General features: G+C 59.2%; 103 protein-coding genes, 2 tRNA genes and 2 pseudogenes (2 of these 107 only partly in view). 66 read left to right on the top strand and 41 right to left on the bottom strand.

The features are described from left to right. Positions 1-92, top strand: partial view of an alpha/beta hydrolase gene (locus AC2FD8_RS01070; protein ID WP_496853722.1) — the 3' portion only. Its footprint begins 844 nt before the window's first position; the window shows 92 of its 936 coding nt (coding positions 845-936); its start codon lies off the left edge, out of view; the stop codon is at positions 90-92. Here AC2FD8_RS01070 and yidD read toward each other — a convergent pair. From yidD to rpmH, 3 genes are read right to left on the bottom strand one after another with little or no spacing between them, the layout of a single operon-like run. Next, complete coding sequence (yidD, locus tag AC2FD8_RS01065; protein ID WP_496853723.1) at positions 89-325, bottom strand: membrane protein insertion efficiency factor YidD; 237 nt, start codon at positions 323-325, stop codon at positions 89-91. The two genes, AC2FD8_RS01070 and yidD, sit on opposite strands and share 4 nt — an antisense overlap. Then, complete coding sequence (gene rnpA, locus AC2FD8_RS01060) at positions 322-747, bottom strand: ribonuclease P protein component (protein WP_496853724.1); 426 nt, start codon at positions 745-747, stop codon at positions 322-324. Before rnpA ends, yidD begins: the two co-directional genes overlap by 4 nt. Before the next feature lie 26 nt (positions 748-773). After that, the gene (rpmH, locus tag AC2FD8_RS01055) at positions 774-908 is read right to left on the bottom strand and encodes a 50S ribosomal protein L34 (RefSeq protein ID WP_005980833.1); all 135 of its coding nucleotides are present in this window, start codon (positions 906-908) and stop codon (positions 774-776) included. A 296-nt stretch (positions 909-1,204) separates the two neighbouring features. On the opposite strand from rpmH, the gene AC2FD8_RS01050 reads away from it, so the two are divergent. The 5 genes and pseudogenes from AC2FD8_RS01050 to AC2FD8_RS01030 form a co-directional block, all read left to right on the top strand. After that, on the top strand, positions 1,205-1,936 hold the full coding sequence (locus AC2FD8_RS01050; RefSeq protein WP_496854003.1) for a TVP38/TMEM64 family protein: 732 nt from the start codon (positions 1,205-1,207) through the stop codon (positions 1,934-1,936). Positions 1,937-1,941: 5 nt separating this feature from the next. After that, a complete protein-coding gene (locus AC2FD8_RS01045; RefSeq protein ID WP_496853725.1) occupies positions 1,942-3,360 on the top strand; it encodes a dihydrolipoyl dehydrogenase family protein in 1,419 nt (472 codons plus the stop codon). Between the two features lie 18 nt (positions 3,361-3,378). Beyond that, positions 3,379-4,761 carry a sensor histidine kinase gene (locus tag AC2FD8_RS01040; protein ID WP_496853726.1) on the top strand — a complete coding sequence of 461 codons (1,383 nt, stop codon included), beginning with the start codon at positions 3,379-3,381 and terminating at the stop codon, positions 4,759-4,761. 64 nt (positions 4,762-4,825) lie between these two features. After that, positions 4,826-4,902: transfer RNA gene (locus tag AC2FD8_RS01035), tRNA-Arg, on the top strand. A gap of 194 nt (positions 4,903-5,096) precedes the next feature. Beyond that, positions 5,097-5,255: pseudogene (locus AC2FD8_RS01030) on the top strand (IS3 family transposase); the annotation flags it as partial. Between the two features lie 114 nt (positions 5,256-5,369). On the opposite strand, the gene AC2FD8_RS01025 reads toward AC2FD8_RS01030, so the two are convergent. Next, a complete protein-coding gene (locus tag AC2FD8_RS01025; protein WP_496853727.1) occupies positions 5,370-6,014 on the bottom strand; it encodes an NADPH-dependent F420 reductase in 645 nt (214 codons plus the stop codon). A 182-nt stretch (positions 6,015-6,196) separates the two neighbouring features. Between AC2FD8_RS01025 and AC2FD8_RS01020 the strand changes: the two genes are divergently transcribed. From AC2FD8_RS01020 to AC2FD8_RS01005, 4 genes are all read left to right on the top strand, one after another. After that, positions 6,197-9,487: an adenylate/guanylate cyclase domain-containing protein gene (locus AC2FD8_RS01020; protein ID WP_496853728.1), complete on the top strand. Its 3,291-nt coding sequence runs from the start codon at positions 6,197-6,199 to the stop codon at positions 9,485-9,487. Between the two features lie 102 nt (positions 9,488-9,589). Further along, on the top strand, positions 9,590-9,886 hold the full coding sequence (locus tag AC2FD8_RS01015; RefSeq protein WP_496853729.1) for a hypothetical protein: 297 nt from the start codon (positions 9,590-9,592) through the stop codon (positions 9,884-9,886). A 20-nt stretch (positions 9,887-9,906) separates the two neighbouring features. After that, positions 9,907-11,109 (top strand): YcaO-like family protein, encoded by a 1,203-nt coding sequence (locus AC2FD8_RS01010; protein ID WP_496853730.1) that lies wholly within the window; start codon positions 9,907-9,909, stop codon positions 11,107-11,109. After that, positions 11,106-12,218, top strand: a complete 1,113-nt coding sequence (locus AC2FD8_RS01005; RefSeq protein WP_496853731.1) for a TfuA-like protein — start codon at positions 11,106-11,108, stop codon at positions 12,216-12,218. Before AC2FD8_RS01010 ends, AC2FD8_RS01005 begins: the two co-directional genes overlap by 4 nt. On the opposite strand, the gene rnr is transcribed toward AC2FD8_RS01005, so the two are convergent. Together rnr and dapE are read right to left on the bottom strand one after the other, a co-directional pair. Beyond that, entirely contained in the window at positions 12,215-14,473 is a 2,259-nt protein-coding gene (gene rnr, locus AC2FD8_RS01000; protein WP_496853732.1) for a ribonuclease R, read from the bottom strand. The two genes, AC2FD8_RS01005 and rnr, sit on opposite strands and share 4 nt — an antisense overlap. Positions 14,474-14,535: 62 nt before the next feature. Further along, positions 14,536-15,675, bottom strand: a complete 1,140-nt coding sequence (dapE, locus tag AC2FD8_RS00995; RefSeq protein WP_496853734.1) for a succinyl-diaminopimelate desuccinylase — start codon at positions 15,673-15,675, stop codon at positions 14,536-14,538. Positions 15,676-15,883: 208 nt separating this feature from the next. Here dapE and AC2FD8_RS00990 point away from each other — a divergent pair, with 208 nt between their 5' ends. Next, complete coding sequence (locus AC2FD8_RS00990) at positions 15,884-16,942, top strand: transporter substrate-binding domain-containing protein (protein WP_496853735.1); 1,059 nt, start codon at positions 15,884-15,886, stop codon at positions 16,940-16,942. A gap of 79 nt (positions 16,943-17,021) precedes the next feature. Here the strand turns inward: AC2FD8_RS00990 and AC2FD8_RS00985 are convergent. Beyond that, positions 17,022-17,106, bottom strand: a tRNA-Leu gene (locus tag AC2FD8_RS00985). A gap of 417 nt (positions 17,107-17,523) precedes the next feature. Between AC2FD8_RS00985 and AC2FD8_RS00980 the strand changes: the two genes are divergently transcribed. From AC2FD8_RS00980 to AC2FD8_RS00915, 14 genes are all read left to right on the top strand, one after another. After that, positions 17,524-17,946, top strand: coding sequence for a hypothetical protein (locus AC2FD8_RS00980; protein WP_496853737.1), 423 nt, complete (start codon positions 17,524-17,526; stop codon positions 17,944-17,946). Between the two features lie 2 nt (positions 17,947-17,948). Next, on the top strand, positions 17,949-19,961 hold the full coding sequence (locus tag AC2FD8_RS00975; RefSeq protein WP_496853738.1) for a dynamin family protein: 2,013 nt from the start codon (positions 17,949-17,951) through the stop codon (positions 19,959-19,961). An 8-nt stretch (positions 19,962-19,969) separates the two neighbouring features. Then, positions 19,970-21,709 carry a dynamin family protein gene (locus tag AC2FD8_RS00970; RefSeq protein WP_496853739.1) on the top strand — a complete coding sequence of 580 codons (1,740 nt, stop codon included), beginning with the start codon at positions 19,970-19,972 and terminating at the stop codon, positions 21,707-21,709. A 37-nt stretch (positions 21,710-21,746) separates the two neighbouring features. Next, on the top strand, positions 21,747-22,148 hold the full coding sequence (locus AC2FD8_RS00965) for a hypothetical protein (protein ID WP_496853741.1): 402 nt from the start codon (positions 21,747-21,749) through the stop codon (positions 22,146-22,148). A 23-nt stretch (positions 22,149-22,171) separates the two neighbouring features. Continuing rightward, entirely contained in the window at positions 22,172-23,002 is an 831-nt protein-coding gene (locus AC2FD8_RS00960; protein WP_496853742.1) for a hypothetical protein, read from the top strand. 68 nt (positions 23,003-23,070) lie between these two features. Continuing rightward, entirely contained in the window at positions 23,071-25,113 is a 2,043-nt protein-coding gene (locus AC2FD8_RS00955; protein ID WP_496853743.1) for a dynamin family protein, read from the top strand. Beyond that, positions 25,110-26,393: a dynamin family protein gene (locus tag AC2FD8_RS00950; protein WP_496853744.1), complete on the top strand. Its 1,284-nt coding sequence runs from the start codon at positions 25,110-25,112 to the stop codon at positions 26,391-26,393. Before AC2FD8_RS00955 ends, AC2FD8_RS00950 begins: the two co-directional genes overlap by 4 nt. Positions 26,394-26,733: 340 nt before the next feature. Next, entirely contained in the window at positions 26,734-28,992 is a 2,259-nt protein-coding gene (locus AC2FD8_RS00945) for a serine/threonine-protein kinase (RefSeq protein WP_496853746.1), read from the top strand. A gap of 202 nt (positions 28,993-29,194) precedes the next feature. After that, a complete protein-coding gene (locus tag AC2FD8_RS00940; RefSeq protein ID WP_496853747.1) occupies positions 29,195-30,283 on the top strand; it encodes an FHA domain-containing protein in 1,089 nt (362 codons plus the stop codon). A gap of 3 nt (positions 30,284-30,286) precedes the next feature. Further along, positions 30,287-31,072, top strand: coding sequence for a PP2C family protein-serine/threonine phosphatase (locus AC2FD8_RS00935; protein ID WP_496853748.1), 786 nt, complete (start codon positions 30,287-30,289; stop codon positions 31,070-31,072). 22 nt (positions 31,073-31,094) lie between these two features. Beyond that, positions 31,095-32,357, top strand: a complete 1,263-nt coding sequence (locus AC2FD8_RS00930) for a substrate-binding periplasmic protein (protein WP_496853749.1) — start codon at positions 31,095-31,097, stop codon at positions 32,355-32,357. 45 nt (positions 32,358-32,402) lie between these two features. Next, on the top strand, positions 32,403-33,512 hold the full coding sequence (locus AC2FD8_RS00925) for a LysM peptidoglycan-binding domain-containing protein (protein ID WP_170375715.1): 1,110 nt from the start codon (positions 32,403-32,405) through the stop codon (positions 33,510-33,512). Between the two features lie 40 nt (positions 33,513-33,552). Further along, positions 33,553-34,659: a LysM peptidoglycan-binding domain-containing protein gene (locus tag AC2FD8_RS00920; protein ID WP_496853750.1), complete on the top strand. Its 1,107-nt coding sequence runs from the start codon at positions 33,553-33,555 to the stop codon at positions 34,657-34,659. Positions 34,660-34,805: 146 nt separating this feature from the next. Beyond that, on the top strand, positions 34,806-36,065 hold the full coding sequence (locus AC2FD8_RS00915) for an aminotransferase class V-fold PLP-dependent enzyme (RefSeq protein ID WP_496853751.1): 1,260 nt from the start codon (positions 34,806-34,808) through the stop codon (positions 36,063-36,065). 2 nt (positions 36,066-36,067) lie between these two features. On the opposite strand, the gene AC2FD8_RS00910 is transcribed toward AC2FD8_RS00915, so the two are convergent. Both AC2FD8_RS00910 and AC2FD8_RS00905 read right to left on the bottom strand, forming a co-directional pair. Beyond that, positions 36,068-36,328, bottom strand: coding sequence for a TOBE domain-containing protein (locus AC2FD8_RS00910; protein ID WP_496874279.1), 261 nt, complete (start codon positions 36,326-36,328; stop codon positions 36,068-36,070). Further along, positions 36,309-36,919: pseudogene (locus AC2FD8_RS00905) on the bottom strand (hypothetical protein); the annotation flags it as partial. The gene AC2FD8_RS00910 and the pseudogene AC2FD8_RS00905, both read right to left, overlap by 20 nt. Before the next feature lie 497 nt (positions 36,920-37,416). Between AC2FD8_RS00905 and AC2FD8_RS00900 the strand changes: the two are divergent. After that, positions 37,417-38,733: a lytic murein transglycosylase gene (locus AC2FD8_RS00900; protein WP_496853753.1), complete on the top strand. Its 1,317-nt coding sequence runs from the start codon at positions 37,417-37,419 to the stop codon at positions 38,731-38,733. A 71-nt stretch (positions 38,734-38,804) separates the two neighbouring features. Here the strand turns inward: AC2FD8_RS00900 and AC2FD8_RS00895 are convergent, their stop codons facing one another. After that, entirely contained in the window at positions 38,805-40,202 is a 1,398-nt protein-coding gene (locus tag AC2FD8_RS00895; RefSeq protein WP_496853754.1) for an aspartate aminotransferase family protein, read from the bottom strand. Between the two features lie 75 nt (positions 40,203-40,277). After that, positions 40,278-40,961 carry a GntR family transcriptional regulator gene (locus AC2FD8_RS00890; protein WP_496853755.1) on the bottom strand — a complete coding sequence of 228 codons (684 nt, stop codon included), beginning with the start codon at positions 40,959-40,961 and terminating at the stop codon, positions 40,278-40,280. 142 nt (positions 40,962-41,103) lie between these two features. Between AC2FD8_RS00890 and AC2FD8_RS00885 the strand changes: the two genes are divergently transcribed. From AC2FD8_RS00885 to AC2FD8_RS00855, 7 genes are all read left to right on the top strand, one after another. Beyond that, entirely contained in the window at positions 41,104-42,189 is a 1,086-nt protein-coding gene (locus AC2FD8_RS00885) for a polyamine ABC transporter substrate-binding protein (protein WP_496853756.1), read from the top strand. 67 nt (positions 42,190-42,256) lie between these two features. Beyond that, positions 42,257-43,384, top strand: a complete 1,128-nt coding sequence (locus tag AC2FD8_RS00880; RefSeq protein ID WP_496853758.1) for an ABC transporter ATP-binding protein — start codon at positions 42,257-42,259, stop codon at positions 43,382-43,384. Further along, positions 43,384-44,274 carry an ABC transporter permease subunit gene (locus AC2FD8_RS00875; protein WP_496853760.1) on the top strand — a complete coding sequence of 297 codons (891 nt, stop codon included), beginning with the start codon at positions 43,384-43,386 and terminating at the stop codon, positions 44,272-44,274. Before AC2FD8_RS00880 ends, AC2FD8_RS00875 begins: the two co-directional genes overlap by 1 nt. Then, the gene (locus AC2FD8_RS00870) at positions 44,271-45,089 is read left to right on the top strand and encodes an ABC transporter permease (RefSeq protein ID WP_496853762.1); all 819 of its coding nucleotides are present in this window, start codon (positions 44,271-44,273) and stop codon (positions 45,087-45,089) included. Before AC2FD8_RS00875 ends, AC2FD8_RS00870 begins: the two co-directional genes overlap by 4 nt. After that, entirely contained in the window at positions 45,086-46,387 is a 1,302-nt protein-coding gene (locus AC2FD8_RS00865) for an NAD(P)/FAD-dependent oxidoreductase (RefSeq protein WP_496853764.1), read from the top strand. The genes AC2FD8_RS00870 and AC2FD8_RS00865 overlap by 4 nt, the downstream gene beginning before the upstream one ends. Before the next feature lie 105 nt (positions 46,388-46,492). After that, the gene (gene mtnA, locus AC2FD8_RS00860) at positions 46,493-47,593 is read left to right on the top strand and encodes an S-methyl-5-thioribose-1-phosphate isomerase (protein WP_496853766.1); all 1,101 of its coding nucleotides are present in this window, start codon (positions 46,493-46,495) and stop codon (positions 47,591-47,593) included. 27 nt (positions 47,594-47,620) lie between these two features. Further along, positions 47,621-49,654, top strand: coding sequence for a bifunctional aldolase/short-chain dehydrogenase (locus AC2FD8_RS00855; protein WP_496853768.1), 2,034 nt, complete (start codon positions 47,621-47,623; stop codon positions 49,652-49,654). A 72-nt stretch (positions 49,655-49,726) separates the two neighbouring features. Here the strand turns inward: AC2FD8_RS00855 and AC2FD8_RS00850 are convergent, their stop codons facing one another. The 3 genes from AC2FD8_RS00850 to AC2FD8_RS00840 all read right to left on the bottom strand — a co-directional run bounded on the left by AC2FD8_RS00850 (position 49,727) and on the right by AC2FD8_RS00840 (position 55,717). After that, positions 49,727-52,516 carry a bifunctional aconitate hydratase 2/2-methylisocitrate dehydratase gene (locus AC2FD8_RS00850; RefSeq protein WP_496853770.1) on the bottom strand — a complete coding sequence of 930 codons (2,790 nt, stop codon included), beginning with the start codon at positions 52,514-52,516 and terminating at the stop codon, positions 49,727-49,729. A 154-nt stretch (positions 52,517-52,670) separates the two neighbouring features. Next, complete coding sequence (locus tag AC2FD8_RS00845) at positions 52,671-53,978, bottom strand: HlyD family type I secretion periplasmic adaptor subunit (RefSeq protein WP_496853771.1); 1,308 nt, start codon at positions 53,976-53,978, stop codon at positions 52,671-52,673. After that, a complete protein-coding gene (locus AC2FD8_RS00840; protein WP_496853772.1) occupies positions 53,975-55,717 on the bottom strand; it encodes a type I secretion system permease/ATPase in 1,743 nt (580 codons plus the stop codon). The genes AC2FD8_RS00845 and AC2FD8_RS00840 overlap by 4 nt, the downstream gene beginning before the upstream one ends. A gap of 264 nt (positions 55,718-55,981) precedes the next feature. Between AC2FD8_RS00840 and AC2FD8_RS00835 the strand changes: the two genes are divergently transcribed. The 5 genes from AC2FD8_RS00835 to AC2FD8_RS00815 all read left to right on the top strand — a co-directional run bounded on the left by AC2FD8_RS00835 (position 55,982) and on the right by AC2FD8_RS00815 (position 62,957). Further along, the gene (locus AC2FD8_RS00835) at positions 55,982-57,562 is read left to right on the top strand and encodes an ABC transporter substrate-binding protein (protein ID WP_170493431.1); all 1,581 of its coding nucleotides are present in this window, start codon (positions 55,982-55,984) and stop codon (positions 57,560-57,562) included. A 90-nt stretch (positions 57,563-57,652) separates the two neighbouring features. After that, positions 57,653-59,218, top strand: a complete 1,566-nt coding sequence (locus AC2FD8_RS00830) for an ABC transporter substrate-binding protein (RefSeq protein ID WP_496853773.1) — start codon at positions 57,653-57,655, stop codon at positions 59,216-59,218. A 106-nt stretch (positions 59,219-59,324) separates the two neighbouring features. Beyond that, positions 59,325-60,302 (top strand): ABC transporter permease, encoded by a 978-nt coding sequence (locus tag AC2FD8_RS00825; protein ID WP_170375660.1) that lies wholly within the window; start codon positions 59,325-59,327, stop codon positions 60,300-60,302. Beyond that, complete coding sequence (locus AC2FD8_RS00820; protein ID WP_496853775.1) at positions 60,299-61,249, top strand: ABC transporter permease; 951 nt, start codon at positions 60,299-60,301, stop codon at positions 61,247-61,249. Before AC2FD8_RS00825 ends, AC2FD8_RS00820 begins: the two co-directional genes overlap by 4 nt. Positions 61,250-61,253: 4 nt before the next feature. Continuing rightward, positions 61,254-62,957 (top strand): ABC transporter ATP-binding protein, encoded by a 1,704-nt coding sequence (locus AC2FD8_RS00815; RefSeq protein WP_496853777.1) that lies wholly within the window; start codon positions 61,254-61,256, stop codon positions 62,955-62,957. A 30-nt stretch (positions 62,958-62,987) separates the two neighbouring features. On the opposite strand, the gene AC2FD8_RS00810 is transcribed toward AC2FD8_RS00815, so the two are convergent. From AC2FD8_RS00810 to AC2FD8_RS00800, 3 genes are all read right to left on the bottom strand, one after another. Next, complete coding sequence (locus AC2FD8_RS00810; protein WP_496853779.1) at positions 62,988-64,499, bottom strand: tripartite tricarboxylate transporter permease; 1,512 nt, start codon at positions 64,497-64,499, stop codon at positions 62,988-62,990. A gap of 1 nt (position 64,500) precedes the next feature. Next, positions 64,501-64,983, bottom strand: a complete 483-nt coding sequence (locus tag AC2FD8_RS00805) for a tripartite tricarboxylate transporter TctB family protein (protein ID WP_496853781.1) — start codon at positions 64,981-64,983, stop codon at positions 64,501-64,503. A gap of 69 nt (positions 64,984-65,052) precedes the next feature. Further along, entirely contained in the window at positions 65,053-66,036 is a 984-nt protein-coding gene (locus AC2FD8_RS00800) for a tripartite tricarboxylate transporter substrate binding protein (protein ID WP_496853783.1), read from the bottom strand. A gap of 107 nt (positions 66,037-66,143) precedes the next feature. On the opposite strand from AC2FD8_RS00800, the gene AC2FD8_RS00795 reads away from it, so the two are divergent. Genes AC2FD8_RS00795 through AC2FD8_RS00785 form a run of 3 tightly spaced genes read left to right on the top strand, consistent with a single transcriptional unit; the run spans position 66,144 to position 69,140 of the window. Next, positions 66,144-66,812, top strand: coding sequence for a response regulator transcription factor (locus AC2FD8_RS00795; RefSeq protein WP_496853785.1), 669 nt, complete (start codon positions 66,144-66,146; stop codon positions 66,810-66,812). After that, positions 66,802-68,169, top strand: a complete 1,368-nt coding sequence (locus AC2FD8_RS00790) for a sensor histidine kinase (RefSeq protein ID WP_496853787.1) — start codon at positions 66,802-66,804, stop codon at positions 68,167-68,169. The genes AC2FD8_RS00795 and AC2FD8_RS00790 overlap by 11 nt, the downstream gene beginning before the upstream one ends. Beyond that, entirely contained in the window at positions 68,148-69,140 is a 993-nt protein-coding gene (locus AC2FD8_RS00785) for an ABC transporter substrate-binding protein (protein WP_496853789.1), read from the top strand. The genes AC2FD8_RS00790 and AC2FD8_RS00785 overlap by 22 nt, the downstream gene beginning before the upstream one ends. Here AC2FD8_RS00785 and AC2FD8_RS00780 read toward each other — a convergent pair. The 3 genes from AC2FD8_RS00780 to AC2FD8_RS00770 form a co-directional block, all read right to left on the bottom strand. Next, the gene (locus tag AC2FD8_RS00780; RefSeq protein ID WP_496874282.1) at positions 69,127-69,918 is read right to left on the bottom strand and encodes a phosphotransferase; all 792 of its coding nucleotides are present in this window, start codon (positions 69,916-69,918) and stop codon (positions 69,127-69,129) included. The two genes, AC2FD8_RS00785 and AC2FD8_RS00780, sit on opposite strands and share 14 nt — an antisense overlap. A 150-nt stretch (positions 69,919-70,068) precedes the next feature. Next, a complete protein-coding gene (locus AC2FD8_RS00775) occupies positions 70,069-70,731 on the bottom strand; it encodes a flagellar hook capping FlgD N-terminal domain-containing protein (protein ID WP_496853791.1) in 663 nt (220 codons plus the stop codon). Positions 70,732-70,734: 3 nt separating this feature from the next. Further along, positions 70,735-71,934: a flagellar hook-length control protein FliK gene (locus AC2FD8_RS00770; RefSeq protein ID WP_496853793.1), complete on the bottom strand. Its 1,200-nt coding sequence runs from the start codon at positions 71,932-71,934 to the stop codon at positions 70,735-70,737. A 112-nt stretch (positions 71,935-72,046) separates the two neighbouring features. On the opposite strand from AC2FD8_RS00770, the gene AC2FD8_RS00765 reads away from it, so the two are divergent. The 6 genes from AC2FD8_RS00765 (at position 72,047) to AC2FD8_RS00740 (ending at position 75,731) form a co-directional block, all read left to right on the top strand. After that, the gene (locus tag AC2FD8_RS00765; RefSeq protein ID WP_496853795.1) at positions 72,047-72,322 is read left to right on the top strand and encodes a rod-binding protein; all 276 of its coding nucleotides are present in this window, start codon (positions 72,047-72,049) and stop codon (positions 72,320-72,322) included. After that, complete coding sequence (locus AC2FD8_RS00760; protein WP_496853797.1) at positions 72,312-72,668, top strand: flagellar biosynthesis protein FlgN; 357 nt, start codon at positions 72,312-72,314, stop codon at positions 72,666-72,668. The genes AC2FD8_RS00765 and AC2FD8_RS00760 overlap by 11 nt, the downstream gene beginning before the upstream one ends. Before the next feature lie 207 nt (positions 72,669-72,875). Then, positions 72,876-74,087 (top strand): flagellin N-terminal helical domain-containing protein, encoded by a 1,212-nt coding sequence (locus tag AC2FD8_RS00755; RefSeq protein WP_496853799.1) that lies wholly within the window; start codon positions 72,876-72,878, stop codon positions 74,085-74,087. Positions 74,088-74,164: 77 nt separating this feature from the next. Further along, the gene (gene flaF / locus AC2FD8_RS00750; protein ID WP_496853801.1) at positions 74,165-74,542 is read left to right on the top strand and encodes a flagellar biosynthesis regulator FlaF; all 378 of its coding nucleotides are present in this window, start codon (positions 74,165-74,167) and stop codon (positions 74,540-74,542) included. After that, complete coding sequence (flbT, locus tag AC2FD8_RS00745; RefSeq protein WP_170375637.1) at positions 74,539-74,940, top strand: flagellar biosynthesis repressor FlbT; 402 nt, start codon at positions 74,539-74,541, stop codon at positions 74,938-74,940. Before flaF ends, flbT begins: the two co-directional genes overlap by 4 nt. Beyond that, positions 74,937-75,731 carry a DUF1217 domain-containing protein gene (locus tag AC2FD8_RS00740; protein ID WP_496853803.1) on the top strand — a complete coding sequence of 265 codons (795 nt, stop codon included), beginning with the start codon at positions 74,937-74,939 and terminating at the stop codon, positions 75,729-75,731. The genes flbT and AC2FD8_RS00740 overlap by 4 nt, the downstream gene beginning before the upstream one ends. A gap of 110 nt (positions 75,732-75,841) precedes the next feature. Here the strand turns inward: AC2FD8_RS00740 and AC2FD8_RS00735 are convergent, their stop codons facing one another. The 3 genes from AC2FD8_RS00735 to AC2FD8_RS00725 all read right to left on the bottom strand — a co-directional run bounded on the left by AC2FD8_RS00735 (position 75,842) and on the right by AC2FD8_RS00725 (position 78,565). Continuing rightward, on the bottom strand, positions 75,842-77,419 hold the full coding sequence (locus AC2FD8_RS00735) for a DUF427 domain-containing protein (RefSeq protein ID WP_496853805.1): 1,578 nt from the start codon (positions 77,417-77,419) through the stop codon (positions 75,842-75,844). A gap of 185 nt (positions 77,420-77,604) precedes the next feature. Further along, entirely contained in the window at positions 77,605-78,306 is a 702-nt protein-coding gene (locus AC2FD8_RS00730) for a winged helix-turn-helix domain-containing protein (RefSeq protein ID WP_496853807.1), read from the bottom strand. Then, a complete protein-coding gene (locus tag AC2FD8_RS00725) occupies positions 78,278-78,565 on the bottom strand; it encodes a hypothetical protein (RefSeq protein ID WP_496853809.1) in 288 nt (95 codons plus the stop codon). Before AC2FD8_RS00725 ends, AC2FD8_RS00730 begins: the two co-directional genes overlap by 29 nt. 177 nt (positions 78,566-78,742) lie before the next feature. Here AC2FD8_RS00725 and AC2FD8_RS00720 point away from each other — a divergent pair, with 177 nt between their 5' ends. The 4 genes from AC2FD8_RS00720 (at position 78,743) to AC2FD8_RS00705 (ending at position 82,669) form a co-directional block, all read left to right on the top strand. Continuing rightward, entirely contained in the window at positions 78,743-79,210 is a 468-nt protein-coding gene (locus tag AC2FD8_RS00720) for a hypothetical protein (protein ID WP_496853811.1), read from the top strand. Between the two features lie 109 nt (positions 79,211-79,319). Next, complete coding sequence (gene rnhB / locus AC2FD8_RS00715; RefSeq protein WP_496853813.1) at positions 79,320-79,937, top strand: ribonuclease HII; 618 nt, start codon at positions 79,320-79,322, stop codon at positions 79,935-79,937. 107 nt (positions 79,938-80,044) lie between these two features. Then, on the top strand, positions 80,045-81,148 hold the full coding sequence (locus AC2FD8_RS00710) for a site-specific DNA-methyltransferase (RefSeq protein ID WP_496853815.1): 1,104 nt from the start codon (positions 80,045-80,047) through the stop codon (positions 81,146-81,148). Between the two features lie 138 nt (positions 81,149-81,286). Beyond that, positions 81,287-82,669 (top strand): adenylate/guanylate cyclase domain-containing protein, encoded by a 1,383-nt coding sequence (locus tag AC2FD8_RS00705; protein ID WP_496853817.1) that lies wholly within the window; start codon positions 81,287-81,289, stop codon positions 82,667-82,669. 78 nt (positions 82,670-82,747) lie between these two features. Here AC2FD8_RS00705 and AC2FD8_RS00700 read toward each other — a convergent pair whose 3' ends face one another. Then, complete coding sequence (locus tag AC2FD8_RS00700) at positions 82,748-83,884, bottom strand: alkane 1-monooxygenase (RefSeq protein ID WP_496853819.1); 1,137 nt, start codon at positions 83,882-83,884, stop codon at positions 82,748-82,750. 61 nt (positions 83,885-83,945) lie between these two features. Further along, positions 83,946-85,001, bottom strand: a complete 1,056-nt coding sequence (gene mutY / locus AC2FD8_RS00695) for an A/G-specific adenine glycosylase (RefSeq protein ID WP_496853821.1) — start codon at positions 84,999-85,001, stop codon at positions 83,946-83,948. 81 nt (positions 85,002-85,082) lie between these two features. Here mutY and AC2FD8_RS00690 point away from each other — a divergent pair, with 81 nt between their 5' ends. Together AC2FD8_RS00690 and AC2FD8_RS00685 are read left to right on the top strand one after the other, a co-directional pair. Further along, positions 85,083-85,589, top strand: a complete 507-nt coding sequence (locus tag AC2FD8_RS00690) for a DUF721 domain-containing protein (protein WP_496853823.1) — start codon at positions 85,083-85,085, stop codon at positions 85,587-85,589. A 13-nt stretch (positions 85,590-85,602) separates the two neighbouring features. Then, positions 85,603-86,265 carry a DsbA family protein gene (locus AC2FD8_RS00685; RefSeq protein ID WP_496853825.1) on the top strand — a complete coding sequence of 221 codons (663 nt, stop codon included), beginning with the start codon at positions 85,603-85,605 and terminating at the stop codon, positions 86,263-86,265. A 40-nt stretch (positions 86,266-86,305) separates the two neighbouring features. On the opposite strand, the gene lpxK is transcribed toward AC2FD8_RS00685, so the two are convergent. The 5 genes from lpxK to AC2FD8_RS00660 form a co-directional block, all read right to left on the bottom strand. Continuing rightward, complete coding sequence (gene lpxK, locus AC2FD8_RS00680; protein WP_496854006.1) at positions 86,306-87,307, bottom strand: tetraacyldisaccharide 4'-kinase; 1,002 nt, start codon at positions 87,305-87,307, stop codon at positions 86,306-86,308. Continuing rightward, positions 87,294-88,529, bottom strand: coding sequence for a 3-deoxy-D-manno-octulosonic acid transferase (locus tag AC2FD8_RS00675; RefSeq protein ID WP_496853827.1), 1,236 nt, complete (start codon positions 88,527-88,529; stop codon positions 87,294-87,296). Before AC2FD8_RS00675 ends, lpxK begins: the two co-directional genes overlap by 14 nt. Next, positions 88,526-89,326, bottom strand: coding sequence for an inositol monophosphatase family protein (locus tag AC2FD8_RS00670; RefSeq protein ID WP_496853829.1), 801 nt, complete (start codon positions 89,324-89,326; stop codon positions 88,526-88,528). The genes AC2FD8_RS00675 and AC2FD8_RS00670 overlap by 4 nt, the downstream gene beginning before the upstream one ends. Further along, entirely contained in the window at positions 89,313-90,659 is a 1,347-nt protein-coding gene (locus tag AC2FD8_RS00665) for a TldD/PmbA family protein (RefSeq protein WP_496853831.1), read from the bottom strand. Before AC2FD8_RS00665 ends, AC2FD8_RS00670 begins: the two co-directional genes overlap by 14 nt. A 108-nt stretch (positions 90,660-90,767) precedes the next feature. After that, entirely contained in the window at positions 90,768-92,288 is a 1,521-nt protein-coding gene (locus AC2FD8_RS00660; protein WP_496853833.1) for a DUF2125 domain-containing protein, read from the bottom strand. A gap of 138 nt (positions 92,289-92,426) precedes the next feature. Between AC2FD8_RS00660 and AC2FD8_RS00655 the strand changes: the two genes are divergently transcribed. From AC2FD8_RS00655 to AC2FD8_RS00645, 3 genes are read left to right on the top strand one after another with little or no spacing between them, the layout of a single operon-like run. Further along, positions 92,427-93,170 (top strand): SDR family oxidoreductase, encoded by a 744-nt coding sequence (locus AC2FD8_RS00655; protein ID WP_496853835.1) that lies wholly within the window; start codon positions 92,427-92,429, stop codon positions 93,168-93,170. After that, complete coding sequence (locus AC2FD8_RS00650) at positions 93,167-93,775, top strand: enoyl-CoA hydratase/isomerase family protein (protein ID WP_496853837.1); 609 nt, start codon at positions 93,167-93,169, stop codon at positions 93,773-93,775. The genes AC2FD8_RS00655 and AC2FD8_RS00650 overlap by 4 nt, the downstream gene beginning before the upstream one ends. Continuing rightward, on the top strand, positions 93,772-94,509 hold the full coding sequence (locus AC2FD8_RS00645; protein ID WP_496853839.1) for a VOC family protein: 738 nt from the start codon (positions 93,772-93,774) through the stop codon (positions 94,507-94,509). The genes AC2FD8_RS00650 and AC2FD8_RS00645 overlap by 4 nt, the downstream gene beginning before the upstream one ends. Here the strand turns inward: AC2FD8_RS00645 and AC2FD8_RS00640 are convergent, their stop codons facing one another. Further along, positions 94,510-94,806: an HNH endonuclease gene (locus AC2FD8_RS00640; protein ID WP_496853841.1), complete on the bottom strand. Its 297-nt coding sequence runs from the start codon at positions 94,804-94,806 to the stop codon at positions 94,510-94,512. It lies immediately after the preceding gene. 46 nt (positions 94,807-94,852) lie between these two features. Between AC2FD8_RS00640 and AC2FD8_RS00635 the strand changes: the two genes are divergently transcribed. Further along, positions 94,853-96,031, top strand: coding sequence for a TIGR03862 family flavoprotein (locus tag AC2FD8_RS00635; RefSeq protein ID WP_496853843.1), 1,179 nt, complete (start codon positions 94,853-94,855; stop codon positions 96,029-96,031). On the opposite strand, the gene holA is transcribed toward AC2FD8_RS00635, so the two are convergent. The 4 genes from holA to AC2FD8_RS00615 all read right to left on the bottom strand — a co-directional run bounded on the left by holA (position 96,028) and on the right by AC2FD8_RS00615 (position 100,657). Then, a complete protein-coding gene (holA, locus tag AC2FD8_RS00630; protein WP_496853845.1) occupies positions 96,028-97,056 on the bottom strand; it encodes a DNA polymerase III subunit delta in 1,029 nt (342 codons plus the stop codon). The genes AC2FD8_RS00635 and holA overlap by 4 nt on opposite strands. Next, a complete protein-coding gene (gene lptE, locus AC2FD8_RS00625) occupies positions 97,053-97,556 on the bottom strand; it encodes an LPS assembly lipoprotein LptE (RefSeq protein ID WP_496853847.1) in 504 nt (167 codons plus the stop codon). The genes holA and lptE overlap by 4 nt, the downstream gene beginning before the upstream one ends. Beyond that, positions 97,543-100,095 (bottom strand): leucine--tRNA ligase, encoded by a 2,553-nt coding sequence (gene leuS, locus AC2FD8_RS00620; protein WP_496853849.1) that lies wholly within the window; start codon positions 100,093-100,095, stop codon positions 97,543-97,545. Before leuS ends, lptE begins: the two co-directional genes overlap by 14 nt. Before the next feature lie 73 nt (positions 100,096-100,168). Beyond that, positions 100,169-100,657: a DUF3576 domain-containing protein gene (locus AC2FD8_RS00615; RefSeq protein ID WP_496853851.1), complete on the bottom strand. Its 489-nt coding sequence runs from the start codon at positions 100,655-100,657 to the stop codon at positions 100,169-100,171. A gap of 282 nt (positions 100,658-100,939) precedes the next feature. Here AC2FD8_RS00615 and AC2FD8_RS00610 point away from each other — a divergent pair, with 282 nt between their 5' ends. Then, a complete protein-coding gene (locus AC2FD8_RS00610) occupies positions 100,940-102,013 on the top strand; it encodes a porin (protein ID WP_496853853.1) in 1,074 nt (357 codons plus the stop codon). A gap of 116 nt (positions 102,014-102,129) precedes the next feature. After that, on the top strand, positions 102,130-102,789 hold the full coding sequence (locus AC2FD8_RS00605) for a YggS family pyridoxal phosphate-dependent enzyme (RefSeq protein ID WP_496853855.1): 660 nt from the start codon (positions 102,130-102,132) through the stop codon (positions 102,787-102,789). Here AC2FD8_RS00605 and AC2FD8_RS00600 read toward each other — a convergent pair. Then, positions 102,773-103,273, bottom strand: coding sequence for a L,D-transpeptidase family protein (locus tag AC2FD8_RS00600; RefSeq protein ID WP_496853857.1), 501 nt, complete (start codon positions 103,271-103,273; stop codon positions 102,773-102,775). The genes AC2FD8_RS00605 and AC2FD8_RS00600 overlap by 17 nt on opposite strands. After that, positions 103,270-104,364, bottom strand: a complete 1,095-nt coding sequence (gene ribA / locus AC2FD8_RS00595; RefSeq protein WP_496853859.1) for a GTP cyclohydrolase II — start codon at positions 104,362-104,364, stop codon at positions 103,270-103,272. The genes AC2FD8_RS00600 and ribA overlap by 4 nt, the downstream gene beginning before the upstream one ends. A gap of 162 nt (positions 104,365-104,526) precedes the next feature. On the opposite strand from ribA, the gene AC2FD8_RS00590 reads away from it, so the two are divergent. After that, positions 104,527-105,213, top strand: a complete 687-nt coding sequence (locus tag AC2FD8_RS00590) for a response regulator transcription factor (protein WP_170533404.1) — start codon at positions 104,527-104,529, stop codon at positions 105,211-105,213. A gap of 506 nt (positions 105,214-105,719) precedes the next feature. On the opposite strand, the gene AC2FD8_RS00585 is transcribed toward AC2FD8_RS00590, so the two are convergent. Next, a complete protein-coding gene (locus tag AC2FD8_RS00585; RefSeq protein WP_496853861.1) occupies positions 105,720-106,679 on the bottom strand; it encodes a LysR family transcriptional regulator in 960 nt (319 codons plus the stop codon). Between the two features lie 128 nt (positions 106,680-106,807). Here AC2FD8_RS00585 and AC2FD8_RS00580 point away from each other — a divergent pair, with 128 nt between their 5' ends. The 6 genes from AC2FD8_RS00580 (at position 106,808) to AC2FD8_RS00555 (ending at position 113,929) form a co-directional block, all read left to right on the top strand. Further along, a complete protein-coding gene (locus tag AC2FD8_RS00580) occupies positions 106,808-107,815 on the top strand; it encodes a TAXI family TRAP transporter solute-binding subunit (RefSeq protein WP_496853863.1) in 1,008 nt (335 codons plus the stop codon). A gap of 80 nt (positions 107,816-107,895) precedes the next feature. Further along, on the top strand, positions 107,896-110,109 hold the full coding sequence (locus AC2FD8_RS00575) for a TRAP transporter permease (protein ID WP_496853865.1): 2,214 nt from the start codon (positions 107,896-107,898) through the stop codon (positions 110,107-110,109). A 4-nt stretch (positions 110,110-110,113) separates the two neighbouring features. Next, positions 110,114-111,352, top strand: a complete 1,239-nt coding sequence (locus AC2FD8_RS00570) for an NAD(P)/FAD-dependent oxidoreductase (protein ID WP_496853867.1) — start codon at positions 110,114-110,116, stop codon at positions 111,350-111,352. A gap of 28 nt (positions 111,353-111,380) precedes the next feature. Continuing rightward, positions 111,381-112,121, top strand: a complete 741-nt coding sequence (locus AC2FD8_RS00565) for an aspartate/glutamate racemase family protein (RefSeq protein WP_496853869.1) — start codon at positions 111,381-111,383, stop codon at positions 112,119-112,121. 37 nt (positions 112,122-112,158) lie between these two features. Next, entirely contained in the window at positions 112,159-112,887 is a 729-nt protein-coding gene (locus AC2FD8_RS00560) for a TSUP family transporter (RefSeq protein ID WP_496853871.1), read from the top strand. After that, positions 112,853-113,929 (top strand): D-cysteine desulfhydrase family protein, encoded by a 1,077-nt coding sequence (locus tag AC2FD8_RS00555; protein ID WP_496853873.1) that lies wholly within the window; start codon positions 112,853-112,855, stop codon positions 113,927-113,929. Before AC2FD8_RS00560 ends, AC2FD8_RS00555 begins: the two co-directional genes overlap by 35 nt. A gap of 151 nt (positions 113,930-114,080) precedes the next feature. Here AC2FD8_RS00555 and AC2FD8_RS00550 read toward each other — a convergent pair whose 3' ends face one another. From AC2FD8_RS00550 to AC2FD8_RS00540, 3 genes are all read right to left on the bottom strand, one after another. Further along, complete coding sequence (locus tag AC2FD8_RS00550) at positions 114,081-114,395, bottom strand: DUF1244 domain-containing protein (protein ID WP_496853875.1); 315 nt, start codon at positions 114,393-114,395, stop codon at positions 114,081-114,083. A 76-nt stretch (positions 114,396-114,471) separates the two neighbouring features. Continuing rightward, positions 114,472-114,711, bottom strand: a complete 240-nt coding sequence (locus AC2FD8_RS00545; RefSeq protein ID WP_496853877.1) for a DUF6868 family protein — start codon at positions 114,709-114,711, stop codon at positions 114,472-114,474. Between the two features lie 61 nt (positions 114,712-114,772). Beyond that, positions 114,773-115,343, bottom strand: partial view of an N-formylglutamate amidohydrolase gene (locus tag AC2FD8_RS00540; RefSeq protein ID WP_496853878.1) — the 3' portion only. 167 nt of this gene lie beyond the right edge of the window; the window shows 571 of its 738 coding nt (coding positions 168-738); the start codon falls outside the window, past its right edge — the gene reads right to left on this strand; it ends in the stop codon at positions 114,773-114,775.

The following is a 115,343-nucleotide window of genomic DNA, read 5'->3' as shown; positions in this document are numbered from 1 at the left end:
AGGATTTGCACCACACCCTGCTGGGCAAACTGGATCGTGAAGTCATCCCGACCCGAGGGTTCACGAACCGAGGGAATCTGGCGCTGGTCTAGTCGTCTGCGGATTTTTCGGGCACCGGGTCATAGCCGGTGCCGCCCAATGGATGACAGCGCCCGATTCGACGAGCGGCCAGCCACGCGCCCTTGATCGCACCGTGTTTCTCAAGCGCTTCCAGCGCATAGGCCGAGCATGTTGGCTGGTAGCGACAATTGAATCCAACCCAGGGGCTGAAAACCAACCGATATGCGCGCACGGGCAGGGCGAATATGCGCGCCAGCAGGGTCACTTGCGGGGGGTGTGGATTTTACGCAGCGCATAGCGCAGATCGTCGAGCATGGCGTCAAACGCCCGCCCCGCGGTGACCTCGGCGCGGCCGATCAGGATATAGTCCCACCCTTCAAGGCCCTGTGTAGGCAGAACGGCACGGGCAGCTTCGCGCAAGCGGCGCTTGGCGCGGTTGCGGGCCACCGCATTGCCGACCTTTTTGGAACACGTAAACCCGACGCGAATGCCTGCGCCCTCATCCGGCGCACGTTTGCGGGCCTGCACCATCATTGAGGATGTGCCCTGCCGACGCGCGCGCGCCGCTTTCAGAAAGTCGGAGCGATTCTTGAGAACGGTCAGAGGGTTGGGCGCGCAAACGGACGCCGCCGGGGGCTTGACCCTCGGTTGGTTTATACCATCCTCAGGGGCCTCCGGCGGCGTCATGTTCATAACCTGATCGGTGAGGCGGTTTACGCGCTCAGCGATTTGCGGCCGCGTGCACGGCGCGCATTCAGGATTTTGCGGCCGGCTTTGGTGGCCATGCGCGCGCGGAAACCGTGGCGGCGTTTGCGAACCAGGTTCGAAGGCTGATAGGTGCGTTTCATCGCTCCGTCTCCAATCTATAGCGGTGGGTGCGGCGCGGATTCGCCTGGCCCGAGTGTTCGAAGCCCGTCCTCTACTGCCAAGCGGGGGGTAAGTCAAACCCCAAGGCACGGGTTTTCGCGCCTTTTGCAACAATTCTGTAACCTGGCCGGTCAAAAGATTTCAGAATCCGGATTTTTACGCCCCGAACCCTCACATTCCCGGCCACAGAGTTCAAGGCCGCGTGATGGGCCTGTTGTCGGGCCACAGGGCAGCGCATGTTGAGGTCAGAATGAAACGAACAAAGCCGGACAGCCAGATGAGCGAAACGACCCAAGCGCCGCGCAGCGGGTTTGCGCGCCATATTCCATTGCTTGTAATCCTGACCGTTGCCGCGGTGGGGTTCTTCACCCTTGGCGACTACCTGACTTTCGAGACCCTGCGCGACAATCGCGAGGCCCTGTTGGCCTGGCGGGATAACTATTACTGGGCCATGGCCGCCGCTTTTGTGTCGATCTATATCGTGATCGTGGCGTTTTCCCTGCCCGGAGCCGCCGTCGCTTCGATGACCGGTGGTTTCCTGTTTGGCCTGTTTGCAGGCACAGCGTTTAACGTGGTTGCGGCCACCATCGGCGCATCCGCCATCTTTCTGGCCGCGCGCTGGGGATTGGGTGAATCGCTGACCGCGCGGCTTGAATCCTCGGAGGGAACCATCAAGAAACTCAAGGACGGCCTGCGCGAGAACGAGATCTCGGTCCTGTTCCTGCTGCGTCTTGTGCCCGTGGTTCCGTTCTTTGTGGCCAATCTGGTCCCGGCGCTGGTGGGCGTGAAGTTCCGCAACTTCCTGATCACCACGGCGCTGGGCATCATACCGGGCGGTATTGTCTACACCTGGATCGGCGTTGGCCTGGGCGGTGTCTTTGATCGCGGCGAAACGCCGGATGTTTCGTTGCTTTGGGAACCTTTTATTATCGGTCCGATCATAGGCTTGTGTGTATTGGCCGCTCTGCCCATTCTGATCAAAGCCCTGCGCGGTAAAAAGGACGCCTGAATTCCATGAAAGAGCTGAAAACAGATATCCTGGTCATCGGTGCCGGGTCGGGCGGTTTGTCGGTTGCGGCAGGGGCGGCGCAGATGGGGGCCGAGGTGATCCTGCTGGAAGGCCACAAAATGGGCGGGGATTGCCTGAATTTCGGCTGTGTCCCCTCCAAGGCCCTGATCGCCAGTGGCAAGATGGCCTATGGGCAGGCCCATTCAGCGCCGTTTGGCGTGGCCGATGTTGTGCCGCAAGTGGACTATGCCGCCGCCAAGGATCACGTGCACGGTGTCATCGCTCAGATCGAGCCGATGGACAGTCAGGAACGGTTCGAAGGTTTCGGCGTCAAGGTGATCCGCGAATTTGGTACCTTCCTGTCTCCGACACAGGTTCAGGCCGGTGAGAACGTGATCACCGCGCGGCGTGTTGTCATCGCGACAGGATCATCGCCGCTTGTGCCGCCGATCCCGGGGTTGGATGCGGTGCCGTTCTACACGAATGAAACCATCTTTGATCTGAAGGATAAGCCCGATCACCTGTTGATAATCGGCGGCGGCCCCATCGGGATGGAGATGGCGCAGGCCCATATCCGGCTGGGTTGCAAGGTGACCGTGATCGAAGGCGCAAAGGCGCTGGGCAAGGACGACCCCGAGGCTGCAGCCCTCGTTCTGGAGACCCTGCGCGCCGAAGGCGTCGACATTCAGGAACAAGCCATGGTCGCGCAAATCCGGGGCTCGGCGGGCGCGGTCGAAGTTGTCACCCAGAACGGAGACATTTTTGCCGGTACCCACCTTCTGATGGCAGCCGGGCGCAAGGCCAATGTCGAACGCCTGAACCTTGAGGCGGCCGGCATCGACCGCACGCGCACCGGGATCAAGGTGGATGACGCTCTGCGCACGACGAACCGCAAGGTCTATGCCATCGGCGATGTGGCGGGTGGTCTGCAATTCACCCATGTGGCGGGGTATCACGCGGGCATCATCATCCGGTCGGCCCTGTTTGGCCTGCCGTCAAAGGCCAAGACAGCACATATCCCCTGGGCCACTTATACTGACCCCGAACTGGCTCAGGTCGGCCTGACCGAGGCACAGGCCCTGGAACAGCATGGCGACGCGATGGAGGTCGCCCGGTTCGATTACCATCACAATGACCGCGCCATTTCCGAGCGAAAGACAAAAGGGTTCATCAAGGTCATGGTCGTGAAAGGCCGCCCCGTGGGGGCGACAATCGTCGGCCATCAGGCCGGAGAATTGATCAACTTGTGGTCTCTTGCGTTGGCCAATAACCTCAAGATGGGGCAGATCGCCGCGATGGTTTCGCCCTATCCGACGATCGGAGAGGTTAACAAACGTGTAGCGGGGGCTTATTTCTCGCCAAGGCTGTTTGAGAATCAAACGGTTAAACGCGTGGTCAGATTCGTGCAACGCTGGATCCCCTGACCGGAAAAGGAGCGCCAATTGAACTCGCTGTCCGGCCGATTTCTGATCCTGACAACGGTCTTCGTGATGTTGGCCGAAGTCTTGATCTTTGTGCCGTCCATCGCGCGTTTCCGGGAAGACTTCCTGCTGAACCGGTTGGAACGGGCGCAGATCGCCTCTTTGGCCTTGCTGGCCGATGACATGCTTGCCGACGATCTTGAGGCCGAGCTGCTTGCAAACGCGGGTGTCTACAACGTTGTTCTTCGACGCGATGAGGTGCGCCAGCTGATGCTGTCTTCGCCCATCCCGGAACAGATCACCAACACCTATGATCTGCGCGACGCGAGCCCTTGGATTTTGATCCGCGATGCGATGAACCGGATTTTCACCACAGAGGATGAGGTCATTCGCGTGATCGGTGAGCCGGTCAAAGGCGCCGGTTTGCTGATCGAGGTTACCATAGACAGCACGCCCTTGCGTATGGCGATGGTGGATTACGGGTTGCGTATTCTGGGCCTGTCCTTCGTCATTTCGATCATCACGGCCTTCTTCCTTTTCCTTGCGGTGCGCGTCGTGCTGGTACGTCCGATAAAAAGCGTTGTCGGCTACATGCAGCGCTATGCCAGCGCGCCAGAGGATGCGCGCGGCATTATCACTCCCAACTCCAAGGTCACCGAACTGCGTGAGGCGGAAGAGGCCCTGAAGATGTTGCAAACCGACCTGACGCAGGCGTTGAAACAGCGCGAGCGTCTGGCGCAGTTGGGTGGTGCGGTGGCCAAGGTCAGTCATGACCTGCGCAATATTCTGACCTCGGCGCAACTATTCACCGACCGGATCGAGGCCAGCGATGACCCTTTGGTCCGCCGTATGGCCCCCAAGCTGGTCAACTCGATCACGCGTGCGGTTTCGTTGTGCGAAAGCACTCTTGCCTTTGGTCGCGCGGAAGAACCGGCGCCGACCCTGACCATGGTGCGCGTTCGCGACATCGCCGAAGATGTTGTCGCAAGCGAGCAACTGGCCGTTGCCGATGCCTGCGTCGAAATCATAAACGAAGTGCCCAAAGATCTGGTCGCGCGCGCCGACCCAGAGCAGCTGTTCCGCGTGATTATGAACCTTGTGCGCAATGCCAGACAGGCCCTGGTTGCCTCGGGCAAACCTGGACGCGTCACTGTCACCGGCTGCGCCATAGAGGCAAGCTGGTGCATCGAAATCCGCGACACCGGGCCCGGCCTGCCGCCCAAAGCCCGCGAGAACCTGTTCACGCCCTTCCAGGGCGGCGTGCGCAAGGGCGGCTCGGGCCTTGGGCTTGCGATTTCACAGGAACTGGTGCGCGGACATGGCGGAGAACTCGTGCTGAAAGAAACCGGACCCACCGGTACAACCTTTGAAATAAGTCTCCCGCGCGGTGATCTAACTTTTTGAAGCTTTTTTGAAGAATCGACTTGCACGTCATTCGCACCGGGTCTAAACACCGCCTCACCAACGCGGACCGATAGCTCAGCTGGATAGAGTACTTGACTACGAATCAAGGGGTCGGGGGTTCGAATCCTCCTCGGTCCGCCACTTTCCTTTGAATTCATTGGAAAAAATGGCGGTTTTTACCAGCTACCCGCCAACATACCCGCCAAATCAATTCCTCTTCTATCATTGAACATTCAGTTAGAAGTGGTTGTTCCGACGTCGAGAGGTCTCTGAGAAAGACCAACCTCCAAAGGTATGCCCCCACAAGTAGGTAGCGTAGATCGCTTCACCCTAGCGGCTTACGGGGCGAAGAGAGTATTGCCGCGTTGTGCCGCCGCGAGGGTATTTCCGAAAGCCGGTATTCGTTCTGATCAAAATGGTTCCTCGAAGCTGGGAAGAACCGTCTGGTGGATGACATGGTCCAACGGGCGACCATGTCGGAGGCTAAGAAACTGTGAATTGAAGCCATTGCCCAGACGTACAGCGATGTGTGTTTGTTGGAACAAATCCTTGAAACAGGCAGGGGGCTGAGCCTGCCTGTTTCTCCTGTCAATTCTGCGTCTAAGCGGTCACTCTGCGTCTGAACGTAGGATGACAGGCGTGATCCGGGTGCCTTCGCCCTGTACATAAGCCATCTGAATGATCAATTCGGCCAGAGGCTCAAGATACCTTGCATTCATCATCGCTCCGCTATCGATCGGGTCATAGTTGATGGCACGCACCAGCTCGGCCACTGTTTCCTTTGAGCCTGCGTCGTCCCCGGCAAGGAAAACCTGAGGGCGGATTCCGCCATAGGTCGGATCCGAGTCAACGACATCGGCGAAGATCGCGTTGAAGGCCTTGACGACCGGGACGCCCGGCAGTTTTGCCTGGCAGACCTCTCCGGCGGACGTGGAATGCCCCAGTGTCAGGGCCATATAGTCATCGGTCAGGGGGTTGGTGCAATCGACCACCACCTTGCCTTCCAGCGATCCAAGGGCATCAAGCGTTTCGTCCAACGCCGTGAAAGGTACGGCGATAAACACAACCTCGGCGTGTTGCACCAGATCGGTGGCTCGACCGCCTTTGACGCCATGTCGGGCTGCCGCTTCAGCCCCCCGTTCCGCATCCCGCGAGCCAATGTGAACCACATGATCCGTTGCAGAAAATCTGCGTGCAAGCCCGTTGGCGACATTGCCGGTTCCGACGATAAGTAAATTTCTTGAGTTGGGCACGACTACGTTCTTCCCCTTGATAATGTTACAATTCCGAGGATAGTGGAATCGGTATCATGATGGTAATTGTTTTTTGCGCTCGCTTTCAGATTGCAGCGCTTTGGGCGGGCGGTTGGTGTCGGGGCTTGTCTTCCAACTTCCTCATATATGCTCCTTGGCAGGGTGGACGGTGAAACAACACGATGGCAATTGATCTGGACGATTGGCTGCGCGCGCTTGGAATGGAGCGTTACGTCTCGGCGTTTCATGACCATGACGTGGATGGCAGCCTGCTGCCGACGATCACTGCAGAAGATCTCAGGGATATGGGTATCGCATCGGTTGGCCATCGCCGCCAATTGTTGAATGCAATTGCCCTGCTGCGCAGCGGGCAGGCGTCGGACCTTGCAAATGGTCCTTTTGCGGAAAAGGCGGATCGAAGCCACTCGGTCGCGCCGCAAGAGAGGCGACAGCTGTCGGTAGTGTTCACGGATCTTGTCGGGTCGACCCAGCTTTCGGAACAACTGGATGCCGAAGAGCTTTCGACCCTGTTGACCAGCTACAAAAGCGCCGTCACCGAGATTGTCGAGGAATATGGCGGCTTTGTTGCGCAGTATCTGGGCGATGGCGTTCTGGCGTATTTCGGCTGGCCGCAGGCTTATGATCATGACGCCGAACGGGCGATCAGATCGGGGCTGAGCATCGCCGACTCGATGCATTTTCTGGGCCGGCCGCATGGGGTAAAGCTGGACTGTCGTATTGGCATCGCGACAGGCAATGTCGTCGTCGGAGACCTGATCCGCAATTCCTACATCGAAGAAGATCAGGCCGTCGGGCGCGCGCCCAACCTGGCTGCCCGAATTCAGTTGATGGCAAAGCCGGGCACTCTGGCGATTTCGGATGAAACCAAGAAAATTGTCGAAGGCAAATTTGATCTGACCGATCTGGGAAATCACAAACTGAAAGGGTTCCGAGGCGAGGTGCGCATCTGGCGCGTCGAAGGTGCTACGGACAGCCCCGCCCCCGATTTCAAACGTCGGTCCAAGGACAAGCTGCCGATCATCAACCGCACGGTTGAGATGGGCCAGTTGGACACCGCGTGGGCCCGGGTCGAACAGGGCGTACCGCAGTCGACGCTCATTTCCGGTGAGCCGGGGATCGGCAAGTCCCGTCTGGTGGAAGAGTTCGTATCGCATGTGCTAGAGGCCGAGGGCGACGTTTTGCGCTTTCAATGCTCGCCCTTTCATACCAATGACGCCTTGTATCCGATTCTGAACCAAATCTGGTTTATGGTTTTGGGCGGTGGGCAGCTCTCGACTGGAGACACGGCGCAGCGGCTGGAACAGATTTTTTCGGCCACAACCCTGGACCCAAGCAAGACTGCTTCGTTGGCCGATGCCTTGATGCAGTTTCGCGAACACGGGCGCGACACGACGCTGCCGCTTGATGCGCTGGGCCGAAAAGAGATGACGTTTCAGGCGCTGATTGCCCTGTTCGAATGGTATGTGCGCGACAAGAAAGTGCTTGTTGTCTTCGAAGACCTGCACTGGATCGACCCGACCACAAAAGAGCTTTTGGGACGCCTGCTTGAGACCTTCAACGACGAGAAGGTCATGATATTGCTAACCGCCAGACCCGCCTTTCAAGATGCATGGCAGGTCAATACCCGTATTGAACTGAATCGGCTGTCCAACGAGGAAATCGGCGAGATTGCGGCACATGTCTACGATCTGAAACCGGTGCCGATGCCGGTGCTGGAATTGATCGCGGATCGGTCCGACGGGGTGCCGCTTTTTGCCGAAGAGCTTTCCAAGTCTTTCATAGAAACCGGTGTCTTTGACCGCACTGAGGGGGGCGGCCCCCTGATTGACGCCACAGCTGTGCCGACAACGCTGAATGAACTGTTGGTCGCGCGTCTTGATCGCCATCCCGAATCCCGCCGGATATTGCAGACGGCTGCGGCCATTGGTCGGGAATTTTCCTTCGACGTGTTGTCTGCGGTGATCGACGAGTCCGATCAGGCACTGTCGGCCCATCTGAACACGCTGGTATCGGCGCAGATCATTGTTCCTGCAGCGGATGTGGCCCGCACATATTCCTTCCGCCACGCCCTAATGCGCGATGCCGCGTATGAGACCATGCTGCGATCTGTGCGGGCAATGGTGCATGCGCGCGTTGCGGCTGTTCTTGGCGCGCGGTTCCGCAAAGCCACGCCAGCCCACGTTCTGGGCAGCCATTGGGGTTTGTCCGGCAATCATGCAGAGGCAACACGTTGCTTCCAGCAGGCGGCGGAACAGGCAAGATCGCGCTATGCGAATACCGAGGCCACGGCCTATTTCAAATCCGCTTTGACACATCTGGAGCAGGTCAGTCTATCGGACGGGCTGCAGCCCGGCACCCTGCCAGAGCGTGCCGATCTGCTGGAACAGCTTGGCACTGTCCTGACCTTGGTTCACGACCTGGACGGCGCTGTTGCGGCCTACCGCGAGGCCGGAGAGCTGGTTCATGACAACCCCCGGAAAACGGCTCGGTTGCACCGACTGACCGGCAATGCCTTGCAGCAGGATCGCGCGGGGTCGCTGGCCGAACTTGCCGCCGCCGAGGCTGCGTTGGACCAAACCGCGTGGCGGGACGACCCTGAACTGCTGAGGGAGTGGATCGACATCCAGCTCAATACGCTCAACGTTCATTACTGGAGCGGTGACGGCGAGGCGATGTCCCAACTTGCGGCCGGGTTGGCGCGGGATGTGAGCAGCATGACGGCTGAACAACGCGCCGAGTATTTCGATCAATTGGTGCTGCGCGACCTCAGAATGTCGCGCTATGCACCGACCGAGGACACGATTGCAATTGCATCGAACTATGTGTCTGCCGCTGACGAAACCGGCAATTTGGCCATTGTTGCCTCGGCCCGGTTTATTCTTGGGTTCGTCAATCTGCACTGCATCCGTCTACCGCAGGCCCAGCAAGCGATGAGCGCGGGCCTGGAGGCCGCGCGCCAATCCGGTCATCGTAAGATCGAGTTGCGCTGCATGACCTATCTGTCCCTTGTCTGTCGGCGCATGCATAACCCATCCGAGGCGACACGCCTGTCTCATGACAGTATTGCGCTGGCTCGCGAACTCGAGATGTATGAGTATATTGCATTGGCAACCGCCAACCTGTCGTGGGAGGCGTGGCAGCGCGGCGCAGATACCACTGCGTGCAAGCTGGCCCGCGACGCGATGATTCAGTTCGAAAAGACCTCAATCGCGTATCCGTTTGAATGGTCCGCGCTGTTGCCGCTGATCGCGTCATGCCAGACACAGAAAGACCTGTCCGAGGTACCCGGACTGTGCGCACGTTTGTTGGACACCAGCCAGCAGAACTTGCCCGAGACACTGCATGGTGTTGTAGCAGACATCGCGACCCTGGCAGGCGCAGATGACGTGCCCCAGATCAAACAACGCATCGCCGCGTTGATCGACGCTGCCCGCCATTCAGGATTCCTGTAAGGTGACCCATCGGCGCAAGATTGACTCAGTCACAGGGAAAACTTGCGGCATCGTGTTCGATTTGTTGTAGTGAACGCACATTTGTTGATTGGAGGAAACATAATGTCCGAAAGCGATATTGAGAACTTTAGGCACGACCTGATTATTGCAAACGATGATGGCAGCGTTCTGTGCATCCCGCGCGAAGTCTGGGACAATGACGCCTATCGTGTTGATCCGAAAAAGTACCAGAACGACAAGGGCTGGGCCTTGGTCCGAGAACTTCTGGAATGTGGTGTGAACCTTGCCACCATCCCGCCCAAAGACTTCCTGCCGCCTGACAAGTTCGAACCCGAAGGCACCTGCTATCTGGTCAATATCGACGGGCTGAAACAGAGGCACAAATTCACACGCGGCTAGGGTCAGTTCCGCTGACAGACATGGGGCATGAGAAGTGCGACCGGGCGCCTGCCCACGCGGTTCCGTCCGCACGGGTTCTGGACCGCGTCTTGCCCCATGTGAAACGCCTTGGCGTCACCCGGCTGGCCGATCTGACCGGGCTGGATTGCATCGGTATACCCGTATACGCCGCGCATCGCCCGAATGCGCGCTCTCTGGCGGTGACACAAGGCAAGGGCGCGACCATCGCGGATGCAAAGGTTTCGGCCTTGATGGAGGCGGTCGAGCTCAGCTGTGCAGAAACTCCGGTTTTGCCCCTGCGTCTGGCAAGTGCCGATGACTTGGCGAAGACCGAAAAAGTGATTGATCTAGAGCGTCTGCCCCGGATCTCAGAACACCCCATTTTGCGCGGCAAATCCGTGCTCTGGGCCGAAGGCAAGGCGCTCTCAGACGGGCACGCCGTCTGGGTTCCTTACGAGTTGGTCCATATGGATTACGCACTGCCCTTGCAGCCCGGATTGGGGTGTTTTCTGATGTCGTCGACCGGCCTCGCCTCGGGCAGCAGCGTTGATGAAGCGACCTGTCAGGCGCTGGCCGAAACGCTTGAGCGTGATGCTGTGACCATGTGGAAGCGCAATCCAAGCATCATGGCGTCCCGCCGGGTCGATCTGCACTCCGTCACAGACCCGACATGCCAAGCGCTTCTTGACAGGTTCGACGCCGCAGGCGTGGCTTGCGCGATCTGGGATGTAACCTCGGACCTTGGAATTCCCGCATTCTTTGCAACAATCATCGACCGTCAGGATGACACGCGACGTGGCTTGCAGGCGGCCTCGGGGGCAGGGTGCCACCCGGCGCGGGGCATCGCCTTGTCTCGTGCCCTGACCGAAGCGGCGCAAAGTCGGCTGACCCTTATTTCGGGTGCGCGGGATGATCGGACGCGCGACTATTATGAAGCGCGGCGCAATGCGGAAACGCTCCGGTCGCAGCGCGCCGAGATCGTCGAGGCGGACACGCCACACCGGTTTGATCAGGTGCCGTTGCATCAGGTCCGCTCGCCTCGTGATAGCCTTGACTGCATGCTGGTCGCGCTCGAACGGGCCGGGCTTGAGGTGCCGGTTGCCGTTGATCTTTCGGTGCCCGACCTGCCCGCAACGGTCATACGGGTCATTGCGCCGGGGCTTGAGGGTACATCCTACGCCCCCGGATACCGCCCCGGAGCGCGCGCGCGGCATGTGTCATGAGCCGAGGTGATATCATCCTCTTTGCCGGTCCTTCCCTACCGCACCCATGTGATGTGGAAGACAGGTTGCCGATCCGACGCCTTGGGCCTGCGGCGCAGGGCGATCTGCTGAAGGCAGCACTTGCCCGCCCGCGTGCCATCATCCTGCTGGATGGTTATTTCGAGGCCTTGCCTGCCGTCTACCACAAGGAAATCCTGTGGGCCCTATCCGAAGGCATCCCCGTTTATGGTGCCGCCTCGATCGGGGCCCTGCGCGCTTGTGAGCTGGGTAGTTTTGGCATGATCGGGGTCGGAGAGATCTTTGACGCGTTCGCCCAATTCCGGCTTGAGGCTGATGATGAGGTCGCCTTGATCCATGCGCCCGAAGAGGTTGGTTTTGCCAATCTTTCCGAGCCACTGGTGAACATCCGCTGGACGCTGGATGCCGCCGTCGCCGCGCAGGTTGTTGAGCGGCAGTTGGCGGACGCCCTTATCGCAGAAACCCGTCGCAAGTTCTATCCTGTTCGCAGCTTTGACGGCCTCCTGGAAGATTGCGCAGCTTTGGACCCCGCCGCCGCAGATCGCCTGAAGGCATGGCTTCCCGAGGGTCGAATTGATCAGAAAAACCGGGATGCACAGGCCTGTTTGGAGCGCGTGGAGAACGACTGGCAGAACGACACGCTACCCGTCGCGCCAGCGTTCGAGTTCCGGCATACGGATGCGTTCGAAACCCTTCTGACAGGTGTGCTGTCTCATAACCCGCTGAATGACCCCGAGGTTCTTGTGCGATGCAAGACCGCCTCCGGCGATGGGTTCGACGCGCTGCGCCTTGCCGCAGAGATCGACGCGTTGGCTCTTGCGCTGGACCAGCACTCTGGGCAACCCGTTCCGGGCGAAGACCTTGTGCGTGCAGTATCAGAGTTTCGCCAACAGCACGGCCTGCTTGATCAGCAGGCGCTGCAGCATTGGCTGGGCCGAAACGGCGTGGATATCGACGCCCTGTCCCGCAAGTTGGAGGAAAGCGCTCGGATCGCCCGGGCGCGGCAACAGATCGCGCCCCACCTGAGCGACCGCATGCGTGACTTGCTCGTCTTTTCGCAGGGGTCTTTGCAACCCGGTGATAACGGCTAACGCTGACGCCGTTTCCGTTCGACCTTGCGCTTGATCTTGTCCTTCTTGCGCTTGGTGCTGACCGCCTTGCGTCTGGTTGCGCGCCCTTTTGATCCGCGTCCTCGGGGCAGGGCCTGATCGTCGATGGAGAGCAGTTCCAATTCCAAGCCGCCCGTGACCGGCGTTGCCTCGGTCAGGCGCACGGTGACACGTTGGCCTATTGCTATGATCAGACCGGTATCCGAACCCATCAGGGTTCCTGCCTCGCGGTCGAAATGAAAGAATTCACGCCCTAGTGAGCGGACAGGCACGAGCCCATCCGCGCCGGTCTCGTCCATCTTCACAAAGGCCCCGAACCGTGCGATGCCGCTGATCCGGCCCGTGAACTCATTGCCCACACGCTCACTGAGATAGGCCGCCAGGTAGCGATCGGTCGTGTCGCGCTCAGCCATCATCGAGCGCCGCTCGGTGTCCGAGATATGCGTCGCGGTTTCGTCCAGCCGCATGATTTCATCCTCGGTCAGACCGTCATCCCCCCAGCCATGGCCCGAGATCAGCGCGCGGTGGACGATCAGGTCGGCATAGCGTCGAATGGGCGAGGTGAAATGCGCGTAGTTCCGCAGAGCAAGCCCGAAATGACCGAAGTTTTCGGGGTTGTAATAGGCCTGCGCCATCGACCGCAGGGTCGTCAGGTTGATCAGTTCCGCATCCTCGGTGCCCGCCGCTGCGTTCAGCAGAGCGTTCAGGTGGCGGGTTTGCAGAACCTGCCCCTTGGCAAGGTTCAGGCCCGCGGCTTGGGCCGTTTCACGCAGGCTTTCCAGCTTTTCAGGCGCGGGTTCCTCGTGGACGCGGAACAGCAAGGGGCGACGTTTCGCAATCAGCGTTTCAGCTGCCGCGACATTGGCGAGGATCATGAACTCTTCGATCAGCTTATGTGCGTCCAAGCGGTCGCGGAAGGCGACGCTGGTTACCTCACCCGAGTCGCTGAGGATGATCTTGCGTTCGGGCAGGTCCAGTTCCAGAGGTTGCCGCACTGCCCGCGCGGTTTTCAGCGCGGAATAGGCGGCGTATAGCGGTTTGAGAACCGTCTCCAAAAGCGGTCCGGTGCGGTCATTGGGGTTTCCGTCGATGGCCTCCTGCACCTCGGCATAGTGCAGCGAGGCAGCCGAGCGCATCAGGCCGCGCACAAAGCGATGGCCGACCTTGTTGCCCTCGGCGTCGATCTGCATCCGCACGGCGATACAGGCACGCGGGACACCTTCGTGCAGCGAACACAGATCACCGGACAGGCGATCCGGCAGCATCGGCACGACGCGATCCGGGAAATAGCTGGAGTTGCCGCGTTTGCGCGCCTCGCGGTCTAGCGCGGTGCCGGGCTGCACATAGGCGGCTACATCGGCAATTGCGACCCAGATCACATGACCGCCGGGATTCTTGGGGTCGTCGTCGGCATGGGCATAGCAGGCGTCATCATGGTCGCGCGCATCCGAGGGGTCGATGGTCAGTAGCGGCATGTCCCGCAAGTCTTCGCGGCCTTTCAGGCCAACGGGCTTGGCCTTGTCGGCCTCGGCGATGACCTTGTCGGGGAAGTCGTCGGGGATGCCGTGTTGATGGATCGCAATCAGCGATACGGCCTTGGGTGCGGAAGGGTCGCCCAGACGCTCGACAATGCGGGCGCGGGGCAGGCCCATGCGCGATTTCGGTCCGGCCTGTTCGGCCTCGACCAGCTCACCATCCTTGGCCCCATGCACAGCGCCTTCGGGCACTTGCCATTCGGTCTGGCTGGCCTTGTCGATGGGCACGATCCGCCCGCCCTCGGCCCCTTTGCGGAACAGTCCCACAATCTTGCGCGGGTTGGTCCCGATACGGCGGATCAGGCGGGCTTCGTAGTTGTGATCTTCTTCCTGCACCACGGTCAGACGGGCCAGAATTCGGTCGCCTTCGCCCAAAGCGGGATCGCTGGCGCGGGTGATCAGCAGAACAACCGGTTCAACCCCTTCGCCATGCCATTCCAGAGGCCGCGCGAACAGGTCGCCATCCTCATTTGGGGCCTTCACCTGCAGCACACTGACCGGAGGCAGACGGTCCGGGTCGCGATAGCTGCGCTTGCGCTTTTCCAGATGCCCTTCGGCCTCAAGCTCTTTGAGGATGCGTTTCAGATCGATCCGATCCGCGCCCTTGATGCCAAAGGCCTTGGCGATATCGCGCTTCGAGGTCAGGGTGGGTTTCGCCGAGATCCAATCCAGGACCTCTTGCTTGGTGGGGATGCGAGTCATGGGTTTGGCCTAGCACGGCGGTGCGACGGCGTCATGACTAAAATCGCAGCCCCCTGGCCCAGTCAGGCGAAGTAGTCTTTCAGCATGCGTGTATAGATCGCCTTGAGCTGCTCGATCTGAGCCACCTCGACGCATTCATCCACCTGATGCATGGTCCGTCCAACCAGCCCGAACTCGACCACCGGGCAGTGGTTCTTGACGAACCGCGCGTCGGACGTGCCGCCCGTCGTCGACAACTCGGGCGTGATACCGGTCTCGGCTTTGACGGCGCTAGATACCAGATCGGACAGGGCGCCCGGAGGGGTCAGGAAGCTTTCGCCCGAGATCTTGATCCGGGTCCCAACCTCGACGCCGAAATCCTGCGCCACCTGATCGGCCTCCTGCAGCAACCAGTCGCTGAGGGCAGCCCCGGAATGCAGGTCGTTAAAGCGAATGTTCACCACGCCGCTGCATTGCGCCGGGATCACGTTGGTCGCGGTGTTACCTGTGTCGATTGTCACAACGGCCAGCGTAGAGGCATCGAAATGATCGCTGCCCTGATCCAACTCGTGACTGGCAAGCCGGTCCATCAACCGCGCCATCGCGGGTAGGGGGTTCTTCGCCCGATGCGGATAGGCCGAATGACCCTGCACCCCGGTCACCGTAAACCATGCGGTCATTGAGCCACGACGACCGATCTTGATCATCTCGCCCATATGGTTTGGACAGGTCGGCTCGCCCACCAGACAGACTGACATCCGCTCATGCGATTGATCCATATAGTCCAGCAGAGCCGTCGTGCCGTCCAGTGCATCGCCTTCCTCATCCCCGGTAATGGTCAGGATGATGGCCCCGTCGGGTGGTGTATCGCGCACGAAATCAATAGCAGCGGCGGCAAAGGCCGCGACTCCGGACTTCATATCCGTTGTGCCGCGTCCGAACATGACGCCCTCATGAATCTCGGCCCCGAACGGTGGCTTGGTCCATGCGGCCTCATCGCCCACCGGAACAACGTCGGTATGGCCGTTGAAACCAAAGCTGCGCGCGTGCCCTTTGGCCCCCCAACGGGCGAACAGGTTGCAGATGCCACCGCGATCCACCCGCGTGCAGTCAAACCCCGCATCTGACAGCAGATTTTCCAGCAAGACCAAAGCCCCCCCTTCAACGGGTGTGACCGATGGGCAACGGATCAAATCCGCTGTCAATTGAACTGCGTCCGTCATTTCGGGCCTCGGGGTTGGGGTTTCGTTCAGGTTACCGCACAGATTCAACGAATTGGCCGGATTGCCAACCCCAATCCGCCAGATTCCCCCGGTAATTCCCGCAATGTGTCGAGTTGAGACGCCAATAAAACATGGTGCTTTACCCTGCGGCGACCTTGCTGTTTCGGTCTCAATCGCGTTACAGGGCGGCGAAACAGGTAATTTGACCATGAAACGCGCCTTCTACGCCTTGATCAGCCTGACTTTCGCCGTACTCGCACAGCAAAGCCTGGCCCAGTCCCTAAATGTCACCACGGTGACACGCCCTCCGTTTTCCTATGTCGAGGACGGGGCTGAGGCCGGTTTTTCCATGGATCTGCTTGCAGCCCTCGCCGAGTCGCTGGACTGGGAATATTCGGTCACGCGGGCCGAGTCTTTCGCAGATATGCTGGGGGCCGTACAGGATGGCACGGCGGATCTGGCGATCGCAAATATCTCGATCACCGCGATGCGCGAGACGCAGATGGATTTCAGCCAGCCGATCTTCGAGGCCGGGTTGCAGATCATGGTGCCCTCGGATTCGGCGCGCAAGCCGTCGCTGCTGCAGGCGCTGCTGTCGGCCGAGTTATTTTATGCCATCGGTCTGGCCTTTGCCATCCTTCTGGGGGGCGGTATGCTGATGTGGGGGTTCGAACGCCGTGCACAGCCCTATTTCGACCGGAAATTGAACGAGGCCTGGTTCCCATCCTTCTGGTGGGCGCTGAACCTGGTTGTCAATGGCGGCTTTGAGGAGAGGATGCCGCGTACACCCTTTGGTCGCATCCTGGGCGTCATACTGGTGGTATCGTCCCTGTTCATCGTTTCGGTTTTCACCGCCCGGATCACCAGCGTCATGACGGTGGAAGCGATCACCGGCAATGTGAACTCGGTCAATGACCTTTACGGCAAGAATGTCGGTACGATCGAAGGATCGACAGCCGCCAGTTTCCTGAACCGGCGCGAGATCGAATACGTGGCCTATCCCGGGCTTGATGAAATGTTGGAGGCCTTCAAGGCCGAAGACCTGAACGCGGTCGTTTTTGATGCCCCTGTCCTGTCCTACTTCGCCGCCCATGAGGGTCGCCGTATCGCCACGATGACCGGAGGGATATTCCTGCGCGAAAACTATGGCATAGCCTTCCCGACGGGTTCTCCGCTAGTGGAAGAAGTCAATCAGGCGCTGCTGGCTTTGCGCGAAGACGGCACCTATGACGAGATCTACCGCACGTGGTTCGGGATGCAAAACTAGGGCCTTGCCCCAGAATTCGCTTGGAAAGCCAGATGCGTGGACCAGTCGGCGCGCTGCTACAGTCACCCAAGGATTTCAGTGGTGCGGGTGGAGGGACTTGAACCCCCACGCCTTGCGGCGCCAGAACCTAAATCTGGTGCGTCTACCAATTTCGCCACACCCGCAACCGGACGCTTATGCGTCGGACTGGAGCGCTGGATAGCAAAGCTTTCCAACCAGCGCGAGGGGTAAAATCCACCTGAAGGCAAGATTTTTGCACTTGGATACAGGCCGCCGTGATTCGTGGGCTTTTGCCAAATGTTGCCCTGTAGTACGCTGCTGCCGCGAAACACTTGTCTGTTCGGTACCTCGCGTGGGACGGCTGTATTGCCAGTGTTGCCCTGTACACGTAAGGGTTGAGGCAATCTTATGCGTCGCACGCCTTAATCGCGCCACATTTGAAACGCCAAAATATCTTATTCGCGTCAAAATAACACCGCCTTGAACAGGCTTGTTGGTGGCGTAGGAGTTAATGAGTCTTTTCTGCCACTTAGGCACCTTTACGAGTTTTTTGCTCAACTCCAGTCTCGAGGTTCTTTGCTGTGACCGATCTGAACGACTCCGCTGCCCACGAGCAAGATGCCGTCATCTTTGCACGTGAGAGTTTTCTGGGTGAACTCAAAACCCTGAATCGTGACTACCCCAATACCGGCTTTGGAATTTCACTGCGCACCCATTCGGGTCAGCACTATCTGCTGGCGAACGCGCGGATGCCGCTGCCTTCCAGCAAATCTGATGGCTTTCCGACCGGGCGACGTGTGGCCTGCCTTGAAAATGGCGACCGTTTCAGCTCGATCGAGGTTCTGGCAGATTCCGAAGGTTATGAAACCATTACACCACGGGCCGAGGCCGAGATTCTGGGCAATGCCCTGAACCTGATCGCCCGTATCGACACCCTGACCGGAATTCCGGCCCACGGCGCGGACCACGCGCCCCGGATCGCGGCAACAGGAACCGGAGGCTGACCATGGCGCGCAATGACCACCTTTTGTCTGTGGGCAACGAAGCTCTGATGCCGATGACGTCGGCGATGACGTCGTTGACGTCGCAGATCGACCAACTGACAGAGGTGGCGGATGCACGCTCCTCGGCGCGTCTGGCGACACTCAAGACGCGGATGGAGAACTTCACCGCCAGCGTGACGATGGTGGGGCAGGTCAAAGCGGGCAAGTCTTCGATCGTGAACATTCTGGCGGGCCGTCCGGCGCTGTTGCCATCGGATGTGAACCCGTGGACTTCGGTGGTCACGACGCTGAACATCAACACGCGCCCGCCGGGTGACACCAAATCCAAGTTCACCTTCTTCGAGCAGGAAGAATGGGACAATCTGATGGTCGGTGGCGGACGTCTGGGCGAGCTGGCCAACCGCGCCGGTGCGGATGACGAGATGGACGATATCCGCCGCCAGATCGGTGAGATGAAAGCCAAATCCGAAGACCGCCTTGGCAAGCATTTCGACCTGATTCTGGGCCAAAGCCATCAGTATGACTATTTCGATGAAGAGCTGATCCAGCGCTACGTCTGCCTGGGCGATGAGGATGACCCCGATATCGACCCCAAGACCGGGCGGTTCGCGGATGTAACCAAATCGGCCGAGCTTTACATGGACATCCCGCAATACCCGATTGCGCTGAAGCTCTGCGACACGCCCGGTGTGAACGACACTTTCATGGTGCGCGAGCAGATCACGCTGCGCAGCCTGCGCGGGTCCGAGGTTTGTGTTGTCGTGCTGGCCGCAAGTCAGGCACTGACCACGATGGACATGGCGCTGATGCGGATCATCGCTCAGTTCGAAAACCGCCAGATCGTGCTTTTCGTGAACCGTATCGACGAGCTGGCGGACCCAGTGACGCAAGTGCCCGAGATCCGCGACCGGATTCAGGATACGCTGAAAAAGAACAGCATCGACGCCAACACAAGTATTGTCTTCGGCAGCGCCCTCTGGGCCGAGGCCGCCTTGACCGGCAACCCCGATATCCTGACCGAGGAATCGCGCGAGACCCTGAACACCTTCTATCTTGCTGCAGGGTTCGGGGATCAGGCACCATCGCTTGACAAGATCTGGGCGCTTTCGGGCCTGCCCGATCTGCTACTGGCGATGAACGAGCGCATCGCCGAAGGGGCGGGGGCCAGACTACTGGATCGCGTGCGCCACCGGGCGCGCAACATTGCCAGCCAGATTCGGGCCACTGCGGTTGCAAAGACCCTGTCCGGGGGTGAAGGCGTTGTGCGCGATCTTGACGGCGCGTCGCCTGAAGATGCGATTGCCGCCGTTGCCGCAGAGTATGACAAAAAGGCCGCCGACCTGACCGCCAAGTTGCGTGACAAGGTGCTGGAGCGTTTGAACTCGGCCGAGACGAGCTTTGTCAAACGGGCCACCGACTCGCTGATTTCGCATCTGGAACAGAATGGTGAACAGGGTACGTGGCAGTATGATCCCGCGGGTCTGCGGACGCTGCAGAAAGCGGCGTATTTCAGCTTTGCCCGTTCGATGCGTAAGGAAGCAGGCGGGCTTTATTCGGCTGCTGCGGCGGATGTCGAGGCGCTGTATCAGAAACTGCTTGGCAATCATCTGGGTGAATTCAACATCGAAGCCCCGATTGTACCGCGTGTACCGCCCCCGCTGGGGATCGGTCGCACCATCGCGCTGGATCTGCAAAGCACGTGGTGGCGACGCTGGTGGCAAAAGCGCAAAGGGTTTGAAGCTTATGCATCTGACTACACCCGTCTGATCGCGTCCGAAGCGAACTCGATCACCAAGGATATCGAGGAAAATCAGGTCGCAGCCGTGCTTGAAAACGTGCGGGCCGTCCTGACCGACTTCATGCGCGAGCAGAAGGAAACCCTGCTGAATATCTCGGCCACGGCCGAGAAGGATGCAGGGCAGAATCCGGCGCTGATGGCGGGTCTGCAATTGCAGAAATCCCGTGACGAGATTCTGGGCAGCATCCTCAAAGATCTAAGCAACGAAGCGGCGTAAGTAGAAAAATGGCAAAAGATATCCAAAACCGTTTCGTCACCCCCAAGGCATGGGAACGTATCGAGCAGTGGTCGCGCCGTAAGCCAGTTTTCGCCCTTATGGGCGAGTTCAGCGCCGGTAAATCGACGCTCATGAATTTTCTGCTGCGCAAGCAGGCTTTGCCGACGCAAGTCACCGCAACACAGCTGCCGCCGGTTTGGTTCAGCTGGGGCAACCGCTCGGCCTATGTCAAACGCCATGATGGCAGCACCGAGGACATCTCGCTGGATCAGCTTGAGAGTGTCGGTGTCAATGACGCGCAGTTCATTCGGATTTTCCTTGAAGCCGATATTCTTGAGGCGGTGGATCTGATCGACACGCCCGGTATCTCGGACCCCAAAATCTCGACCGATGTCTGGCAGCGGGCCGTCGGGCAGGCCAATGGTGTTCTGTGGTGTACCCATGCAACGCAGGCCTGGCGGGAAACCGAACGGGCGACGTGGGTCTCTCTGCCGGAACGGTTGCAGCACAATTCTATCCTGCTGATCACACGCGCTGATGCGCTGGGCCAGAAGGATCGGCAAAAGGTTCTGCGGCGGGTCAACCGCGAGGCGGGGCATCTGTTCAACCGCTCGATCCTGTTTTCTGCCCGCGATGCGATCACCGCGCGAGACAAGACCGGCGACGCCGAAATGTGGGCGCGCAGCGGTGGCAGCAAGATGATCGACTGCTTCCTGGGGATTACCGAACAAATCATGGATACCCGTGCAGGTCAGTTGTCGCGGTACCAGATTGACAAAAGCCAGACTGACGGTCCGCTGGTGCGTCCGACCCGGCCCAAGCGCAAAGACAGCGAAGCTGAGACTGCTGAGGTCGCACCTCTGAAACTGGTTGATCCGGTTCCTTCCGAGACGACTGAGAGCGCAGATCAGAACAGCGCCGTGGTCACCAATTTCCCTGTGCGACCGGCCCGCGTCGAACGACGCCCGGACGAGGGTGATCGAGAGCGGATCAATGCGGACGAGGCCGAACGCCTGCGCGCCGAAATGGTTCCGACGCCTGCGCCTCAGGCCGTTGAAACAGAAGAAGACCAGCTGCGCGCCCAGTTCCGAGAGGACCCCAAGGACCCGCTGGATCTGTCCTCTTTCGGGGACACCAAGGCGGATCTGGACGTGTTCGAATTCTCGGGCGGGGAAGACAAGGATGAGAACGTCTTTGCCGAGGAAGACGACACTCCCAGCCCTGCAAATGACGCAGCTGATGCAGCCCCCAACGCTGAGGAGCCCGAGGACCTTTTGGTGTCGCTCACCAAGACTTTGTCCACCACGCCCGAGGTTGCGCCGACGGAGGTTGCCGAAGACCAGCCTGACCCGCGCGGGATCGAGGTCTCGGTCTCGTCGATTACGGCGTTGATGGCGGAACAGTCGGTCAGTGATGCCGACGATTATGAGCCAGAGCCCGAAACCAACGGGCTGGTCGAAGTGCGACTGATGCCGCAGCCCGAACCGGAAGAGGTTGAGGAAGACACAACCGAGGAGCTGCTGGACATCCCTGCCGGTGAACTTCCCAGCGCGGCCGCAATGTGGCGTGAGCTTGTCGCCGCCGGGGATCTTCCCTCGGATGCCGAAAGCCTGCAGCGCGCGTTCCTGGCCTTCCTGACCGAGTTCGACCAGATTGCCCTTGAACATATCGAGGGTCAGGCCAAAGAGGTGATCAGGTCCATTCCCAAAGCAGGGGAACACAGAGGGGCAGAGTGGCATGTTCTTTAGCCGACACCGACAAGACATGATGGAGGCCAGGATTTAGATGTCTCTTCAGGCTGCACTGACCTCGGCGATGGAGACGATACCCGGCTGCAACGCAGTCGGGTATGTCGACATGGAAACGGGGATGTTGCTTGGCACCAGCGTCAAGGGCCCTGATGCCGCGCACATGCTGGACACGCTGGCTTTGGCAGCCGCAAACCTGTTTCAGGGGCGCGGGGTGGCGGCCTTTGAAACCATGCTGCGCGAGGCAGGCGCCGACGCATCTGAGACACCGGGATTTGGGGAAATCGCAGTGTTTTCGGGTGACAGTTTGATCATTTTCCAGCGGACCCGGGAGTATCCCGAACATGTGGTCTGCTACATCTGCAGCAACAGCGCGAATGTAGGGTTGGCGCTTACCAAATCACATCTCAGCCTGGGGCCGGTCGCGGCCGCAGTCTGAACGGGACCAGAGGGGGTCACGGTATGGTGGATACGAACTTACTCGACATGCTCGACAATATCGGGCGGTCCTCGGTTGCACGTTTGTCGCCTGCCGTCACGGTCGAGGGCGAGACCTCGGTTGCGCGCCGTGCGGGTGTTCTGCGCGCCATTCGTGGTACCGTTCTGCCGCGCCGGTTGGAGTTTACCGCGGCCAACGGAGACGTGCTGGCGATCGAGGTCAGCAATGCCCGTGTGACCGATGTGTTCCGCGTCCGGTCGGGTATGGTGCCGGACTTTGAAACCGAACCGCGCGAAGGGCTGATCGGCAAACTTGCGCAACTGGTGTCGGACATCGCTGACGCGCCCGCGCCGCTGGAGTTTGTCTCGCTGAAACCCGATGCTGGGCTTGAGGCCGATGACGTCGGTGTCACCCTTGGCGAAATCGAAACGGCCTGTGCCCGGATTGAACTTCCGACCGAGCCGATTGTTTCGGTCGTACCGGACGCCGAAGAGCCGGCGCCTCAGCCAACGGATGCCACTTCTGCCGCGCAGGGGTTCTTTGACAATGCCGAGCGTTTCGCGCAGGCGCGTAGCCTGATCGACGGGGACGTTCTTCAGTTCGAAGGGGACACCGCGCTGCGCCCCGATGCCGACCTTCTGGCGCGTTTCATGGCGGATTTGACAGGATGGAACGATGATAGCCAGTCCGAACTGCAGCAGCCCCAGCTGATCGTCATGCGTCCTTCGGGGGGCAAGGGGGCAGCTTTGGCGGTGGTAAAGGATCAGGGGCAGACTGCCATTGCCGTGCATGACGCGCGCAAGCTGGGTGCCGTTGTTGGCCTGTGGACCAAACTCTCTGGGGGTGACTCATGAACGCCTCCCGATCCTTCAAGTTTTCGATCAATTCAATCCAGTGTTTCTTGTTATCAAGGTAAAATGTTATGAGTGAAACCAGTCGCCGCGAGCTTATTCGCATCGCCGAAGACATGAACGAGACGAGCAATGACGAAACCCGTCAGTTCATCTCGCGTATTGTCGGGGACCTTTCGGGGTTGAAGCCGTCGATCGCCTTTGTTGGCCAGATCAAGGCGGGAAAATCCCGTTTGATCAACGGCTTCACCGGGCAGGCCGAATACCTGCCTTCGGATGTGAACCCGTGGACGACGGTGATCACCGATATGCATTTCGGCCATCCTTCGGGCCGCACCGAGGGGGCAGAGTTCCACTTCTTTGACAACCATCAGTGGCAGGCTCTGATCGCCGAGGGTGAAGAGCTGCGCAACATGTTCCCTGATGAAGAGGACAGCTATAAGCGCGAAATGATCGAAGAGCAGGTCGAGGCGATGAAAACCCGCGCCCGTCTGCGTCTGGGCGACAGCTACGAACAGCTGTTGGGTCAGCATCACGATCTGGACGACCTGAACTCGGACGATCTGGCCCGCTACGTGTGCGCAGGTGATGATCCGAGTGACACCGAAACCTATGACCCCGGTTCGGATCGGGGTCTTTATAGCGATATCACCCGCAAGGCCGAGGTCTATTTCGACATCGGCCATTTCCCGTTTCCGCTGACCGTTACCGACACGCCGGGCGTCAACGATCCGCTGCTGATCCGCGAGGAAATCTCGCGCCAATACCTCAAGGAATCCGATTTCTTTGTGGTGGTTCTGTCTGCGCATCAGGCCTTGTCGCGGGCTGACCTGAAACTGTTCCGCCTGATGCAGGCGCTGGAGCTGGGCCAGATCGTCGTCTTCATCAACCGCGTGGATGAGCTGGGCGGCGGGGCCGAGGATGCCGGCAAGGTGCGCAGCGATGTTCTGGACGGTCTCGAACAAGCGCTGGGGAACTCGGACATTGATGTGCTGATGGGCAGTGCCCAATGGGCGCATTACGCGTTGACCGGGGATGAGACCGGCGTCAATCACGATGACGTTCTGGCCTGGCTGCGCGCCCACCCCGAGCAGATGCAGCAGTATCTGGACGGAGTGGAAGAGATCAAGCAAGGCCCCGGCCCGATCAGCCGTGAAGGCGTGCTGCGCTTTGCCGCGATGATCGCCTCGGGCCTGCCGGATCTACGGCGGCATGTGACTCAGGCCTTGGTCGACGGACCACGCAGCGAACAGCTGCGGATGGCGTGGCAGCATCTGAACAGTTTCGCGCAGGGCGACTTGGAACGGTCGCAGGCCGAGCTGCGCGCGCTTGAATCCGAAGATGGCTCGGCCAAAGTTGATCTGGATGAAAACAACAAGACGCTTGGCGAACTCAGGGCGCTTGTCACTGACAAGACCGAAGTGATGACGCGCGACATGGATGACGTACTGGCCAATTTGCGCGGCGTCATGGATGACACGGTGGCCGAGGCGGTCTCGGCCGTGGTGCGTGGCCCGGATGGCAATTCGCCTCTGTTGGCCAAAGGTGCTGAGACCGAGCTGAACTTTACCCCTCTGCGCGACCGGATGCGCGAGTTGATCCAGGGGGCCACGCAGGTCGTCCGCCAACGCATGCTGAGCGAGCTTTACGCGATCGACATGCAGGCCAATGCGGCCCTGCGCGCCTTGCCCGGATGGCAGGACCCCGTCGACAATCGCATGAACACCAGCGCGGTGCGGTGGTTCCGTCCGGACACCACAGCCCTGACCCGCGGGATCACGGTTGAATTACGGGTGAACTGGCTGTCTCGCCTGATTTCGCGCAAAAGCGTCGTCACGCGCGCCGAGCGGATGATCGTGCAGGAATTCGAACTGATCGGGGATGACCTGATCGATACGGCGCGTGAAAACCTGATGGAGCGGCTGAAAACGGTTCTGGACCACTATGTGGCGCTGTTGGGCGGCTATCTTGAACACCGGACCGGTTCGGGTGAAACTGATGCCCGGTCCGAGGCGCAGGATGCGTTCGACCGGGCCCGTCGCATTTCGGATGAACTGGAAACGGTGTTCGGCCCGGTGCGTGCGGATGAAGGACAAGCAAAGGCAGCGGAATGATTGAATTTCCCGGAACCGAACAGGATGTCAGGCAGCTTGAGCGCTTTCTGAACGCAACCGAATCCCTGCCAATGGATTCGGCGCTGGAGGATATGCGCGCGAAGGCTCTGGCCCATGCCGAGCGCCTGTCCAACGCGGTCAATATCGGTTTTGCCGGGGAATTTGGCGCGGGCAAATCCAGCCTCGCCAATATGCTGGCCGGGGCGGACATCTTGCCCACCGGCCCACAGCATCTGAAGCTGCCCCTTGTGATCGTCGCCTATGCGGATGCGCCGGAAACCACCGTCGGCTGGTGGGACAAGGAACCCAAGACCTACTCGGGTATCGTGCTTGAGAAAGCGGCCGAGGATAAGCCCGACTTCATCTCGATCGGGTTGAACACGCCCGCGCTGCGCGAGATCTCGCTGTTCGACCTGCCCGGCTCGGGCGCGTTGGATGAGACCTATAAACCAACGCTCGACCTATTGCGTTTCGTGGACTGCGCCATCTGGTGCACCAACGGCACGAATGCCTGGCGCGAGACCGAGCGTCATCTGTGGGCACAGGTTCCGCAGGAATTGCGCGACAACAGTCTGCTGGCCGTAACACATACCGATTTGCCTCATGTCCGTGATGCTCTGGACCGTGTGTTGGCCCGGTTGAACAAGGAAAAAGAAGGCTATTTCAACGCCGTGGTTCCGATCGGCACGCCTGTCGCTGTGAAAGCTATGGCGCAAGAGCCTGAGCCCGATTTTGACCTGTGGGAAAACTGCGGCGGTCAGAATCTGGCCGAAAAGGTGCTTGAGGCAGCTTCCGCACGTCGGATGCATGACCTGAGCGCGGCCCGTAAAGACATTGCCGAGCTGTTTCAGCCCTTTCTGGACACTCTCGCTGGTCCCGAACCAGAGCCTGAGGCCGAAAGCCCCTCGGTTCAAGCTGCGCTTGGATCGGCCCTTCCACCGTTGAACAACCCGATCCTCGAAGACTGGCTGGCCGCGATTGCCAGCATCTATGAGGACCTGCGTGAATCCTCGGATATCGAACCGGCCACGTTCCTGCAAAGCTGTCAGGAAATCGTCGAAGACTTTGCCGAACGTCTGGAACAGGGCGGTGAGATTGACCCCGATGCGGACTGGATTCCCGGTGAATTCGAAAAGGCCACCGACCTTCTGCTGCTGCTGCAATTCGAAAGCGGCGACGCGCCTTTGCGGGATGCCATCAGCATTCTGGCGCAGCTGAGCGACAACCTCGCTTGGGCTGGCAGCTCTGTCGCGACCGAGCAGTCCAAAACCGGAACCTGATGCGCTCCACCTGGAATTGAGCTGCACTGCCGCGATTCGAGGCTTGCCCAAAACGATTCCCCATTGTTTCGAAATTGTAGACCAACTGCATGTTTTGGTCCGTTCAGTTTTCGTATTATGCCTCCTACTTTACCACATATAGTCATATTTGTGGATCGTGTCACTAAATGTTGATTTGAAGAAAAAACGATCCATAGTGAAGCCATGAGGCGGCCCCAATAAAGTCAAATTTGAAACGTCTAACCGGACTTAAGTGTCCTGCGGTTGTTTTTGGTTATGAGTTCGCGGGCTGATTGCCCAGTTTTCTGTACCGCGATTTGAGAAATACGGGCGGATTGAAATGAGCCATAACCAGGCTGTCGGTGCATCGCACGACGAACCAAAAATTGAAGGTCTGCAACCCGGAGCCAAGCTCCTGCGGGGGCAGTATGAAATCCTGAGCTATCTCAGCAATGGGGGCTTTGGAATCACCTATCTTGCCCGTGACAGCCTGGAGCGGGACGTGGTGATCAAGGAATGTTTCCCCGGCGCGCTCTGCCGTCGCGATGGAGACCTGGTCGAAGCCGCTGATCCGTCCTACTCCGAAGACCTGCGCGCGATCGTGGACCTCTTCATCCAGGAAGCGCGCAATCACGCCCGACTGGTGCATCCCAACATCGTCGACGTGCATCAGGTGTTCGAGGACAACAACACCGCCTATATCGCCATGGACCTGATCCGCGGGTGCGACCTGCTGGACTACATGGACAAGCCTGAAAACGAAAGCGGTCCTGACTTCATCGTGCAGGTGACCGAAAAGATGCTGTCGGCGGTCTCGTTCATCCACCAGAGCGGTATGCTGCACCGGGACATTTCCCCCGACAACATCCTGATCGACGAGAATGGCGATCCGGTTCTGATCGACTTTGGCGCCGCGCGCGAACAGGCGGCGAACAAGTCGGCGGCGCTGTTGACGCTGCGGGTGATCAAGGATGGCTACTCGCCCCATGAATTCTACGTGCGCGGTGCCGAGCAAGGCCCCAGCAGTGACCTCTATGTATTGGCGGCAACGCTGTACCATGCGATCAGTGGTGAGCGTCCGATTGATGGTCAAAGCCGCCTGAACGCGTTCAACAACGATCAGGATGATCCCTATACCCCGCTGACCGGACGGTTCGACGGCTACCCCGAAGGGTTCCTCGAGGCGATTGACAAGGCGATGGAGGTTCACGCCACCGACCGCCTGCAATCGGCGCTGGACTGGCTGCGCATGTTCCGCGGGCCGGGGGTGATGTTCGATACATTCGCCTATCGCCCGGTCTCGGTTATCGTCGGCATGGACCGCGAGGACAAAGAGGCCGAGAAAGCCCGGATCAAGGCCGAAAGTGAAAACGCCGAGGCGGTTGTGACCGCTCTGTTGGCTGGCAATTCCGATATCGTCATGGGCAATGAGGACAAGAAGGAAGACGACCTGTCCAAGCTCGCGCCGCGCGAGGAATCGGCGGCTGCCGTTGATACGGTTGTCAAAAGCGGATCGAGCGGCAATGGCAAGCTATTGGCAGGTGTCGCCGTTGTGGCCATTGCTCTGGCTGCAGGCGGATATGTGATGATGTCCGGCGACGCGGACACAGCCGAAACCACCGCGCCGGCGGCCCCTGCGACGGAAGCGGTTGAACCCGAAACCGCCGCAGTGGAACCCGAAATCAAAGCGGCGGAAACAGAAACAGCGGCGGTTGAACCGACCGAAACTGAAGAGCCCGCACAGGAACTGGAACAGGTCAGCGCTGCAGTGCAGCCTGTCGAGCAGGAGCCGGTTGAAACTGCGGAGACGGCTCCCACAGAAACAGCCCCCGCAGAAACGGTGACCGAAGAAGCAACGCCTGAAGAAACCGCAGCTGCTGCGCCCGAAGAAACAGCAGTCGGGAACGAAGAATCCGAAGCCGCACCCGAAGAAACGGCAGCCGCGTCCGAAGTGACCGCGCCTGAGGCCGAGGCCCCGGCAATTCCGGTCAATCTGGCCGAGGCTCAGGTGGCGTTCTCGCATTGGGATGTTGAGGTTCCGTTTGACACGTCGCGCCGTCGCGCCTCGACCGGTAGCATGTTCTCGGTCACGGGTGTGGATGCCAATCAGGATATGTCGGTGATCGGCGACTGGGTGCAGCGCGGGACCACCATCTTTACACTGAACGGCAAGCCCGTGCGCGCCGATGCCTCCTTTGCAGCACAAGTGCTTGAGAACCTGCAGGTTGATCCCGACGGGTATCTGCGCGTGGCCGCACGGTACCGTTCTTTGGGTGAGACACGCGCGCAAAACGGTTTGCTGGCTCTGCCTGCATTCCGCTCAGTCGGGTTGGAAAATGGCTACGGCTTTAGCGTCAATGGCAATGGGGCCGGTGGCTGGCAGACTGTCGTGACAGAGGTGCCCGAGGGTGCATCGGGCAGCTTGCAAACAGGGGATGTGCTGGTCAGCGAGGCCGGAACAGGCTTTGCGTTCGAAGAACCGGAAAGCCTCGATGCGGTGCTGGCGGAACTGGTCTCGGGCGAACAGCCTCAGGCGCGGTTTGCGGTATCGCGCAACGGTTCCGATGCAAACGCAACCATGCCCCTTGCGCAGGAGTGATCAGACCGGTTCGAATGTATTCTGCCAGCGTGTGTTTGCTGAGGGTGGCCCCCAAATACAGCCATCCTGACGGGATCCGGCCCGACGCAGAAAGGTAAATAGTTTTCTGGTTTCAAGATTGAAGACCGCAGCGCGGACAGGCGCGGTGCGGGTAGCGAAACGGCACAAAATTGCGTGCCAACAAGTTGAAGGTGTCGACACCATGTTCAAATACAAAAGCCCTCTCAGCCGGCTTCTAGAAGGTGCCGGCAAAGCCAAGGAAGAAGAAACGACTGAGGCAACGGCCCCAGCCGAAGACAAGCCCGAACCGATTGCCGATTTCAACGCGCTGCGTGCGGCGCTGGGTGGCGGCAACCTGGCCTCGGAAAGCTATGAAGAGACCTATGACGAGGCAGATGAGCTAACTGTTGAAGGCGAAATGCCCGAGTTTTCGGATGCCGAGGACACGGCTGAGGTCACCGTCGAAGAGATCTCGGTCTTCGCAGAAGAGGCTCCGGCGCCCGAAGAGGTGGCCGAAGACCCGGCAATTGCCGAGCCCCAAGACGATGAGCAGATCGTGACACTGCATTTGTCGGAAAACGAGCGTGTCGAAGCGCCGGTACAGGATGAGATCCAAGCGGCAGAGCCCGAAGCAATCGAACCCGTCGCGGTGGAGCCTGCTCCGGAACCGGCCCCCGCTCCGGTCGAGCCTGAGGTCGAAGTTCTGGAGCCTGTGGCTGAAACCCCGGAACCGCAGCCCGAACCCGAACCGCAGCCCGAACCCGAAGTGCAGGCCGCAACTGTTGAGCCCATACCGGCTCCAGCGCCGACTCCGGCCCCGGCCCAAGCTGAGGACCGCCGCTCGCGCGTGAAGACCACTTTCCTGGGCTTTGAGCGGGCAGACACCCACGTTCAGGATCTGATAGAAACCGCCGAGCCGGTCGCCAAGGCCGAAGCCGCGCAAGAAACCTTCCCGGTGGGTTGGCTGGTTGTCACCAATGGCCCCGGCCGTGGGTCCAGCATCACCCTGACAGAAGGCCTGATGCAGATCGGGCGCAATGATGATCAGGCCATCCAGCTGGATTTCGGCGACACTGGTATCTCGCGCAGCAACCATGCCGTGATTGCGTATGACCCGGAAGATCGCAAATGTTATCTGGGTCATGGCGGCAAGGCCAATCTGGTGCGCCTGAATGGCAAGCCGGTTCTCAGCACTGTGGCGTTGTCCAATGGCGATCTGGTCCGCATCAGCGAAACCTCAATCCGTTTCATGGCCTTCTGCGACGAAGGTTTTGATTGGCGGGATTCCTGATAGATGCTCGCGACTCCGGCATATGACGTTGCGGTGATCCTGAACCAGGGTCAGCGGGACACGCAGGAGGATGCGGTCGCTGCGCGCATGTTCGACGCGGCGGATGCAGGCTATGTGGTGGTTGCCGACGGAATGGGCGGGCATGAGGCCGGTGAGGTCGCATCAGGCCTAGTGGTCGCCGCCTGGCGCGAGGCGCTGGACGCCGAGCTGGAAAGCGACACTCTGTCGGAACGCGCGGCGATAGATGCGCTGCCGCTGGCGGCCATGCAGGCCAACGCTCTGATTTCGAACCAAAATGAAGAACGGGGCCAAGGCTGCAATATGGGGTCCACCTTGCTGGGCACCCTGCTGCTGGGGCAACGTCTGTTCTGGATTTCGATCGGCGACAGCCCGCTATACCTGTTCCGGGATGGCGCGCTGATGCAGATCAACGAAGACCACTCGATGGCACCGATGATCGACGCGCAGGTTGCCGATGGCACGCTGACCGAAGCACAGGCCTGGTCTCATCCGGATCGCAATCAGTTGACCTCGGTCATCATGGGCGGCGCGATCCCCAAAGTGGACTGCCCCGAAGATCCGATGGCGGTCACGTCTGCGGATATCCTTATCCTTGGCAGCGACGGCCTGCAGACCCTGACCGATGTCGAGATTCAGGCGGTTGTGGGCGCCCACGCGCAGGCATTGGCGCAAGACATCGCCGAAGCACTGCAGCAGGCAGTGCTGGCAAAGAACAACCCAGATCAGGACAACCTTTCCATCGCAGTCGTGAGACTGACGAAACAATAATAAAGGCAAGGCAACAGGACCCATGAAAAACACATTGATCATATCGAGCCTGGCCCTGGCGGCGGCTACAGGTGCAGCATCGGCGCAAGAGGCGTGTTCGAACTACGAGATTCAGCGCGGTGACAGCCTGAGAGAGCTGTCGATTCAGGTCTATGCGACGGAAGACTTCCGTATCATCTATGATGCCAACCGCGATGTGATTGGATCCAATCCGAACATCATCCGGGTCGGCGATGTGCTGGCCATGCCCTGCCTTGAAGATATCGGTCGCACTCCGGTTCTGGCTGATTCCGAGGCCGAGCGTCTGGCCGCCGAAATGGCAGCCGAGCTGGTCAAAGCTGCCGAAGAGCGTGCAGAACAGGCAATCGCTGAGGCCGAAGCCCGTGTGGCCGCCGCCGAAGCCGAGGCCAAGCAGGTGAGTGAACAGGCCGTGGTTGAAGCCAAGGCCGCCGCACGTGAAGAAATCGAGGCCGCACGCGCCGAAGGCGCCGCCCTGATCCGCGACGCTGGTACGGGAGAACGCCCCGAAGTGCGCGACCGTCAGGTGCTTTTGATCACCGGCGGCAACTATCAGCCCTTCACCGACGAAGCGCTGCCGCACCGGGGTCTCTTTACGAATCTGGTTGAAACCGCAATGCTGCGCGCCGCGCCCGAGCAGGCCTACAAGATACAGTTCGTCAACGACTGGAACTCACATCTGGATCTGCTGATGCCGACACTTGCGTTTGACGGCACTTTCCCCTGGTCGCGTCCAAATTGCGAAGAACCTGCGGCGCTGTCCGAAAGCGACCGCAACCGCTGTGAGACCTACAACTTCTCGAACCCGTTCTACGAAGTGGTCGACACGTTCTTTGCCCGCGAAGGCACAAGCTATGTCGAAGCGCTCAGCTACGCTGATTTCGCGGGCACCACGATCTGCCGCCCTGAAGGTTGGTCGCTGTCACACATGGATGCAGTCAGCCTGTACGAGCCAATCATCACCTTGCTGCGCCCGGAATCGCCAGACGAATGCTTTGAAGCCGTGATGACGGGCGAGGCCGACATTGTCGCAATCGAAGCGCACCTGGCCGACGGAGCCATCGGTCGCCTTGGCTACGAACACCGCATTGTCGAGAACCCGAATTTGGCGGCGATCAAGTCGCTGAATATCATGACGCACAAGGACAACCCGGACGGAGAAGCGATTCTGGAAACGCTCAACAAGGGTCTGGCGATCATGCAGCAATCCGGTGAATGGCGAGACATCGTGTCATCCGCTCTTCGCTATCAAATGGAAAACGGCTGAGAAAACTGAAAAGCCATCTCAAATTTTATCTGGAGAAAACACCGAATGCCCAACTTCACGCTCCATAATGTTGCGTTGACAACCGCTGCCGTATTGACGGTCAGTGCCGGAGCCGCTGCCGCCCAACAAGCCTGTACGAATTATACCGTGCAGGACGGCGATACCATGGCGTCCATCGCGCTGACCGCGTATGGCACGTCCAACTACCAGCCCATCTTCAACGCGAACCGCGATGCGATCAGCAACCCCAACGCGCTGGATCCTGGGCTGTCTCTGGTCCTGCCTTGTGAGGACGGAAACCTGCCAAACGGTCAGAGCGCAAGCGACATCATCGCGGCGCAGCAGGAGCGTTTTGCAAACTCTGCGCAGAGCAGTGCGTTCAAACGGCCGATCAAACTGGTGACCGGCAATGGCTGGGCTCCGTTCGCGGATGAAACCCTGAACGGTGGCGGGTTCATCACCCGTCTGGGCACCACAACGCTGCAGCGTGGTGGCAATAACGAGCAATTCTCGATCAGCTTCGTGGATGACTGGAACTCGCATATCGAAACCCTGCTGCCGCTGGGCGCGTTTGATGTGTCGATGGCCTGGAATATCCCCGACTGCACCAACCGCAGCTATGAGTGGTCATGGGAGACCGAGGTTCGCTGCACGCAGTTCCACGCCTCGGCCCCGGTCTATGACATCGTTTTCGGTTTCTACAGCGTGCCCGAGGGCAAATACGCCGGAGCCACCAGCTTTGATGATCTGCACGGCGCCACGATCTGCCGTATGGAAGGCTGGCCTCTGCACGATCTGGAGCAAGAAGGTTTGCTGCGCGACGACACCATGACGGTTGTGCAGCCCGCCACCGCACGGGAATGCCTGGATGCGGTCATCACTGGAACAGCCGACATCGCCACGTTCGAATTGCAGCTGTTCGCAGACGCCATGAGCGAAATGGGCCTGAATGCCAACGACCTAGTCGAGAACCCCTATGTCTCGACGCTGTCGTCCCTTCGCTTCATCACTCACCGGTCCAATCCTCAGGGTCAAAGATACCTTGCCCTGATGAACAAGGGCCTGAACGAAATGCGTGAAACCGGGGAATGGTACGCCATCATCTCGGATAGCCTGAATGAGCATAACGAAAGACTGCTAGACGCAATCAACTGAAACCTCATCTCCACATTCCAACTTATGGGAGGAATAAAAAATGCTAAGAGAAAAACTCAATACCAAAGTGATGACGGCAACCGCCGTCCTCACACTCTCCGCAGGTGCTGCAGCAGCGCAGGAAGCCTGTACAAGCTACACCGTGCAGGACGGCGACACGATGGCAACCATCGCCATCGCAGCCTATGGCACATCGAACTATCAGCCGATCTTCAACGCGAACCGCAACGAGATCACCAACCCCAATTCGCTAGAGCCCGGTCTGGTCCTGGCTCTGCCGTGTGAGGATGGCAGCCTGCCCAACGGTCAGTCGGCGCAGGAAATCATCGCGGCGGAAGAACAGCGTGCGGCCAGCGTGAAACGGTCGAACGTCTATGCTCCGCCGATCAAGATGGTTGCTGGCAACGGCTGGGAGCCGTTCACGACAGAATCCCTGAGCGGTGGCGGCATCATGACCCGCCTGGCGACAACCAGCCTGCAGCGTGCCGGTAACAGCCGCGACTACTCGGTCAGCTTCGTGGATGACTGGTCTTCGCACCTGGACACTCTGTTGCCGCTGGGCGCGTTTGACATCTCGATCGCCTGGACGCTGCCCGATTGTACGAACCGCTCTTATGAGTGGTCTGCGGCAACCGAAGCCCGCTGCACGCAGTTTGTGGCGTCTGTTCCTATCTATGACGTTGTCGGCGGCTTCTTCACGCTGCCTGAAAGCGAATACGCCAACGCAACAGAGTTTTCGGATCTTGAAGGCGCAACCCTTTGCCGTATGGCGGGTTGGAGCATGGTTGTTCTGGAAGAAGTTGGCCTGAACAGCAAGAATCTGAGCCTGGTTCACCCCAACTCAGCGCGTGAGTGTCTGGATGCCGTTCTCACCGGTACAGCAGATGTTGCTGCATTCGAGGTTGAGCTGTTTGCCTCAACCATGAATGACATGGGTTTGACATCGGACGATATCGTCGAGAACCCCTATGTTTCGACACTCTCGTCGATGAGCTTCATGGCCCACCGTTCGAACCCGTTTGCGCGCGAATACATCGCGATGATGAACAAAGGTCTGAACGAAATGCGCCAGTCCGGCGAATGGTACGCCATTATCTCGGACACGCTGCGCGAGCAGAACGAAAAGCTGAACGCCGGTTCGAACTGATCCCTCGGTTCAACTGACGCGGAAGGGCCGGTTGTTTCAATCGGCCCTTTTTCTTGTCATGGGGACAAATCCGGTGTTTGAATTCGATCTGTTCGGCATGCCTGTGCAAGCTGTCCGAACGCTCTGACTTTCCACAGGACTGACCCATGATCCAAGACAACCCCGCGCTTATTGATGCCATTCGCGACAGGTTCGCCCATGTCGACACGTGCCCGTTTCAGGGTGAACGCATTTTCTTTGAGAATGCAGGCGGCGCCCTGACGTTGAAATCGGTGGCCGAGACCTCGGCTTTTTATGCGGCGATCCCAGACAATCCGGGCCGTATCAACCCGGCGGGGCAGGGTACGCAGAATGTGATCAACAAGGCCAAACAGGATCTGGGAGTGTTCATGAACGCCTCAAGCGGCCAGTTCTTTGCCGGCGAAAGCGGGACCGAGCTGTTGTTCCGCATGATCCGCACCGCCTGTCTGGCCGCACCCAAGGGGGCCAAAGTGATCGGGTCCTCCATTGAACACCCGGCCACCCGCAGCGCCGCGCGCCGCTGGGCCGAGATTGCCGGGCTCGATTACGTGAACGTGCCGCATGACAACGATACCGGTCTGGTCACGGCTGAGGACTACACCGCACTGATGACCCCGGATGTGGCGGTGGCGACGATTCTGCATGCCTCACCTGTGACAGGCATGGGCATGGATGTGGCCGCGATCTCGGCTGCGATCCGGGCGGTTGCGCCGGATTGCATGATCATCGTCGACGGCATCCAGCACGCAGCCCACGGGCAACTCGATCTGGATGCCTACAACGTCGATGGCTATGCGATCTCACCTTACAAAGTGTTCTCGCGCCACGGATACGGGATTGCGTGGATCTCTGACCGGCTGACCCATACGCCGCATGACATGCTGATCGACGCCCCCGCGACAGGGTGGGAGTTCGGCACCCGCGATACTGGTTCTTACGCGACGGTCTCGGATGTGGTGTCCTATTTCGACTGGCTGGGTGGGGAAGTGTCGGACGAGTCTGACCCGCGCGCCCGCATCGAGGCTGCGGGTCGCGCCATTCATGCCTACGAAACGCACCTGACCGATACGGCTATAAACGGTACCGGAAATCTGCCGGGTCTGCGCGATATGGATCACGTCACCATTCTGGCCGGGGCAGACAACCCGGCGCGCGAGGGGCTGGTGTCGATTGTGATCAAAGGCAAGGCCTCCGAAGATGTGGTCGAGACGCTGAACCAGCAGGGCATTCGAACCCATACACGCAAGGCCGACCATTACTCGGGCAATGTTCTGGGGCCATTGGGGCTATCGGACTGCATCCGCATTTCCTTCTGTCACTACAACACGGAACAGGAAATCGCCCGCCTCTTGGCCGCGGTCAAAGAGCTTGGGGAAGACGCGTAGCGCTAAAGTCTCTGCCCGTCTTCGCCAAAGGCGAGGACGTTGGCCTTATCGAACGCAATCCCGGTCTGCGCACCCGGTTCAACCCTGTGCTGACCGAAAGCGCGGATTGTGAAGGGCTTTCCGGTTCCGATATCGATCATGATATTTGTATCGGCTTCCAGGTTCTCCACGTGCACCACTGTGCCGGATAGGGCCCCAGTTTCCGCATGAGTAGCGTATTCCTGAAGTATGCCGAAATAGGTGCCCTTTGGACCGCCGATCATAGGCGCTCCAGGTCTCATTCTCAAGGTTCGGCGTAGCGCGCGACAGGATCTGGTAGGTCGAGCGGATGGTCGAGCCACACTCGCCACGCCAGCTAACGAACTCCTGCGCCAGCGGGTCCTCCATCGCGACGTCAAAGCTGGACAGCGAGAAGAAGCCGGGCAGGGCGTTGGCGTAGATGGTTGAGAACTCTTCCGAGCCGACCCAATCCAGGAAGGTGCGCGCAGCCTCAGCATTCGATCAGAGTCAGGCGACCTTCTTCACCTTTCCAGTAGTTCGGGCCCGATGCTTTTGGGTCATGGTGGCCGCGCCGTCATCGGTCTGCCACGCAGAATTCGCCACGTCCGAGAAATTGGCCATGCCGCCCAGATCGGACAGAGCTGTCAGGTGACTGGCCGCATAAAGACCAAGCGAGGTGTCGAACGGGCGGCAGGTGATCAGGTCTCCGGCCGACCCGGCCTCCAGTTTGGCGTTCAGGGCGGCGTTGTATTCCGCAGGGGCCGAGGGTGTGATCCGGATCTGATATCTGGGTTTTGTGTCTCAAACGCGGGGATGATCTTTTCCTGCCACAGGGCCAGATCGTCATCGCGCCAAAAGCGTCTCGGCCCGGTCTGGGCTGTCGACGCTTGCGACCAGCAAGATTGCCTGTTTCACGTTGCCGACCGCGTGGGTCAGTGCCGCGCTGGCCTGATCTGCCGAGACCCCGGCGATCTTTCCAACGATCCCTTCCGCACGCTGGCGCAGTTTGTGAACCAGAAGAACGGGGCCTCGGAGTTGTTGGTGATCCCGATGACCTTTGCGGCCTGCGCGCGCAGGGCGAATTCGACGGCATGGGGCGTGCCGTTTGAACAGGCGCTGCGGATGGCCAGCCTTGTGCCTGCGAACCTGATCGGCAACCGCCAGATCGGACGTCTGGTCAAAGGCGCGCTGGCACATGTCTTACATATCGGCTCCGAGGGGATCTGCTGGCTGTCTGGCAGGACGGGCAGAAAATCCGAGGCTGACTTTGTCGGCGGGAGCGCTCTGCGTGCTTTGAAAACTGCCCATTTTGCGCTATCCTGAGGCAGAGCAGTAATCAGGAAAAAACGGAATGCGTAAATGCATAGGCGGCGTCATGACCGCTGCATTGTGGGCATCCATGATGCAGGCAGGTTTAGCAGAAAATTCGCTAAGGTCCGAAAATCGAGTTTTGGACAATGCGATACAATTGGCCTCGGCGGATGTTGTGGTCTCACTCCGGCCCGTGCCGCGACCCCCGGCTGAGGCGGTTCGGGTGTCGGTAGAAGGCAATGCCCGCTTTCAGGCATGGCTCGGCGCGTTTCAGCGGCGGGCGATGGCGCAAGGTATCACTCGGCAGACCTTGGATCGGGCCTTGGCCGGGCTGAGCTATGACCAAAAGGTCATCAAACAGGATCGCAATCAGGCAGAGTTTTCAAAGCCAATCTGGGAGTATCTGGACGTGGCCGTCTCGGACACGCGCATTGCCAATGGCCGCGCGGGTTTGGACCGGCATCGGAAAGTCCTGCGGCAGATCGAGGCGCAATATGGCGTCGAAAAAGAGGTTGTAGTTGCTATTTGGGGCCTTGAAACCTCATTCGGGTCTTATCGTGGCAGCGATCAAACAATCCGTTCACTGGCGACATTGGCCTTTGATGCCCGTCGTGCGTCGTTTTTCGAAACGCAGTTGATCGCCGCTTTGCGGATCATTCAGGCCGGAGATGTAAGTGCGGGTCGCATGGTGGGCAGCTGGGCCGGCGCAATGGGGCATACGCAATTCATGCCGACCTCATATCTGGACCACGCAGTTGATTTCGATGGCGATGGGCGGCGTGACATCTGGTCTGAGGACCCGACAGATGCGCTGGCCTCGGCCGCTGCTTATCTGGCCCGACATGGATGGACCAAGGGGCAACCCTGGGGTGTCGAGGTGCGTCTGCCCGAGGGGTTCGACTATGCGACGGCCAAGCGCGACTACACTCTGATGCCGTCCGACTGGGCGGCGCGCGGTGTGGTCGGGCGGGATGGAAGGCCGGTGCGCAACCATGGGCCAGCTGCGATCCTGCTGCCTGCGGGCGGGCAGGGTGTGGCGTTGATGGTCTTCGATAATTTCGGCGTGATCGAGGCGTATAACGGCGCGGATGCCTATGTGATCGGGATTGGCCATTTGTCGGATCGCCTCAGTGGAAAGACTCCGTTTCAGGCCAGTTGGCCGCGTGGCGACCGGGTGCTGAGTTTTACCGAGAAAAAGGAATTGCAGACGCGGCTGACCCAAGCCGGGTTCGATACACAGGGTATAGACGGGCGTACGGGGCCGAATACGGTGAATGCGGTGCGGGCCTATCAGATGGCGCAAGGGTTGCTGCCCGATGGCTATGCGTCCATTCGACTGCTTGAGCGGTTGAGGTAAAGGAGGGGGGCTCTGCCCCCGCCGCCTGCCGGCGTCTCCCCCGGGATATTTTCAGCCAGATGAAGGGCGGATCAGCAGGCTGCTTTCATCAGGCCCTGCGCGATGATCTCGGCCTGTGTTTCGTCCAGGGATTTGTGGATACGCACGAGCATCTCGTCGATATCCGCAGGGCTGAGGATCAGAGGCGGTGAGATGATCATCCGGTCATCCACATGCCGCATGACCAGGTTGTTGGCAAAGCAGCGGTCGCGGCAGATATAGCCGACTGTGCCGGGGTCCGAGGCGAATTTGGCCCGGCTGGCTTTGTCCGGCGTCAGCGCGATGGACGCCATCATGCCAACGATCTTGGCCTCGCCCACCAGCGGGTGATCGGCCAGCGCCTCCCATTTCTGTTTCAGGTAGGGGGCGGCTACGTCGCGGACATGCTCGACGATCTTTTCCTCTTCGAGGATGCGCAGGTTTTCCAGCGCCACAGCTGCTGCGACCGGATGGCCGGAATAGGTGTAGCCGTGGTTAAACTCGGTGCCGCCGATCACCTCGGCAATCTCGTCATTGACGATGGAGCCGCCGATGGGCGCGTAGCCCGAGCTGAGGCCCTTAGCAATGGTCATGATATGGGGTTTGATCCCAACGATCTGTGATCCGAACCAGTTGCCGGTGCGGCCAAAGCCACAGATCACTTCGTCGGCGATCAGAAGGATATCGTATTTGTCGCAGATGCGCTGGATCTCGGGCCAATAGGTATCAGGCGCGACGATAACGCCGCCTGCGCCCTGAACCGGCTCGGCGATAAAGGCCGCAACGCGGTCTTCACCCAGTTCCTGAATCGCCTCTTCCAACTCGCGCGCACGGGCGAGGCCGAACTCTTCGGGCGTCATGTCGCCACCCTCGGCCCACCAATTGGGTTGATTGATGTGATGGATGTTCGGGATCGGAATACCGCCTTGGGCATGCATTCCGGCCATACCGCCCAGCGAGGCTGAGCCCACCGACGAGCCGTGATAGGCGTTGTGGCGGCTGATGATGATGTTCTTGTCGGGGTGGCCCTTTTCAGCCCAATAGGTGCGCACCAGCCGGATGTTGGTATCGTTCGCCTCGGACCCGCCAGCTGCGAAGAACACGTGGTTCAGATCGCCCGGGGCAAGCTCGGCCAGTTTCCTGGCCAATGCAATTGCGGGCACGTGGGTCGTTTTGAAGAAGGTGTTGTAATAGGGAAGCTCTCGCATTTGGCGCGCGGCGGCTTCGGCCAGCTCATTGCGCCCGTAGCCGATATTCACGCACCACAGGCCGGCCATTGCGTCCAGGATTTGTTCGCCTTCGCTGTCTGTCAGATAGATGCCATTGGCGCGAGTGATGACGCGCGCACCCTCTTTTCCAAGCTCTCCGTTGCTGGAGAACGGGTGCATGTGGTGGGCGGCATCCAGCGCCTGCAATTCGGCGGTGGGCATGTGGTTTGTGATCGTGGACATCCGAAAGACTCCTGCAACGGTGGTTGGGAGCCACGATATGATCAAATTTATTCCTGTCAATCGAATCGGCTGTTTCTAGGTATCTGCTGCGGCCTCCATCATCAGCTCCATGCCCTGTTCGATATCCTGAGCGGTTGCTTTAGCCACCTTTTCTGCATCCCCGGCGCGCAGCCCCGCGATAATATCCTTGTGACGGTCGGGCAGGCTTTGCGTACCGAAGCGACCGCAGACGACACGTAGTGACGGCCCAAACCTGAGCCACAGGCGCTCGGCCAGATCGCACAGAACGGGCGCATCGGCATGTGCGTAGAGCGTTTCGTGAAACTTGAGGTTCAGGTGCAGATAGCCTTGGACGTCACCATCCGCGATCATCTGGTCCAATTGCCGGTCGATACGCTCCAGTTGATCAATCTCGCTGGGGGTCATTGTGGTTGTGGATCGCCTTGAAAGCTCTGATTCTATGGCGATTCTGGCAAAAATCATCTGTTCCACGTCGCCGCTGGACAACAGGGGCACACTGACCCTGCGATTGCCCTGAAACACCAACGCACCGTCCGAGATCAGGCGCCGGATCGCCTCACGCACAGGGGTCATGCCAACGCCCAGAGAATCCGTTAGTCCCTGAATGGTGACGGGCTGACCCGGGACCAACTCTCCGAGCATGATCGTGGATTTCAGGGTGTGGTAGACCTGTTCGTGCGCGGGTCGTTTTCCGGCCTCATTATTGGGCTTTGGCGCCTTTTTTTTGATCAAATCCAATTGGTTTGCCTTGTCTCGTTGGGTGCCGACTTGCCGGGCTGCTGGACTTTGGAAACCATAGTTCAGATCGACGAAAAACGCAAAACTTGATCAAATCCCAAAAAAGGGGACAATACCCGCCAAAATCGCAGGGAGAACAAAAATGACGTTCAAGACACTGACACTTACAGCGGTTCTCGCATTGGGGACTTCGGCGGCCTTCGCCGAAGAGGTGCGAGTCTATAACTGGTCGGACTATATCGACGAGGAGCTTCTTTCGAAGTTCGAGGAAGAGACGGGTCTGACCCTGATCTACGATGTGTTTGACAGCAACGAAGTGTTGGAAACCAAGCTTTTGGCTGGCGGTTCAGGGTACGATGTCGTTGTGCCAACAGGCAGTTTCATGGGCCGTCAGATCGAGGCCGGGGTTTATCAGCCGCTGGATTTGTCCCAACTGTCCAATTCTGGCAACGCTTGGGACGTTATCGCAGAGCGTGTTGCGCAGTTCGACCCTGAGAACAAGTATTCGGTCAACTACATGTGGGGCACCACGGGGCTGGGCGTGAATGTCGGCAAAGTGACCGAAATCCTCGGTGAGGATGCGCCAATTGACTCGATGGAATTGATCTTCAATCCCGATAACATGGAGAAACTGGCGGCTTGCGGCGTTCATTTTCTGGATGCGCCGGATGAGATGGTCCCCGCAGCCATGGTTTACGCCGGCTTGGATCCGAACTCTGCGAACAAGAAGGATATCGCCAAAGCAGAAGAGGTTTTTGCGGCGGTTCGCCCACATGTCGCCAAGTTTCACAGTTCCGAGTACATCAACGCGCTTGCGAATGGCGAGATTTGCGTAGCTGTCGGTTTTTCTGGGGATGTGCTTCAGGCGCGTGATCGCGCAGCCGAAGCCGAAAACGGTGTCGAAATCGCGTACAACGCCTTCAAGGAAGGGTCGCAAATGTGGTTTGATCAGATGGCGATTCCGGCCGATGCACCTAACCCGGAAGGGGCGCATAAATTCATCAACTTCATGCTGGATGGCCAGAACATGGCCGATGCTTCGAATTATGTGTACTACGCCAATGGCAACAAGGCCTCGCAAGAATTTCTTGCAGAAGATGTGATCGGCGATCCGGCGATCTATCCTTCGGCTGAGGCGATGGAAAACACCTACATCAAGGGGCCATACCCACAAAAAACGCAACGCGTGGTGACGCGTATGTGGACCAAGATCAAATCGGGCACCTGATCCGATTTCGCGCAAGGCGGCGGGGATCGCCTTGCGCCCACTTTCAGATTGTCGAACGGGGGCCGTTTTGAACTCTGACGTCTTTGCGCCATGGGATGACCCGCAGGCGAAACCCTTGATCCAATTCCGGAATGTCACCAAACGGTTTGGAGATTTCACGGCCATAGACAATCTGTCTCTGGACATTTTCGAGAAAGAATTCTTTGCCTTGCTCGGTCCTTCGGGCTGCGGCAAGACCACAATGATGCGGATGCTGGCGGGGTTCGAAACGCCGACTGAGGGGCACATCATTCTTGGCGGTCAGGACATTGACCCGATCCCGCCCAACAAGCGGGCGGTGAACATGATGTTCCAGTCCTACGCGCTGTTTCCGCATCTCACCATCTGGGAAAACATCGCCTTCGGTCTGCGCCGGGACAACATGCCCAAGCATGACCTTGAGGACCGGGTGGAAGAGATGCTGCGCCTGACCCGGCTCGAGCAATTTGCCCGCCGCAAGCCGCATCAGATCTCGGGTGGTCAACGGCAACGGGTCGCGCTGGCGCGGTCGTTGGCGAAGGCACCTAAGTTATTGTTGTTGGACGAACCTCTGGGTGCGCTGGACAAGAAGCTGCGGCAGGATACGCAGTTCGAACTGATGGATATTCAGGAAAAGACCGGCACGACCTTTGTGATCGTCACCCACGATCAGGAGGAAGCCATGACCGTTGCCAGCCGCGTGGCGGTGATGGATCAGGGCAAACTGATGCAGGTCGCCACACCCGATCGCATCTATGAAAACCCGAACTCGGTTTATGTCGCTGACTTCATCGGTGACGTGAATATCATCGAAGGCCACGCCACCGCAAATGGTGAGGAAACCTATCGGATCGACTGGGCCGAAGGGCAGGCTCCGCTGACGGCAACCTCGGCGAACGGCCTCTCGGACGGTCAGGCCTGCCATCTGGCGATCCGGCCCGAGAAGGTGACGATCTCAACCGACCGCCCTGCTGACGCAATCAATGCCGTGCAGGGCAAGGTGTTGGACATCGCCTATCTGGGCAACCTCTCGACCTATCATGTCGAATTGCCGGACGGCACGATCATCAAGGCGCAGACGGCCAATACCCGTCGCATCTCGCGCCGGTCATTTACCTGGGAAGACCCGGTCTGGCTGTCCTGGACAGCGACGGCTGCGGTTCTGTTGGCAAGCTGATGCGTCGCGCGCTGCTGATCGCAGTTCCTTATGTCTGGCTGTTGGCGCTGTTTTTGGTACCGTTTTTCATTGTCCTGAAAATCTCACTTTCGGACGCGGAACTGGCGATCCCGCCCTACACCCCGACATTGGACCTGTCGCAGGGCTGGGCTGGAATCAAGGATTTCTTCAGCCAGCTGGATTTCGAGAATTTCGTCTGGCTGACCGAGGATGACCTCTATTGGAAAGCCTACCTGTCCAGCTTGAAGATCGCCCTTATTTCGACCTTTCTGACGCTGCTGGTGGGATACCCAATCGCCTATGGCATGGCGCGCGCGCCTGCCGAATGGCGCCCGACGTTGATGATGTTGGTGATCCTGCCGTTCTGGACCTCATTCCTGATCCGCGTTTACGCGTGGATGGGTATCCTGTCGAACGAAGGCTATCTGAACCAGCTACTGATGTGGACGGGTATCATCTCGACTCCGCTGACGATTCTGAACACCAATACGGCGGTCTATATCGGGATCGTCTACACCTATCTGCCGTTCATGATCCTGCCGATCTATTCGTCATTGGAGCGCATGGACGGGTCGCTGATCGAGGCCGCCGAGGACCTGGGATGCTCGCGTCTACAGGCCTTCTGGCTGGTAACGATCCCCTTGTCGCGCCCCGGTATAATTGCGGGCTGTTTCCTTGTGATGATCCCGGTGATCGGTGAGTTCGTGATCCCCTCACTTCTGGGCGGCTCGGGCACCCTGATGATCGGCAAGGTTCTGTGGGAGGAGTTCTTCTCAAACCGTGACTGGCCAGTGGCAAGCGCGGTGGCGGTGGTCCTGCTGCTGATCCTCGTGGTGCCGATTGTGCTGTTCCAGCGCAACCAGCAGAAACAGGCGGAGGCTGAGAAATGAACAGGTTAAGCTGGTTCAACACGGTTTCCCTGACGCTGGGGTTTGCGTTCCTGTACATCCCGATGATCATACTGATCATCTTCAGCTTCAACGAAAGCAAACTGGTCACGGTCTGGGCCGGGTTCTCGACCAAATGGTACGGAGAGCTGACCCGGAACGAAGCGTTTCTGGACGCGGCATGGGTGACGATCCGGGTGGCGGTGTTCTCATCGACATTGGCAACCATTCTGGGCACCGCCGCGGCCTATGTCTTGGTGCGCGGAGGGCGTTTCTTTGGCCGGACCCTGTTCTCGGGAATGATCTATGCACCATTGGTCATGCCCGAGGTGATCACCGGCCTGTCCCTGTTGCTGCTGTTCATCGGCATTGGATTGGATCGGGGGATTCTGACTATTGTTCTGGCGCACACGACCTTTTCAATGTGCTTTGTCTCAGTCGTTGTCTCTTCGCGTCTTGTGACCTTTGACCGGTCGCTGGAAGAAGCCGCCTTGGACCTTGGCTGCTCGCCCGCGCAGGCGTTTCGTCTGGTGACCCTGCCGATCATCGCGCCGGCGGTAGTCTCGGGCTGGCTGCTGGCCTTTACCTTGTCGCTGGATGATCTGGTGATTGCGTCCTTTGCCTCGGGCCCGTCTGCCACGACCTTGCCGATCAAGATTTTCTCGGCCGTGCGGCTTGGTGTCAGCCCCGAGATCAACGCGCTGTCGACCCTCATGATCGCGGTTGTGACGATTGGTGTCATCACTGCCTCATTGGTGACCAAACGCGCCATGATGCGGCAAAAGCGGGATGAGATGGCCGCTATGCGCGCCGAATGAAACGGATATTTCCAGACTACACCTATGGCGACGGGCCAAGGCAGGGGTGCTGGTGGGATGAAACCATCGCCGCCCCCGACTGGCCCGCACAGCAGGGAAATCTGCAAGTTAATGTTGCCATCATCGGCGGCGGCTTCACCGGAGCCTCTGCCGCATTGCATCTGGCGGATGCAGCCGTGTCCGTCGCAGTGTGTGAGGCTGAAACACCCGGTTGGGGGGCTTCGGGCCGCAATGGTGGGTTCTGCTGTTTGGGGGGATCAAAACTCAGCTACAAGGCAATGTGTCGTCGCTATGGTGAGGCTTCGGCGCAAGCCTATTCCGAAGCTGAAAGCGACGCGGTTCAGTTGGTTGCAACCCTTCTGGACCGCTACGGGATCGACGTGGATCGGCATTCCAAGGGTGAAACGCAACTCGCTCATTCCCGCCGCGCGATGGAGGCGCTGAGGCGCAAGGCCGAAGAAAACGGCATATTGCATGAAGCCGCTGATCTACCCGGTCTGGGCCTGAACGGGCCATTTCACGGAGGATACACAACTCCCCTTGGGTTCGGCCTGAATCCCCGGAAATACCTTTTTGGCTTAACCAAAGCCGCGCAGGCGCAAGGCGCAGTGTTTTTTCAGAACAGCCCCGCTCTGAGCGTTGAGAAGACCGCGTCAGGTTTTGCTGTACAAACCCCAAAGGGCCAAATCCGAGCAGAAAAGGTGTTGGTCTGCACCAATGGGTACTCCAGCGAAGATATCCCGTCCTGGATGTCGGCTCGTTACATGCCTGCCCAATCCACGGTGCTTGTCACCCGTTCTCTGACACCGGCCGAGAAGACGGCGCAGGGTTGGACCTCGGATCAGATGTCCTACGATACGCGCAACCTGCTGCACTATTTTCGCCTGATGCCGGATGGCCGGTTCCTGTTTGGCATGCGGGGTGGGCTGCGGTCCTCAGCCAAAGCCGAAGAGGTGATCCGCGCGCAGGTGCAACGTGATTTCAAACGTATGTTTCCGGCGTGGTCCAAGGTGGACGTCACCCATATCTGGTCGGGCATGGTGTGCATGTCGCGCGATCTGGTGCCGTTCGTTGGGCCTGTTCCTGATCAGACCGGGATGTTTGCGGGTTTTGCCTATCACGGCAACGGCGTCGCCATGGGCACCTATGGCGGGCGTGCTATGGCGCGGTTGGCGCTGGGTCAGGCCAGCGGGCTGCCCGAAGTCATGGCGCAACCCGCCCGGCGCTTTCCTCTGGGCCGTTGGCGGCGCGCGCTGATGCCGCCAGCCTATGCCGCCATGGGGTTGGCCGATCTGTGATCCGCTGCCAAAGGGGGCGTGAAAACAACCCATTGGCGCTTGAGGCCTGCGCAAAAATACTGGAACGTGTGGCTGACCCCATGAAACCTGACCGGAGGGCAGAGGATGAAAATAGGCGGTGTTCACTACCACTCGATCTGGCGCGACGCGGAAAGCGGCGGGGTCAGCATCATCGACCAGCGCTGGCTGCCGCATGATTTCCGGATTGCCACGCTATCCTCTCTGGCCGAGTTTGAGGCCGCAATCCGCGAGATGTGGGTGCGTGGCGCGCCTCTGATAGGGGCAACCGCCGCCTATGGTATGGCGGATGCGATGTCCCGTGACCCGTCTGATCAGAACTTTGAAAATTCAGCTTCGGTTCTGAACGCAACCCGGCCAACGGCGGTCAACCTGAATTGGGCGTTGCAGCGCTGTCGGCAGGCCCTGCTGCCGCTTCCGCCCGATCAACGTGCCGCCACGGCCTGGGCGCTGGCGGATGAGATCTGCGAAGAGGATGTCGAGATCAATCGCCAGATCGGAGAACATGGGCTTGCTTTGATCCGCGAGATCGCCGCCCGCAAACCCGCGGGAGAGCCGGTGCGCCTGCTGACCCATTGCAATGCCGGGTGGCTGGCCACCGTGGATTGGGGCACTGCGACCAGTCCGATGTATCAGGCGCATAACGCCGGGGTGCCCATCCATGTCTGGGTCGATGAAACGCGACCCCGGAACCAAGGGGCCTTAACCGCGTGGGAGCTGGGCGAACATGGCATCAGCCATCAATACATCGTCGACAATGCAGGCGGTCACCTGATGCAGCATGGTCTGGTCGATCTGGTGATCACCGGGACGGATCGTACCACCTCGACCGGCGATGTCTGCAACAAGATCGGCACCTATCTGAAAGCTCTGGCCGCGCATGACAACAACGTGCCGTTCTACGTGGCCTTGCCCTCACCCACCATCGATTGGACGCTTCAGGACGGGGTTGCCGAAATCCCGATCGAGGACCGACCGGACCGCGAAATCTCGCACGTGTTTGGCATGACAGAGGGTGGCATTGGTGAGGTTTGCGTTGTCCCCGATGGCTCGGATGTGGGCAACCCGGCCTTTGATGTCACGCCGAACCGTCTGGTCACCGGTTTGATCACCGAACGGGGTGTTTGCGACGCCAGCGCCGACGGTCTGGCGGCCATGTTCCCCGACAAGGTTGGCCAAGCCGCCTGAGCCAAGAATGATAAGGATACACAAGACATGATCGAAAACATGTACAAGGCGCGGGCCGCCGCTGACTGGCGGGAGGCTGCCGGGGCCGATCCGGCGGATCAGGAATTGGCCGAGCGGGTCTACACGTCGCGCCTGATTGGTCAGAACCCGGATCTGCTGATGCATGGCGGGGGCAATACCTCGGTCAAGCTGGAACGCTCTGACCTTTTCGGCGAGATGCGGCCTGTTCTGCACGTCAAAGGTTCGGGCTGGGATCTGGACACGATCGAAGCGCCCGGATTGCCGGGGGTCTGGCTGGATCCGCTGTTGAAGCTGCGCGCGCTCGATAAGCTGTCGGATGAGGACATGGTGAACTACCAGCGCTCAAGCCTGCTGAATTCGGCCTCGCCTAACCCATCAGTCGAAACATTGCTGCATGCCTTCCTGCCGCATAAATATGTCGATCACACCCACGCCACTCCGTTTCTGATCCTCGCCGACCTGCCCAATGCTGAAGAGGTCTGTCGCGAGATATTCGGCGACCGCTTGGGGATCGTGCCTTACATCATGCCCGGTTTCAGCCTCGCCAAGGCAGCAGCGGATGTGTACGACGCCAACCCTGATGTTGAGGGGTTGCTGCTGCTGAAACATGGTCATTTCGCCTTTGGCGCCACAGCGCAGGAAAGCTACGACAAGATCGTTCAGCATACAAATGAGGTTGCGACCTATCTGGGCCTGACCGAACTGACGCCGATTGGTGAACGTCTGCCGGCCAACGGGCTGGACATGTTGCCCGTCTTGCGTGGCGTGATCGCCGAAGTCACTGCGGATAGGGATGGCGCGATGCCCGTTTTTGACCTGCGAAATGGCGCCGCGACGCATGCGTTTATGGCGCGCGGCGATGTGGATGCGCTGGCAACGCGCGGCATGGCCTCACCGGATCACGTTTTGCGTACCAAGGGCTGGCCGCTGGTTCTGAAACAGGCGGACTTGACCAATCGGGATAGTATCAAGGCCAAGGTCGAAGCCTTCGCTGAAGACTACCGCGCCTATTTCGACCGTCAGGCCCCTGAGGCTGCGGAGCCCAAGACCATGCTGACCCCTGATCCGAAACATGCGTGGATCGAAGGGATCGGTGTTTTGGGGATTGGGGTCAACGCCAAGGCGGCCTCGGCCTCGGCTGATCTGGCCGAGCAGAACATCCGCGTGCGCGCCGTCGCAGAAGACGCGGGCGGGTTCTATCCGATTGGCGAAAAGGATATGTTTGATTGCGAATATTGGTCGTTGGAGCAAGCAAAGCTAGGCAAAGGCACCCCACCGCCGTTTCAGGGCCGGGTCGTCATGGTGACCGGCGGGGCTGGCGCGATTGGTCTGGCAACCGCCAAGGCCTTTGCCGCCAAGGGGGCGAATGTCGTTCTGGTGGATCGGGATCAAGCGGCTCTGGATGCGGCCCTATCCCAATTGGGGCGTTGGCATATGGCTTGCGCGCTCGACATAACGCAATCTGACTCTGCCGTTACCGCGATGGCGGCTGCGGTTGCGGGTTTCGGAGGGTTGGATATTCTTGTGTCGAATGCGGGCACGGCCGCCGGTGGCGCTCTGGTCGAGCTGGAGGATGAAGCCTTCCGTGCGGCCTTTGAATTGAACTTTTTCGCACACAAGGCCTTTGCCACCGCCGCTGCCAAGCTGATGCAGGATCAGGGGCGGGGTGGGCAGATTCTGTTCAACATTTCGAAACAGGCGGTCAATCCCGGTCGAAATCTGGGGGCTTATGGAACCCCTAAAGCCGCCACGATGTTCCTGATGCGGCAATTGACGCTGGAACTGGCGGGGGCTGGTATTCGGGTCAACGGGGTCAATGCCGACAAGATACGATCGGGCCTGCTGACGGATGCGTTCATCAAGGAACGCGCCGCTGCGCGCGGTGTCAGCGAAGAAGTCTATATGGGCGGCAACCTTCTGGGCCGCGAGGTCGAGGCGCATCATGTCGCCGAAGGCTTTGTCAATCTTGCTTTGATGGAGCGTACCACGGGACACGTCATCACGGTCGACGGTGGCAATACCGAGGCTGAACTGCGCTAGCTTCGCCCCCGGAAAACACATGCGCGCGACCGATGAACGGCCGCGCGTAGGAAAAATGTGTCCAATGCGGCGTTAGAAATGCGCCGATTGAGTGGCCGGGTTTTTCGCAACCGGCGGGGCGAACTTGGTCAGGTCGATCCCTTCAACCGAGGCTTTGTATTCCTCGATCGTGGGCGTCCGGCCCAGAATGGCCGACAGCACAACAACCGGGGTCGAGGCCAGCAGCGATTCACCTTTCTTGTCCGGCGCATCTGCCACGACGCGGCCCTGGAACAGGCGGGTCGAGGTCGCCAGAACCGTGTCGCCCTTGGCAGCCTTTTCCTGGTTACCCATGCACAGGTTACAGCCGGGACGTTCGAGATACAGAATGTTCTCGTACTCGGTCCGGGCCTTTTCCTTCGGGAACAGGTCGTCGAATTCAAAGCCCGAGTATTTCTCAAGCACGTCCCAGTCGCCTTCTTCCTTCAACTCGTCGATGATGTTGTAGGTCGGGGCTGCAACCACCAGCGGGGCCTTGAACTCGACCTTGCCGGTTTCCTTTTCAAGGTTCTTCAGCATCTGGGCCACGATCTTGATGTCGCCCTTATGCACCATGCACGAGCCGACAAAACCCAGATCCACATGCTTTTCGGCATTGTAGAACGAGATCGGACGGATCGTGTCGTGGGTATAGCGCTTGGAAACGTCGGCGTTGTTGACATCCGGGTCGGCGATCATCGGTTCGACGATCTGGTCCAGATCAACGACAACCTCGGCGAAATACTTCGCGTTGTCATCGGGTTGCAGCGCTGGCTTTTCGCCTGACTTGATCTCGGCAATGCGTGTGTCGGCGATGTTGATCAGCTTTTGCAGCATGCCATTCTCATGCTCCATGCCTTTGTCGATCATGATCTGGATGCGCGACTTGGCCAGTTCCAGCGAACCGATCAGGGTGTCGTCATTCGAGATACAGACCGAGGCCTTGGCCTTCATCTCGGCAGTCCAGTCGGTGAAGGTGAACGCCTGATCCGCCAGCAGCGTGCCGATATGAACCTCGATCACGCGGCCCTGGAACACGTTGTCGCCATGCTGTTCCAGCATCTGCGCCTGGGTCGCATGCACCACGTCGCGGAAATCCATATGCTCGGCCATTGTGCCCTTGAAGGTCACCTTGACCGATTCAGGGATCGGCATCGAGGCCTCACCCGTGGCCAGCGCCAGCGCCACGGTGCCCGAGTCCGCCCCGAACGCCACGCCTTTGGACATGCGCGTGTGGCTGTCGCCGCCGATGATGACCGACCAGTCATCCACGGTGATGTCATTCAGCACCTTGTGAATCACGTCTGTCATCGCATGATAGACGCCTTTCGGGTCACGCCCTGTGACGAGGCCGAAATCGTTCATGAACTTCATCAGGCGCGGGGTGTTGGCCTGTGCTTTGAGGTCCCAGACCGAAGCCGTGTGACAGCCGGACTGATACGCCCCGTCAACAATGGGCGAGACAACCGTTGCGGCCATCGACTCAAGCTCTTGCATGGTCATCAGGCCGGTTGTGTCCTGCGAACCGACGATGTTGACCTTGACGCGCACGTCCGACCCGGCATGCAGCGTCTTGCCGGGCGTGGTGCCAACGGCGTTCTTGTTGAAGATCTTTTCAACCGCTGTCAGGCCCTGGCCCTCGTGGCTGATTTCTTTCGACGGCGCAAAGACCAGCGGTGCCTCAACACCCAGTGCCTCGGCTGCGAATGTCTGCAGTTTCTTGCCGAAGACGATGGCGTAGGAACCGCCCGCCTTCATGAACTCAACCTTTTGCGGCGTGAAGGACGAGGTCACATCGACCAGCTCTTCGCCATCTTCGCTCAGCAGCTTGTGGTCCTTGGTGTTGATCTTCAGAACCGTTCCGGTGGCGACCGAGTACTTCTCTTCCAGGATCGGGTTGCCGTCGTTGTTCAGGATTGCGTTGCCATCCTCATCGACCTTTTTGACCCAGTTCTTCAGGTCCAACCCGATGCCACCGGTCACGCCGACGGTGGTCAGGAAGATCGGCGAAATGCCGTTGGTGCCCGCCACGATGGGGGCGTAGTTGACGAAGGGCACATAGGGGCTGGCTTGTTTGCCGGTCCACAGCGCCACGTTGTTCACACCCGACATACGGGACGAGCCCACACCCATGGTGCCCTTTTCGGAGATCAGCATCACGCGCTTGCCTGGATGCTGGATTTTCAGCGCCTCGATTTCTTGCTGCGCGGCTTCGGTGACAAAGCACTGACCATGCAATTCACGGTCCGCGCGCGAGTGTGCCTGATTGCCCGGCGACAGCAGGTCGGTTGAGATGTCCCCTTCGGCGGCGACATAGGTGACAACCTCGATCTCTTCGTCGACGTCGGGCAGTTTGGTGAAGAACTCAGCCTTGGCGTAGCTTTCAAGGATATCTTTCGCCACCGCATTGCCTGCATCAAGCGCAGCTTTCAGCCGGTCGGTATCCGCGTCATACAGGAACACCTGCGTCTTCAGAACCTCAGCCGCTTTGCCTGCAATCGCTGCATCGTCACCCAATGCCAGATCCAACAGAACCTTGACCGAGGGACCGCCCTTCATGTGCGACAGCAGCTCGAACGCGAAATCCTGCGAGATTTCTTCGACATCGGCCTGACCCAGAATGATCTCTTTCAGAAACGCGGCCTTCACACCCGCAGCGCTGGTTGTGCCGGGCAGGGTGTTGTAGATGAAGAAATGCAACGAGTCCGCGCGATGTTCATTCCGAGGGTCGCGGATCTGGTCGGTGATCTCTTTTGTCAGGGCGCCGTCATCGACGGGTTTGGGGTTCAACCCCTGCTCTTTGCGTGTTTCGATCTCGGCAAGGTAATCAGTATACAGGCTCATGGCTATCCCGACGTATTGGCGTTAGAAGGTGCTTGAGACCCGGGTATCAGACATGGGTCTGACGCCCGGATACGCTCTTTGTATGCGGCGGTATACTAAATCAGCAAGGATTGCAAGTCACCACACCGGGACAGGTTGCCTCAGGAAAAGCGACCTATTCCCGGAATGCCCGAGTGAAGTAGTCGGTCAGCGGTTTGGTCAGGTAGGACAGCGGAGTACGCTCATCCGTTTTGATCATCGCTTCGACCGGCATTCCCGGCAGCAGAGCTTGCCCGTTCAGGCGATCCAACTGACCGTCATCGGGGACCAGTTCTGCCCGGTAGAAGGTAAAACCGGTGGCTTCATCTATGAAAGTATCGGCCGAGACATTGATGACATGACCGTTCAGTTCAGGGGTTTCACGCTGGTTGAAGCTGGGAAAGCGCAGGGCGACCTCTTGCCCGCGAAACAGCTGATCCACGTGGATCGCATCCACCTTGGCTGCCACAAGAAGCGGCGTATCCTGAGGCACCACATACATCATTTGTTCAGCCGGTTGGATGACCGACTGCAGGGCGAAAACCTGACTGTCATAAACGGTGCCTGAAACGGGCGCGCGGATATCCAGACGCGAGAGGCGCTCGGTCAGGGACAGGCGTCGTTCGGCCAGCTCGGCAATGCGCGTCTGCGCGTCACGCAGCGTTGTGATCGCTTCTTCCCGGCGGGTCGCGTTCAGCTCCAGTATCTGGATCTCGGTCGAGGCGATCTGGCCTTTCAGCCGGGCGATGGTCGCCTCGAGCCGCCCAATCGCACCTGTCAGGTTGGCCTCTTCCCGCTGCAGAGCGGAAACGCGGCTGGCTTGCGTCAGGCCGCGCTCCAGCAGGCTTTCCTGATCCTTGAGTTCCTGGCTGATCAGATCCACTTGCTTCAGGGCGGCGGTCAACTGTGCTTGTGTGCCGTCGATTTCGTTTTCGATCTGCGTTTTCTGCCGGGTCAATTGTTCTGTCTGTTGTGCCAACGTCTCGTTACGGGCATCAAACAGGCGCTGCTGACCTGCGATCAGATCGTCTGCGATGTTCTCGCGTTGCTGTACCTCGCGCAGCTTTGCCGCCAGCTCATCAGAGGTGGCGCCATCGCGTTCCGCCTGCAACCGGGCCTGACGGCTGAGCAGTTCGAACAACTGCGTTTCGACCACGGTCTTTTCCGAGGCCAGAAATGTATCATCCAGACGCAGCAGCAGATCGCCGCTTTCGACCTGATCCCCGTCACGCACCAGGATCTCGCCGACGACACCGCCATCAGGATGTTCAACCACCTGACGGTTGCTTTGCACCTCGATCACGCCTTGCGAGATAATTGCCCCGGCCAGTTGGGTCCGGACGCTCCAGATGCCGATGCCTACAACAAGGATGAACAGGGCGAGAAACCCCACAATTGCGGGGAAGGTTATGCGCCAACTGCGGCGCGCGGCAGGGTTGTTCATTTCTCACCCACTTTATTGAGGTGCCGTTTGATCGCACCGGCGTTCTGAACCATCGAGCCCAGAACCTCGTCCCGGCTGCCCGCTTTGACGATCTGGCCTTTCTCGACCACGATCAGGTCATCACATTCAGAAATCGCCTGTGGACGGTGCGTCATGATAATCGCGGCCTTGCCGCTTTTCTTGAGGCTGCGTACCGCGCGGTTCAGCGCCTCGGTGCCGTCCGCATCCAGGGCCGAGTTCGGTTCGTCAAGGATCAGCAGAACAGGATCACCATAAAGCGCACGGGCAAGCGCGATCCGTTGTTTCTGACCGCCAGACAGCTGGCTGTCATTGCCTTCCAGGAAAGTGTCATACCCTTTTTCCAAAGACATGATCAGTTCATGCGCGTTGGCCTTTTTGGCGGCGGCGACAACGGCGGCGTCATCGGGTTGTTGCGACATCCGGGCGATGTTCTCAGTTACCGTTCCGTTGAACAGCGTGACTTGCTGTGGCAGGTAGCCGATGTAGTGGCCCAGATCATCTGCTGCATATTGATCCAGTGTCGCGCCTCCCAGACGAATCTCACCCGCCGCGGGGGTCAGCAAACCCAGAAGCGCCTTGGCCAGAGTCGTCTTGCCCGAACCGCTTTTGCCGATCACTCCCAGCGCCTTGCCGGGGTCCAGTTGCAGCGAGGCATTGCGCAGCGTTGGCTTTTGGACGCCGGGCGGAATGACCGTCAGACCTTTTGCGATCAGTCGCGCCTCGGGCACGGGCAATTTGGTCTTGGTCTGCTCGGGCGGGGTTTCATCAAGGAAGGTGCCAAGACGGGACCACGCGGTTCGCGCGTTTTCGATCATCCCCCATTGGCCCACCGCCATTTCCACGGGTGCCAATGCGCGACCCAGCAGGATTGAACCGGCGATCATGGCCCCGGCTGTCATCTCGTTGCGTAACACCAGCCAAGCGCCAAGCGCCAACATTGCGGATTGCAGGAACAGGCGCAGCGATTTCGTCAAAGATGTGAAACTGCCGGTCCAGTCGCTGGCAGAAATGCTTTGTGACAAGGCGTTGCTGCGCTGTGACAACCAGCGCTGCGCGACGTCACCCTGCATGCCTTGTGACCGAACAACCTCGGCCGCTTGTCTTGCTTGTTCTGCAAACGCATTGGCCCGGCCAGAGGCAACCTGAGCCTCGGCCACCTTTTGTCTGGTCAGGATCTGGTTGAGCAATGCGATGACGATCAGCAATGTCCCACCAGCAACCGCCAGCCATCCCAGCAGCGGGTGAAACAGGAAGATTGCGGCCAGAAAAACGGGCGTCCAGGGAATATCCATAACGGCAAGGAATACGGGCGACGCGCAAAGCGACCGCACGGCCTCCAGATCGCGCAAGGCTGTTGCGGGGGCTGAACGGACCTGTGGATACAGCGCGCGTCGAATGGTTCCGTCAAAGACCCGCTCGTCCAGAGAGGATTGGAACTTGGCCCCGAACCGCGCCACGATCCGGCCGCGCGCGTAGTCCAGCATCGCCATAAGGCCATAGAGCAGCCCCACCAGCAGAAACAGCGCCGTCAGCGTCTCGACCGAGCGCGAGCTGAGAACCCGGTCATAGACCTGCAGCATGAATAGCGGCCCGGTCAGCATCAGCAGGTTCACGAAGATACTGAACAGGAACGCGACGCCCAGAAACGATACGCTCTGATTGCGCACTGTCTGAAGCTCTCGCCTCGGGTTGGGCGGTTTGCGGTTTGTTTGTTTCAACTCAATGTCCCCGAAACGCAGTTCAGCCTGGCGCGGTTACTTTTTTCTTACCGCGAACAGACTCTCGAAGAAAGAGAAAGGGTATGCAACTCGATCGTTGCAGGACCAGCGATATCTGGCCAAATGGTAAAGCCCCGGACGAAAGTCGTGCCCCAATTAAGCATTGCAAGTTTCAAAATGATTTGGATTATCAAGGGCACGTTGATCGCGCTTCGTCGATCACCCGCCATCCGTGCGGGTCAAAAAAGAACTGGGGAGATTACAATGAAAGTGAAACACTTGCTGGTCGCAGCCAGTGCCATGGCCCTGTTGGCCGGTGCTGCCTCTGCGGAAACTCTGCGCTGGGCACGTGCGGGCGACTCGCTGACGATGGACCCGCATGCACAGAACGAGGGGCCGACCTCGGCCATGGCGCATCAGATCATGGAAACGCTGGTGATGCGGGACCATTCCGGCGCGCTTGTGCCGTCACTGGCGACCGAATGGGCCCCGTCCGAGGAAAACCCGAACGTTTGGGTGTTCAAGCTGCGCGAAGGCGTGACCTTCCATGACGGGGCCGAGTTCGACAGCGAAGACGTTGTCTTCTCGCTCAACCGCGCGATGACGCCGGATTCGGACTACAAAGAACTGCTCGCCTCGGTCAAAGAGGTGCGCGCGCCGGACAAATACACGGTCGAGATCGAAACCAACGGTCCGAACCCGATCATGCCCAACAACCTGACCAACATGTTCATGATGGACAAGGCCTGGGCCGAGGCAAATAACGCCGTGAAGGTGCAGGACTATGAAGGGGGCGAGGACACATTCGCCGCCAAGAACGCCAACGGTACTGGCCCGTACAAGCTGGTCAGCCGTGAACCGGATGTGAAAACCGTTCTGACCGCGAATGAAAACTACTGGGGCAAGGATGAGTTCCCCCTTGAGGTGACCGAGATCATCTATACGCCGATCCAGAACGCCGCGACCCGGGTTGCTGCATTGCTATCGGGTGAGGTCGATTTCATTCAGGACGTGCCGGTACAGGATCTGGCCCGCGTTGCGGATACCGATGGTCTGGACGTGCGGACCGCGCCTCAGAACCGGGTGATCTTCTTCGGCATGAACATGGGTGATGCCGATCTGGGTTCGGACAATGTGGACGGGAAGAACCCGTTGGCAGACGTACGTGTGCGTCAGGCGATGTCCAAGGCCATCAACCGGGATGCCATCAAACAGGTCGTTATGCGCGGCCAGTCGGCCCCTGCTGGCATGATCGCACCGCCTTTCGTGAATGGTTGGGATGAGGGCATGGACAGCTCCTCGACGACAGATATCGAAGGGGCCAAGGCCCTCATGGCCGAGGCTGGATACCCGGATGGGTTCTCGATCACGCTGAACTGCCCCAATGACCGCTATGTCAATGACGAAGCGATCTGTCAGGCTGCCGTCGGCATGCTGGCGCAGATCGGTGTCACGGTTAATCTGGATGCCAAACCCAAGGCGCAGCATTTCCCGCTGCTCTCGAACCTCGAGACCGACTTCTACATGCTGGGCTGGGGCGTTCCGACCTACGATTCCGAGTATATCTTCAACTTTCTGGTTCACACCAAGGGTGAGAAATACGGCTCGTGGAATGCGACCCGGTACAACAACCCGGATCTGGACGCCAAGATTCAGGGGCTGGCCTCTGAAACGGACCTTCCGAAGCGTGACGCGCAGATCGCCGAGATCTGGCAGGTGGTGCAGGACGATCAGCTGTATATCCCGATCCACCATCAGGTGCTGAACTGGGGTATGAAGTCGAATGTCGGCACAATTGTTGAGCCTGAAGATTCGCCGAAGATCAAATACTTCACCATGAACTAAGGTTCAGGATCCAAGACAGGGCAGGGCGCAGATCAGCGCCCTGTCATTTGGTGTTTCACGACTGTTCACCCAAAACTGAGAGATATCGCCATGACCTTCAAGGCAACGGCCATCGGTTTGGCCTTTTTGGCCGCAAGCGCCGCTCAGGCAGCCGAATTCAAATGGGCCTCGACTACCGATCCGCAGACCATGGACCCGCACGCCGTCAACTCGGCTGCTGTTCTTGGGTTCCTCAACAACGTCTACGAAGGGCTGGTCCGCCGTGGCAAGGACATGAGCGTTGAGCCCGCCTTGGCCACGAGTTGGGAGCCGATCGGAGACGGCGAAGGCTGGCGGTTCACCCTGCGCGAGGGCGTGACGTTCCACGATGGCAGCACATTCGACGCGCAGGACGTTCTGTTCAGCTATCAACGCGCCTCGGATGAGGTCTCGGATACCCGCAGTTGGTTTGCACCGATCAGCGAAGTCAGGGTGGTCGATGACTATACCGTCGATTTCATGACCACTGCACCCAACCCGCTTTTCCCGTCCTCCATTGCCAATTGGATGATCATGGATCAGGGCTGGGCTGAGGCTAATGAGGCCGCTCTGCCCGACAAGGAAATCGGGAACTACGCGACGCTGAATGCCAACGGCACCGGCGCGTTTCAGATCACCGCGCGCGAGCCCGGTCTGCGCACCGTTCTGGAACCTTTTGAAGGCTGGTGGGGCGAAGCCGAGCACAACATAACCCGCGCCGAATTCAACCCGATCCAGAACCCTGCCACCTCCGTCGCGGCCTTGCTGTCCGGTGATGTGGACATGATCAACCCGGTCCCGATTCAGGACGTGGCGCGCCTACAGGGCAATGATGAGGTCGAGGTCATTCAAGGGATCGAGGCCCGTGTGATCATGCTGGGCTTTGATCATCAGGCTGAGGCTCTGAAATACACCGACGATGCTGGCAAACCGAACCCGTTTCAGGATGCGCGCGTGCGTCAGGCCGTGGCGCATGCGGTGAATGTCGATGCCATCCTTGCCACGATCATGCGCGGCAATGCCGAGGCGGTCTCGCAACTCGTAAGCCCGGCGATGAGCGGTTACTCGGCGGTCAATGCAGAACGCCCCGCCTACGATGTCGAGGCCGCAAAGGCCTTGCTGGCCGAGGCTGGGTACGCGGATGGGTTTTCGTTCGGCCTCAAATGCCCCAATGACCGCTATCTGAATGACGAGGCCGTCTGTCAGGCGATTGTCAGCATGCTCGCGCAGATCGGCCTGACGGCGGAACTAGAGGCGATGCCGGTGCGCAACTACTGGCCCGAGCTGCGCGAAGACAATTACGACATGTACCTGCTGGGCTGGAGCCCGGGCACGTTCGACGCCGAACACCCCGTGCGCTTTCTGGTCGCGACACCCAACGAAGAGAAAAAGCTGGGCAGCTGGAATTTCGGCGGCTTCTCGAACGCGCGTGTCGATGAACTGCTGCCGCAGATTCAATCCGAACTGGATGAAGGCACGCGTCAGGCCATGTTGGACGAAGTCACCAGCATCATTCAGGATGAGCAGGTCTATGTTCCGATGTATGTGCAACCTCTGGTCTGGGGGACGCGCAGCAATATCGAGCTGACCCAACGCCCGGACAACTTCTTCATCCTGCGATGGGTGACCGTAAACTGAAAACGCTGTTCAGGGGGCCGGGTCGTTCTGGCCCCTGTTTCGTTAGCGGTATCTTGACCATTTGGTCAGACGCGGCTTAGACAGGCCGATCAACCGGGGATTCTGAATGTTCGCATATATTGTTCGAAGGATGTTCCAATCCGTGATCGTTTTGCTGGTCGTGGGTCTGGTCGCGTTCTCGATGTTTCGTTTTGTCGGCGATCCGATCGACAACATGCTGGGTCAGGAACGCACACAGGCCGATATCGACCGGCTGAGGACGGAACTGGGCCTCGATCAGCCGTTTGTCGTGCAATACGCTAAGTTCCTGCAAGGCGCGGTTCAGGGCAATTTCGGAGTGTCCTACCGTCAGGGTCGCCCGGTCTCGACCATCATCGCCGAGCGTGCGCCCGCGACATTGGAGCTGGCCTTCGTGTCAGGTTTCCTCGCCATCACCATGGGCATCGCGCTGGGCGTCTTTACGGCGATCCGACGACAAGGGGTCGCGGCGAATATCATCATGACGGTCAGTCTGATCGGGGTCTCTCTGCCCACCTTCCTGATCGGGATATTGCTGATTTACATATTCTCGGTCGAACTTGACCTCTTACCCAGTTTCGGCAGGGGTGAGACGGTCATGATCGGAGGCTGGTCAACCGGGTTTCTGACCACCTCGGGCCTGAAGGCGCTGATCCTGCCCGCGATTACGCTGGGCCTGTATCAGATGACCCTGATCATGCGTCTGGTGCGGTCCGAGATGCTAGAGGTTCTGCGCGCCGACTACGTCCGTTTCGCCCGCGCCCGAGGGCTGTCGGACAGGGTGATCAACTTCCGCCACGCGCTGAAGAACACGCTGGTGCCGGTGATTACGATCACGGGCCTGCAACTGGGCTCGATCATCGCTTTTGCCATCATCACCGAGACGGTGTTTCAGTGGCCCGGAGTCGGGCTGCTGTTCATCAACGCGATCCAGTTCGTCGATATTCCCGTCATGGCCGCCTATCTGATGCTGATTTCGGTCATGTTCGTGACGATCAACCTGATCGTCGATCTTCTTTACTATGCCATTGACCCGCGCCTGCGTGTCGACGCGAGGGCCACATGACCGATACGATCGAAACCCCGCAAGCTGCCCCCAAGTCGCGCTTTGCCAAAGCTTGGGACAGCGATTTCGCATGGTCTTTCCGGCATTCGCCCGTGGCCGTCATCGCCTCGGCTGTCGTGCTGATCCTTGTGCTTTGCGCCATTTTCGCGCCCTTGATCGCGCCTTACAATCCTTTTGATCCGGCGACGCTGAACCTGATGAACGGCTTCACACCGCCGGGCACACCGAATGCGTTTACGCAGGAGACCTTCCTGCTGGGCACGGATGATCAGGGCCGGGATGTGTTCTCGACCATCCTCTATGGGCTGCGCATTTCCTTGTTCGTGGGGGCTGCCGCCGTGTTGCTGGCGCTGATCATCGGAGTCGTTCTGGGGCTGGTCGCGGCCTATTACGGCGGCTGGGTCGAGACGCTGATCATGCGGATTGCCGACGTTCAACTGACCTTTCCGGCGATTCTGGTCGCCATGCTGATCTTCGGCATCGCCAAGGGTGTGACCCCGCCGGAGTATCGCAACGAGATGGCGATCTACGTATTGATCATCGCCATCGCTTTGTCCGACTGGGTCCAGTTTGCGCGCGTCGTCCGCGGGGCGGCGCTGGTCGAGAAGAACAAGGAATACGTTCAGGCTGCGCGGCTGATCGGCCGTGGCTCATTCCCGATCATGTTCCGTCACATCCTGCCCAATGTCCTCAGCCCGGTTCTGGTCATCGCGACGATCTCGCTGGCGCTGGCCATCATCGCCGAGGCGACGCTGAGCTTCCTTGGTGTCGGCGCGCCTCCGACCCAGCCTTCGCTGGGAACGCTCATCCGTATCGGGCAAGGGTTCCTGTTCTCGGGCGAATGGTGGATTCTGTTCTTCCCTGCCTGTACCCTTCTGGCCCTTGCTCTGTCCGTGAACCTGCTGGGCGACTGGCTGCGCGATGCGCTGAACCCAAAACTGCGGTGATTTCATGAGCCTTCTGACCATCCAAGACCTCACCGTCGAATTCCCGACCCGCCGCAAGCTGTTCACTGCGGTGGATCATGCAGACCTGTCGGTCGAGCCGGGCGAAATCCACGGTTTGGTGGGCGAATCCGGTGCGGGTAAATCCACCATCGGTGCGGCTGTCATGGGGCTGCTGGAACGTCCCGGACGGATCGCCAGCGGCCAGATCAAGCTGGGCGGCGAGCAGATCAGCGGCCTTGATGCCGAGGCGATGCGCGGCCTGCGTGGCAAGAAGATCTCGATGATCTTTCAGGACCCGCTGACCTCGCTGAACCCTTTGTTTACGGTGCGAGAGCAACTGACCGAAACCATTCTGGCCCATTTGGGCGGCACCGAGGCCGAGGCCAATCAACGCGCCCGCGACCTGATTGACCGCGTGGGTATACCGGACCCGGATACGCGTCTGGACCAATACCCGCACCAATTCTCGGGCGGGATGCGGCAACGGGTCGTGATCGCCTTGGCGCTGTGTACCGAACCGGATGTGATCATCGCGGATGAGCCGACCACAGCATTGGATGTGTCCGTTCAGGCGCAAATTCTGGACCTGATCAAGGAATTGGCGCGGGAACGGCAGGTCGGCGTCATTCTGATTACGCACGACATGGGGGTCATCGCCGACACAACAGACCGCGTGACCGTCATGTACGCTGGCAAGGTTGTCGAAAGCGGGACAACCGCGCAGGTGATGGGGCAGCCGCAGCACGAATACACGCGGTCGCTGATCGCGGCGGTACCACGCCCGACACTCAAGCTGCACCGGTTCCCTCAGATCAGCTATGGCGGGCGTGAGACGCGCTTTGCGATCGAGGATATGGCGCGCCATTGGCCGAAAGTGGACAATGACATGTCCAAGCCCGTGTTCGAAATCCGCAATCTGACCAAACGCTTCCTACAACGGCGCGGTCTTTTGCCTTGGGATCGGACCTATTTCACCGCCGTCGATGATGTGAGCTTTGATATCCGTGCGGGCGAGGTGTTCGGCGTAGTGGGTGAGTCCGGCTCGGGCAAGTCCACCGTGGCGCGGATGATTGCGGGGTTGTACCCGGTTGATGGCGGCTCGATCACGTTTGACGGGCAGTTGGTCAGTGATCTGGGCGACAAAGCCGTGCAGGACGCATACCGCAAGAACATCCAGATGATCTTTCAGGATCCCTATTCCTCGCTAAACCCCAGAATGCGCGTGGACGAAATCGTGGCTGAACCCATCCGCCATCACCGCCTTATGAGCGGCTCAGACGTCAAACGCCGGGTGGATGAGCTGTTGGATCAGGTCGGGCTGGGTTCGGAAGCGGGCCTGAAATACCCGCATGAGTTCTCGGGCGGGCAGCGTCAGCGTATCTCCATTGCGCGGGCCTTGGCGACGCAGCCTCGGTTCCTGATCTGCGATGAGCCGACCAGCGCGCTTGATGTCTCGATCCAGGCGCAGATCCTGAATATCCTGAAGGACCTGCAAGAGCATCTGGGCCTGACGATGCTGTTCATTAGCCACGACCTACCGGTCGTGCGGCAGATGTGCGACCGCGTTGCGGTGATGAAAGCAGGGCAGATGGTCGAAATCCAAGAGACCGACGCCCTGTTTGCCAGCCCGCAGACGGACTACGCCAAAGAACTGCTGCACCTGATGCCGCGACTGGACGATCTTTCGACCGAGGGCCTCGAGGTTTAAGCGCGCCCTCCAGCGCAGTCTGTCAGAAGATCAGTCCCCATCCGCAATCCCGGCGGCCCGTGCCCGCGCACGGCGCGCGCGGTAGCTGGGCAACAGCACCAGAAGGACGGCGATCACCAGCAGGCCAAGGGTCATCGGGCGCTCCCAGATGAAGGCAATCCCGTCATAGAGCTGCATTGAGCGGGCAAAGTTGTCCTCCATCATACCGCCAAGGATGAACCCGATCAGAAGTGGGGCGAGTGGGTAATCGGCGAATTTCAACGCGGTGGCGCAGATGCCGAAGCCGACGAGGATCAGCAGCTCGGTCGCGTTGTTCTGGCCTATGTAGGCACCCATCAGGGTGAAGAACAGGATGAACGGGATCAGGAAGTTGCGCGGTACCGCCAGCACTTTGGCGATGTAGGGGATCAGCGGCAGGTTCAGGATCAGCAGCACCAGATTGCCGATGAACATCGACATGATGACGGCCCAGAAGATCTGCGGCTCGTCAATCATCAGGCGCGGGCCGGGCGTCACGTTCAGGGCGATCAGCGCCCCCAGCAGGATGGCCGTGGTGCCTGATCCGGGGATGCCCAGTGTCAGCAATGGCACGAAGGACCCGGTACAGGCCGCGTTATTGGCGGATTCCGGTGCGGCCAGACCTTTGATCGAGCCTTTGCCGAACTCTTCCTGTTCCTTCTTTGGCGCGATGTTACGTTCAACCGCATAGCCGAGGAAGCTGGCAATCGTCGCCCCAGCCCCAGGAAGGACGCCGATGAAGAAGCCCTGAACCGACTGACGGCCAATGACGGGCGCAATCGCTTTTGCTTCATCTTTGGTGATGCGCAGGTCCTTGATCTTGCCATCATCACCTTTCAGGTCTTTGGGCTTCAGGACCAGAAACAGCGCCTCGGGCAGGGCAAACATGGCCATGGCAAGAGTGATGAAGCCGAAACCGGACTGCAGGTCCATGATACCCATGGTGAAGCGGGGCAGGTTGAACAAAGCGCCTTCGCCCACGGTGGCCATGATCAGGCCTAGGATCGTCATGATCATGGCTTTGGCAACCTGACCCGACCCTGCGAAGGCCGCGATGGCAGACAAGCCTACGACCATAAGGGCAAAGTACTCGGCCGAATGGAACAGCAACGCGACTGAGGACAGTGCTGGCGCGAAGACCATCAACAGAATGGCGCCAAGCGTGCCACCCGCGAAGCTGGCGATGGCCGCGATGGTCAGCGCCTTCCCGGCCTTGCCTTGCCGCGCCATTGGGTAGCCATCGAAACTTGAGGCCACGGTGCCCGCAACCCCCGGTGCGTTCAACAGGATCGACGAGGTCGAGCCGCCGAAAATCGCGCCGTAGTAGACGCCCGCCAGCAGGATCAGCGCTGCCGAAGGATCGCCCATTGAAATTGCGACCGGGATCATGATGGCGATGATCGACATCGGGCCGAGGCCCGGAAGCATGCCGATGAAGGTGCCGATCAGGCATCCGGCGATGACCATCAGCAGGTTTTGGATTGAGAATGCCGTTTGCAGGCCGATCAGAAGTCCTTCAAGCATGTCAGCCTCCTAGAATGCCCGGCAGGGGGCGCATGTATATGCCCAGCACTTCCTGAACCAGATACCAGACCGCGCCGGTGGCGATGAAGGCGACCGGCAGCATGATGTGCCATTTGCGCTCGCCCAGTATGAAAGAGCCGAGGATCAGGAAGGCAGAAGTCGAGATCAGAAAACCGACGGGACGAAGGCACAGGGCGTAGATCACCATTAGGGCCAGCAGCATCAAAGCTTGATCAAGGTGGTAGTCGCCCAGACGGCGGTAGTCGATATCGGCCGCTTTCGGCTCGGATTTTTCGAAACCCAGCAGGATGATCGTGCAGGCGATGATGCCCAGAACAGACAGCACTTTGGGGAAGGTGCTTGGCCAAATAGGGTTGCGCTGCATGAAGGGAGGCAGGCCGCCATCCATCGTAAACCAGGCGGCATAGCCATAGGCCAGACAGACCCCAAGCAAAACAAGCGCGATCCAGCGATCCAGCGCCATGACATCCCCTCCCTTACGTGTTCTTTTAAGTGTGGCAGAGCGGGCGGACCGCTCTGCCATGAGTGGTGCTTAAAGGAAGCCCAGCTTCTTCATCAGATCGCTGATCTGCTGCTCTTGCTGCTCGAGGAAGGTCGAGAAATCGTCGCCTGAGTTGTGGATGTTCACCCAACCATTGCGCGCGCGTACTTCTTCCCACTCGGGGGTGTCATACATCTTGGCAATGGCATCTTGGTAGGCGGCCAGCTTGTCTTCGGGCAGGCCGGGGGCTGCGAAGAAACCGCGCCAGTTGACGAAGGTGGTGTCGATGCCCTGTTCCTTCATGGTCTGAGCGTCGGGCGCTGCGTCTACACGCTCATCCGCAGTCACGCCGATGATCTTGACCTCGCCTGCATTGGCCAGATCAACCGCTTCCGAGAAGCCGGTGGACAGCGCGGCAATCTCACCCGACAGCAGCGCCGCCATGGCTTTGCCGCCCGCGTCATAGGGGATGTATTTGACGCCAAGCGCGTCCTTGCCGGCCGCTTCCATCACCATGGCCGCAACCAGATGGTCCATACCGCCCGGAACCGAGCCGCCGCCGATGGCCGTTGCAGAGGGGTCAGCGTCATAGGCGGCGAGCAGGTCGTCCATCGAGTTGATGGGGCTGTCCTTGCCAACAACGATGGCCGCATAGTCACCGATGGTGCCCGATACCAACGTCAGGTCGCGGAAGTTGTGCGGGAACACACCCGTCAGTGAGCGGATCACGATGGGGGTCGAGTTCACCATCAGCGTGCCGTGGTTGCTTTCGGCGTTTTCGATCAGATAACCGATGGCCTTGCCGCCACCACCGCCTGACATGTTCTCGTAGGACGCGGTGCCGACAAGGCCCGCTTTGGTCAGCGCTTCACCCGTGCCGCGCGCGGTGCCGTCCCAGCCACCACCTGCACCGCCGGGGATCAGAAAGTGGATGCTATCCACGACCTCGTGGCCGTCGGCCAAAACAGGTCCCGCAAGGCCAACAGCGGCCACAGCCGCAATCAGGGCGCGACGGCCCAGTTTGAAAGTTGTCATGATATCCTCCCATTTGACAACCGGCCGCTTGGCGGCTCAGATTGTCGTCAAGAAAACACATCAACCTGACATCAACCTGTCACGCGCGAAAATACTGCGAAAGCCTCATGAAATTTCTGCTGGTCGAAGACAATATGGACCTCGCGAACGCAATTGGTTCGCGGATGCGACTGGATGGCCATGTCGTTGATCATGCTGCAACTTTGGACGATGCAACCGCGTTCGCGGAAACCGAGGAATACGACCTGATCCTGCTGGATATAATGCTGCCCGACGGGGACGGGCGCGACTTCCTCAAACGCCATCGCGCCAGCCATCTGGACACACCAGTCATCGTTCTGACCGCCCGCAGCCAGGTCTCGGACCGAATCGGATCACTGGATCTGGGGGCGGATGACTATGTCACAAAACCCTTCGACCATGCCGAGCTTGAAGCGCGTTGCCGCGCGGTTTTGCGTCGCAAGTCCGGGATCGCCAAATCCACGATCGAGATGGGCGGTATCGTCTTCGACCCGGTTGCCGGCCACCTGATTGTCGGCGGCGAGCCCCTGTCGCTGCGCAACCGGGAACTGCGCCTGTTGGAGTTCTTCATCAATGCGCCCGGTCAGGTGTTCTCGAAACAAAAGCTGGCGGACAGGCTGTTTTCCTATGACGACGATGTCTCGGACAATGCCATCGAGGTCTATGTCGCCCGTCTGCGCAAACATCTGGAGCGATCAGAGCTGAAGATCACCACCTTGCGCGGCTTGGGCTACAGGCTGGATCATGTCAGCTAGCCCTGCGGTTTCTGGATCATTACGCAACCGCCTGGTTTTGACCCTGATCGGCGGGGCGGCCATTCTGGCGCTGCTTTTGTTCTTTACCGTGCGCAGCTATGCTGCCCGCGTCGCGCAGCAAGGGCAGGACAATATCCTTGGCGCCTCGGTCACCTCGATCCTCGATGCCGTCGCCCTGCGGGACGGAGCGCTTGAGGTCGACATTCCCTACGCCGCCTTCTCGATGCTCAGTACACCGTCGGATGACCGGGTGTTCTACGCCATCTTTCAGGACGGAGAACTGCTGTCCGGCTACAACGATCTGTCGGCGACAAATAGCGCGCCCAATGGCGAATGGACCTTTCAATCGGGCGAGGTACGGGGCGAGGCCATTCGACAGGTCAGCGCCAGCCGCACTCTGGTAGGGCTAGGAACCCGGACCGAAGTCGAAGTGGCACTTGGTCAAACGCAAGACGCATTGGCCGAAACCCTCAGGCAGATTTCGCGAAACGCGGCATATCTGGGGATCGGTTTTTTTACCTTGGTCGCTGGTTTATCATTCTGGGCGACGTCGGCCACCATCGGGCAGTTGAACAAGCTGACAACATCGGTGACACGCCGGGGCCCGCAGGACCTCAGCCCGTTCAGAAAGCCGGTGCCACGGGAAATGGCCCCGCTCGTGTCATCGCTGAACTCTTTGATGGGGCGTTTGGATCAGTCGCTCAGCCAGTCCGAGGATTTCATCGCCGAGGCCGCCCACCGGGTCCGCACGCCTCTGGCAACGGTTCGGTCTTATGCAGATGCGACCTTGCAACGTGTTGAAAAGGAAGAGAATCGCGAGGCTTTGCGGTCGATGGTGCGAGCGATTGACGAAAGCTCTCGGGCGGCGGGGCAGTTGCTGGATCACGCGATGATCACCTTTCGCGCCGATCATCTGGAGCGGGAAGAGATTGATCTGGTCGCCCTTGTCCGTGATCTGGTTCAGCGTCTCACGCCCATTGCCGAGATGAAGGACCTTTCCCTGACATTGGCCGGAGACCCCGTTGTGATCTATTCGGGCGATCCGATCCTGATCCAGAATGCGGTGCGCAACATGGTCGACAACGCGCTGAAATATGCTCCGGCCGAAAGCGTGGTCGAGATCGAGGTCTCGCAAGGGGCGCAAGCGCAGATCAGCGTACGCGATCAGGGGCCGGGCTTTCCGCCAAGCGAAATCGACACGCTTACCCGGCGGTTCGAGCGTGGGAAGAATGCGGCTGGGACCATTGGCTCGGGGCTTGGCCTGACCATCGTTCAGGATGTCGCAAAGGCCCATGGCGGCGATCTGATCCTGACCAACCGAAAAGGCACAGGCGCATGCGTTACCTTATTGCTTTGATCGTCACACTTCTGGCCTCAGCCTGTATGGCCGAGGAGTGGGAGGACCAGCGGGTATTTAATTCCGACGCTGATGGTCCGCGTTTGCGCATCCTCTCCAGCACCGACACCGCGCTTTTCGCGCCTTTGATCGAGGGGTTCCTGATGCAAAATCCCGACGTCTCTGTCGAGTATCTGGTGACGGGAACTGCCGATCTGGATGCACGTGTGCGGGCTATGCCCGAGGCGTTTGATATTGTCGTCTCAAGCGCGATGGACCTGCAGTTGAAGCTTGCCAATGATGGGTTTGCTACGCCGCTTGAGGATATGCCGGGTGCGGAATGGGCACAGTGGCACGACAGCCTGTTTGCCTTTACCCACGAACCGGCGGCTATCGTCATCAACCGCGCGGCTTTCGAAGGGCACCCCGTCCCGCAAACCCGGCAAGAACTGATCGAGGCCCTGCGTGCCCGGCCCGAAACCTTCCGCGGCAAGGTCGGAACCTATGATATTCGCCATTCCGGCTTGGGCTATCTGTTCGCCACGCAAGATGCCCGCGCGTCCGAGACGTTCTGGCGTCTGATGGAGGTCATGGGCGGCTTGGACCTGCGTCTTTATTGCTGCTCGGGCGAAATGATTGACGATCTGACAAGTGGCTCGATCGCGGTCGCCTACAACGTACTTGGCAGCTATGCGACGGCGCGGGTCGAAGGCAAAGAAGCGCTAGAGGTCATTCTGCCGAGCGATTTTCAGACCACCATGATGCGGACGGCAATGGTGGCGAAAAACACGCAATACCCTGCGGTCGCCGAGGCGTTTGTCCGCCATCTGATCAATGCGAGGTCCGAATTGGCACCCTTGCCCTTGCTCACGTCACAGCAGGCGCAGGAGGCCGCCGTTATCACGCTTGAACCTGCCTTGCTGACCTATCTCGACACGCTCAAACGCAGGAAGTTTCTGACGGCTTGGGAAGATGCCGTCATCCAGAAATAGCGCGCCCTTCAAGCGCCTGTAACTCAAGCTGCAGACCCTTTTTATAATCTGTTGATCCGTTCTCGAACCGCCATAGACAATAGGCTGCCATCCGCCACCCATACCAAGGCTGCAACGCTTCATGACGGGCAATCGTCTCGGGGCTGTTGTATGCGGCCAAAAATTGCGCGCGTTCGGTTGGGGACAGCGGCGCGCCGCGATACAGGTGCTGCATTGCGGGCGACAGGAAGAGGGCCAGATCCTCGCAGGGGTCGCCAATCGCCGGGCATTGCCAGTCGATCAGGGTCAGGTTGGACCCGTCCACCAGAATATTCCCGGCTACGGGATCACCGTGGATCAGACATGTTCGTTCTGTTGGCGGAACGGGGTCTTCAGGCCGCAATGCAATCACACGTTTGCGCAAATCCGACGCACACAAGGCCAACAGCTCAGCCCCGTGTCGAGCCAGGTCGGCGCTGCCATTGCGTCCCGCAGGAAGCGATAGATCAACCGACGAGCCATGTAGTTTGCGCAGCAAAGAAGCAACCTGAGCCGTGCCACTTTCCCACGGGCGACCCGGCGCGTGATCGTATAGCACCCAGGCGTCACCCTCATGCTGCCCTGTTGCCCGCAATCGGGGTACGAACTCGTCTTTCTCAAATGCACGCAGACACAGCGCTTCGAGGTGGGCGTCATTGCGGAACATGGGGTTGCGCAGTTTGGTTCGGTAAAGCTTCAGTACCGTGTCACCACTTTCCCCCAGTACTTTCCACACCATATTGGTCCGACCCCCAAACAGAGATTCGAACTGTACGGAGCCCGTGATAAGCCCGCGTGTGCGCAGCTGGGCAATCAGGTCTGGTGGAGGCGCGTTGACATGGGGCAGGGGACGTACCGCTCAGCAAGGGAATCGTGATTTGCCAAGGTTTGGACCGCCAGCCCGCCCAGATCAAGCGCCTGTTCGGATCGCCGTCACCTCATCCGAGCGGACAGTGGCGCCGCTTTGCAGGGACAGATGGACCGCGCCATCAGCGATCTGCGCCTCAACCACGCGGTTGTAGCTGGCGGCCAATCGCTGAGATAGCAACTCATCCCCCTTGTAGCTTTCCAACGTGGCGGAATATGTGCCCTGGCTCAGCGGATTGCCCGAAGCGTCGGTTCCGGCCCAGAGAAATTCGGTGTCCGTTTTATTGACTGGAATGCGGTCGATTACTGTACCGGTTGAATCGCGGATCACCATGATGGCTTCGTCACTTGTTGCATCAGCCTGTGCAAACAAGGTGACCGGCTGGCCATCGAATTGAAAGGCCGAAGCTGATCGAACATCAACGCCCACCCAATTGGACAGCTCGCTCAGCCTTTGCCCGCCCAACGCGGTGCTTAGGGATGACAGCAGGTCATTGGTTTGAACCTGTTGCTCAACCATCGAGAACTGGGCCAACTGAGACGCGTATTCCGAGGAATCCATAGGCTCCAACGGGTCCTGATTTCGCGCCTGAGCGGTCAACATCAGCAAAAAGGTCTCAAAATCCGAGGTCAGTTTGGACGCCTGCGACGCGGCAGAGGTCGGGGTCTGTGCCGCAGCCTGGGCAGAATTTGTCGGAGTGATCATCTGTCAAAGCCTCATATCAATGCCACGGCCCGAAAGATTTCGGGGAACGATCGGAGCGTTCGGCGTGTCCTGTTCAGTAGAATGATGCACGCCATGGTCGTTTGTCTTAGGGTTGGCGGTTTCATCCTGCGCATCGTCCGGCGTGCTTAAGTCAAACGAGATATCGCCGTAGCCGAGGCTTTGGAATTCAGCCTCCAGAACGGCAATGTGCCGACGCATCAGGTCCAGCGTTTCCGGACGCTCAGCAGCTATGGTCAAATGCATCCCATCCTCGCGACCGTTCAGCGTGATGGAGACGCGCCCCAACTCTTCCGGGCTGAGTGCAATCTCGATCGAACCAGAGCCCGCCCGAACCTGAATTGCCGCCGCCATCTGCCCGGCAATGGCTCGGGTGATCTCAGCCCGGGCAGCTTGCGTGGCGGGTTGCGCCAAGGATGCCGATTCGCGAAAGTTCTGAAACAGGGGTTCTTCGCGCGTGGCAATCACACCATCAGTTTCGCTAATCGCGGCGGCGGTTTCAGCGTCGGCATTCCGTACCGACGCCATCACCTGCATCTGTGCAAGGGTCGGCGCGGGCCTGGGGGGCTGAGGCGTATTCGGAACCGCATTTGTGTGAGTTGGAGCAGCCGATTCAGTGGAGTGCAGCGGAGCAGAGGGTTGCGCCCGCTCAGTTGGAGCAGGTTGGCCGGCAACCAGAATTGCAGGCTGGACACCAACATCCGACCCCTTGGCCGAAGCGGTTTGGACGCTAGAGGATTGCGGTTGAGCGGGTGAGTCGCGTGTATTTTCGACCTCGGGTCGCTGCGGCGTTGCAACTGAAACCTGAGGCTCCAAATTCGATCCGGTCTTCGATGTCTCCGTACCCTCCGGGTCCATCGGAACAGGCACGGTTTCCGACCCTTGCGGCACCTGCGTCGCGCCCGGTACAGGCAGGGCGATCAGGTCCTCAAGCACGTGCGCCTCCGGGGTGTCTGGCTTGACCGGCAGGGGCTCTGCGAGATTATCTTCCGGAGCAGGCTCTTCGGGCAGGATGTCGTGTTCAACAGCGATTTCATCCTCGGCCGCAATCTCGGTTTCGGGCTGCGGCGTCTCTTCCTCAAGAACATCCTGAAAGCGTGTCGACGTCTCCGAGGTGGTCTCGCGCGCCACAGGTTTCGTGACCGCGGTTTGCGTGGGTGTCATCAGCGTAAGAGGGTTGGGCATTTTGCTCCGGCTCCGTCGTGGTTGACCGTCAAACTGCCCAAAGGAGGTTACGTTTATTTTAACCGCTTTCGTCTTTGATCAAGAAAGTTCGATGCAATTTTCGGAGAAGCCGATGAATATCCCTCCCCTCCCGTCGATGCCGCCACCGCCATCAACCGAAGGTCGCCTGCAAGCCGCCGCCGTTGAGCTTGAGGCGGCCTTTCTGGCCGAAATGCTTAAATCTGCAGGCTTGGGAAAAGCGCGCGATTCGTTTGGCGGCGGGGCCGGAGAGGACCAGTTCTCGTCCTTTCTTGTACAACATCAGGCCCGGCAAATGGCGCAATCCGGTGGTGTTGGCCTGTCCGAACTTCTGTTCCAATCCTTGATGGAGAATTCCGATGACACATGACCCCAACCTTCTGATCAAATCACTGGAGGAGGTCCTCGATCTTGAGCGCGCCGCGCTCGTGGATGGTGATCTTGAGCGTCTCAATCACATGGTACCAGAAAAAGAGAAACTAGTTGGTGCGATCAACGATCTTCATGTGCTGAGCAGCGATGATCTGCTGCGCGTGCATCAAAAGGTGGAACGCAATCAGGCGCTGCTGAACAGCGCGGCCGAGGGGATTCGCGCGGTGGCCACCCGTATGGCCGAGCTACGCCGCGTTCGACAGGAATTCAGTACTTATGGGGCTGACGGACAACGCAACGGTTTTACCGTGCGAGGTCAGGCAAAACTTGAAAAGCGCGCATAGGGCCAGAGTTGATTCAAATCTGAAATTTCGAGTTGGGCCGCTTTAGCACTCCGTTAGGGGATCGACGTCAAAGGTGGTGCTGCACCTGAAACATTGGGTGGCGCGACGGGCCGAACGGCGCATCGCACAGGTCAGAAAGACACCAAAGCCCGTTGTTCTAGCGGGGTGATCTTGGGCGCTGAAGCCCTAATGCAAAAGGATGAAACTATGTCCAGTATTCTGACAAACAACGGCGCGATGGTTGCGCTGCAGACCCTGAAATCGGTCAACAAAAACCTCGAGATGACCCAGAACGCGATCTCGACCGGCAAGGATGTTGCAACGGCAAAAGACAACTCGGCCGTCTGGGCCATTTCCAAAGTGATGGAGTCCGACGTCAAGGGTTTCAACGCGATCAAAGACAGCCTTTCGCTGGGTGAATCGACCGTCGCTGTTGCGCGGAACGCGTCTGAAACTGTCACCGACCTTCTGACCCAGATGAAGGAAAAGATCGTTTCGGCGCAGGAAGACAACGTGGATCGTGGCAAGATCAATGACGATGTGACTGCACTGAAGGACCAGATCTCCTCGGTTGTGGGTGCTGCCCAGTTCAATGGTTTGAACCTTGTTGACGGATCGGCAGGTTCGGCCTCCATTCTGTCTTCGCTGGATCGGGACAACACTGGTGCCGTAACGGCATCTTCGATCTCGGTTGCGGGTCAGAACTTGTCGACCGGCGGCTATGTCACAGCGGCGGTATTCGACGGTTCGACCGGCTCGTCGACGGCCAATGACCGGGTTGGTGCTACCATTGCCGCTGGTGCTACATCGGCAACTGCACTGGTGACTGATGAATCCAGCGGTGCTTTCGCGGCGGGCGATAAGGTGGTTGTCGCTATTGATGATCAGGTTGTGTCCTACACCGTGTCAGCAGCAGATGCGGCGGCCACCACGACCGGTGACCTGGTTGCCGTTGGCCTGAAAGCCAAGATCGAAGAGCTGGGCATTACTGGCCTGACCGTTGACTACGATTCGGGTACAGCAGGCACTCTGTCTGTTACGAATGGCACGGGTTCGGACGTTTCGTTCTCTGCTCAGTACGTGAACGCAGGCTCAGGTGGTCTGGGTGCGCTGACCGGTATTGATGTGTCCACCGGTCCGGGTGCAACCGCAGCGCTGGCGGCAGTTGAATCACTGATCGACACGTCAATCGACGCCTCGGCCGCCTTTGGTTCGGCTCAGGGTCGGATCGAGACCCAGAAAGAGTTCATTTCGAACCTGACTGACTCGTTCAAATCGGGCATCGGCTCATTGGTGGACGCCAATATGGAAGAAACCTCGGCCCGTTTGCAGGCGTTGCAGGTGCAGCAGCAGTTGGCCACTCAGTCGCTGTCGATTGCCAACCAGGCGCCTCAGTCGATCCTGTCTCTGTTCCGTTAACCCCGGAACCTGGCCGGGGCGTGAACACCGCGCCCCGGTCCTGACTGCCTGAAGACGGCCTATTGGAAGGATTTCAAGTGACACCGCAAAGCTACGCCCAACGCGCCTATGCGCAATCTGCCGCTCCGACCCGCACGCCGCGGGATACGGAGTATGAGGCGATCTCGAAAATCACGCACCGGCTCAAGGCAGCAGCTGCACGGAAGACAACGGATTTTTCTGGATTTGTTCAGGCACTGCATGAAAATCGGCGGTTGTGGACGGTATTGGCAACGGGCGTCGCCGATTCTGACAATTCGCTTCCCAAAGACCTGCGCGCACGGATTTTCTATCTGGCCGAATTTACGGAACAACACAGCGCCCAAGTTTTGGGGAACACCGCGACAGTAGAACCTTTGCTGGAGATAAACATGGCCGTTCTGCGTGGTCTGCGCCACATGGGGGCCGCCGGATGAGTGGTCTGGTCCTGAAGCTTGCCCCGAAAGAACGGGTGTTGATCAATGGCGTGGTGATCGAAAATGGCGACCGCCGCAGCCGGTTTTCTATCATGACACCGCAGGCCAACGTTTTGCGACTGCGTGATGCGATCCATCCAGACGAAGTCACAACACCTGTGCGCCGCGTCTGTTATGCCGCGCAACTGGTCCTGTCTGGTGATATGGAGCCGGACCAGGCACGTCAGCAATTGTTGCGCCGGGTGGAAGAGCTGAGTCAGGTATTCACGGATTCAGACAGTCGGCGCGTCCTGAGCGAAGCGACCGAAGCACTTGTAGCCGAGCAATATTACAAATGCCTCAAGTCCCTCCGTTCTTTGCTGCCGCGGGAAGAGCGGTTGATGGCGTACCAGCAATGACGTTTCAGCCTGTCATACCCTCTGGCGGCATTGTCGGTTGGCGGTTCTTGCAGCGGACCTATGACGCGCAGCTGGAGAGCTTTGCGAACTCCAGCGTCAACCAGAGGGACAAACAGTATTTTCTGGAAAACATAGGCAAGGTTCAATCCGCCGAAGATCTGGTGTCGGATCGCCGATTGCTACAGGTGGCACTGGGTGCATTCGGTTTGGAAGAAGACATCAACAACCGTTTTTTCGTCCAAAAGATACTTGAGGATGGAACCAGAGCGGATGATGCCCTGTCCAACCGGCTGTCTGACAAACGGTACCGCGAGTTTTCTCAAGCGTTCGGTTTTGGCCCCGGCGAGGTGCGCAAGACCGGCCTTGTCACGAATATGGAAGAGATCGCCGAAGATAATCTGGTATCCCGCTTCGAAGTTTCGGTCGGCGAGACAAATGAGACGATGCGAATTTCCCTCTATGCGCAACATGAGCTTGGCGAACTGGCTGCCAACAATAGCAGTGCGGATACCAAATGGTTCGATTTGATGGGCTTGCCGCCCCTGCGCAGCATGATGGAAACGGCGCTTGGCCTGCCATCCTCGTTTTCTCAGCTCGATCTGGACAGACAGCTAGAGGTGTTCAAGGATCGTTTGTCAGGTCTGACCGGATCGGATGATCTGGCCCAATTCACCGAACCTGAAGCCATTCAGAAACTGACGGATACGTATCTGGCGCGCAGTCAGATCGCGCAATTGCAAAGCACGATCTCACCGGCGCAGACCGCTTTGATCTTGTTGGGTGCGGGCTAGAGCTGGTGCATTTGCACCAATCGTCAGGGCGGCGGGACGGGACCCAATCTAGTCGGCGCATCATATGGTCGAACCAAATCAAACGCAGCGATCTTGATATTTCGCCGAGGTTAAGCTGGATCACCGACCTCAGCATCAGCCGCCGTTCGCAGGGCAAAACACGTGACCGGCTGGGACACGTTGCGCAGTTTGATATCGCCAAGAGGGATTGCATTGCAGCAGGCGGGCTCAATGTCTTGCGAGACGACAATGCGGTAACCGGTCGATTTACTATGCTCACCCAGGCGGGCTGCGACGTTGGCGGCTTGTCCGATAACGGTGAAATCCAGCCGTTCGCGCGAGCCGACATTGCCATAGGTCACCCGGCCATATGACACGCCGATCGAGCAGTCGCAGTGGACATCAGAATCTTCCGAACGCAGCTTGGCGAGTTTTTCGACGATTTCCGTCGCTGCCTGTTGGGCATTCACGCGGGCCTGGGCGGGTTCCTCACCTGCTGGGAAAACGGCCAGCACGGCGTCGCCGATGAATTTCAGAACCTCGCCCCCGTTTTCGTCCACGATACCCGAGACGGTCTCGAAAAACCCATTCAGCAGATTGATATAGGCATCCCGGCCAAGGCTCTCTTCCAGACTGGTCGAGTTGCGCAAATCGCAGAACATTATGGCCGCGTCGATTTCATCGCCGTCGCCGCGCCGGATCTCTCCGCCCAGCACGCGCGCGCCCGAGCGTTTACCGACATAGGTTTCCAGCAGAACCTGCGCGTTTTCGCGCTGCATGAACACCTCGTAGAAGCGGGCGATCACGGCAGAACATTCGAATACCAGCCCAAGGTTTTCTGTCGTGAACCCATCGGGGTGATCGCAGCTGAGGGTCAGTACGTTTGTACGACCGTCCGAGAAGGGCAGCGGCATGGCGACATAGTCCGTGGCCCCTTTGGCGCGCAGATCCTCGATGATGGGAAAGCTGTTATGGGGGTTCTCGTCGTTCACCCTTTGGCGCACGCCCCCCAACCCGTTCGAGACATGGCGCAAGGGGCTGTTGATGAACGCGGGGTGGTCGTAGATTTCATAGGTGGGCGCGCGGGTCAGGATCTCATCCTCGCCCTTTTCCCAAATGAAGTGTTTGCCCGCGATCAACGGGTGCAGGGACCATGCAAGAATGCTGAGGCGCTGGATCGCTATGCCGTGTTCCAGCATCTTTTCGGCCAGCGCCTTTGTGAACGCTTCGGGTGTATCCGACAGGGACGCGCCACGCATCAGCCAATCGATCAGCGGGCCGCTGATATTGCCGTCTTGCGGGTCGCGCAGTTGATTGTTGCCCAGGTCGATATCCGTATAGGCGCTTGGAATGAACCCGATATGCCCCTGAATTTCTGCGCTTTCAGGCAGGGCGTCGTTATAGGCCCAAACCGAATTGGTCAGGCGATCTCCGGGTATTTTGATGTCGTGATAAGTCGCGGTGCCCTTAAAGGGGCAGAAAGTCTGAAGGTCAGATTCTTTGCCGAGATCAACACAGACATCCGCTCGCGGGACGTAGATTGTCGGCGGCAGCCGGGTTTCATACATCACCTTGGCATTCCGGCTTTCGGCCAGCAGGAGGCCATCGCGAAAAATCGCGATCCTGTCTGTCAGATGCTCGATCGAGATATCATAGCCGTTGGATTTTGGTGTGGTGTGGACGTTCATCGCCATCCCTCCCTTGCCCGGAGTTCCTATAGAATGGGCGTTTTGGTCTGGCATTCCAAGAGGGGCGCGGGTTTTCCTGCGGCCTATAGCGTTTCGAGTTTATGTCGAACCGCTTATTCGCTGCCCCACTCTTCGGTCGAACGCAAAAAGCGATACAGGGCGTTTCAACGAAAATTCGAAACGCTTTAAACCATCTGGATGACGTCTTTTTCGATCGACAGCATATAGCCTTTTTTGGCGATGTTCTTGACCAGCAGCTCACTGACCATCTGATTGCCCAAGGCGTCGCGCAGCCGTTTGATGCGTGTGGCGCCTGCGGCCTCGTCACAATCGGCGGTATTGCGACCAGAGATCGTCGCCTCGATCTGCGCGCCTGACAGGACCTCATCATCCAATCGCGATTCCGCCAGAACCGAGAGGGTCTCCATCGCCGCAGGGGTCAGTTTGAAATCCATGTTGTTGAGGTAGACGGTGTTTTCCTCGCGGCTGATCAGCAGGGATGTCACCTGGATGCCGGTGCGTTCGATCTGTGCCATGCGCCGGTTCAATAGTGCCAGCATAACAAGAAACACGAGGGCCGAGATCATCATCGCGCAGGCAAAGACCAGCAGCACATAGATCACCATGCGGTAGCTGGAAAGCGTATCGGCAAAGGCCGTACCCGACTGGGCCAGAATCTCAAGCAACCGAATTTCGGTTTGTGAGGTCAGATCCGCCTCGACAAACAGCCGTTCGACGCGGGCGTTGAAGGCGTTGGCATCGGGCAGTGTCCAGAACAGGAACAGCGCGGCGGTGATCAGGATCACGACAATGGCGGCAATGCCCAGACCGACAAGGCGCACGCCCGAGCGTCGCGCCTCAGAAACGGAGATAGAATTGTCCGGCATTGGCCTTCCTTTGATCCAACCCTTCCGGCCCAAAAACGGACTGGACATTCAGCAGGGTCCACCCCGAGCCACTCAGGCGCTGGGCGACTTCACTCGTTGCCTGACCCTTGTCGCAGGACGACACCTGCATCACGCCGTAGTGCAGGCGCAGTGGGCTGTCCTGTTTGGCCTTGTAGTCGGCATAACATTCTGCGGCCAAAGCGACCGGGGCCACCGATATCAGCGCCGCTGTGATCAGAGAAGAGACGATCTGTTTCATAAGCTGCATCCTGCGCATGGCTTGGGCTGATATTCAATGACCAAAGGGGTTTGCGGTACCTGATATCCAATAACATGCGGTCGATATTGCTTGTCCGATGGGGGTGGACCCAGTGTTGGGGCATCAAAGACGCGGTCCATCAAGGGGGTCGCCCAAATCTCGGAAAGGACAGGCATCATGCATAGGAAATTCATCGCTCTGATCATCGCGACAGCAATGGCCATCACCTGCGTATCGGCGTCAAAGGCGCGTGCTGCGGATAGGGGTGATATCCTCGGGGGTCTGGCCGCGATCGCGATCATTGGCGCGGGTGTGCATTACTACAACAAGGAAAAGCGCAAGGATCGCGAGAAAGCCGCGCGGCAATACAACCACGTGCAAACTGCGCCAAAGGTCAAGCATCACAAGGTGAAGCCTTTGCCCAAACATGTGGCACGGTATAACCTGCCACAACGCTGCCTGCGTCAGCATGACAATTACGGGCAACGTCCGCTGCTGGGAACAAAGTGCCTCAACAAACACTACAAACATGCCAACAGCCTGCCACAAGAGTGCAAGGTCGGGTTCTGGAATGGCAACAAGGTGAAGCGGGCGTATGAACCTGCATGCCTGCGCCATCACGGATACCGCGTCGTTTACAAGTAACACGGTCGAGCAGGAGCGGTGCAAAACAGCATCGCGCTGAGAGAGGGTGGCGCAAGCTGCCCTCTCTTTTTTTGTTGCGGCGGCTTTGAAAACGCGGTTTTCCAAACGGATGACAAAACCGACTTATGAACTTGAACAGGGATTGCACGCGCAGGGCCGCCTCCGGATTGCAGGCGTGGATGAGGTCGGGCGCGGCCCGTTGGCCGGACCTGTGGTTGCCGCCGCCGTGATCCTGAACCCAGACGATTTTCCCGAGGGGCTGAACGATTCCAAGAAGCTCTCGCTCAAGCGACGCACAGCGTTGGAGGCAGAGTTGCGGGTCCGGGCCGAGATCACCGTGGCCGAGGCTTCGGTCGCCGAGATTGATGAGCTCAATATCCTGCGCGCCTCGCATCTGGCCATGGTTCGCGCGGTTCAGGCACTGGATCCGGCACCCGATTACCTTCTGATCGACGGGAATATGATTCCCAATGGGCTGCAGATCCCGTCCGAGGCGGTGATCAAAGGGGATGGCAAATCCGTGTCGATTGCGGCGGCTTCGATCATCGCGAAAAACTGGCGCGATCAGCTGATGGTGGATTTAGCGCAACAGCATCCCGGCTACGGCTGGGAGGCAAACGCCGGATATCCGACAAAACAGCACCGCGAGGCGCTGCAAAATCTTGGCGTGACCCCACATCATAGGCGTTCGTTCAAGACGGTACACAATATCTTGTATCAAGAGTAAATCGTAAGCTGCTGATTCAAAAAAGAAATTGACGGCGAATCGTCTTTGACTCATCCTTGTCTCAACCAAATGAGCGCAAAAGCGCCGTGGATACTTGAGGCAGTGATATGACAACGACCACCAAAAAGGGCGCGAAAGCGCTCCCTATAAACACGATTCTATCCGGGGACTGCATCGACGTGATGAACAGTCTGCCCGAGGCGTCGGTTGATCTGATCTTTGCGGATCCACCCTACAACCTGCAGCTTAAAGGCCAATTGCATCGCCCCGATAACAGTCAGGTGGATGCGGTTGACGATCACTGGGATCAATTCTCAAGTTTCGGTGCTTATGACCAGTTCACGCGTGAGTGGCTGAAGGCAGCGCATCGTCTGCTGAAACCCAATGGCGCGATCTGGGTGATCGGCTCATACCACAACATTTTCCGCGTGGGCTCGGCCCTGCAGGACGCGGGATACTGGATTTTGAACGACGTCGTATGGCGCAAGTCGAACCCGATGCCGAATTTCCGCGGCAAGAGGTTCACCAATGCGCATGAAACGATGATCTGGGCCTCAAAGCGTGAAGGTGCGAAATATACGTTCAACTATGAAGCTCTGAAAGCGCTGAACGAAGGCGTGCAGATGCGCAGTGACTGGGTTCTGCCGATCTGTACCGGACATGAGCGCCTCAAGGACGAAAACGGCGACAAGGCGCATCCGACGCAAAAGCCCGAATCTCTGCTTCACCGCGTTCTGATTGGCTCGACCAATCCGGGCGATGTGATTTTGGATCCGTTCTTTGGTACTGGCACGACAGGGGCTGTCGCCAAGATGTTGGGGCGTGAGTTCATCGGCATCGAGCGTGAAGAAAGCTATCGCAAAGTGGCCGAGAAGCGCATCTCGAAGGTGCGCAAGTTCGACCGCGAAGCGCTTGAAGTCAGCGCCAGCAAACGCGCTGAGCCGCGTGTGCCCTTCGGCCAGCTGGTCGAACGTGGGATGCTGCGCCCGGGAGAAGAGCTATATTCGATGAACCAGCGCCACAAGGCCAAGGTTCGCGCGGATGGAACATTGGTTGGCGACAATGTCAAAGGCTCGATCCATCAGGTTGGCGCGCATCTTGAAAACGCCCCCTCCTGTAACGGCTGGACCTATTGGTGCTTCAAGCGCGATGGCAAGACAGTGCCGATCGACGTGCTGCGCCAGCAGATCCGGGCTGAGATGCACAACTGATATCACGAAAACCGCCGGTGCCTGTGGCCTGACACAAGGCACTACGCCTTGCCCCGCCGTTCTCGGCGGGGTCTTTTGTTTTCTGGTCCAAGGTGATTGCATGGGTCTGTCGCCAGCACTACCTCAGAGGTTCCTGTCATGAGCGAGATAACTGCCAGCCCCTCCAGTTTGGAACGGTTCGCCGTCACCCAGCCGGATGTTGTGGATCTGGACAACAAATACACCGAAGCAGCGATGCAACGGCACAAGCAGGAGGGCCTGGAACTGGCCGTCCGCGCACGCTGGATCGCCATGGCATTAACCGGTGTTCTACTGATCTTCCTGAACCCGCAATGGGAGGTGCTGTGGTATCATTTCATCCTGCTGCTCATTTGCAGCAATGGCTGGTTGATCCGGCGCGCAGGGCGGGTTGGGCAATCGCGGACCGAGCTGTTGCTGATCTTTGTCGATCTGCTGATCATGACGCTTGGGATGATTGTGCCGAACCCGTTCAGCGATGATGTCCGGCCGCTTGCGATGCAGTATCGGTTCGATAATTTTCAGTATTTCTTCATCATCCTAGCTGCCGGTACGTTGGCCTATTCGTGGCGCACGGTTGTGGCAATTGGCTCCTGGACGGCATTGATCTGGACGGCGGGTTGGATCATCGCCTGGTGGGTGGCCACGCCAATGCCGGGGATCAGCCAGAAGGTGGCGGCGGCGTTGCAGGGCTATCCGGATGTGGCAGAGTTGCTGGACCCCAACAGTTTCGATATCCCGCAGCGTATTCAGCAGGTGATCGTGTTTGCCATGGTCGCGGTGACACTTGGCGTGTCGATGCGACGGCTAAATCGCTTGTTGATGAGCAACGCGGGGTTGGAGAGGGAACGGGCGAACCTGTCGCGCTATTTTTCGCCCAACGTCGTCGAGGAACTCAGCCAGAATGACGAGCCGCTAAAGCAGGTGCGCAAGGCGGATGTCGCGGTGCTGTTTATCGACATTGTGGGCTTTACGAAATTTGCAGCTGGCCGTGACCCCTATGAGGTGATCGAAGTGTTGCGCGGGTTTCATGCAAGGATGGAGGCTGAGGTGTTCCGACACCATGGCACGCTGGACAAATATCTGGGCGATGGGTTGATGGCGACTTTTGGCACTCCGGTCGCAACGCCTTTGGATGCCAGCAATGCGCTGGGCTGCGCGCGGGCGATGATTGGCGTCATCGACGATTGGAACCAAGAGCGTCGCGGCGCGGGAGAACACGAAATCCATGTCGGGATAGGCGTGCATTTCGGGTCGGTGGTTCTGGGGGATATCGGGGCCAACCGGTTGGAATTTGCCGTGATCGGTGATGCGGTGAATGTCTCGGCCAAGCTGGAGGCGATGACCCGTGATTTTCACGCCCGGATCGTGGTCAGTGAGGCGTTGCGGGAGCAGGCGTTGCGCGAGAATCCGAATGGTGGATCGTTGATGGATGGGTTTCAAAGGCGCAATGCTCAAGCAGTGCGAGGTGTGGAAGACCCAATGGACATCTGGGTGTTCTAAGGGGCTCCCGCCTGTTTGGACAGCATCGAAGATGCAGCCCCTCCAGTTGGGCCAGGCAGCGCGCGGTGCGCGCTGCGGTCACGCCCTTGGGCTGGGGTTCAGTGCTTTGTTGTAAGGGTGCCAGTCGGTGATTTCGGGGTAGTAGTGCCGCCGCCATGCACGGACGCGCGGGTTCATGACGCGGCGCCATATGGGTGGGATCATCGCTGCGACGGTCATGACCGGATAGCCGTAGGGCAGTTGTGGTGCGTCTTCTTGCGCGTGGTTTTGCAGCAGCGGGAAGCGACGGTTGGGTTTGTAGTGGTGGTCCGAGTGTCGCTGCAGGTTGATCAACAGCCAGTTCGACGCTTTTTGTGAGGCATTCCACGAATGCCGGGGCAGGACGTGTTCGTATTTGCCTTGGCCCAAGTGTTTTCGCGTCAGTCCGTAGTGTTCCACGTAATTGACCAGCTCTAACTGCCAGATCGCGACGCCCGCTTGCAGCAGGAACAGGGCGAGGCCGGACCAGCCTCCGATCAGGGTGGCGAGGGCCAGCATGCCGCCTTGCAGCGCCCAGTAGCGCCAGAACGGGTTCGAGCGGTCGGTCCATGGGCGATCCTTGCGGGCCAGCTTGTCCCGCTCGGCGCGAAAAGCTGAGATGAGGCATTGCCGCAGCACGCGGGGGTAGAAGCGGTGAAAGCCTTCGTTGTAGCGCGCAGTGACCGGGTCGCGCGGGGTGCCGACATGGCGGTGATGGACCAGCAGATGCTCGGACCGGAAATGAGAATACAGGACCATCGCCAGAAGGAGATCGCCCAGCCAACGCTCGGTCCGGGATTTTTGGTGCATCAGCTCGTGGCTGTAGTTGATTCCGATCGTGCCCGAAATGACCCCCATGCCGAAGAACACCCCGATTTTTGACCAGCTCGACAGGTGATCGCTGTGGGTTGCGTACCAGATCAGGCCAAACAGCGTGAAGAATTGGACAGGCATCCAGAGCTTGGTCAGCAGGATATACCAATGCAGCGCATCATCGGGCGTTTCAGGGTCGGCGTTTTGCAGGTTGAGGCCGGTCAGGCGGTCCAGAACCGCAAAGGCCCACCATGTGGACAGGGGGATCAGCAAAACCCACCAGCCCCCTGCGAAGGCCGTTGCCCAGATCAGCGGGATCAGCAGGAAGGACACCCAATAGGGCAGGGCGGCTTGCCAGCGCGATAAGGTTTGAGTCGCGATCATCCATGATGCTCCGAATAGGCAGAGGCACCGTAGCCGGACGGGCCGGGCTTGCCCAGCGGGCTTATTGCCCCCGCCACAGGTCGTAGGCTTTGCGCATCACCGTGGGCAGGTCGCTGGGTTTGAAGTCATGCTTGGGCAATAGGGTCAGCCCGTCGGGTTCGGTGCCCTCGGGCAGCGGTGCGGTCCAGATCCGCAACACCAGATGGAAATGCGTGAACGTATGGCGCACCTCGCCGTTCAGCGCGCGCCACTCTGCCGAAAACGGCGGGGCCTCGGGCGGGGCCTCGGACCAATCCGAGCCGGGCCAGCCCAACATTCCACCCAACAGACCCCTGTCCGGGCGACGTTCCAGCAGGAACGCTCCGTTTGGCTGTTGCGCTATATAGATATGGCCGAATCGCGTGGGTTTCGGCTTTTTGGGTGTTTTCTTCGGCAGCTCCGGCTGTGTGCCTGCGGCGCGGGCAAGGCAGGGGGGCTGCACAGGGCAGATTCCGCAGGCAGGGGATTTGGGTGTGCAGATTGTGGCCCCGAGATCCATTACGGCCTGTGCGTAGTCTCCGGGGCGCAGCTTGGGTGTTAGCGCGGCCGCTTTTTCTTTCAGAACAGGTTTTGATCCGGGCAACGGGTCATGGATATCGTAAAGCCGTGCCATCACCCGCTCGACATTGCCATCCAGCACGGTTTCGGGGCGGTCAAACGCAATGGCCGAGATCGCGGCGGCGGTATAGGGGCCGATCCCCGGCAGGCCCAACAGCGCGTCATAGGTGTCGGGAAACTGCCCGCCATGCTGGTCCGCCACGACGCGGGCACATTTCAGCAAGTTGCGGGCACGGGCATAGTAGCCAAGGCCCGCCCATTCCCCCATGACCTGATCATCCGGGGCCGCGGCCAACGCCTGCACGGTGGGCCACCGCGTGGTGAAGCGGGTGAAATAGTCCCGCACGGCGGCGACGGTCGTCTGTTGCAGCATGACTTCGGACAGCCAGACCCGGTAAGGGTCCGGCAGCACGCCTGCCGCGCGGTCGGCGGGGCCAACACGCCATGGCATCTCGCGCGCGTGGCGGTCATACCAGTCGAGCAAGTCAGCGCTCAGGTTAAATTCGGGGCTGTCACGCAAGTTTTATCTATCTCACTGTCGGGTTTCGCTGGCGCCTGCTGGCCTGCCTATTACAATAGCGGTGCAGGAGTTGGAAACCAGATGCAGCGCAGACGTTCTTCGACCCGCGGGTTCAAACGCACCGCGACATTGCTGAACGATCAGATCAGGCGCGCCGGCGAAAGCCGGGGCTTTGCCGTTTCGCGCCTTCTGACCCACTGGGCCGAGATCGTGGGACAGGATACTGCCGCCATCGCAAGACCGGTGAATGTGGGCTATGGCAGGAACGGGATGGGGGCGACCCTGACCGTGCTGACAACCGGGCCGCAGGCCCCCATGCTGGAAATGCAGAAAGAACAACTGCGCGGCAAGGTGAACGCCGTTTACGGCTTCAATGCGATCAGCCGTGTGCGCATCACCCAGACCGCTCCGACCGGATTTGCCGAGGGGCAGGCCAGTTTCGAACACAAGCCGAAACAAGCGAAACCCGAGATCAAACCTGAAATCATGGCCGAAGCGGGCAGAGTCTCGCAGGATGTCCATGATGAAGATTTGCGTACGGCCCTTGAACGTTTGGGCCGCAACGTTTTATCCAAGCAGAAACGCTGAGAAAGGGCTGAGAATGAGCCGTATTGCAACCGTAGTCTGTACGGCTGTCGCAGTGGCCGCTGGTGGCTATTGGATGACAGCTTCGAACACGTCTTCCGTCAATCCTCTGGTCGGCAGCGCCATCGCGCAAGAGGCAGATCTGGACACCTCCACGATCATTGAGATGGTGCAGGGGGCCGAGGATGCGCCGGTCGAGATCATCGAATATGCGTCTTACACCTGTCCGCATTGCGCCAATTTCCATCAGGGCGCGTATAAGCAGCTGAAGAAGGACTTCATTGATACCGGTAAGGTCAAGTTCATCTATCGTGAGGTCTACTTTGACCGCTACGGTCTGTGGGCGTCGATGGTTGCGCGCTGCGCAGGGCCCGAGAAGTTTTTTGGTATTACCGATCTGATCTATCAGGGCCAGTCCGAATGGACCCGCGCCGGTGGTCCAACAGAGATCGTCGATGAACTGCGCAAGATCGGCCGTCTGGCGGGTATCGACAATGACCAGCTTGAGGCCTGCCTGCAGGACGGCACACGCGCCCAGACGCTGGTGGCGTGGTATCAGGAAAACGCTGAACGCGACGAGGTGACGGGCACCCCGTCCTTTGTTGTAAACGGCAAGAAGGTCTCGAACCAATCCTATGAGGACTTCAAGAAGCTGATCGAAGACGAATTGGGCAGCTAGTTGCCTATTGGTCGGCCTTTTCTCGGGCCGACCAATCCGGTCACTTGGGGGACGGGGCCGTCTTCAGGATCATCTCTTTGACTTGCTCGGGGTCGTTCACTTGCAGCCGGACGGGCAGGGTGACAACCTTGTTGCGGAAGGCTTGCGGCAGGCGTACCGCGTCTTTTTCCGTCGTCACCATCTGAGCGCCAAGCAGGCGCGCCTCATTTTCCAGCCGGGCCATCAGGGCTGGGGTCAATGGTTGATGATCGTCCAGTGCCTCGGCTCGCAAAAGTTCGGCCCCTTGCTGGCGCAGGGTCTGAAAGAACTTCTCGGGGTGGCCGATCCCTGCAAAGGCCAGAACCCGCGATCCAGTCCAGTCCATGCCGGTTTGCAACGGTGCGACGACGCCCGTTGTATGGGGCACTGTTAGCTGAGGACCCCATTGCGCGGCGAAGTTTCCTTGCGCTTGTGCATCGCCCAACGACAGAACCAGATCGGCGCGTTTCAGGCCGACCTCTACAGGTTCGCGCAAAGGACCGGCGGGCAGGCACAGGCCGTTGCCGAATCCGCGCTGGGCATCCACCACGATGATCGAGAAGTCCTTGGCGACCGCCGGATTCTGGAATCCATCATCCAGCACAATCACGCTTGCGCCCGCCTCGGCCGCGGCGCGCGCACCTGCGGCACGGTCTTTGGCGACCCAGACCTCGGCGAACATGGCCAGCAAAAGCGGCTCATCCCCGACCTGCGCGGCGTTGTGCTTGGTAGGATCAACCCGAACCGGGCCTTCCAGCGATCCGCCATGCCCGCGCGTGACGACGTGCGCCTCGTGCCAGGCGTTGCGCAGCTGTTCCAACACCCAGATCACCGTGGGCGTCTTGCCGGTTCCGCCAGCGTTGAGGTTGCCAATGCAGATCACCGGCACACCCGGTTTCAATCCGGGATCAGAACTGACACGGCGCGCAGTGGCCGCTGCATAGAGCCGCCCCAATGGGCTAAGCAACCGGGCACGCAGTGCCGGGCGTGCAGGGTCCGAGTTCCAGAATTCAGGCGCGCGCATCATGGTTACTCCGCTGGTCCAGAAGGTCCTGCAGCATGTCGGTCAGCCGCTCGGCCTGAGGGGCCCCTTCGGTGATCGCCTGCCATCCCGCCAGCGCCATCCCCGCCGCGCGATCCGGGGCCAGAAGCTCGACGATGGCGTCGCCAAGTTCGGTCGCGGTTTTGACCGGATGTGCGGCTCCGGCCTCGGTAAGGCGGCTGTAGACTGACTGGTAGATATCAACATGAGGGCCATAGACGACTGCTGATCCCAAAGCTACAGCATCCAACGGATCCTGTCCGTTCGTGCCACGCTCAAGCGAGCTGGCCATGAATGAGACGGGCGACACGCGATGCCACAGGCCCAGATCCTCGGGTTCAGCACTGACAATCACCTGTGTTGTGTCCTCGATAATGCCGCCGTCATCCCAATTCGAGCAACGCAGATCCATGGTTTCAAGCCGCCGCTGCAGCGGCGCGGCTTCGGAGCGATCGGCCACATGCAGGATCAGCCCCAGCCGGGGCAGGATGCGCAGCGCCTGCCGATGCGCACTGAGGACCGAGATGAATTCTTTCGCCTGAACCCGCGCCGCCAGCCAGACCGGACGCCCGGCGAGAGCGTGGTTGGTCTCGATCAATTCGTCCTCGGGCCAGGGTTGCGGGTTGGGACTGAACTGCAGTGGTGGCGCTTCGCGAACCTTTGAAGAGGCAATCCCCATTCGCCTGATCTGGCGGGCAGTTTCATCGGTCGTGGTGAGGATATGTTTGAAGCAATCGAACGTATATCTGCTGATATCGGGCAGCCACCGAGCGTTGCGGGACAATACGACATCCAGCTGCGCCTCGATCAGAATCATCGGGATGTTGCGTTCTTCTGCGCGGGTGATGATGCTGGGCATCAAGCCGCCTCCGACCCAAAGACCAAGGTCGGGTTTCCAATGGTCCAGAAAAGCCCGCGCCGCGCCGGATTGTTCGGCGGGCAGGTTGATCATGGGAAAGGGGCTTCCGGTCCAACGGGTCAGGTCGATTTCGGGCGGGGCGCTCAGCAGGATTGACAGACCGGGTCGGGCCTGTTGCAGCCTGAGGCAAAAATCACTGATTGCGCGCAGGCGGTCACGCGTCGCGACGTGAACCCAGACAAGCTCTCCGTCCGGGCGGGGCTGATCCGGTTGGGTGCTTTGCTGTGCCCCCCCCCAGGACAGGATCCGGTAGGCCGCAAGGCTCAGAGATCGCGGTTTGCTCATGGGGCGATGCCGGGGCCGTTCGGGTCAAGCTGGGACGAAAGTTGGGTGTGGATTCCCTGGGCTGTGGCAACGACACCATTCAATCGGGGCTGTGCGTTGTTGAACCGCAAGGGTTGGCCCGCGCGGTCGGTGCTGATCCCTCCGGCCTCGCGAATGATCAGGTCACCGGCCGCGATGTCCCATTCCCAACTGGGCCGCAGGGTCAGCATCCCGTCAAAACGCCCCTCGGCGACCAGGGCCATTCGGTAGGCCAGCGATGGGCGATAGGCGCGGTCAAACTCCGGCACCTCACCATTGTTCCAATGATGGCTGTTCATGTTGGGCTTGGCGGCCAGAATGGTGGCAGCCCCAAGCGTCGACGCCTCCGAGGTGCGGATTGGCGCACCGTTCAGGGTGGCGCCCTGACCTTTCGCCGCAGCATAGAACAGATCGCGCAGGGGCAGGTAGATCACGGCGGCGGTGACCTCTCCGTGCTCGGCAACGGCCAGCGAATGTGCCCATGTGCGCGAGCCTTCGGCAAAACTGCGGGTGCCGTCAATCGGGTCGATGATGAAGGTGCGGTCCCGCGACAGGCGGTCCTCGGTATCCTCGGTCTCTTCGCTGAGCCAGCCATAATCGGGCCGCGCGTCTGGCAGCATCTGTTCCAGCATTTCATTGACGGCCAGATCGGCCTCGGTCACCGGTCCGGCACCGTCGGGCTTGTCCCAACGCTGGGCCTGCGCGCCCGAGAAACGGGTTGCGATTTGTCCCGCCCTGCGCGCCGCGTCAATCAGCAATGGCAGGTCAGTTGCCGGCAAGGGTCATCCCTTCGATCAGCACCGAGGGCACAACGCGCGACAGATACGGGCGCGCGTCATTGGCCGGGATGATCCGTTTCAGCATGTCGCGCAGATTGCCCGCGATGGTGCATTCATTGACCGGATGCGTGATCTCGCCATTCTCGACCCAGAAGCCCGAGGCCCCGCGCGAATAGTCCCCGGTATTTGGGTTGATCGTCGATCCGATCATCGAGGTGACCAACAACCCGGTTCCCATATCGCGCAACAGGTCTTCGCGGGTTTGGGTGCCCTGAGTCAGGCTGAGGTTCCAGTTGCTGGGCGAGGGCGGCCCCGAGACACCGCGCGCTGCGTTACCGGTTGAGGTCATGCCAAGCTTGCGAGCGCTGGCCAGATCCAGCGTCCAGCCGGTCAGCACTCCGTTCTCGACAATCGCCCGGCGGCGCGTCGCCAGCCCTTCGGCGTCAAACGGGCGCGAACCTGAGATACGCGGGCGGTGCGGGTCTTCGATCAGAGACAGATGTTCCGGCAGAACCTGTTCGCCCAGACAATCCTGCAGCCAGGACGCCCCCCGCGCGATGGCCGCGCCATTGCTGGCGGCCAGCAAGTGCCCGATCAATGAAGATGAGATCCGCTCGTCAAACAGAACCGGGAAACTGCCCGTCGCGGGCTGGCGCGCGCCCATTTGTTCGACCGCACGTTCCCCGGCCTTGCGCCCGATTTCTTCCGCATTCCGCAGGTCGGCCTGAAAGGTGCGGCTGTCGCCGTCATAGTCCCGTTCCATCCCGGTGCCTTCGCCCGAGATCGCAACGCAGGAGATCGACCTGCCGCTGCGTGCATACCCGCCCGAAAATCCGTTGGTGGCCGCCAGATGCACCCGGTGCGTGCCGTAACCCGCCGCCGCATCCGAGACCTGCGATACGCCAGGAACCGCCAAAGCGGCGGCCTCGGCCGCCAGCGCATCTTGCATCAGCGCTTCGGCAGACGGTTCCGGGGACGGATCGAACAGCTCAAGCGCGTCGAGATCCCAGCCGTTGGTCAGTTCCTCGCTGGGCGCTAGACCGGTAAAAGGATCCTCGGGCGCTTCGCGCGCCATGGCAACAGCCCGCTCGGCCATGGCCGTCAGCGTTTCGGGGCGGCTGTCCGAGCTTGAGACAATGGCCTGCTGTTTGCCAAGAAACACCCGCAACCCCAGATCGGTTCCCTCTGAGCGTTCCGCATGTTCCAGCGCGCCGCCACGCACCTCGACCGAAACGGATGATCCGTCGATCACGATGGCATCTGCCGCCTCGGCCCCTGCAAGGCGTGCGGCGTCAAGCAATTGCTGGCTGATTTCTTCTGGTGTGCGGGTCATGCGGCCTCCGGATGTGTTGCCAAGGACCTAGCCTTGCACCGCGCCTCTCGCAAGACCCTGACGGTATTGTGTGGGAGGGCCGATCACCTGCGGCCCTCCCGGATCGTATTACTTGATGCGTTGACCATTGGCCAGAATCTGACCGTCTTCCGAGAATTCGATTTTCGAATTCAGCGTGTCGGGTTCATCGCCCGGAACGGCCATCATGCCCATCATCATCCGCGCGCCCAATGCGTCGCTGTCGGACATCAGGCCCATGTTGATCAGTTTGTCGATCAGTGCGTTGGCTCCGACCAGCTGCAGGTTTGCAACGCCAGCGGGAACAGGCATACCGAATTGGTCGATGTTTTCGTTGTCGAAGGTGAAATCACCATCCCCGGTCAAGCGCGCCCCGACCATCGAGATCAGCAATTCGTTGATTGTCAGCGCATGCAACTCGGCTGGGACTGCGCCTTCTTCTTCCAGCGCAGCAGCCTGTTCCGGATCGAAGATGTTCAGCAGGACTTTCGCCGTGCCGGTGGTGTCCAGCGCGATGGTGGCCGGATCGCGCGGCAGGTTGCCCGCCGGGTCAAAAATGCTCCAGAGGATATCGGACATGGTGAAATCGGTCAGGTTCAGGCCAAAGGCAAAGGGCGCGGCCTCATCCGATTCCTGCACCGGGATGTCCAGGTTCAGGCCTGCCTTCGCCATTGCAATCTCGATCGGGAAGGGCAGGTCACCGGTGGTCACTGCCAGTTTCGCGTCATTCTGTTCAAGGTCATAGGCCACACGTTCGCCATCTACGCTGGCCTCAAGTCGGCCACCTTGAGACGAGCTTGCCATGGTGAATTGCTCACCTTCGCTGACGCCGCTGATGTCCGTCTTGCCCGAGCCATAGGCGATCATGCCGGAAAAGGCGAACCCGGCTTCATAGAGTGCCTGCGGATCGGCCAGATCAAACCCGGTGGGCAGGACACTGTCGCCGCTGGATGTCAGATCGTTCAGAGCCCCGTCAATCAACCCCGATTCCCCGGTTTCAGGGTCTTTGAAGCTGAACTTATAGGCCATTTGGGCAGCGTCGAGGGTCTGCGTGATCTCGCGACTGTCGCCGATCAGCATGCGCGATGTGCCAGCCATATCCTTAAATTCGATACCACCTTCCAGCGCGTCTTCGGGTATCGGCTCGTCGCCGCCCTCGATCGAATCCAGCACAATCCCAAGGGCCGCCGCCGAGTAGTCATAGGTCATGTCGGAAGGATCACCTGACACAACCATTTCCAGATCTGTCTGGCTATAGGTCATGTTTACTGTGAACTCTTCATCTTCGACGCCGCCCGAAATGACCATCGGAAAGCTGTCGGGGAAGCCGATATTGACGGTGCTATCGTCGTTTTCGGTCAATGTGACCTCGGGCATGGTCATCTGGAACTGGCCTTCCTCTTCGGGGAAGTCCATGGACAGGGTCATATCGTTGATGGTCATGACATCGCCAGCACTACTGGATTCGCCTTCAACCGTGTAACCTACGGACCGGAAATACTCTTGCCAGTCGTTCCAGACGTCATTTGCGGTCAGGTCCGCAAATGCACCCTGGGTTGCGACGGCATAGGCCAGTGCGGCGCCACAGCTGCGGCGGAAAAAAACAGACATAAGGTAACCCTTCTTGATCAATTTGCGCGCATGGTCGGGGTTGTGGCAGGCATCGTCAAGGGGCAAGGGCTGGACCCTTTCCCCGTTTCCGCGTTACGCCTGTAGCCAAAGGTCAGCCCAACACGTGAGGAGCGTTAGATGCAGGGGAAAACAGTACTCATAACAGGGGCCAGCCGCGGAATCGGTGCCGAGGCCGCGCGCGTGTTTGCCGCAGCCGGGGCGAATGTGGCGCTGGTGGCCCGCAGTCGGGATCAGATTGATGCGCTTGCCGCAGAATTGGGGGGCAATGCAATTGCTCTGGCCTGCGACGTCAGCGATTTCGCGCAGGTCGAACAGGCCGTCGCCGATTGCGTCGCGCGTTTCGGAGGGCTGGACGTTCTGATCGGCAATGCCGGTGTGATCGAGCCGATCTTTCACCTGTCGAACGCCGATGTCAGCGCCTGGAGTCAGGCCATTGATATCAACCTCAAGGGTGTTTTCTACGGGATGCGTGCTGCTTTGCCAGTGATGCGGGCCGTAGGCGGTGGAACGATTCTTACTGTTTCGTCAGGTGCCGCCTCGAACGCGATTGAGGCGTGGAGCCATTATTGCACCTCGAAAGCGGGTGCGAAGATGCTGACGGAATGTCTGCATCTGGAAGAAGCCCACAACGGTATTCGTGCCATGGGCCTGTCGCCGGGCACTGTGGCAACCGATATGCAGCGCGTCATCAAGGCCAGTGGCATCAACCCCGTCAGCCAGCTGGACTGGGATGTTCACATCCCGGCGGACTGGCCCGCACGGGCGTTGCTGTGGATGTGTTCCCAGGATGCTGATGAATATCTGGGGGCCGAGATCTCCCTGCGCCAAGAGGACATTCGCCAAAGGATCGGCCTGTCGTGATTGAATTGACCAAGGAAGACGGGTTGTGGACCGTCACGATCAACAATCCGGGCAAGGCCAACGCACTGACCGGCGCGATGCTGACCGAGTTGGCCGAAATCGCCGAAGCCGCAACCGCGGCCCGCGCCCTGATCCTGACCGGCGCGGGTAAAGTCTTCAGCGCCGGTGCTGATCTGGAGGAAGCCCGCGCAGGACTTGCAACATCGGGCGTCTGGGAGCGGTTGTCGGGTGCAATCGCGTCACTGCCATGCCTGACCGTTGCGGCATTAAACGGAACGCTGGCGGGCGGTGCAAACGGTATGGCCTTGGCCTGCGACCTTCGTATCGCGGTGCCTTCGGCCAAGTTCTTCTATCCGGTGATGAAGCTGGGTTTTCTACCGCAACCCTCGGACCCCAAGCGCATGGCCGCATTGATCGGACCGGCGCGCACCAAGCTGATTCTGATGTCGGGCCAGAAGGTCTCGGCTGAGGAGGCTTATGCGTTCGGACTGGTGGATCGTATCGTCACGCCGGACGATCTGATGCCGACAGCGCGTGAGCTGGTTGCCGATAGCCTCGCGGCCAAACCAGAGATCGCAGCCGGAATAGCAGAGCTATGCCCATGAGGGTGTCCGCAGTCAGGCTGCGCGTCGCTGATCCAGCTCGTCTGGCCGGGTTCTATCGGGATGTTTTGGGCATGTCGGTGCAGGAAATCGGCGAATCCCGGCGTGTAGGATATGCGGGTCAGGACGCTGATCTGCTGTTGCTACCGGGGGGCAGGGGGTATTCCCACGATCAGGGGCATCGATATTGGAAGATCGGGATCACTTTGCCCGATGTCGATCTGGCCACCGAGGCGCTGCGGACCAAAGGCTATGCCGTCAGCGAGCCGCGTCAGTTCCTCGATATCGGGTATATGGCGCATCTCAGCGACCCCGAAGGCTTTGCGATCGAACTTTTGCAGCACGATTTTGAAGGCAACCGCCCGGAAAATGCAGCCTTCCCTGCGGCCCCGTTCGCGGCGGCACGGATCGGTCAGATCACTCTGCGCACAGGGGATATCGCCGCCGAGGATACGTTCTGCCGTGCGCAGGGTATGAAACTGTTGTCGATGCAGGACGTGGCGGCCTATGGGTTTGACCTGCATTTCTATGCCTTCACGGATGAGTCTCCGCCCGATCCTGACCTTTGGGCGGTCGAGAATCGCGAATGGCTTTGGAAACGCCCCTATACGACGCTCGAGTTCCAGCATGTGCAAGGGGCCCAATTCGCGCCTGTTCCCGACTATCAGGGGATCGAGGTCGAGGGGCTGCCCGCCGCGCTTTCGGATGCCTTTGGCGATCCGGTTTTGCCTAGCTGATCAGCGCCCGCGCCGTTTGCCCGGAACTTTCGAACGGAAGCCGGGCGGGCGTTTGCGTACCCAATTCAGGAATTTTTCAAGCCGTGGATGGGCGCGTAGGGCCTCGACTGTGTTGAAACTGCGCGCCAACTCGGCCTCGGACAGGGTTGCGTGGACCTCTTTGTGGCAGATCTGGTGCAGCAGAACGGTCGGTCCGCCCTTGCCTCCTTTGAGTTTTGGGATCAGATGATGCAGGCTGCCGCCGCCATCGGGAATGGGGCGGTCGCAAAGCGGGCAGATCGGATTGCTGTTCGTCATGGTTGGGAATGATGCGCCTGCGGGCGGCGAAGGCAAGAGGGTGAGCATGGCGCAGGCAGTGGTGATCGGGGCGGGACCGGCCGGGTTGATGGCGGCCGAGCAGCTTGCCCTTGCCGGTCACTCGGTTCTGGTGGCCGAGGCCAAGCCCTCGGTTGCGCGCAAGTTCCTGATGGCCGGCAAGTCGGGTCTGAACCTGACCAAGGAAGAACCCCTTGAGACCCTGATTCAATCCTATGATGAAGCCGCCGACTGGCTTCACCCGATGCTGGCCGAGTTCGACGCGCAGGCCGTGCAGGACTGGGCGCGCGAATTGGGGCAAGAGCTTTTCACCGGTTCAACGGGCCGCGTTTTTCCAACCGTCATGAAAGCCTCACCCTTGCTGCGCGCATGGCTGGCGCGTCTTTCGGATCGTGGTGTCGAGATCAGAACCCGCTGGCGGTGGACCGGGCGGGAGGGTGACGCGCTGGTTTTTGACACTCCGGATGGTTCGCAACGGCTGCAGCCTGACGCAACTGTGCTTGCCATGGGCGGGGCCAGCTGGGCGCGATTGGGCTCGGACGGGGCCTGGGCGCAATGGCTGGCAGAGAAAGGCGTGCAGCTTGCGCCGTTTGCACCTGCAAACGCGGGGCTTTTGATCGACTGGTCGGACCATATGACCGCGCATTTCGGCGCGCCAATCAAAGGGGTCGCGCTGCAAGCTGGAACCCTGCGCGCACGGGGCGAGGCGGTGATCTCGGTGCGCGGGTTGGAAGGCGGGGGTATCTACTCCATCTGCAAGCCGGTGCGAGAGGGGGCGCCTCTGACGATCGACCTGATGCCTGACCTGTCGACCTCGGAAGTAGTGCAGCGTCTGGCAAAACCGCGTGGCAAGATGAGCCTGTCCAATCACCTGCGCAAAGCTCTGAAACTGGGGCAAGTGCGAACCGCGTTGCTGATGGAGTTCGCCCGTCCCCTTCCAGACGCGCCCGAAGACATGGCCGCGCTGATCAAAGCCCTGCCCATCCGCCACGCAGGATTGCGCCCGATGGATGAGGCAATCTCGACCGCAGGAGGCATCACACGCGCTGCCTTGACCGACAGATTGATGCTAACCGCGATGCCCGGTTTTTTCTGCGCCGGTGAGATGTTGGATTGGGAGGCACCCACTGGCGGCTACCTTCTCACAGCCTGTCTGGCGACGGGGCGTTGGGCTGGGCGGGCTGCAGGCGACTGGCTGAACCGCTAGCGCGACCGGGCCAGCATCGCCAGCCGGATCATCGCGCGCTCGACCAAGGCCATCGCGGGGGCCGTTTGCCCGGCCGACCGCAGCGACAGGTCAGTATCCGTCAGCACGGTCAGCGCCGTCTGCAGCTTTGGCGCACCCCAACCCTGAGCCTGTCGCAAGATACGGTCGCGTCGTTTGCCATAGACGGGCGGGCGCAGCTTGCCGATCCCTTGCGCCGCCCCGCCCGGATCAGATGCGCAGGCGTAAAGCGTCCGGAAATGCCGGGTCGCCCCAATACACAGCGTCACCCCGTTGGTGCCCTGTGCCTGCAGGCGACGGATCAGCGGCCCGATCTCTCCGGCACGGCCGTCAGCGACCACGTTCAATACATCATCCAGCGCCGCCTCGGTCGAGCGGGGCGCGCAGGCATCAATATCTTCTAGGCTGAGTTCGCTCTCGTCGCCGCGTTTATACAGCGACAGCTTCTCAACTGTCTGGGTAAAGTCTCCGGGGCTGAGGCTGACCGCCAACTCTCCCAGCGCCGACATCGCGTCGCGTGGGATGTTCTGCAATCCGGCCTGTGTCAGAATCCGTTCGACCTCGGCCCGAGAGGGCGGGTCGTCATAGATGCCCACCGCATAGGCTGCCGGATGCGATTCGAAGGCCTTGCGGATTTTCGAACTGGCTTTCAGTTGGCCCGCCGTCACGATGATCTGAGCATCACCAGGGGCCCAATCTTCTAGCGCGGCTAGGACCGAAGGGGCGGCGGTTTCGGTTGCTTCTTCCACGAATACCGCGCGGGGGCCGGGGAAAAACCCGACCGCTTTGACCGCATCCAGCAGCAGGGCAGGGTCGCCGCGCAGATCGCTACCGGGCATCCGGGTCAGACGCATTTCTTCTTCGGCGTTTGCCCCAAGCATTGCGGTCAGCACCTGCTGACGTTTCAAAGCCACGCGCATGGTGTCGGCACCGTAGATCAGCAACCCGGTTTTGTCCGCGTCCGGTCTGGCAAAATACCCGTCAGCCTCGCGCGGGCTCAACTTCATGAGGTCAAGCCCGGCGTCGCATAGAGGCGATTGACGATCTGGTCGGACAGAATCACCATCAGGCGTTCCTTGGCGTCGCGCTCATCCGCCAGGGTCGACACGGTTGAACCTGCCGCTGAAAAGCCTACGAAATCCGTGACTTCGCCCGAGGCCAGTATCTGCCCGGTTTCATTCGATTTAAGCGTGTATTCCGCACGCCCGTCGATGGATGACCGGTTGGTTTCGTTGGTGGTTGTGATCGCGGCGGCCTGGGTGATTGTCGAAACACTTACATCCAGACGGTAAGCATTGCCTGAGGTCGCGCTGCGCCCCAGCTTTTGTTCGAGGTTCTGAACAAGCAGGAAACTGTCGACCGTATTCGGGGCCGACACCTCAACCTTGCCAAAGAGTTCCGAACCTGCCCCGCCGGGCGCATAGATCGGTTCAAATCCGCAGGCAGCCCCAAGAAAACAGACAGCCAGCGGGGCAATTAACAAAGTTCTGCGGTTATACAACGACATTCACGATCCGGCCCGGGACAACAATCACCTTTTTCGGCGCGGCTCCCTCCAACGCCTTTTGCACAGCTTCGGTGCTGAGCGCGATTTTTTCAACCTCATCCTTGGGCATGTCCTTGGGAACGCTGATTTCCGCGCGGCGTTTGCCGTTGATCTGGATCGGCAGGGTGACGGTGTCATCGACCAGCATCGCCTCATCCGCGACCGGCCATGCAGCCGTTGCCACCAGACCATCACCGCCCAGCATCTGCCAGAGTTCCTCGGACAGGTGCGGGGTCATGGGTGACATCAGCTGCGCCAGCGTCTTGGCCGCTTCGCGTTTGGCGTCGGTTCCCGCTTTCGACTTCGCCAGAGTGTTGGTGAAGGCATAGAGCTTGGCGATGGATGCGTTGAAGCCAAAGGATTCGACACCGCCTGACACGTCATGGATCGCTTTGTGCATCTCGCGCAGTAGGGTTTCGTCTTCACCATTGGCCGGAACGTCCGACTCGGCGATCTCGGAGGCGATGCGATGTACACGGCTAAGGTGCTTGAACGCGGCCTCAGCGCCAGAGGCTGTCCACTCCACATCCCGCTCGGGCGGCGAATCGGACAGTACGAACCAACGTGCAGTGTCCGCACCGAAGGCCGAGATGATGCTGACCGGGTCCACAACGTTTTTCTTGGATTTCGACATCTTGGCCGAGGGGATGATCTCAACCTCGGTGCCGTCGGCCAGTTTGCCGTCGGTCACATCCTCGGGCAAGTGATAGACCGGGCGGTCATTGGCGTCGCGTGTTTGATAGATCTCATGCGTCACCATGCCTTGGGTGAACAGCGCATTGAACGGCTCAATGGCTTTTTGGGGCAGGTGTCCGGTGATCTGCATCGCGCGGGCAAAGAACCGGGAATAGAGCAAGTGCAGAATCGCATGCTCGATACCGCCGATATACTGGTCGACATTCATCCAGTACTCGGCCTCGGCCAGATCAGTCGGCGTTTCGGCGCGTGGGGCGGTGAAACGCGCGTAGTACCAGGACGAATCGACAAACGTGTCCATCGTATCGGTTTCACGCTTGGCCGGTGCGCCGCAGGACGGGCAGGGCGTATCCCGCCAGTTCGGGTGACGGTCCAGCGGATTGCCGGGGATCGAGAAGTCGATAGCTTTGCCGTTGCCGTCATCATAGGGCAGTTCGATCGGCAGATTCTCTTGCTTCTCGGGGACCGTGCCGCATTTCTCGCAGTGGACGACGGGAATCGGACAACCCCAATAGCGCTGGCGGCTCAGACCCCAGTCGCGCAGACGGAATTTGGTGACACCTTCGCCCCAACCCGCCTTTTCGGCAAAGTCGACGGTGGCGTTGATGGCCTCTTCGCCGGTTGCCTCGGTCAGGCCCGCGAAATGGTTCACCCAGCGGACTTTTTCGGTCTTGGGCGGAACGAAAGCGACTTTGTCGACCGGAGAATCATCGTCCAAAGCAAAGAACGTATCAACCACCGGCAGGCCGTATTTGCGGCAGAAATCCAGATCGCGCTGGTCATGGGCCGGGCAGGCGAAGATCGCGCCGGTGCCATAATCCATCAGGATGAAATTGGCGATCCAGACCGGCAGTTCCCAATTCGGGTCCAGCGGGTGCTTGACCTTGATGCCGGTGTCATAGCCCAGCTTCTCGGCGGTCTCGATCGCTTCTTCGGTGGTGCCGCCCTTGCGGCATTCGGCAACAAATTCAGCGACTTCGGGGTTCTCAGCCTCAAGCTGTTTGGCAATCGGATGGTCCGGAGATATCCCGACGAAAGAGGCCCCCAGCAGCGTATCGGGCCGGGTCGTGTAGACGGTGATCGGCTCACCACCATCTGTGCGCTCAAAGCCAAACTGCAGACCGCGCGACTTGCCGATCCAGTTCTCCTGCATCAGGCGGACCTTGGCGGGCCAGTTGTCCAGCGTATCCAGCGCGTCCAGCAGTTCCTCGGAGTAGTCGGAAATCTTGAAGAACCACTGCGTCAGCTCACGCCGTTCCACCAAAGCGCCCGAACGCCAACCGCGCCCGTTTTCGACCTGCTCGTTGGCCAGAACGGTCATATCGACCGGGTCCCAGTTCACTACGGCGTTCTTGCGATAGACCAGCCCGGCCTCGAGCATATCAAGGAACAATGCCTGCTGCTGGCCGTAATATTCCGGGTCACAGGTGGCGAATTCACGCGACCAGTCAATCGACAGGCCCAGAGGCTTCATCTGACCGCGCATGTCGGCGATATTGCCATAGGTCCAGTCCTTGGGATGGCCGCCAATCGCCATCGCGGCGTTTTCTGCCGGCATCCCGAACGCGTCCCATCCCATCGGGTGCAGGACGTTGTGGCCGGTCGCCAGCTTGTGTCGCGCGATCACGTCGCCCATCGTGTAATTGCGCACATGCCCCATATGGATTCGGCCAGACGGGTAGGGGAACATCTCAAGCACGTAGTATTTCGGCTTGTCCGCCTTGCGACTGGCGGTGAAGATCCCGGCCTTGTCCCAGGCCTCTTGCCATTTTGCTTCGATTTCACTGGCCGAGTAGCGCGACATCATGCGGTCCTTCGTAACTGAAAACGCCGGGTAGGAACCCGGCGTGGTCTTTAGAGCGATTTTGATCGGGTTGCTAGAACTTGTTGTCTGCAATCCGTAGCTGTCTTGCACGCGAGAGGATCGCATCCTCAACCGCGCGGGTGGTTGCGGCACTGACCGGAGAGCCCCCGCTGGATTGCAGCGCAACCGAAAGGGAACGCGCGGCAAGCGCCGGGTCACTTATATGCACGGTGGCGCGATACTGCCGCCCACCGCCTGGGGGGGTGCCGTACCCCGTTACGATCACACCGGTAAAGGGATCAACCTCTTGCACGGGCAGGAAATTCAGAACATCCAGTGACGCCGCCCAAAGGTAACGGTTCACATTGGTGGTCTGCTCGGCATTGTTAGGGCCGAAAATATCCCAGATGGTCGTGCGTTCCGGATCGTTCAGCTCGCGCTCATCGGTGCGCGTGCTGTTAGAGCTAAGCAGATCCGGGTTGGTGACGGTGCTGCGATTCTGTCCGCACGCTGCAAGAGTGGCAGTCAGAAAGATCAAACCCAAAGTTGTCGGCAAACGCATCGTCGATCGGTCCTGTTTCGCTGGTATTGCGGTCTTTGGAAGCTACTCCTAGCCAAGGACCCTGTGCGCAACAAGCCTATTCTTATCAAATCCCGGTATATCGGCGTGACAGGGCGGTGATCACGACTGTGGCATCCTTGCACCAATCCAACCTCAATGCGGGCCGAGTGTTTAGGCCAAGCTTGCGTAAAGGGGGGGAAAAGAGCGAAACGATGTCCGTGCTGAGACATATGCCTTGCATGTGTCGAGTAGATAAAACTTTTTGAAACCGAGGGAAACAAGATGAAAAAAGTTCTCTTCGCAACTACGGCGCTGGTAGCGACCGCAGGCGTTGCAGCAGCTGAAGTTAACTTCAGCGGTTATGGCCGTTTCGGTCTGGGCTACTACGAAGATCGTGAGCAAAGCCAAACCTTCACCGGCCCTGGCGCAGATGGCGTAAACGGCACTGCCGATGACGTTCGTTCGGCAGGCACTGTTGACACAGACAACACCATTCTGGTCTCGCGCTTCCGTCTGAACATCGACGGTATCGCAGAAACCGATGGCGGCGTTCGCTTTGAAGGTCGTGTTCGTCTGCAAGCCGACGATGACGCCCAAGGCGAAGCTGGTCAGGCTCAGCTGAGCGGCGCACGCTTCTCGGTCATCTACGGTGGTCTGCGTGTAGACGCCGGCAACATCTCCGGTTCGTTTGACAACCTTGCAAACTACTACGGCTACGAAGTTGGTCTGGAAACATTCCTGGGTCAGTATTCGGGTGTGAACTATAGCTTTGCTTCGTTCTCGTCGACCGGTCCGGGCGTGAACGGCGTCTTCTTCCAGTACGCTGTAGGCGACTTCGCATTCGGTGCGTCGTATGACCAAGCTGCAACCACTTCGGTAACCAGCGCACCTGGTACTGCGGCTCCTGCTGATCCTGCTGCTGCAGTAATCACCAGCACCGACGCAGACCGTTGGGACATCAGCGCGACCTACACCTTCAACAACATCACAGCTGCTCTGGCCTACGGTCAGACCGACGGTGGTTCGGGTTCCGACCCAAGCCTGACCGTTCTGACCCTGGGTGGTGAGTTTGGTGACTTCGCAGGTACCATCTTCGTAGCAGACGATGCCACCGAAGTAGACGCCACAGACGGCACTGCATACGGTCTGTCGCTGGCCTACAACCTGGGCGCTGCGACCACCATCCAGTTCGTCTACGGTGACGGTAACGCAGACGGCGATACCCGTAACATCGGTATCGGTGCTCACTACGACCTGGGCGGCGGTGTATCGCTGCGCGGTGGTATCGGTGAGATCAAAGAAGGTGACGCAGACGGCCGTATCCGCGCCGACTTCGGTGCCCAGTTCAACTTCTAAGTTGATCTGAACCACACGGTTCTAGGGCGGGTCTTCGGACCCGCCCTTTTCTTTTGCGCCGACTTGGTGTTTGTCTCGCTGCAAACCAGAATTTGAGGCCAGATTTGAGGTTCCCCATGTCGCTGTCAGAGATTTCCGCCCGTATCACAAAAGCCGAAGCCAAAGCCGGGCGGACTGCCGGGGCGGTGAAGCTGATCGCCGTGTCCAAAGTGCAGCCAAATGAGCGCGTGCAGGATGTTTTGGAGCAGGGCCACCGGTGCTTTGGCGAGAATCGCGTGCAGGAAGCGGCCGGAAAATGGCCTGCGTTCAAGGAACAATTCGATGGCATCGATTTACACCTGATCGGCCCATTGCAAACCAACAAAGCCCGTCAGGCGATGGAGCTTTGCAACGCAATCCACTCGGTCGATCGTCCGAAACTGGCAAATACTCTGGCGCGATTGGCGCAGGAGCTGGGGTCCTGCCCGGACCTGTTCATTCAGGTCAATACGGGGGAAGAGGATCAGAAGGCTGGTATCCTCCCAACTGATGCGGATGGGTTCATTGCAGAATGCCGGGCGCTGGATCTGCCCGTTCGCGGTCTGATGTGCATCCCCCCGGTCGAGGAAGAACCCGCGCTGCATTTTGCCTTGCTGGCAAAGATTGCCGCCCGTAACAGCCTTGAGGGTCTATCGATGGGCATGAGTGGCGATTTTGAACAGGCGATAGCGCTGGGGGCCACCCATGTGCGTGTCGGATCGGCCATCTTTGGTGAACGGGTCAGGCCTCAGGAATGATCAGGCGGGTGCCGGGCGTGATCCGCTCGGCGATCCAGCGCAGGTGGTCGCGGCGGAAGGCGACACAACCCTCGGTCGGGTAACCCGGTCGCCGCCATTGATGCAGAAAGATGGCAGAGCCTTTGCCCGCCACCGCATTCGGCCAGTTCCAATCGGTCAGCAGCACCAGATCATACAAAGGGTCCGCGCGGCAGAGCCGTTCATGGCTGAACGGATAGGGGCTGGTGACCAGTTGGTTGTAGCGGCTGTCTGTCGAATCGTCCGACCACAGGTCTTGCGGACCGATCGGGATGGCCCATGACGCCGGAGCCGAAATCCGATCCGCGCGGTAGAGCATGCCGACAATGCGATGAACACCGACCGGCGTGGCGCCATCGCCCTCGCGTTTGGCGGTGCTCCGCCCGCCTTTCCCGATTGAGCAGGGAAAGGACCGTCCCCGGAACCGAATACCCCGTGGGGTCAGCACCAAATCCGCCGGTGTCACAGCAAATGCCCGGATTTCGCGGCCTTGGTCTCAAGATATCCGCGGTTATGCGCGGTTTCCCCGACCTTTAGCGGAACCCTCTCGGCGACGGCGATCCCAGTGCGCTCCATCATGGAGATCTTCGCGGGATTGTTGGTCAGCAACCGGACCGAGCTGAAGCCCAGCGATTTCAGAATATCTGACCCGAGGCGGAAGTCGCGCTCATCATCTTCAAACCCAAGGCGGTGGTTGGCCTCGACCGTGTCAAAGCCCTGATCCTGCAGGAAATAAGCGCGCATCTTGTTGGCGAGCCCGATTCCGCGCCCTTCCTGGTTCAGATAGAGCAATACTCCGGCGCCCTCGGTTCCCATCTGGGCCAGTGCGCCACGCAATTGGGGGCCACAGTCGCATTTCAGGCTGCCCATGATGTCACCGGTAAAACACGCGGAATGAAGCCGCGCCAAGACGGGTTTGCTGCGATCCGGTCGTCCGATCTCGACCGCATAATGCTCTTCCCCACCGTCTTCAGGGCGGAAAACGTGCAGCCGCCCGGCCTCGGACACTTCCATCGGTAAGCGCGCGGCGACAACCGGGTGCAATGCGCTGCGATCCGCCAGATGCGGCGCGGCCCGGGTGTGATCTATGCAGGTCAACCCGTGGGTCGCCACAAAACCGCGGCCATCTTTGACCGGCAGCACCACGGTGGCGGGCAGCAATCGGGCCGATTTGGCCAACGCGATTGCAATACGGTGCAGATTGGCGTTGCCCTGCCTTTCGGTCATCAGGGGGCCTTTCATCGGCGCATTCAGGTCGTCCGAAGGGTCGGCCACGGCTTGCACCCAGGCCATATCCACATCCGCGGGAATCAACACACGCGCCAGATCACCATCGTAAGCACGTGCTTTCAGCGTCTCTGCCCGCCGCCCGGTGATGGCCACCACAGGTGTCCCACCCAAGCTGCGCAGATCGGCCAGTCGCTGGGGCGTGATCGTCTCGGCCGAGATGGCCAGTACGCTGCCGCCATTGTCATCCACCAGCACGATTGGCACGCCCATCCGCAGGTCAGCCCGCGCGCGCGCCAGCAATTCGGTGATATCGGGGATGAGACTCATCTATGTTACCCTATAACGTTCGCCCCTTTTCCTACCGCTTTCGGCTGGAATTGTGAAACATTTCCGCTGCGTCTGACACGAAGGCGTGAGACGGTTGCAGTAAATCTTGTTGATTGCTTATTCCACGCGCAAGTGATGGGAAAGGCTTTGGAGGACTCAAGAATGGCTCAGCTCAAAAAAATCCTGTTGGTGGATGATGACGAGGACCTGCGCGAGGCGCTCAGCGAGCAACTTGTGATGACCGAGGATTTCGACGTGTTCGAAGCCTCTGACGGAGCATCCGCAATGGAGCGCGCGCGCGAAGCGATCTATGACCTCGTGATTCTGGATGTGGGTCTTCCCGACACGGACGGTCGCGAGCTGTGCCGCCTGATGCGCAAGCAGGGCGTCAAAAGCCCGATCCTGATGCTGACGGGCCATGACAGCGATGCCGACACGATCCTGGGTCTTGATGCCGGTGCCAATGACTATGTCTCCAAGCCGTTCAAATTTCCGGTTCTGTTGGCCCGGATTCGCGCCCAATTGCGCCAGCATGAACAGTCCGAAGACGCCGTATTTGTGCTTGGTCCCTACACGTTCAAGCCCGCAATGAAGATGTTGATCACCGAGGAAGACCGGAAAATTCGTCTGACCGAGAAGGAAACCAACATCCTCAAGTTCCTCTACCGTTCGACTGATGGTGTGGTGGCGCGCGATGTGCTGCTGCATGAGGTCTGGGGCTATAACGCAGGTGTTACGACCCACACGCTAGAGACGCACATCTACCGCCTGCGTCAGAAGATCGAGCCTGATCCGTCAAATGCTCGCCTTTTGGTCACAGAGTCGGGTGGATATCGACTGGTATCTTGATCGCCTATGGATTGATTTGGATCAAAGTGATACTCTGAAGTCATAATTAGGTTACTCCCATCCCGTGCATGTCCGGGTAATGACATGTACCTCCCTGTTGGACTGCCGGGCCTGATGGCCCGGCTTTTTTTCATTGAGCGCGTTCGCATTCACTCATTCCTGAGTTGTGGGCTGCCTATTGCCACACACTCAGAAAAAGCGTGGTTCACTCGGCAAAGTGCATCTTTTGAAGCAGAACTCACAACAAATGTGAACCTTGACCTCAAATCGCGGACTTTTCAGCGGAGCAGGTCAGGCCCCTTGAATAACCCCTGATCCGCCTGCTCGTCACAGTTTTTGATGCCACCACAAGGGTACAGGCATCATGAACTCTGGGTATCTGGATGACCTCGCAAGTGAGCCTAAAGTACAAAACACCTTCCATGCCCAATCTCAAACGGAAACCGAACCAGAGCCTCGGTTACGAAACGCCTCAGCATTCCGAAAAACTCTGACAACGGACGCTGCTAGCCACCCGCTTTATCAATCCCCACGACATCAGGTTTGGCTTTCACCTCGTCTAACATCTTAATAACTTCGGCTTTCCAACCCGCTTTGATCTTCAAAGCCAATTGAGACGGTGGTCGGTGGTCTGGCTCAAGGATTGCATATTCGTATCTGAGCGGTTTTTCGAACGGTAAGAACGCGACCTTCCCGTTAGACAGATTCAGTTCTTGTTCAGTGGCAACGGTCAGCGGGTCCACGATCGAATAGCATTGTCCCGAACTCACAAAGGGTATCAAAGGCAGAAAGTATTGACAGGTCACCGTTGGATTGTAGTTGGCGGATACATCCTGAAACTCTTGCTGAATTTTGCGCTGGAACGGATGCGTGGCATGCAATCCTCCCATGGGAGCCCCGTCGAGATCGGAAATGGACACGGTCTTCCGCGAGGCGAGCGTGCTGTCACGATCAACGGCGCAAAAACAATCTGCCCGGATCAGCTCTGTTGAATACTGAGGCTCTTTCCCGGTCGAATGTTCGAAGTCTGCGAAGCCGAAATCAATATTCTGTGTGCCCGCAAGCTCCATGATCTGGGGTGAACTGCGCGTAGACAGGGTAATGCGAATATCCGGGTTCTCCCCGACAGATTGGCTGATAAAGCGCGGAAACAGAAAGGCCGAAGGACCCGGCATCGTGGCAATGTTCAAGCTGCCGGAGTGACCTTTGATCAACCCTTCCATCGTGCTGGAAATCGCAGCAAGACGGTCAAGAATGCCCGTCGTTTCTGCCAACAGGTAATGCGCCTCTGGTACGGGTACCAGTCGCCTGCCTTTACGCTCGAACAGTGTCAGGCCAAGGCTGTTTTCCAGGTTTTTCAAAGCCAAACTGATCGCCGGTTGCGTACGGTTGAGCTTTCTGGCCGTTTGAGAGATGGACCCGGTTTCCATCACTTCGCGAAATACTGTGAGCTGCGTTAGATTCATGGATTGACTATAAGTAATACTTTAGTTTTGTGAAATATAACAAATTTGCATTAATGCTAATTGTCTTTACGATTTTGGGATCGAGGTTCGGTCAAACCGAATCCCACGAACCAACAACGGAGACGACGATGAAACTAGTGAAATGCCTGACTGGTCTGGCTTTGGCTGGCGCACTGGCCGCACCTGCGCTGGCGCAGGATCCGACATTTTTCCGCATTGGCACAGGTGGTGCCGGTGGAACCTATTTCCCCATTGGCGGTACCATCGCAAACGGAATTTCTGCTCCTCCGGGCTCGCGCCCGTGTGAAGAGGGTGGCCAATGCGGCGTACCGGGGCTGATCGCAATCGCGCAATCCACCACCGCTTCGGTCTTCAACAACGCCGCTGTTCAAAACGGAGAGCTTGAGGCCGGGCTGGCTGCTGCCGACGTTACCCGTTCGATGTATCTGGGTGAGGGCAAGTTTGAAGGCAAACCCCACCCAAATCTTCGCATCGTGGCCAACTTGTTCCCGGAAGACCTGCATTTGGTTCTGCCTGCCGGCGAGACGATCAACGATCTGAGCGATCTGGAAGGCAAACGTGTCGGAATCGCGCAAGCCGGTTCCGGTACGCAGGTTGCCGTGTTGCAGATGCTGGATGCTTGGGGCGTCAACCGGGACAATATGGATGAGGCCGAGCTGAACAACAGCCAAAGCGCCGAGCGTCTGGCTGATGGTCAGTTGGATGCCTATTTCTATGCTGCAGGCTGGCCGGTTGCGGCGATGGTGCAGCTGTCCTCGACCAAAGGCATGAACTTGCATTCCTTCAGTGATGACGATCTGGCCAAGATCAACGAGATCATTCCGGCCTATATTCCTTCGGCCATTCCGGGCGGCGTCTATGAAGGCATTGACGGGGAAACCAATACCCCTGCGGTCAGCGCGATGCTGGTGGTGTCCTCGGAACTGTCCGACGAACTGGTATATGGCCTGACCAAGGCCCTGTGGAACGACAACACCCGCAAGCTGCTGGACAATGGTCACGCCAAGGGCAAGCAGATCACTGCGGACACGGCGCTGGACGGTGTCGAGGCACTGGGCGTTCCGCTGCATCCGGGTGCCGAGAAGTTCTACAAAGAAGCTGGCCTGCTTCAGTAACCATACCTTACTGACACTTGCCGTCGGTGCCCCCGCGGGGGGCACCGTACTCTGGATTTATGCGAAATCGGGGGGCCATCATGTCCGAGACCCAGAAACTTGATGACCACGAACTGACGGCCGAGGAGCTTGCGGCCATCGAGGAACAGTTTGACGAAGGTGCCGCCGTCCGGCAGGTCACGCCCGCCGCAGGCAAGGTTCTGCGCGTCGTTGCCCTGATCTTAGCATTTTACGAATTCTTTACCGCCGGATTCGGCCTGCCTGCCGATCACTGGCATATGGGCATCTATCTGGCCCTGCTGTTCATTCTGGTCTACGCGACCATTCCGATTGTAGGGGCCAAAAGCCTCTATGCCCTCAAGGTCAGCCGGTTCCGGATTGGCAACATCCCCCTTTACGATCTGGTCTTCATGGCCCTGGGCATCGTTGCCGCGCTCTATGTCGGCTTTGCCTGGCGCGGTGTCCCGTTTCTGGGGATTGAGGAGCAGACCTTCCGCATGGGCAACCCCAACGGGTATGATGTCTTGCTTGGGGTGATCATCATCCTGCTGGTGCTGGACATCGCCCGCCGCACGCTGGGCTGGGTGCTGCCGCTGATCATTTGTGTGTTCATCTCATATGCACTGCTTGGGCCGTATTTCCCCGGACTACTGCAGCATCCCGGTGTGAATTTCAAAACCTTCGTGTCATCGATGTATTTCCCGCAGGAAGGCATCTATGGCGTCACGCTTTGGGTGGTTTCGACCATCGTGTTCCATTTCGTCCTGTTTGGCGTGATCGCGCAGCGTACCGGATTGGGACAGTTGTTCATCGACAACGCAACGATTTTGGCGGGCCGTTACACTGGCGGTCCGGCAAAAGTGTCGGTGGTATCCTCGGCGTTTTTCGGCACGATCTCGGGCTCTTCGGTGGCCAACACCGTATCAACCGGCGCGCTGACAATTCCCAACATGAAGCGCCTTGGATACCCCGGCCATTTTGCGGGCGGGGTCGAAGCGGCTTCGTCAGCCGGTGGCCAGATCACCCCGCCAATCATGGGGGCAGCCGCCTTCATCATGGCCGAGTTCCTTGAGGTTCCCTATACCACTATCGTCATCGCCGCGATCTTCCCGGCGCTCCTGCACTATGTTGGCGTTTTTGCCGTGGTGCATCTGATGGCGCGCAAGCTGAACCTGAAAGGTCTGGCGAAAGAGCAACTGCCGCAGCTCAAGGCCGTCTGGGCCGAAGGTTGGGCCAATATCGTGCCGCTGATCGGCTTGTTGGTCGTGCTGTTCACCGGTTACACGCCGTTCATGTCCGCCTTCTGCGGCATATCGCTGGCGGTAATCGCGGGCATGTCGCGCATCAAGCAACCGCCAACGCTGATCTATGCGGCGGCATTTCTGGCCTTTGTCCTGTGGAAGTTCTCGAATGGCGGGTTTGACCTGACCATGACGTCGATCCTGTGCGGCCTGACGGTGATCGCCACCCTGAACCCACAGAAACGGATCGAAGTGCCCGAGATGCTGCAGGCGGTCGAACTGGGTGTGAAATACTCGCTGGCCGTAGGGGCTGCTGCTGCCGCAGTCGGCATCGTGGTCGGGGTGATCAACACAACGGGCATCGGTTTCCGCATCGGTTTCATGGTGACGCAAGGTGCAGGCAATCTGGCCTCGGATCTGTACAACATGATCTCGTTCGGCAATTTCCAGCTGTTTGCGATGGAAGACCTGCAGTTGTTTATCTCACTGGTCTTCATCGCGATTGTCTGCATTCTGATGGGTGCGGGCATCCCGACCACCGCGCTTTATATCATGCTGGTCTCGGTCGCGCAGCCTGCGCTGGCGCAGTTGGGTGTTCCGCCCATCGCAAGCCACCTGTTCGTGCTGTACTACGGTGTGGTATCCGAGATCACACCGCCGGTCTGCACGTCCGCCTATGCGGCGGCGGCCATCGCGAACTCGAACCCTTTCAGAACCGGACTTTCCGCGTTCACTCTTGGGTTGGGTAAAGTCATCGCACCAATGGCCTTCGTCTATGCTCCGGTTCTGCTGTTTGTGTCCTCAACCGGGTTTGATCTATGGGAGTTCACATACACCGCAACCAGCTGTATCGCCGGTGTCATAGCCCTGTCTGCAGCCGTAGTCGGTTACTGGCTGAAGCCGATGAATATCGCGTCGCGTGTTCTGATGGCAATCGCCGGAGTGATCTTCGTCGCACCAAGCCTGACGGCTGACCTCGTTGCACTTGCCGTGGCATCACCAGTCATCATCACCCAGTTGATCGCGCGAAATCGCAGCCGGTTGCCGGCCTGATACGATGACAGAGCAAGTCACTATCATCGGCGCTGGGATAGTCGGCATTTGTTGTGCACTGTCTCTGCAAGAACGGGGCATACCGGTTCGTCTGGTTGACCGGGGTGACCCTGGGCAAGAAACATCGTTTGGCAATGCGGGTGTCGTGTCGCCCTGGTCGATCATTCCGCAAGCAGTTCCAGGCATTTGGAAGAAACTTCCCCAGATGCTGCTGGACCCGAAAAGCGCCTTGTCGGTCCGGGCGTCATTCTGGCCGCAGATGATCCCCTGGGGGATTCGCTTTTTAGGCAAATCCGGCGAAAAATCAGTGCGCGAAGTGTCAGATGCAATGGAGGTTTTGTGCCGCCCGTCTATTGATCTGTATCGTCGTCATCTACAAGGCACTGGGCACGAAGACCTGATCACCGACAGCTACTATATCCATGCGTTTCGGAATCCGGACGAGGCCGACCTGAACGGGCTTGGCTACCTGATCCGTCGCGAAAAAGGCGGTGAATTAGAGCGTGTGAACGGCGCCGAACTGCGACGCCTGGAACCCGCATTGTCAGAGCAGTTCAAAGCGGCGATTGTGATCAAAGGGCAGGCACGCGCGACGTCTCCGGGACGTTTGAGTGCTGTTTTGGCCGAAAAAGCACGCGCTCAAGGCGCCGAATTTGTCCGAGCAGAAGTCCGTAAATTGTTCCGCGCTGAGGATGGTTCCTGGCAAGTTTCCACGTCGAAAGAGACGTTGAACGCGCATCATGTCATCCTTGCCGCCGGAGTGTGGTCTGCAGACCTGCTAAGACCTCTCGGGCTGCAGGTTCCGCTCGTCGCGGAACGTGGCTACCACGTCGAATTTCCCAGCCCGTCTGCTTTGCTGAACAACTCGATCATGGATGTGGATGCAAAGGTCGTCGCAAGCTCGATGGAGGACGGCCTGCGGGTCGCTGGCACGGCAGAGTTCGGCAGCGTCGATGCCCCGGCCGATCCGCGAAAAGAAAAGATACTCGTAGACCAGGCCAGGTCATTGGTGCCTGACCTCAATACCAACGGGGCGCGGTTCTGGATGGGGCGCCGCCCCTCGTTTCCCGACAGTTTGCCTGCGATTGGGCCGGTTGACGGTAAAGACGGCTTGTACGCGGCGTTCGGGCATTCTCACTATGGTCTGATGATGGCGCCGAAAACCGGAGAGCTTGTGGCAGATATAGTGACTGATCGCAGTCCGAATATCAGCCTGAGTGCGTTCTCACTGGCCCGTTTCTAGATCTCCAACTCGAAAGGATCCAAAGACCATGCCAATCTACGAAGGCGGCCAGAATATCTGCGGTGCTTCGATCGGAGTGTTGTGCCTTGAAAGCTACTTTCCGAAACCTCCGGGGCATATCAAAAACCCATCCAGTCTGCCATTTCCGGTGCTGTACGAGATGATCGACGGTGTTACCGTCCCGACCTTGCTGAACAATCCGTCGCCTGAATTGCTCGCTCCATTCATTGAGGGCGCGCAACGGCTTGAGGCAGAGGGCGTCCGGGCCATCACAGGAAGCTGTGGCTTTCTGGCCTTGTTTCAAAAGGAATTGGCGGCAGCCGTTTCTGTGCCAGTCTTTGCTTCGAGTCTTGTCCAGGTGCCATTGGCATTTCACATGACCGGGGCAACCGCGCCGGTGGGTGTTCTGACGGCCGATGCGTCGGCGCTGACGCCGAGACACTTCGAAGGCGTTGGAGCGGCTGGTATTCCCGTTGCAGTGCAGGGTCTGGAGGACACCAGCGAATTCGCTGAAGTGATCTTGCGGAATGCACGAACCCGCATGGACACAGATCTGATCGAGGCCGAAGTACTTGATGCGGCACGACGACTTAAGCGTCAAACACCGGAAATCAGGTCGCTGGTTTTGGAGTGTACTGATTTGCCGCCATATGCCGCGCGCCTTCAGCAGGAACTGCAGCTTCCGGTCTTCGATTTGACGACACTGGCGCAGATGGCGCATACCGTTGCGACGCGCGAAACCTATCCCGGCATCATGCCTTGGAGATAAGGTTTCCGCAGTATTGCACGGGATATGGGGGAGCCGAGTGTTCGTTGACCTTGCTATACTGATGGTCGCCATAGGTCTTGGCGCAACGCTGCAAGTCGGTGTTGGAATCGGGTTCAGTATTATTGCGGGCCCGCCAATGATGATAATGCTTGGTACGTCGACAGCGGTTCCCACACTGCTGCTGTTGAACACCGTCGTTTCGGCGGTGGCGACAGATCGAAAAGTGTTTAAGTCCGACCGTCAGACAATTCGAACGGCAATCATCGGTTGCCTCGTCGGAGTGGTTGCAGGTCTTGCCATTTACCCATGGCTGAGCGAGGCGTTTGTCCTCGCCCTGACAGCCAGCCTGTTGCTGATCGGGCTTCTTACCACCTTGCTCCCCTTGCACCGGTCAATTGGAACAGCTGGATTTTCCGCCATATCAGGATTATCCGGGTTGGCGACCGTTTGGGCAGCGACGCCGGGCCCCCTTATGGTATTTGGATTGATTGCACAGGGCCGCTCGGCGAAGGAGGTCGCAAAGTTAGTTCAACCCATCGCGCTAGTGGCGTACGGCATCGCGTTCCTATTGCATAGCCTGACAAAAACGCAGGCGTTCGCTTTCGGGTCGGAATTGTGGGGCTTCATTGCGCTGACCCTGATTGGCAGCGTCCTCGGTCGCTTGGTTGGGCCTTACTTGCCACAATCGCTCGTCACAACAGCGATCCGATTGGTTTCTTTCATTGCCTGTAGTGTTCTCTTTCATCGCGCATTTACGATCGCGTAAAACCAAAGGGCCGACGATGACACAAAAAAGCAATCTGGACAGTTTTCCACGAGCACAGCTCATGACAGGTCCAACCCCCTTGGAGCGGTTGGATAGATTGTCTTCGGAACTGGGCATCGATCTCTGGTTGAAGCGCGATGATCTGACCGGGCTTGGGTTTGGTGGGAATAAGACGCGGCAGCTTGAGTTTTATTTGGGAGAAGCCCTTCGGCAAGGTGCCGATACCATTTTGATCACCGGGGCAGTTCAGTCCAACTTTGTTCGATCTGCTGCTGCGGCTGCGGCCAAATTGGGTATGCAATCCGTGCTGCAACTGGAAGAACGTGTTCCGGATATGGGCGAAGAGTATTACCGCTCCGGGAATGTGCTGCTGGCGCAAATCTTGGGCGCCGAACATATGAGTTATCCCGAAGGCGAGGATGAAGTCGGAGCAGATGCTGCGCTGCACGCGCGCGCCGACGAATTGAAATCTCATGGGCGCAAGCCTTATGTCATTCATCTGGGATTGTCGCATCCACCTTTAGGCGCCTTGGGCTATGTCCTTGCGGGACAAGAACTGTGTCATCAGATGGCGGATTTCGACGCGGTCGTCGTCCCTTCGGGTAGCGGAGCCACACATGCAGGTCTGTTGGCCGGAGTAGTCTTGGAAGAAAATGCCGCGACGGTTTTTGGAGTCTGCGTGCGCAGGGATCACAACAAGCAACAGGCCAGGATGAACACTGTTCTGCAGAATTTGGCGGATTTGCTGGCAATCGACGCAGCGCCTTTGCAGGACAGGATCACCGTAGTGGATGAAGCACTGCCCCCAGGATACGGGAAACTCAGTTCCATGACCCGTGCTGCCTTGGAGAAGATGGCGCGCACCGAAGGAATTTTCCTTGATCCCGTCTATTCCGCGAAAACCTTTGCCGGGTTGTTGCACCTGGTGAACACACGAGAAATTCAACCCGGACAGAAAGTTGTCATGCTGCACACGGGTGGGTTGCCTGCACTTTTCGGATACCAGAACGAGTTGGTGAACGATCTACACGTCGACCATTGACGAAACTGATGCCAAACCTAGTGACTGTAAGAGATACCAAGCATCAACCTGCCCTCGAAATATGTAGGCGCGCATCATAGTGTTTTCTTGAGCGCCGCCCTATTAGGAAAAGGTTTGACGTCTGATGAAGCGCCCTGCTGGTTTTCAGGGTTTATGATCTCTTGGTGACATTTTCATCAAATGCGACCTTGAAGGCGGCCTGCTTGTCGGGGCCGGCTTCGGTCTGGTAGTTGGATTTCCATTCATCCATGGACATGCCGTAGAAGATCTGGCGGGCTTCGTCCTTGTCCATCTCGATGCCTTTTTCATTGGCCGCTTCCTGATACCAGCGCGACAGGCAATTGCGGCAGAACCCGGCCAGATTCATCATGTCGATATTCTGAACGTCTGTGCGATCTTCCATCAAGTGCTTTTGCAACCGTCGGAACGCTGCGGCCTGAAGTTCGATTTCGGTTTGCTTGTCCATGGTCTGGCTCCGGAGGATTGGATGCGGTCTTCTTCTGAACTAACGCTCTGATGTCGGTGTTTCAACAAGCTCTGCGTCAGGCCAGTTTCAAGGCCAGCCACGGAATGATGCAAAAGATCATCGTCAGGATTTTGTAATTGGCCAGATACCGAAAATAGGCGCGCTTCACATCTGGGCGTTCCATTTGGAACATGCGTGCGTGAACCCCTGCAATCCGGTCTTGAAAAACAACAACCATCAGCGTTGTGAACACTAAGACAGCGATGTTGAGAACTGCCATCCAGCCGAAAACGCCAATCAGTAATTCGTGTGTCATGATCGCCTCCTTCCTGGGTCCCGATATGGGGGCTGAAGGTGCGGCTCACAACAAAGTGTGATCAAAGGTCGCTGTCTGTCAGGGCATCCTGCAGGATCACCGCCAGTCTTTCAGCCCAGGCCCGTTGCCCTGCGTGATCCGCGATAAGGTCATTGCGAAGCTCGATCAGGACATTCGGCCGACCGTGCGAAGTGCAATGCGTGTCGATAGCGTCGCCGGGCAGAACGCCGGTATAGGGCTCGTTCACGCCGACGCACAGGTCGCTTTCGGCCTTCAGGCGGTCGATCAGGGGGCGCGAGAAGCGGTCATCCGAGGTGTGCAGAACCCCCACATGCCACGGGCGTGGTTCGCGACCGCGGAGTTGGCGGGTGAAAGAGTGCATCGAGACGATCACCGCATGGGGCAGAGCAGCCAACCGCCCGAGCGCGTCGTGATAGGGGCGATAGCACATGTTCAAACGCCGTTCACGCTCGGCCGCATCGGCGTGGCGATTGCCGGGGATGATTGAGCCATCATAGAGCTTCATCAGCAGCGTCGGGTCGTCCTCACCCCGGTTCGGGTCAATCACAAGGCGCGAGAAATTGGCCGCGATGACCGGCGCATTCAGGATCTCGCCCAGGTGTTTCGAGACC

This window comes from Ruegeria sp. YTSC192, assembly GCF_059609705.1.
Note: the sequence above shows the minus strand (reverse complement) of the source record. Positions and strands in the feature narration are given on the sequence as shown.

Excerpts from the sequence above, each read along its gene's own strand:
- AC2FD8_RS00940 (WP_496853747.1), top strand. The coding sequence starts at position 29,195 with ATGTTCAAATACAAAAGCCCTCTCAGCCGGCTTCTAGAAGGTGCCGGC.
- AC2FD8_RS00640 (WP_496853841.1), bottom strand. The coding sequence starts at position 94,806 with ATGACGAACAGCAATCCGATCTGCCCGCTTTGCGACCGCCCCATTCCC.
- AC2FD8_RS00705 (WP_496853817.1), top strand. The coding sequence starts at position 81,287 with ATGAGCGAGATAACTGCCAGCCCCTCCAGTTTGGAACGGTTCGCCGTC.
- AC2FD8_RS00735 (WP_496853805.1), bottom strand. The coding sequence starts at position 77,419 with ATGAACGTCCACACCACACCAAAATCCAACGGCTATGATATCTCGATC.
- AC2FD8_RS00580 (WP_496853863.1), top strand. The coding sequence starts at position 106,808 with ATGAAACTAGTGAAATGCCTGACTGGTCTGGCTTTGGCTGGCGCACTG.
- AC2FD8_RS00970 (WP_496853739.1), top strand. The coding sequence starts at position 19,970 with ATGGCAAAAGATATCCAAAACCGTTTCGTCACCCCCAAGGCATGGGAA.
- leuS (WP_496853849.1), bottom strand. The coding sequence starts at position 100,095 with ATGTCGCGCTACTCGGCCAGTGAAATCGAAGCAAAATGGCAAGAGGCC.
- AC2FD8_RS00915 (WP_496853751.1), top strand. The coding sequence starts at position 34,806 with ATGATCCAAGACAACCCCGCGCTTATTGATGCCATTCGCGACAGGTTC.
- AC2FD8_RS00785 (WP_496853789.1), top strand. The coding sequence starts at position 68,148 with ATGCGTTACCTTATTGCTTTGATCGTCACACTTCTGGCCTCAGCCTGT.
- AC2FD8_RS00990 (WP_496853735.1), top strand. The coding sequence starts at position 15,884 with ATGAAACGCGCCTTCTACGCCTTGATCAGCCTGACTTTCGCCGTACTC.
- AC2FD8_RS01050 (WP_496854003.1), top strand. The coding sequence starts at position 1,205 with ATGAGCGAAACGACCCAAGCGCCGCGCAGCGGGTTTGCGCGCCATATT.
- AC2FD8_RS00685 (WP_496853825.1), top strand. The coding sequence starts at position 85,603 with ATGAGCCGTATTGCAACCGTAGTCTGTACGGCTGTCGCAGTGGCCGCT.
- AC2FD8_RS00665 (WP_496853831.1), bottom strand. The coding sequence starts at position 90,659 with ATGACCCGCACACCAGAAGAAATCAGCCAGCAATTGCTTGACGCCGCA.
- AC2FD8_RS00875 (WP_496853760.1), top strand. The coding sequence starts at position 43,384 with ATGCGTCGCGCGCTGCTGATCGCAGTTCCTTATGTCTGGCTGTTGGCG.
- AC2FD8_RS00855 (WP_496853768.1), top strand. The coding sequence starts at position 47,621 with ATGATCGAAAACATGTACAAGGCGCGGGCCGCCGCTGACTGGCGGGAG.
- AC2FD8_RS00585 (WP_496853861.1), bottom strand. The coding sequence starts at position 106,679 with ATGAATCTAACGCAGCTCACAGTATTTCGCGAAGTGATGGAAACCGGG.
- lpxK (WP_496854006.1), bottom strand. The coding sequence starts at position 87,307 with ATGCGCGCGCCTGAATTCTGGAACTCGGACCCTGCACGCCCGGCACTG.
- AC2FD8_RS00565 (WP_496853869.1), top strand. The coding sequence starts at position 111,381 with ATGCCAATCTACGAAGGCGGCCAGAATATCTGCGGTGCTTCGATCGGA.
- AC2FD8_RS00730 (WP_496853807.1), bottom strand. The coding sequence starts at position 78,306 with ATGCCGGACAATTCTATCTCCGTTTCTGAGGCGCGACGCTCGGGCGTG.
- AC2FD8_RS00805 (WP_496853781.1), bottom strand. The coding sequence starts at position 64,983 with ATGGCGCTGGATCGCTGGATCGCGCTTGTTTTGCTTGGGGTCTGTCTG.
- mtnA (WP_496853766.1), top strand. The coding sequence starts at position 46,493 with ATGAAAATAGGCGGTGTTCACTACCACTCGATCTGGCGCGACGCGGAA.
- AC2FD8_RS00930 (WP_496853749.1), top strand. The coding sequence starts at position 31,095 with ATGAAAAACACATTGATCATATCGAGCCTGGCCCTGGCGGCGGCTACA.
- rnr (WP_496853732.1), bottom strand. The coding sequence starts at position 14,473 with ATGACTCGCATCCCCACCAAGCAAGAGGTCCTGGATTGGATCTCGGCG.
- AC2FD8_RS00800 (WP_496853783.1), bottom strand. The coding sequence starts at position 66,036 with ATGACAACTTTCAAACTGGGCCGTCGCGCCCTGATTGCGGCTGTGGCC.
- AC2FD8_RS00790 (WP_496853787.1), top strand. The coding sequence starts at position 66,802 with ATGTCAGCTAGCCCTGCGGTTTCTGGATCATTACGCAACCGCCTGGTT.
- AC2FD8_RS00810 (WP_496853779.1), bottom strand. The coding sequence starts at position 64,499 with ATGCTTGAAGGACTTCTGATCGGCCTGCAAACGGCATTCTCAATCCAA.
- dapE (WP_496853734.1), bottom strand. The coding sequence starts at position 15,675 with ATGACGGACGCAGTTCAATTGACAGCGGATTTGATCCGTTGCCCATCG.
- AC2FD8_RS00575 (WP_496853865.1), top strand. The coding sequence starts at position 107,896 with ATGTCCGAGACCCAGAAACTTGATGACCACGAACTGACGGCCGAGGAG.
- AC2FD8_RS00710 (WP_496853815.1), top strand. The coding sequence starts at position 80,045 with ATGACAACGACCACCAAAAAGGGCGCGAAAGCGCTCCCTATAAACACG.
- AC2FD8_RS01020 (WP_496853728.1), top strand. The coding sequence starts at position 6,197 with ATGGCAATTGATCTGGACGATTGGCTGCGCGCGCTTGGAATGGAGCGT.
- AC2FD8_RS00675 (WP_496853827.1), bottom strand. The coding sequence starts at position 88,529 with ATGAGCAAACCGCGATCTCTGAGCCTTGCGGCCTACCGGATCCTGTCC.
- AC2FD8_RS00760 (WP_496853797.1), top strand. The coding sequence starts at position 72,312 with ATGACACATGACCCCAACCTTCTGATCAAATCACTGGAGGAGGTCCTC.
- AC2FD8_RS00590 (WP_170533404.1), top strand. The coding sequence starts at position 104,527 with ATGGCTCAGCTCAAAAAAATCCTGTTGGTGGATGATGACGAGGACCTG.
- AC2FD8_RS00865 (WP_496853764.1), top strand. The coding sequence starts at position 45,086 with ATGAAACGGATATTTCCAGACTACACCTATGGCGACGGGCCAAGGCAG.
- lptE (WP_496853847.1), bottom strand. The coding sequence starts at position 97,556 with ATGTCGTTGTATAACCGCAGAACTTTGTTAATTGCCCCGCTGGCTGTC.
- AC2FD8_RS00825 (WP_170375660.1), top strand. The coding sequence starts at position 59,325 with ATGTTCGCATATATTGTTCGAAGGATGTTCCAATCCGTGATCGTTTTG.
- AC2FD8_RS01010 (WP_496853730.1), top strand. The coding sequence starts at position 9,907 with ATGGGGCATGAGAAGTGCGACCGGGCGCCTGCCCACGCGGTTCCGTCC.
- AC2FD8_RS00960 (WP_496853742.1), top strand. The coding sequence starts at position 22,172 with ATGGTGGATACGAACTTACTCGACATGCTCGACAATATCGGGCGGTCC.
- AC2FD8_RS00655 (WP_496853835.1), top strand. The coding sequence starts at position 92,427 with ATGCAGGGGAAAACAGTACTCATAACAGGGGCCAGCCGCGGAATCGGT.
- AC2FD8_RS00885 (WP_496853756.1), top strand. The coding sequence starts at position 41,104 with ATGACGTTCAAGACACTGACACTTACAGCGGTTCTCGCATTGGGGACT.
- flbT (WP_170375637.1), top strand. The coding sequence starts at position 74,539 with ATGAGTGGTCTGGTCCTGAAGCTTGCCCCGAAAGAACGGGTGTTGATC.
- AC2FD8_RS01015 (WP_496853729.1), top strand. The coding sequence starts at position 9,590 with ATGTCCGAAAGCGATATTGAGAACTTTAGGCACGACCTGATTATTGCA.
- AC2FD8_RS00570 (WP_496853867.1), top strand. The coding sequence starts at position 110,114 with ATGACAGAGCAAGTCACTATCATCGGCGCTGGGATAGTCGGCATTTGT.
- AC2FD8_RS00725 (WP_496853809.1), bottom strand. The coding sequence starts at position 78,565 with ATGAAACAGATCGTCTCTTCTCTGATCACAGCGGCGCTGATATCGGTG.
- AC2FD8_RS00765 (WP_496853795.1), top strand. The coding sequence starts at position 72,047 with ATGAATATCCCTCCCCTCCCGTCGATGCCGCCACCGCCATCAACCGAA.
- AC2FD8_RS01005 (WP_496853731.1), top strand. The coding sequence starts at position 11,106 with ATGAGCCGAGGTGATATCATCCTCTTTGCCGGTCCTTCCCTACCGCAC.
- AC2FD8_RS00690 (WP_496853823.1), top strand. The coding sequence starts at position 85,083 with ATGCAGCGCAGACGTTCTTCGACCCGCGGGTTCAAACGCACCGCGACA.
- AC2FD8_RS00965 (WP_496853741.1), top strand. The coding sequence starts at position 21,747 with ATGTCTCTTCAGGCTGCACTGACCTCGGCGATGGAGACGATACCCGGC.
- AC2FD8_RS00955 (WP_496853743.1), top strand. The coding sequence starts at position 23,071 with ATGAGTGAAACCAGTCGCCGCGAGCTTATTCGCATCGCCGAAGACATG.
- AC2FD8_RS00545 (WP_496853877.1), bottom strand. The coding sequence starts at position 114,711 with ATGACACACGAATTACTGATTGGCGTTTTCGGCTGGATGGCAGTTCTC.
- AC2FD8_RS00635 (WP_496853843.1), top strand. The coding sequence starts at position 94,853 with ATGGCGCAGGCAGTGGTGATCGGGGCGGGACCGGCCGGGTTGATGGCG.
- rnpA (WP_496853724.1), bottom strand. The coding sequence starts at position 747 with ATGACGCCGCCGGAGGCCCCTGAGGATGGTATAAACCAACCGAGGGTC.
- AC2FD8_RS00845 (WP_496853771.1), bottom strand. The coding sequence starts at position 53,978 with ATGAACAACCCTGCCGCGCGCCGCAGTTGGCGCATAACCTTCCCCGCA.
- AC2FD8_RS00835 (WP_170493431.1), top strand. The coding sequence starts at position 55,982 with ATGAAAGTGAAACACTTGCTGGTCGCAGCCAGTGCCATGGCCCTGTTG.
- AC2FD8_RS00660 (WP_496853833.1), bottom strand. The coding sequence starts at position 92,288 with ATGTCTGTTTTTTTCCGCCGCAGCTGTGGCGCCGCACTGGCCTATGCC.
- AC2FD8_RS00645 (WP_496853839.1), top strand. The coding sequence starts at position 93,772 with ATGAGGGTGTCCGCAGTCAGGCTGCGCGTCGCTGATCCAGCTCGTCTG.
- AC2FD8_RS01045 (WP_496853725.1), top strand. The coding sequence starts at position 1,942 with ATGAAAGAGCTGAAAACAGATATCCTGGTCATCGGTGCCGGGTCGGGC.
- AC2FD8_RS00700 (WP_496853819.1), bottom strand. The coding sequence starts at position 83,884 with ATGATCGCGACTCAAACCTTATCGCGCTGGCAAGCCGCCCTGCCCTAT.
- AC2FD8_RS00950 (WP_496853744.1), top strand. The coding sequence starts at position 25,110 with ATGATTGAATTTCCCGGAACCGAACAGGATGTCAGGCAGCTTGAGCGC.
- AC2FD8_RS00775 (WP_496853791.1), bottom strand. The coding sequence starts at position 70,731 with ATGATCACTCCGACAAATTCTGCCCAGGCTGCGGCACAGACCCCGACC.
- holA (WP_496853845.1), bottom strand. The coding sequence starts at position 97,056 with ATGAAGTTGAGCCCGCGCGAGGCTGACGGGTATTTTGCCAGACCGGAC.
- AC2FD8_RS00815 (WP_496853777.1), top strand. The coding sequence starts at position 61,254 with ATGAGCCTTCTGACCATCCAAGACCTCACCGTCGAATTCCCGACCCGC.
- AC2FD8_RS00610 (WP_496853853.1), top strand. The coding sequence starts at position 100,940 with ATGAAAAAAGTTCTCTTCGCAACTACGGCGCTGGTAGCGACCGCAGGC.
- AC2FD8_RS00795 (WP_496853785.1), top strand. The coding sequence starts at position 66,144 with ATGAAATTTCTGCTGGTCGAAGACAATATGGACCTCGCGAACGCAATT.
- AC2FD8_RS00740 (WP_496853803.1), top strand. The coding sequence starts at position 74,937 with ATGACGTTTCAGCCTGTCATACCCTCTGGCGGCATTGTCGGTTGGCGG.
- AC2FD8_RS00615 (WP_496853851.1), bottom strand. The coding sequence starts at position 100,657 with ATGCGTTTGCCGACAACTTTGGGTTTGATCTTTCTGACTGCCACTCTT.
- rnhB (WP_496853813.1), top strand. The coding sequence starts at position 79,320 with ATGACAAAACCGACTTATGAACTTGAACAGGGATTGCACGCGCAGGGC.
- AC2FD8_RS00850 (WP_496853770.1), bottom strand. The coding sequence starts at position 52,516 with ATGAGCCTGTATACTGATTACCTTGCCGAGATCGAAACACGCAAAGAG.
- AC2FD8_RS00920 (WP_496853750.1), top strand. The coding sequence starts at position 33,553 with ATGCTAAGAGAAAAACTCAATACCAAAGTGATGACGGCAACCGCCGTC.
- AC2FD8_RS00910 (WP_496874279.1), bottom strand. The coding sequence starts at position 36,328 with ATGATCGGCGGTCCAAAGGGCACCTATTTCGGCATACTTCAGGAATAC.
- rpmH (WP_005980833.1), bottom strand. The coding sequence starts at position 908 with ATGAAACGCACCTATCAGCCTTCGAACCTGGTTCGCAAACGCCGCCAC.
- AC2FD8_RS00900 (WP_496853753.1), top strand. The coding sequence starts at position 37,417 with ATGCGTAAATGCATAGGCGGCGTCATGACCGCTGCATTGTGGGCATCC.
- AC2FD8_RS00605 (WP_496853855.1), top strand. The coding sequence starts at position 102,130 with ATGTCGCTGTCAGAGATTTCCGCCCGTATCACAAAAGCCGAAGCCAAA.
- AC2FD8_RS00935 (WP_496853748.1), top strand. The coding sequence starts at position 30,287 with ATGCTCGCGACTCCGGCATATGACGTTGCGGTGATCCTGAACCAGGGT.
- AC2FD8_RS00895 (WP_496853754.1), bottom strand. The coding sequence starts at position 40,202 with ATGTCCACGATCACAAACCACATGCCCACCGCCGAATTGCAGGCGCTG.
- AC2FD8_RS00975 (WP_496853738.1), top strand. The coding sequence starts at position 17,949 with ATGGCGCGCAATGACCACCTTTTGTCTGTGGGCAACGAAGCTCTGATG.
- AC2FD8_RS00820 (WP_496853775.1), top strand. The coding sequence starts at position 60,299 with ATGACCGATACGATCGAAACCCCGCAAGCTGCCCCCAAGTCGCGCTTT.
- AC2FD8_RS00755 (WP_496853799.1), top strand. The coding sequence starts at position 72,876 with ATGTCCAGTATTCTGACAAACAACGGCGCGATGGTTGCGCTGCAGACC.
- AC2FD8_RS00830 (WP_496853773.1), top strand. The coding sequence starts at position 57,653 with ATGACCTTCAAGGCAACGGCCATCGGTTTGGCCTTTTTGGCCGCAAGC.
- AC2FD8_RS00770 (WP_496853793.1), bottom strand. The coding sequence starts at position 71,934 with ATGCCCAACCCTCTTACGCTGATGACACCCACGCAAACCGCGGTCACG.
- AC2FD8_RS00925 (WP_170375715.1), top strand. The coding sequence starts at position 32,403 with ATGCCCAACTTCACGCTCCATAATGTTGCGTTGACAACCGCTGCCGTA.
- ribA (WP_496853859.1), bottom strand. The coding sequence starts at position 104,364 with ATGAGTCTCATCCCCGATATCACCGAATTGCTGGCGCGCGCGCGGGCT.
- AC2FD8_RS00550 (WP_496853875.1), bottom strand. The coding sequence starts at position 114,395 with ATGGACAAGCAAACCGAAATCGAACTTCAGGCCGCAGCGTTCCGACGG.
- AC2FD8_RS00945 (WP_496853746.1), top strand. The coding sequence starts at position 26,734 with ATGAGCCATAACCAGGCTGTCGGTGCATCGCACGACGAACCAAAAATT.
- AC2FD8_RS00870 (WP_496853762.1), top strand. The coding sequence starts at position 44,271 with ATGAACAGGTTAAGCTGGTTCAACACGGTTTCCCTGACGCTGGGGTTT.
- AC2FD8_RS00720 (WP_496853811.1), top strand. The coding sequence starts at position 78,743 with ATGCATAGGAAATTCATCGCTCTGATCATCGCGACAGCAATGGCCATC.